108 protein-coding genes and 1 pseudogene (2 of these 109 cut by a window edge) are annotated in these 115,343 nt (G+C 36.3%); 64 read left to right on the top strand and 45 right to left on the bottom strand.

What is annotated here, in order from left to right; genetic code table 11:
• The 4 genes in view from AC4G3L_RS01135 to AC4G3L_RS01120 are tightly spaced (at most 6 nt apart) and all read left to right on the top strand, a layout consistent with a single transcriptional unit that may run on beyond the window.
• Window positions 1-1,025, top strand: partial view of a Wadjet anti-phage system protein JetD domain-containing protein gene (locus tag AC4G3L_RS01135; protein WP_491075143.1) — the 3' portion only. 55 nt of this gene lie to the left of the window's left edge; 1,025 of the gene's 1,080 nt are visible here — the last part of the coding sequence; the start codon falls outside the window, past its left edge; it ends in the stop codon at window positions 1,023-1,025.
• Window positions 1,016-2,521, top strand: coding sequence for a hypothetical protein (locus AC4G3L_RS01130; protein ID WP_491075142.1), 1,506 nt, complete (start codon window positions 1,016-1,018; stop codon window positions 2,519-2,521). Before AC4G3L_RS01135 ends, AC4G3L_RS01130 begins: the two co-directional genes overlap by 10 nt.
• 6 nt (window positions 2,522-2,527) lie before the next feature.
• Complete coding sequence (locus AC4G3L_RS01125) at window positions 2,528-3,274, top strand: DUF6063 family protein (protein WP_491075141.1); 747 nt, start codon at window positions 2,528-2,530, stop codon at window positions 3,272-3,274.
• Window positions 3,252-7,712: a coiled-coil domain-containing protein gene (locus AC4G3L_RS01120; protein WP_491075140.1), complete on the top strand. Its 4,461-nt coding sequence runs from the start codon at window positions 3,252-3,254 to the stop codon at window positions 7,710-7,712. Before AC4G3L_RS01125 ends, AC4G3L_RS01120 begins: the two co-directional genes overlap by 23 nt.
• A 130-nt stretch (window positions 7,713-7,842) precedes the next feature.
• Here the strand turns inward: AC4G3L_RS01120 and AC4G3L_RS01115 are convergent, their stop codons facing one another.
• A complete protein-coding gene (locus AC4G3L_RS01115; protein WP_491075139.1) occupies window positions 7,843-8,142 on the bottom strand; it encodes a TIGR04104 family putative zinc finger protein in 300 nt (99 codons plus the stop codon).
• 754 nt (window positions 8,143-8,896) lie between these two features.
• On the opposite strand from AC4G3L_RS01115, the gene AC4G3L_RS01110 reads away from it, so the two are divergent.
• The 4 genes from AC4G3L_RS01110 (at window position 8,897) to AC4G3L_RS01095 (ending at window position 11,919) form a co-directional block, all read left to right on the top strand.
• Window positions 8,897-9,274, top strand: a complete 378-nt coding sequence (locus AC4G3L_RS01110; RefSeq protein ID WP_491075138.1) for a PH domain-containing protein — start codon at window positions 8,897-8,899, stop codon at window positions 9,272-9,274.
• A gap of 382 nt (window positions 9,275-9,656) precedes the next feature.
• Window positions 9,657-9,941, top strand: a complete 285-nt coding sequence (locus AC4G3L_RS01105) for a hypothetical protein (RefSeq protein WP_491075137.1) — start codon at window positions 9,657-9,659, stop codon at window positions 9,939-9,941.
• A 344-nt stretch (window positions 9,942-10,285) separates the two neighbouring features.
• Window positions 10,286-11,158, top strand: a complete 873-nt coding sequence (locus AC4G3L_RS01100) for a glycoside hydrolase family 73 protein (RefSeq protein ID WP_491075136.1) — start codon at window positions 10,286-10,288, stop codon at window positions 11,156-11,158.
• 491 nt (window positions 11,159-11,649) lie between these two features.
• The gene (locus AC4G3L_RS01095; protein ID WP_491075135.1) at window positions 11,650-11,919 is read left to right on the top strand and encodes a 2TM domain-containing protein; all 270 of its coding nucleotides are present in this window, start codon (window positions 11,650-11,652) and stop codon (window positions 11,917-11,919) included.
• Window positions 11,920-12,018: 99 nt separating this feature from the next.
• Here the strand turns inward: AC4G3L_RS01095 and ilvD are convergent, their stop codons facing one another.
• The gene (ilvD, locus tag AC4G3L_RS01090) at window positions 12,019-13,698 is read right to left on the bottom strand and encodes a dihydroxy-acid dehydratase (RefSeq protein ID WP_491075134.1); all 1,680 of its coding nucleotides are present in this window, start codon (window positions 13,696-13,698) and stop codon (window positions 12,019-12,021) included.
• Window positions 13,699-13,988: 290 nt separating this feature from the next.
• Between ilvD and AC4G3L_RS01085 the strand changes: the two genes are divergently transcribed.
• The 3 genes from AC4G3L_RS01085 (at window position 13,989) to AC4G3L_RS01075 (ending at window position 16,678) form a co-directional block, all read left to right on the top strand.
• Complete coding sequence (locus tag AC4G3L_RS01085; RefSeq protein ID WP_491075133.1) at window positions 13,989-15,089, top strand: mechanosensitive ion channel family protein; 1,101 nt, start codon at window positions 13,989-13,991, stop codon at window positions 15,087-15,089.
• 350 nt (window positions 15,090-15,439) lie between these two features.
• Entirely contained in the window at window positions 15,440-16,177 is a 738-nt protein-coding gene (locus AC4G3L_RS01080) for an AAA family ATPase (protein WP_491076214.1), read from the top strand.
• 261 nt (window positions 16,178-16,438) lie between these two features.
• Window positions 16,439-16,678 (top strand): hypothetical protein, encoded by a 240-nt coding sequence (locus AC4G3L_RS01075; RefSeq protein WP_491075132.1) that lies wholly within the window; start codon window positions 16,439-16,441, stop codon window positions 16,676-16,678.
• Window positions 16,679-17,057: 379 nt separating this feature from the next.
• On the opposite strand, the gene AC4G3L_RS01070 is transcribed toward AC4G3L_RS01075, so the two are convergent.
• Window positions 17,058-18,191 carry a DUF2515 family protein gene (locus AC4G3L_RS01070; protein ID WP_491075131.1) on the bottom strand — a complete coding sequence of 378 codons (1,134 nt, stop codon included), beginning with the start codon at window positions 18,189-18,191 and terminating at the stop codon, window positions 17,058-17,060.
• Window positions 18,192-18,440: 249 nt separating this feature from the next.
• Here AC4G3L_RS01070 and AC4G3L_RS01065 point away from each other — a divergent pair, with 249 nt between their 5' ends.
• The 15 genes and pseudogenes from AC4G3L_RS01065 to AC4G3L_RS00995 all read left to right on the top strand — a co-directional run bounded on the left by AC4G3L_RS01065 (window position 18,441) and on the right by AC4G3L_RS00995 (window position 33,607).
• Complete coding sequence (locus AC4G3L_RS01065) at window positions 18,441-19,772, top strand: multi antimicrobial extrusion protein MatE (RefSeq protein WP_491075130.1); 1,332 nt, start codon at window positions 18,441-18,443, stop codon at window positions 19,770-19,772.
• Window positions 19,773-20,430: 658 nt separating this feature from the next.
• A complete protein-coding gene (locus tag AC4G3L_RS01060; RefSeq protein WP_491075129.1) occupies window positions 20,431-21,015 on the top strand; it encodes a TerD family protein in 585 nt (194 codons plus the stop codon).
• A 33-nt stretch (window positions 21,016-21,048) separates the two neighbouring features.
• The gene (locus AC4G3L_RS01055) at window positions 21,049-21,630 is read left to right on the top strand and encodes a TerD family protein (RefSeq protein WP_491075128.1); all 582 of its coding nucleotides are present in this window, start codon (window positions 21,049-21,051) and stop codon (window positions 21,628-21,630) included.
• Between the two features lie 63 nt (window positions 21,631-21,693).
• Window positions 21,694-22,272 carry a TerD family protein gene (locus tag AC4G3L_RS01050; RefSeq protein WP_491075127.1) on the top strand — a complete coding sequence of 193 codons (579 nt, stop codon included), beginning with the start codon at window positions 21,694-21,696 and terminating at the stop codon, window positions 22,270-22,272.
• A 70-nt stretch (window positions 22,273-22,342) separates the two neighbouring features.
• Complete coding sequence (locus AC4G3L_RS01045) at window positions 22,343-23,125, top strand: TerC family protein (RefSeq protein WP_491075126.1); 783 nt, start codon at window positions 22,343-22,345, stop codon at window positions 23,123-23,125.
• Window positions 23,126-23,205: 80 nt separating this feature from the next.
• Window positions 23,206-24,414 (top strand): HpcH/HpaI aldolase/citrate lyase family protein, encoded by a 1,209-nt coding sequence (locus AC4G3L_RS01040; protein ID WP_491075125.1) that lies wholly within the window; start codon window positions 23,206-23,208, stop codon window positions 24,412-24,414.
• 1 nt (window position 24,415) lies between these two features.
• Window positions 24,416-25,804, top strand: a complete 1,389-nt coding sequence (locus tag AC4G3L_RS01035) for a phosphoribosyltransferase family protein (RefSeq protein ID WP_491075124.1) — start codon at window positions 24,416-24,418, stop codon at window positions 25,802-25,804.
• A 76-nt stretch (window positions 25,805-25,880) separates the two neighbouring features.
• Window positions 25,881-26,990: a cysteine protease StiP family protein gene (locus tag AC4G3L_RS01030; protein WP_491075123.1), complete on the top strand. Its 1,110-nt coding sequence runs from the start codon at window positions 25,881-25,883 to the stop codon at window positions 26,988-26,990.
• A 64-nt stretch (window positions 26,991-27,054) separates the two neighbouring features.
• Window positions 27,055-27,795 carry an HAD family hydrolase gene (locus tag AC4G3L_RS01025; RefSeq protein ID WP_491075122.1) on the top strand — a complete coding sequence of 247 codons (741 nt, stop codon included), beginning with the start codon at window positions 27,055-27,057 and terminating at the stop codon, window positions 27,793-27,795.
• Between the two features lie 301 nt (window positions 27,796-28,096).
• Window positions 28,097-29,722, top strand: coding sequence for a YceG family protein (locus AC4G3L_RS01020; RefSeq protein WP_491075121.1), 1,626 nt, complete (start codon window positions 28,097-28,099; stop codon window positions 29,720-29,722).
• Between the two features lie 56 nt (window positions 29,723-29,778).
• Window positions 29,779-30,861, top strand: coding sequence for a toxic anion resistance protein (locus AC4G3L_RS01015; RefSeq protein WP_491075120.1), 1,083 nt, complete (start codon window positions 29,779-29,781; stop codon window positions 30,859-30,861).
• Window positions 30,862-31,089: 228 nt separating this feature from the next.
• Window positions 31,090-31,713, top strand: a pseudogene (locus tag AC4G3L_RS01010) (TerD family protein); the annotation flags it as partial.
• A 91-nt stretch (window positions 31,714-31,804) separates the two neighbouring features.
• The gene (locus AC4G3L_RS01005; protein WP_491075119.1) at window positions 31,805-32,473 is read left to right on the top strand and encodes a vWA domain-containing protein; all 669 of its coding nucleotides are present in this window, start codon (window positions 31,805-31,807) and stop codon (window positions 32,471-32,473) included.
• Between the two features lie 414 nt (window positions 32,474-32,887).
• Entirely contained in the window at window positions 32,888-33,049 is a 162-nt protein-coding gene (locus tag AC4G3L_RS01000) for a hypothetical protein (RefSeq protein WP_491075118.1), read from the top strand.
• 108 nt (window positions 33,050-33,157) lie between these two features.
• Window positions 33,158-33,607: an OsmC family protein gene (locus AC4G3L_RS00995; RefSeq protein WP_491075117.1), complete on the top strand. Its 450-nt coding sequence runs from the start codon at window positions 33,158-33,160 to the stop codon at window positions 33,605-33,607.
• 93 nt (window positions 33,608-33,700) lie between these two features.
• On the opposite strand, the gene mbcS is transcribed toward AC4G3L_RS00995, so the two are convergent.
• Complete coding sequence (gene mbcS, locus AC4G3L_RS00990; RefSeq protein WP_491075116.1) at window positions 33,701-35,281, bottom strand: acyl-CoA synthetase MbcS; 1,581 nt, start codon at window positions 35,279-35,281, stop codon at window positions 33,701-33,703.
• A 444-nt stretch (window positions 35,282-35,725) separates the two neighbouring features.
• On the opposite strand from mbcS, the gene menE reads away from it, so the two are divergent.
• From menE to AC4G3L_RS00930, 12 genes are all read left to right on the top strand, one after another.
• On the top strand, window positions 35,726-37,234 hold the full coding sequence (menE, locus tag AC4G3L_RS00985) for an o-succinylbenzoate--CoA ligase (RefSeq protein WP_491075115.1): 1,509 nt from the start codon (window positions 35,726-35,728) through the stop codon (window positions 37,232-37,234).
• Between the two features lie 506 nt (window positions 37,235-37,740).
• Complete coding sequence (locus AC4G3L_RS00980) at window positions 37,741-39,813, top strand: helix-turn-helix domain-containing protein (protein WP_491075114.1); 2,073 nt, start codon at window positions 37,741-37,743, stop codon at window positions 39,811-39,813.
• 274 nt (window positions 39,814-40,087) lie between these two features.
• Entirely contained in the window at window positions 40,088-41,278 is a 1,191-nt protein-coding gene (locus AC4G3L_RS00975; RefSeq protein WP_491075113.1) for an acyl-CoA dehydrogenase family protein, read from the top strand.
• Window positions 41,279-41,299: 21 nt separating this feature from the next.
• Window positions 41,300-42,436 carry an acyl-CoA dehydrogenase family protein gene (locus AC4G3L_RS00970; RefSeq protein WP_491075112.1) on the top strand — a complete coding sequence of 379 codons (1,137 nt, stop codon included), beginning with the start codon at window positions 41,300-41,302 and terminating at the stop codon, window positions 42,434-42,436.
• A 47-nt stretch (window positions 42,437-42,483) separates the two neighbouring features.
• Window positions 42,484-43,953 carry an aldehyde dehydrogenase family protein gene (locus AC4G3L_RS00965; protein WP_491075111.1) on the top strand — a complete coding sequence of 490 codons (1,470 nt, stop codon included), beginning with the start codon at window positions 42,484-42,486 and terminating at the stop codon, window positions 43,951-43,953.
• 73 nt (window positions 43,954-44,026) lie between these two features.
• Window positions 44,027-45,772, top strand: a complete 1,746-nt coding sequence (locus AC4G3L_RS00960; protein WP_491075110.1) for a class I adenylate-forming enzyme family protein — start codon at window positions 44,027-44,029, stop codon at window positions 45,770-45,772.
• A gap of 204 nt (window positions 45,773-45,976) precedes the next feature.
• Complete coding sequence (locus AC4G3L_RS00955; protein WP_491075109.1) at window positions 45,977-46,417, top strand: MaoC family dehydratase N-terminal domain-containing protein; 441 nt, start codon at window positions 45,977-45,979, stop codon at window positions 46,415-46,417.
• Window positions 46,418-46,437: 20 nt separating this feature from the next.
• Entirely contained in the window at window positions 46,438-46,857 is a 420-nt protein-coding gene (locus AC4G3L_RS00950) for a MaoC/PaaZ C-terminal domain-containing protein (RefSeq protein ID WP_491075108.1), read from the top strand.
• Between the two features lie 26 nt (window positions 46,858-46,883).
• Window positions 46,884-48,044, top strand: a complete 1,161-nt coding sequence (locus AC4G3L_RS00945) for a thiolase C-terminal domain-containing protein (protein ID WP_491075107.1) — start codon at window positions 46,884-46,886, stop codon at window positions 48,042-48,044.
• A 12-nt stretch (window positions 48,045-48,056) separates the two neighbouring features.
• Window positions 48,057-48,473, top strand: a complete 417-nt coding sequence (locus tag AC4G3L_RS00940; RefSeq protein WP_491075106.1) for a Zn-ribbon domain-containing OB-fold protein — start codon at window positions 48,057-48,059, stop codon at window positions 48,471-48,473.
• Window positions 48,474-48,791: 318 nt separating this feature from the next.
• On the top strand, window positions 48,792-49,238 hold the full coding sequence (locus AC4G3L_RS00935; RefSeq protein WP_066103808.1) for a YaiI/YqxD family protein: 447 nt from the start codon (window positions 48,792-48,794) through the stop codon (window positions 49,236-49,238).
• 35 nt (window positions 49,239-49,273) lie between these two features.
• On the top strand, window positions 49,274-49,465 hold the full coding sequence (locus AC4G3L_RS00930) for a hypothetical protein (protein WP_491075105.1): 192 nt from the start codon (window positions 49,274-49,276) through the stop codon (window positions 49,463-49,465).
• A gap of 1,395 nt (window positions 49,466-50,860) precedes the next feature.
• Here the strand turns inward: AC4G3L_RS00930 and AC4G3L_RS00925 are convergent.
• Entirely contained in the window at window positions 50,861-51,073 is a 213-nt protein-coding gene (locus tag AC4G3L_RS00925; RefSeq protein ID WP_491075104.1) for a hypothetical protein, read from the bottom strand.
• A 532-nt stretch (window positions 51,074-51,605) separates the two neighbouring features.
• On the opposite strand from AC4G3L_RS00925, the gene AC4G3L_RS00920 reads away from it, so the two are divergent.
• The 5 genes from AC4G3L_RS00920 to AC4G3L_RS00900 all read left to right on the top strand — a co-directional run bounded on the left by AC4G3L_RS00920 (window position 51,606) and on the right by AC4G3L_RS00900 (window position 58,371).
• Window positions 51,606-52,634, top strand: a complete 1,029-nt coding sequence (locus AC4G3L_RS00920) for a LacI family DNA-binding transcriptional regulator (protein WP_491075103.1) — start codon at window positions 51,606-51,608, stop codon at window positions 52,632-52,634.
• 124 nt (window positions 52,635-52,758) lie between these two features.
• On the top strand, window positions 52,759-54,135 hold the full coding sequence (locus AC4G3L_RS00915) for an extracellular solute-binding protein (protein WP_491075102.1): 1,377 nt from the start codon (window positions 52,759-52,761) through the stop codon (window positions 54,133-54,135).
• Between the two features lie 117 nt (window positions 54,136-54,252).
• The gene (locus AC4G3L_RS00910) at window positions 54,253-55,134 is read left to right on the top strand and encodes a carbohydrate ABC transporter permease (protein ID WP_491075101.1); all 882 of its coding nucleotides are present in this window, start codon (window positions 54,253-54,255) and stop codon (window positions 55,132-55,134) included.
• On the top strand, window positions 55,131-55,952 hold the full coding sequence (locus AC4G3L_RS00905) for a carbohydrate ABC transporter permease (protein WP_491075100.1): 822 nt from the start codon (window positions 55,131-55,133) through the stop codon (window positions 55,950-55,952). Before AC4G3L_RS00910 ends, AC4G3L_RS00905 begins: the two co-directional genes overlap by 4 nt.
• A 28-nt stretch (window positions 55,953-55,980) precedes the next feature.
• The gene (locus AC4G3L_RS00900) at window positions 55,981-58,371 is read left to right on the top strand and encodes a glycoside hydrolase family 31 protein (protein ID WP_491075099.1); all 2,391 of its coding nucleotides are present in this window, start codon (window positions 55,981-55,983) and stop codon (window positions 58,369-58,371) included.
• Between the two features lie 267 nt (window positions 58,372-58,638).
• On the opposite strand, the gene AC4G3L_RS00895 is transcribed toward AC4G3L_RS00900, so the two are convergent.
• A complete protein-coding gene (locus tag AC4G3L_RS00895; protein WP_491075098.1) occupies window positions 58,639-58,803 on the bottom strand; it encodes a hypothetical protein in 165 nt (54 codons plus the stop codon).
• Window positions 58,804-59,018: 215 nt separating this feature from the next.
• Between AC4G3L_RS00895 and AC4G3L_RS00890 the strand changes: the two genes are divergently transcribed.
• The 3 genes from AC4G3L_RS00890 to AC4G3L_RS00880 all read left to right on the top strand — a co-directional run bounded on the left by AC4G3L_RS00890 (window position 59,019) and on the right by AC4G3L_RS00880 (window position 60,205).
• A complete protein-coding gene (locus AC4G3L_RS00890) occupies window positions 59,019-59,327 on the top strand; it encodes a DUF2512 family protein (RefSeq protein WP_491075097.1) in 309 nt (102 codons plus the stop codon).
• A gap of 242 nt (window positions 59,328-59,569) precedes the next feature.
• The gene (locus AC4G3L_RS00885) at window positions 59,570-59,956 is read left to right on the top strand and encodes a hypothetical protein (RefSeq protein WP_491075096.1); all 387 of its coding nucleotides are present in this window, start codon (window positions 59,570-59,572) and stop codon (window positions 59,954-59,956) included.
• Window positions 59,957-60,076: 120 nt separating this feature from the next.
• Window positions 60,077-60,205, top strand: a complete 129-nt coding sequence (locus tag AC4G3L_RS00880; protein ID WP_491075095.1) for a hypothetical protein — start codon at window positions 60,077-60,079, stop codon at window positions 60,203-60,205.
• A gap of 292 nt (window positions 60,206-60,497) precedes the next feature.
• On the opposite strand, the gene AC4G3L_RS00875 is transcribed toward AC4G3L_RS00880, so the two are convergent.
• Window positions 60,498-60,800, bottom strand: a complete 303-nt coding sequence (locus AC4G3L_RS00875; RefSeq protein WP_491075094.1) for a MerR family transcriptional regulator — start codon at window positions 60,798-60,800, stop codon at window positions 60,498-60,500.
• 230 nt (window positions 60,801-61,030) lie between these two features.
• Here AC4G3L_RS00875 and AC4G3L_RS00870 point away from each other — a divergent pair, with 230 nt between their 5' ends.
• The 4 genes from AC4G3L_RS00870 (at window position 61,031) to AC4G3L_RS00855 (ending at window position 64,596) form a co-directional block, all read left to right on the top strand.
• Window positions 61,031-61,360: a MerR family transcriptional regulator gene (locus tag AC4G3L_RS00870; protein WP_491075093.1), complete on the top strand. Its 330-nt coding sequence runs from the start codon at window positions 61,031-61,033 to the stop codon at window positions 61,358-61,360.
• A 147-nt stretch (window positions 61,361-61,507) separates the two neighbouring features.
• The gene (locus AC4G3L_RS00865; protein ID WP_491075092.1) at window positions 61,508-62,788 is read left to right on the top strand and encodes an ammonium transporter; all 1,281 of its coding nucleotides are present in this window, start codon (window positions 61,508-61,510) and stop codon (window positions 62,786-62,788) included.
• Window positions 62,789-62,882: 94 nt separating this feature from the next.
• The gene (locus tag AC4G3L_RS00860; protein ID WP_491075091.1) at window positions 62,883-63,875 is read left to right on the top strand and encodes a DUF294 nucleotidyltransferase-like domain-containing protein; all 993 of its coding nucleotides are present in this window, start codon (window positions 62,883-62,885) and stop codon (window positions 63,873-63,875) included.
• Window positions 63,862-64,596 (top strand): exonuclease domain-containing protein, encoded by a 735-nt coding sequence (locus AC4G3L_RS00855; protein WP_491075090.1) that lies wholly within the window; start codon window positions 63,862-63,864, stop codon window positions 64,594-64,596. Before AC4G3L_RS00860 ends, AC4G3L_RS00855 begins: the two co-directional genes overlap by 14 nt.
• Before the next feature lie 435 nt (window positions 64,597-65,031).
• Here the strand turns inward: AC4G3L_RS00855 and AC4G3L_RS00850 are convergent, their stop codons facing one another.
• Together AC4G3L_RS00850 and AC4G3L_RS00845 are read right to left on the bottom strand one after the other, a co-directional pair.
• On the bottom strand, window positions 65,032-65,229 hold the full coding sequence (locus AC4G3L_RS00850; protein WP_491075089.1) for a YkvA family protein: 198 nt from the start codon (window positions 65,227-65,229) through the stop codon (window positions 65,032-65,034).
• 21 nt (window positions 65,230-65,250) lie between these two features.
• The gene (locus AC4G3L_RS00845) at window positions 65,251-65,907 is read right to left on the bottom strand and encodes a hypothetical protein (protein WP_491075088.1); all 657 of its coding nucleotides are present in this window, start codon (window positions 65,905-65,907) and stop codon (window positions 65,251-65,253) included.
• Between the two features lie 157 nt (window positions 65,908-66,064).
• Here AC4G3L_RS00845 and AC4G3L_RS00840 point away from each other — a divergent pair, with 157 nt between their 5' ends.
• Window positions 66,065-66,547 carry a glutathione peroxidase gene (locus AC4G3L_RS00840; RefSeq protein WP_491075087.1) on the top strand — a complete coding sequence of 161 codons (483 nt, stop codon included), beginning with the start codon at window positions 66,065-66,067 and terminating at the stop codon, window positions 66,545-66,547.
• A gap of 134 nt (window positions 66,548-66,681) precedes the next feature.
• The gene (locus AC4G3L_RS00835; RefSeq protein WP_491075086.1) at window positions 66,682-66,891 is read left to right on the top strand and encodes a hypothetical protein; all 210 of its coding nucleotides are present in this window, start codon (window positions 66,682-66,684) and stop codon (window positions 66,889-66,891) included.
• A gap of 41 nt (window positions 66,892-66,932) precedes the next feature.
• Here the strand turns inward: AC4G3L_RS00835 and AC4G3L_RS00830 are convergent, their stop codons facing one another.
• The 3 genes from AC4G3L_RS00830 to AC4G3L_RS00820 all read right to left on the bottom strand — a co-directional run bounded on the left by AC4G3L_RS00830 (window position 66,933) and on the right by AC4G3L_RS00820 (window position 71,465).
• Complete coding sequence (locus AC4G3L_RS00830; protein ID WP_491075085.1) at window positions 66,933-67,898, bottom strand: YsnF/AvaK domain-containing protein; 966 nt, start codon at window positions 67,896-67,898, stop codon at window positions 66,933-66,935.
• 336 nt (window positions 67,899-68,234) lie between these two features.
• Entirely contained in the window at window positions 68,235-69,209 is a 975-nt protein-coding gene (locus tag AC4G3L_RS00825; protein WP_491075084.1) for a Gfo/Idh/MocA family protein, read from the bottom strand.
• Window positions 69,210-69,392: 183 nt separating this feature from the next.
• Window positions 69,393-71,465, bottom strand: coding sequence for a thioredoxin domain-containing protein (locus tag AC4G3L_RS00820; RefSeq protein WP_491075083.1), 2,073 nt, complete (start codon window positions 71,463-71,465; stop codon window positions 69,393-69,395).
• A gap of 393 nt (window positions 71,466-71,858) precedes the next feature.
• On the opposite strand from AC4G3L_RS00820, the gene AC4G3L_RS00815 reads away from it, so the two are divergent.
• The gene (locus AC4G3L_RS00815; RefSeq protein ID WP_491075082.1) at window positions 71,859-72,119 is read left to right on the top strand and encodes a hypothetical protein; all 261 of its coding nucleotides are present in this window, start codon (window positions 71,859-71,861) and stop codon (window positions 72,117-72,119) included.
• A 353-nt stretch (window positions 72,120-72,472) separates the two neighbouring features.
• Here AC4G3L_RS00815 and AC4G3L_RS00810 read toward each other — a convergent pair whose 3' ends face one another.
• The 3 genes from AC4G3L_RS00810 to AC4G3L_RS00800 all read right to left on the bottom strand — a co-directional run bounded on the left by AC4G3L_RS00810 (window position 72,473) and on the right by AC4G3L_RS00800 (window position 75,505).
• Window positions 72,473-73,234: a sporulation protein gene (locus AC4G3L_RS00810; RefSeq protein ID WP_491075081.1), complete on the bottom strand. Its 762-nt coding sequence runs from the start codon at window positions 73,232-73,234 to the stop codon at window positions 72,473-72,475.
• A 224-nt stretch (window positions 73,235-73,458) separates the two neighbouring features.
• Window positions 73,459-74,967: a sensor histidine kinase gene (locus AC4G3L_RS00805; protein ID WP_491075080.1), complete on the bottom strand. Its 1,509-nt coding sequence runs from the start codon at window positions 74,965-74,967 to the stop codon at window positions 73,459-73,461.
• 379 nt (window positions 74,968-75,346) lie between these two features.
• On the bottom strand, window positions 75,347-75,505 hold the full coding sequence (locus AC4G3L_RS00800; RefSeq protein ID WP_491075079.1) for a hypothetical protein: 159 nt from the start codon (window positions 75,503-75,505) through the stop codon (window positions 75,347-75,349).
• A gap of 417 nt (window positions 75,506-75,922) precedes the next feature.
• On the opposite strand from AC4G3L_RS00800, the gene AC4G3L_RS00795 reads away from it, so the two are divergent.
• Window positions 75,923-76,408, top strand: coding sequence for a hypothetical protein (locus AC4G3L_RS00795; protein ID WP_491075078.1), 486 nt, complete (start codon window positions 75,923-75,925; stop codon window positions 76,406-76,408).
• Window positions 76,409-77,064: 656 nt separating this feature from the next.
• Here AC4G3L_RS00795 and AC4G3L_RS00790 read toward each other — a convergent pair.
• Window positions 77,065-77,826 carry an ion channel gene (locus AC4G3L_RS00790; RefSeq protein ID WP_491075077.1) on the bottom strand — a complete coding sequence of 254 codons (762 nt, stop codon included), beginning with the start codon at window positions 77,824-77,826 and terminating at the stop codon, window positions 77,065-77,067.
• Window positions 77,827-78,332: 506 nt separating this feature from the next.
• Here AC4G3L_RS00790 and AC4G3L_RS00785 point away from each other — a divergent pair.
• The gene (locus AC4G3L_RS00785) at window positions 78,333-79,157 is read left to right on the top strand and encodes an STAS domain-containing protein (RefSeq protein WP_491075076.1); all 825 of its coding nucleotides are present in this window, start codon (window positions 78,333-78,335) and stop codon (window positions 79,155-79,157) included.
• 97 nt (window positions 79,158-79,254) lie between these two features.
• Here AC4G3L_RS00785 and yutH read toward each other — a convergent pair whose 3' ends face one another.
• Complete coding sequence (yutH, locus tag AC4G3L_RS00780; protein ID WP_491075075.1) at window positions 79,255-80,268, bottom strand: spore coat putative kinase YutH; 1,014 nt, start codon at window positions 80,266-80,268, stop codon at window positions 79,255-79,257.
• Between the two features lie 124 nt (window positions 80,269-80,392).
• Between yutH and AC4G3L_RS00775 the strand changes: the two genes are divergently transcribed.
• Window positions 80,393-80,890, top strand: coding sequence for a phosphatidylglycerophosphatase A family protein (locus tag AC4G3L_RS00775; RefSeq protein ID WP_491075074.1), 498 nt, complete (start codon window positions 80,393-80,395; stop codon window positions 80,888-80,890).
• Window positions 80,891-81,582: 692 nt separating this feature from the next.
• Complete coding sequence (locus AC4G3L_RS00770) at window positions 81,583-83,349, top strand: glycoside hydrolase family 3 protein (protein WP_491075073.1); 1,767 nt, start codon at window positions 81,583-81,585, stop codon at window positions 83,347-83,349.
• 160 nt (window positions 83,350-83,509) lie between these two features.
• On the opposite strand, the gene AC4G3L_RS00765 is transcribed toward AC4G3L_RS00770, so the two are convergent.
• From AC4G3L_RS00765 to AC4G3L_RS00720, 10 genes are all read right to left on the bottom strand, one after another.
• Window positions 83,510-85,159, bottom strand: coding sequence for an FAD-binding dehydrogenase (locus AC4G3L_RS00765; protein ID WP_491075072.1), 1,650 nt, complete (start codon window positions 85,157-85,159; stop codon window positions 83,510-83,512).
• A 184-nt stretch (window positions 85,160-85,343) separates the two neighbouring features.
• A complete protein-coding gene (locus AC4G3L_RS00760; RefSeq protein ID WP_491075071.1) occupies window positions 85,344-85,733 on the bottom strand; it encodes a hypothetical protein in 390 nt (129 codons plus the stop codon).
• A 530-nt stretch (window positions 85,734-86,263) separates the two neighbouring features.
• Entirely contained in the window at window positions 86,264-86,878 is a 615-nt protein-coding gene (locus tag AC4G3L_RS00755) for a PH domain-containing protein (protein WP_491075070.1), read from the bottom strand.
• A gap of 114 nt (window positions 86,879-86,992) precedes the next feature.
• Window positions 86,993-87,124 carry a DUF6254 family protein gene (locus AC4G3L_RS00750; protein WP_491075069.1) on the bottom strand — a complete coding sequence of 44 codons (132 nt, stop codon included), beginning with the start codon at window positions 87,122-87,124 and terminating at the stop codon, window positions 86,993-86,995.
• Window positions 87,125-87,738: 614 nt separating this feature from the next.
• Entirely contained in the window at window positions 87,739-87,990 is a 252-nt protein-coding gene (locus tag AC4G3L_RS00745) for a GlsB/YeaQ/YmgE family stress response membrane protein (protein ID WP_491075068.1), read from the bottom strand.
• A 214-nt stretch (window positions 87,991-88,204) separates the two neighbouring features.
• Window positions 88,205-89,209 carry a MupG family TIM beta-alpha barrel fold protein gene (locus tag AC4G3L_RS00740; protein WP_491075067.1) on the bottom strand — a complete coding sequence of 335 codons (1,005 nt, stop codon included), beginning with the start codon at window positions 89,207-89,209 and terminating at the stop codon, window positions 88,205-88,207.
• The gene (locus tag AC4G3L_RS00735; RefSeq protein WP_491075066.1) at window positions 89,206-90,570 is read right to left on the bottom strand and encodes a PTS transporter subunit EIIC; all 1,365 of its coding nucleotides are present in this window, start codon (window positions 90,568-90,570) and stop codon (window positions 89,206-89,208) included. The genes AC4G3L_RS00740 and AC4G3L_RS00735 overlap by 4 nt, the downstream gene beginning before the upstream one ends.
• Before the next feature lie 21 nt (window positions 90,571-90,591).
• Window positions 90,592-91,452, bottom strand: coding sequence for a MurR/RpiR family transcriptional regulator (locus tag AC4G3L_RS00730; protein WP_491075065.1), 861 nt, complete (start codon window positions 91,450-91,452; stop codon window positions 90,592-90,594).
• Between the two features lie 25 nt (window positions 91,453-91,477).
• Entirely contained in the window at window positions 91,478-92,389 is a 912-nt protein-coding gene (gene murQ, locus AC4G3L_RS00725; protein ID WP_491075064.1) for an N-acetylmuramic acid 6-phosphate etherase, read from the bottom strand.
• A gap of 195 nt (window positions 92,390-92,584) precedes the next feature.
• The gene (locus AC4G3L_RS00720; protein ID WP_491075063.1) at window positions 92,585-93,445 is read right to left on the bottom strand and encodes a Cof-type HAD-IIB family hydrolase; all 861 of its coding nucleotides are present in this window, start codon (window positions 93,443-93,445) and stop codon (window positions 92,585-92,587) included.
• A gap of 779 nt (window positions 93,446-94,224) precedes the next feature.
• Here AC4G3L_RS00720 and AC4G3L_RS00715 point away from each other — a divergent pair.
• Complete coding sequence (locus AC4G3L_RS00715; RefSeq protein ID WP_491075062.1) at window positions 94,225-95,217, top strand: aldo/keto reductase; 993 nt, start codon at window positions 94,225-94,227, stop codon at window positions 95,215-95,217.
• A 343-nt stretch (window positions 95,218-95,560) separates the two neighbouring features.
• Here AC4G3L_RS00715 and AC4G3L_RS00710 read toward each other — a convergent pair whose 3' ends face one another.
• From AC4G3L_RS00710 to AC4G3L_RS00680, 7 genes are all read right to left on the bottom strand, one after another.
• The gene (locus tag AC4G3L_RS00710) at window positions 95,561-96,469 is read right to left on the bottom strand and encodes a sugar ABC transporter permease (protein ID WP_491075061.1); all 909 of its coding nucleotides are present in this window, start codon (window positions 96,467-96,469) and stop codon (window positions 95,561-95,563) included.
• The gene (locus AC4G3L_RS00705) at window positions 96,466-97,767 is read right to left on the bottom strand and encodes a carbohydrate ABC transporter permease (protein WP_491075060.1); all 1,302 of its coding nucleotides are present in this window, start codon (window positions 97,765-97,767) and stop codon (window positions 96,466-96,468) included. The genes AC4G3L_RS00710 and AC4G3L_RS00705 overlap by 4 nt, the downstream gene beginning before the upstream one ends.
• A gap of 86 nt (window positions 97,768-97,853) precedes the next feature.
• Window positions 97,854-99,167: a sugar ABC transporter substrate-binding protein gene (locus tag AC4G3L_RS00700; RefSeq protein ID WP_491075059.1), complete on the bottom strand. Its 1,314-nt coding sequence runs from the start codon at window positions 99,165-99,167 to the stop codon at window positions 97,854-97,856.
• A gap of 104 nt (window positions 99,168-99,271) precedes the next feature.
• Window positions 99,272-99,463, bottom strand: coding sequence for a hypothetical protein (locus AC4G3L_RS00695; protein WP_491075058.1), 192 nt, complete (start codon window positions 99,461-99,463; stop codon window positions 99,272-99,274).
• An 18-nt stretch (window positions 99,464-99,481) separates the two neighbouring features.
• Window positions 99,482-99,706 carry a hypothetical protein gene (locus tag AC4G3L_RS00690; RefSeq protein WP_491075057.1) on the bottom strand — a complete coding sequence of 75 codons (225 nt, stop codon included), beginning with the start codon at window positions 99,704-99,706 and terminating at the stop codon, window positions 99,482-99,484.
• Between the two features lie 327 nt (window positions 99,707-100,033).
• Window positions 100,034-100,534 (bottom strand): hypothetical protein, encoded by a 501-nt coding sequence (locus AC4G3L_RS00685; RefSeq protein ID WP_491075056.1) that lies wholly within the window; start codon window positions 100,532-100,534, stop codon window positions 100,034-100,036.
• Window positions 100,535-100,675: 141 nt separating this feature from the next.
• Complete coding sequence (locus tag AC4G3L_RS00680) at window positions 100,676-101,227, bottom strand: tyrosine-type recombinase/integrase (protein ID WP_491076213.1); 552 nt, start codon at window positions 101,225-101,227, stop codon at window positions 100,676-100,678.
• Between the two features lie 407 nt (window positions 101,228-101,634).
• Between AC4G3L_RS00680 and AC4G3L_RS00675 the strand changes: the two genes are divergently transcribed.
• Both AC4G3L_RS00675 and AC4G3L_RS00670 read left to right on the top strand, forming a co-directional pair.
• The gene (locus tag AC4G3L_RS00675) at window positions 101,635-101,967 is read left to right on the top strand and encodes a PadR family transcriptional regulator (RefSeq protein ID WP_491075055.1); all 333 of its coding nucleotides are present in this window, start codon (window positions 101,635-101,637) and stop codon (window positions 101,965-101,967) included.
• Between the two features lies 1 nt (window position 101,968).
• Window positions 101,969-102,988 (top strand): HAAS signaling domain-containing protein, encoded by a 1,020-nt coding sequence (locus tag AC4G3L_RS00670; protein ID WP_491075054.1) that lies wholly within the window; start codon window positions 101,969-101,971, stop codon window positions 102,986-102,988.
• A 62-nt stretch (window positions 102,989-103,050) separates the two neighbouring features.
• On the opposite strand, the gene AC4G3L_RS00665 is transcribed toward AC4G3L_RS00670, so the two are convergent.
• The 8 genes from AC4G3L_RS00665 to AC4G3L_RS00630 all read right to left on the bottom strand — a co-directional run bounded on the left by AC4G3L_RS00665 (window position 103,051) and on the right by AC4G3L_RS00630 (window position 110,580).
• Entirely contained in the window at window positions 103,051-103,548 is a 498-nt protein-coding gene (locus AC4G3L_RS00665; protein WP_491075053.1) for a metallophosphoesterase family protein, read from the bottom strand.
• Complete coding sequence (locus tag AC4G3L_RS00660) at window positions 103,545-104,105, bottom strand: YcxB family protein (protein ID WP_491075052.1); 561 nt, start codon at window positions 104,103-104,105, stop codon at window positions 103,545-103,547. Before AC4G3L_RS00660 ends, AC4G3L_RS00665 begins: the two co-directional genes overlap by 4 nt.
• A gap of 73 nt (window positions 104,106-104,178) precedes the next feature.
• Complete coding sequence (locus tag AC4G3L_RS00655; protein WP_491075051.1) at window positions 104,179-104,631, bottom strand: staygreen family protein; 453 nt, start codon at window positions 104,629-104,631, stop codon at window positions 104,179-104,181.
• A gap of 1,100 nt (window positions 104,632-105,731) precedes the next feature.
• Window positions 105,732-106,226: a GNAT family N-acetyltransferase gene (locus AC4G3L_RS00650; protein WP_491075050.1), complete on the bottom strand. Its 495-nt coding sequence runs from the start codon at window positions 106,224-106,226 to the stop codon at window positions 105,732-105,734.
• A 110-nt stretch (window positions 106,227-106,336) separates the two neighbouring features.
• Entirely contained in the window at window positions 106,337-106,840 is a 504-nt protein-coding gene (locus tag AC4G3L_RS00645; RefSeq protein ID WP_491075049.1) for a GNAT family N-acetyltransferase, read from the bottom strand.
• A gap of 956 nt (window positions 106,841-107,796) precedes the next feature.
• On the bottom strand, window positions 107,797-108,768 hold the full coding sequence (locus tag AC4G3L_RS00640; RefSeq protein WP_491075048.1) for an NAD(P)H-dependent flavin oxidoreductase: 972 nt from the start codon (window positions 108,766-108,768) through the stop codon (window positions 107,797-107,799).
• A gap of 274 nt (window positions 108,769-109,042) precedes the next feature.
• On the bottom strand, window positions 109,043-109,495 hold the full coding sequence (locus AC4G3L_RS00635; RefSeq protein WP_491075047.1) for a DUF1648 domain-containing protein: 453 nt from the start codon (window positions 109,493-109,495) through the stop codon (window positions 109,043-109,045).
• Between the two features lie 416 nt (window positions 109,496-109,911).
• On the bottom strand, window positions 109,912-110,580 hold the full coding sequence (locus AC4G3L_RS00630; RefSeq protein ID WP_491075046.1) for a TetR/AcrR family transcriptional regulator: 669 nt from the start codon (window positions 110,578-110,580) through the stop codon (window positions 109,912-109,914).
• A 67-nt stretch (window positions 110,581-110,647) separates the two neighbouring features.
• Here AC4G3L_RS00630 and AC4G3L_RS00625 point away from each other — a divergent pair, with 67 nt between their 5' ends.
• Together AC4G3L_RS00625 and AC4G3L_RS00620 are read left to right on the top strand one after the other, a co-directional pair.
• The gene (locus AC4G3L_RS00625; protein ID WP_491075045.1) at window positions 110,648-111,475 is read left to right on the top strand and encodes an SDR family NAD(P)-dependent oxidoreductase; all 828 of its coding nucleotides are present in this window, start codon (window positions 110,648-110,650) and stop codon (window positions 111,473-111,475) included.
• 46 nt (window positions 111,476-111,521) lie between these two features.
• A complete protein-coding gene (locus AC4G3L_RS00620) occupies window positions 111,522-112,352 on the top strand; it encodes an SDR family oxidoreductase (protein WP_491075044.1) in 831 nt (276 codons plus the stop codon).
• Window positions 112,353-112,481: 129 nt separating this feature from the next.
• Here the strand turns inward: AC4G3L_RS00620 and AC4G3L_RS00615 are convergent, their stop codons facing one another.
• Window positions 112,482-112,634: a hypothetical protein gene (locus AC4G3L_RS00615; protein ID WP_491075043.1), complete on the bottom strand. Its 153-nt coding sequence runs from the start codon at window positions 112,632-112,634 to the stop codon at window positions 112,482-112,484.
• A gap of 386 nt (window positions 112,635-113,020) precedes the next feature.
• Between AC4G3L_RS00615 and AC4G3L_RS00610 the strand changes: the two genes are divergently transcribed.
• Both AC4G3L_RS00610 and AC4G3L_RS00605 read left to right on the top strand, forming a co-directional pair.
• On the top strand, window positions 113,021-113,446 hold the full coding sequence (locus AC4G3L_RS00610) for a MerR family transcriptional regulator (protein WP_491075042.1): 426 nt from the start codon (window positions 113,021-113,023) through the stop codon (window positions 113,444-113,446).
• Window positions 113,446-113,796: a DUF4260 domain-containing protein gene (locus AC4G3L_RS00605; RefSeq protein ID WP_491075041.1), complete on the top strand. Its 351-nt coding sequence runs from the start codon at window positions 113,446-113,448 to the stop codon at window positions 113,794-113,796. The genes AC4G3L_RS00610 and AC4G3L_RS00605 overlap by 1 nt, the downstream gene beginning before the upstream one ends.
• 135 nt (window positions 113,797-113,931) lie before the next feature.
• On the opposite strand, the gene AC4G3L_RS00600 is transcribed toward AC4G3L_RS00605, so the two are convergent.
• The gene (locus tag AC4G3L_RS00600) at window positions 113,932-114,738 is read right to left on the bottom strand and encodes a YybI family spore inner coat protein (protein ID WP_491075040.1); all 807 of its coding nucleotides are present in this window, start codon (window positions 114,736-114,738) and stop codon (window positions 113,932-113,934) included.
• 110 nt (window positions 114,739-114,848) lie between these two features.
• Window positions 114,849-115,343: the 3' portion of a DNA topoisomerase IV subunit A gene (parC, locus tag AC4G3L_RS00595; RefSeq protein ID WP_491075039.1), read on the bottom strand. Its footprint extends 1,941 nt past the window's final position; 495 of the gene's 2,436 nt are visible here — the last part of the coding sequence; its start codon lies beyond the right edge, outside the window — the gene reads right to left on this strand; it ends in the stop codon at window positions 114,849-114,851.

Raw genomic sequence — 115,343 nt, 5'->3', positions numbered from 1 at the left:
AAGATATACAGCATCCCAACCAAAAGAAAAAGATCAATATAAATGACTTGGAGAGTCAATTAAGAATACATATAGAGGATTATTTTGATATGGATGGGTATACATTGTTTCACGGTGTTATAGAAAAACTCGTAGAGGAGAATGTACTTACCCCTATCTTAAATAAACAAACAAATGGCCGTTATCCAGCGTTGCCATTATTTTATTGGGTTACGATTAAAAAGGAAATCACCAGATGGGATCGTCTTGAAATGCTTAAGCTGAATGATCAATTCGATTTTTCTTTTTACGAAAGACATCCGGAGTGGCAAACAGAAGAGGAATGGATAAGAATCAAACACCTCTACACTTTTCTAAAAAGCAGTCACACTAGGCAAATCGTCTCCTTGGAGGAGCGGAGCCTTGAGCTTTTCGGACATGAAAAATTCCTAACAGACAATGAAATGTTTCCAGAAGGAAAAGGATTTTTACAAAGAATCGGAGTTTCTATGGAAGAATTAAAGAGCACAAGGATGGGAGAACCGTTTGTCTTTTGGATGAAAACAGGGGTTCAGATGGCGGATATAAAACGTGTGTTGATTGTTGAGAATCTATCCTTCTTCCAAACTTGCGTTCAATTACTGGAAAAAGACCTTTTGGATTATGAACCGGAACTGATTATTTATGGTGAGGGCAAAAAGATTGAAAGAAGCTTCTCCTTTTTCTTTAAACTTTTCCCAGAGGATTCCTATTTATTTTATTATGCGGGTGACCTGGATGCAGAGGGTTACAGTATTTGCATGAGATTAATAGATAAATATCAGGAGTGTACCATTCAGCCTGCTTTAAAAATATATCGGAAAATGCTTGAATGCAAAGAACTGGCCAATTTGGAAACAGAGCAAGTACGTAATGAAGGACACAGGGACCGATTCATTTCTTGGTTTACGGAAGAGGAACAGAGGAGCTTAACTGAGTTATGGGCTGACCAAAAACGGATTCCGCAGGAGGTCTTAACGATTGAAACTTGGAGGCGATGGACGTGAATGAATCGTGGGAGGGCTTTGCCCAAAGGATGAAGCGATTAAATCCTTTGTTCGAACTGGGGAAAGGAATGGAAATCGGCGAACTGAAGCCCTATATACAGACTATTTTAATGCAAGTTTTATTGACTATTTTCTATCGTGAATTGAATGATGATGACGGCCGAAGAAAAATGGATATTTTACATATGGTCGAGGATAGCATCAAACAGATGAAGCTAACGGCTGATGAAAAGCAAGTGGAGCGGATTACGAACGGTCTCCTATTTCAAGGGAAGGAAGAATACAGCAAACCATTTGAATCGGTATATTTTGATGAAATCAAACAGGCTTGGGATACTCAAACCTTTCGTTATGTAACAATGGACGAACTGTATACTAACCTGGAAATGGGTGGATCCATTGTCTATAAATTAACCGATGTCGCACAAGAAATGATATTCATGAGCCGGGAGATGGCAGAAGAGTTCTCGATTACGATCGAACAGCTGTACAGCATGCAGCTGATTAAAAATGGGAATTTCAAAAAAGCCACACGGAATCTGGACCATCTGATTTCCAGGGTGAATCGTCTGATGACGAAGGAATATACCTTTCAAAAAGAGATGGTCAACAATCCCAAGATTCTTCTTGTAGAGCAAGAACACCAAAGGGAGGAAAATCGCTGGGAGATTGAGGAACAATTTGAAGAAGAGAAAAATCATTTCCGTACCATTTCCTCTATGATTGAAAAGGCAAAATGGACTGAAGAGAATGGCCTTGTTCAAAAGGAATTACTCGTACTTCATGAAAAAATTGAACACACCAGACAGCTGCATGACCGGTTTGCCAAATTGGTTATCCAAAATATTTCGTATGAAATGAAGTTAAAAGCAGAGAACCCATCTTTATTCTGGGAAAACAGCCTTGTTTCATTCCGGGAGCATATTTATGAAAATTGGATTATGAAAGAGGGAATCAAGGATTTTGACTTAGTCGAAAACATGATTGGACCTTTATTTTCTCCAAGAAATGAATTCATTCTCCCGCTTGATTGGATTTGGATGGAACAGGAACAGGCAAATGTTCTGCAAATAGAAGATACAAATCCGGATGAGGATGACGAAGAAGAGTTTACAAAGCGTGTGACAGACTGGTCTTCCATCATAAAAGCATGGAAAGATGTATTTGAACACTTACAGCAATTTGGAGAGTTTTCACTTGCTGATTTAGCGGATATGCCAATGGACGTACAGGACCAATGGTTTGAAGAAAGTGAAACACTTGATTTATGGATGTTATTTGATAAGAAACCTCTCAGAATCCTATCACCAACACGGAAATTAGAGACATTATCGGATGAACGTGAAATCCTTCTGCATCGAATAATGAATGAATATCCACAATTTTTATCATTAGAAGGATGCCAGATTTATACTGAATTCGACCATCGTTCAGCTCCTGTTATATGGTATAGGACTAAAATGACACCATTTAAAATTTGTCTCCGGGAGGAGTAAGGCTATATGAATAATGAAATCGTAAAAAAAGCATCGCATGTTTATTTTACATTACTAAAAGACAAAGTTATTGATGAAACGAGCGAGCATTTCCAAACCTACTATGAACCGGAAGTCAGACAGACGGTTTTGTTACTGGCAGATGAATCCGGAACATATATTATCGAATCACCAAAGCGAATCCATTTAGTTGTGCAGCCAGCAGGATCTGTTTTCGCTACTAACTTTACCCATATGAAAGATAAGCATAAGCAAATAGAAAATAAGAAGTATTTCAATTTAATGAGTATTGTTCTTATGGCTTTTCTGGCGATGGTGGATAAGAACCAGGCAGCTAGAATTCGGACGAAGCGTGAAGGCATTACGTATTACGCTTTAGAACGCCAAGTGAATGAACTGATTACAAACTGGAATCGAATGTTAAAAGAAAATCCGTCATTTGGAGAAGAACAAGCCATTGATATGCCGGATATCGTAACAACTTGGATCAATATGGTTGTGGAAGCTGATGATTACGGTACAAGGAAAGGGAACAGACGGACGCGTATTGGGCTGATTACCGGAGCTATGAGACTGCTGGAAACAGAAGGATTAGTCGTGATTTTAGACAGAGACGATATACCAAAAGCCGTCCCGAAAATGGAATTATTTGAACGGATCGAATTCCTTTATCATGATTATGACCGATATGAACAAATGAAGGAACTTATGAAGACGGAGGAGAAGGAGAATGCCGAAAATCCATCGCATTAGAATCGTCGGACTGAAATATGACGGGATGCAAAAGCAATATAAGGATACAACCTTTGATTTTCATAATCAACAAACATCTACAAATGGATTAATCGCTATGATGAATGGCGGTGGAAAAGGTGTTTTCCTCCAATCCATCTTCCAGGTGCTCAAGCCGGGAACGGCATGGGGAAAACAAAACAATCGTTTCTACCAACAATTTTTCTTTAATAAAAAGGAACAGTTTGCACCGTATACCTTCCACATCTTGATTGAATGGGAACTGGATGGTTCTGATGGGCGTCATTTAGTAACGGGTGGTATGTTCTCTGCTGAGCAAAAGAAATTGCTGGATGAGGAAAGCGGCCTTGAGAATGAAACAAATGAACGCGAGGCTAAAATTGTCCCGAATATCACTTTTTATGCAAGAGAGTTTGATCGTAAAGAGGACGTTGCTTTGGAACATATTCCTCTCTATGAAAATGGAAAAGTAGCAGATTCAGACGAATTGAAGGATTATTTCAAATGGAATGGATTCGATGTATACCGCGACATAAAGAAACATTATCGCATTCTTGATACATATGGCATCAATCGAAAAGATTGGGACATTATGAAAGAGATTAATAGGGATGAAGGCGGGGTAGGTAAATTTTTTGAAGGCGCAGAGGATGATCATTCTCTCTTCCAAAAAAGAATTATCCCGACCATCACTCAAGTGTTAAATAAAGCGGAATCTCAAAAAAATGACCTGATGGAGATTTTTAAAAGCCAGGCTAGCATCGCTAAAGATCTCCCAGTTCTGCTTAAAAGAGAACAAGCCCATAAGGAATTTTTAGAAGATATCGTTCCTTTTGAAGAACGTGTCAGGATTGGTGTGGAGCATGAAGAGATTGTACAGGCAAGTACAGAAGAAGGCCAGCAGCTTCTCGGTGCTTTGGAGCATGTGATTAAACAAGAAAAAGAAGGCTTTAGTACACTTGAAGCAGAGATTGAACAATTATCGGAGCAATTATCTGTCTTACGTTTTGAAAAAGATAATTTGGAGTATGCCAAAGCACATCAGGACGTTCGTCATTGGGAAAAGCAACTCGAGAAAGATAAAGAGAAGCATGAACAGCTGAAAACAATTGTTGCGGAAAAACAAGCGATTAAAGATGAATTCACTTTCTCCCTCTTATTGAAGGAATGGAGTGAATACGAAAATACCATCCTTAATTTAATTGAACAAATGAATAAACTTGAACAAAACAGCGGATTAGAACAGGTTAATCAGCGGATGGATGAGATCAAGGCAGAGATGACAGCTGAGTGGGAGAAAGTTAATCTCGATATTACTGAGGCTAATAATCAGTACCATGCTTACAAAAAATATCTTAATAAAAGAAGCAAGGAAGTAAGTGGGCATGATAAACAAAAGACCATTGAAATTGCTAAATTAAGTACAGAAATACATGCCTTACAGGATGAGCTGCAAACATTTGATAAAAAAGCAAATGAAATGGCCACTCAATTTGGAGACCGGATTACGTATGATTTACCTGGGTTAATTGCTCATTTTAAACAAAATTTAATCCAACTCCAGGATGATTTGAAACAGCTTCAGGATAAGGATAAACAAACGCAGGAATTACAAAATGAACTATCCGGATCTTTAGGAACGTTACGTGAATCATTGAAACATATGACCATCAAACGTGATCAATGGAATGAAGCTTTTCAAAAGCAAGAACTAAAAGAAGCGTCTATTCTGGAACGACTGAAACTTATTTTAGATGATGTGTCTTCACCTTTATCGCATGCTCTTTTATCTAAATATGCAGCAGGTATTGAAAGTCATCTGAACCAAAACCAGGAAGAAAGTGAACGGGTCAAAAAAGAACTATGGGAAAGTCAGCTTGACCATTATTTAAACGACGAGAATTTCTGGATTGCCAATCAGGACGTGAAAGAGTTTAAAGAGTGGATTGATGAAAAAACAGGCATTGATGTCTTCTATGGAACACAGTACCTGCAATCCCTGGATGAGGATGAACGTCTTCATCACTTGGATGCATATCCGCTTCTGCCATTTGGGTTGGTCGTTAGCAAGCCGCAATGGGAGAAAATTAATCATCATCTTTTACAGGGAAGGCTATTTAAAAGCCCGGTTCCTATTTATTTGAGAGAAGAAATGAAGGATCAGGCTGTGTCTTCATTTGTTGTTTTACACGGTGAAGAACATGAGTTAATTACAAACCGGGACTCCTATTTGAAATGGAAAGTATCCATTTCCAAACAAATTGAAGAGAAAAAAGATATCTTAGATGAACTCGGAAAATCAGAACGATCTCTTCGCCGTTTATATAATGAGTTAAACAGAATGACAGATACTGAGCTTTGTATCGATATTGCCAAATACATCGAGCAGGAAGAAAAGGAAATATCCCAAGCCGATGCCGAATTAAAACGAACCATTCAAATCCTCGATAAAGAAAAAGAGCTGCATGTACAATTACGTGAACAAATTAATAGAAAGCAGAATAGAATCGATGAATGTGAAAAACAGATAGAAGTCGTAGAAGGATTTGAACAGGAAAAAGCAAAGTTCGAACAGAATAAACAATTGAATGAAGCAAAGGAAACTCATAAAGCTAATCTTATCGCACAACAAGAAGAAATCAGCAAGGAATTAGAAGAGCTTAATGACAGGAGCGCTCAGTGGAACCAAACCTATTTGGAATGGAAAATGTCTATGGAGCAAAGCATTAAGCAAATCGGCCAATATGTAAGCTCAGCTACTTTCCCCTCTGTTGGAAAAATCGAAAGTAATGAGGAAGTTCCAAGTTTATCTCTGCATATGTTGGATAAGATTAAAGGACATTTGATTGAATTAAATCAATTGCAGCGCTCAAAGGAAGAACAAGCACAGGAATTGCTTACGTTAAAAGCACAGAAAGACGCGGAAACTTCGCAGAAATCTAAATTGGAGAAAAAGCTAACAAAGCTTCATGAAGATTGGAGAGAAAAATCTGTACCGGATGAACCAATCAGCATTCTTGAAGGTTTGCAGCAGACCGCTAACAAAGATGCTAAAGAAGCGGATAAAGAAGAGCGTAAGCAGGATAAAGAAGTCACCGTTGCTGAAACATCCTTAAAGATGGCGCAGGAACAAACTAAAAAAGCGGAGAAAAAGCTTAGCAAGTATGAACAGGAGCCAGAAAAGTGGGAAGAACAGGATCTGGAAGTTAAAGAGGTTGAAATTAAAGACCGGACTAAATTGACCAAAAAAGAACTGAGTCAGGCAGAAAAGAAACTGAAAGAGACGAACGACCGTATCAATGGATATGAGGGAGACCAATTAACATTATCCGTTATTTTAAAAGAAAATCCTCTGCCATTTACGGAAGAGATAGTGGCCAAAATTAAAAATCAGGGTAAATCATGTATTTTAGCCTGGTGTGAGGCGCACCAAAACTTCCTTGAAGAAAAACAAGTTAAGCATGCCAAGCTTGAACAATCACTCCGTAAGCTGAAGCTTACGATTGAAGATAAAGATTGGGAGCTGCGGTTTAAAAATGAAGTCTTGTCTTCTTTGGATCATATGGATACCCGCCATTATGCACATATCGAAACGATTATTGCCAATATGAAACGCTTCTCGAGGAGCGGATTGGAGCAATTGGATCGTGATAAAGAACGTGCTGAAAAGGCGCAGGATTTCTGGGCAAGCCGTGCCAGCATGAAAATCATGAGTATGTCCGATGCGATCCGATCCATGATTGCCAAAATGAAGATTAAAAATGAGCGCGGAGCGTTCCCGCTTGTGCAATTGAAGGAAGATATCTTACCTAAGAATGCGGAAGAAGTGGAACCACTCTTAAAACAGCATTTCGTTGCGGCTATAGATAAGATTACGAAGCAATTTGAAACAATCGATGACCATAATAAAGCTCTTGATGTTGAGATTAAACAATTAATCAGCGATGAACAAATCCTGTTTGTATCTCTACGCAATCGTTTCCCTGAGCTGCTGGTCTATAATATGCGGACTGATAATGCCTTCATGTACGGCAGACCTCAGAAAGAACATTACTCAACATGGAGAACGATAAACCAAGGGTCTAAAACAAAGTCAGATGGCAGCGGCGGTCAAAAATTATCTGCCCGGATGGTTATGATGATGATGCTCCTATCCGTTAAGAGTGAAGCGGACAACAGTTGGGTATCACTCGTCTGTGATAATCCGTTTGGCCAAGCAGCGTCAGCGCATGTTCTCGATCCGATTTTTGCGGTTGCTGAAAAGCTAAAATTCCAGTTAATCGTCGTTACACCGCCTGAACTGGTTAAAACAGAGATCAGCCAGCGCTTTGACTCCTATTACAAACTGGATTTTGTACGTGAAAACGGCAAAGAAATTGTGACAGACACCGTAGTGCCAGCGTATCGGATCTATCAGGAAGAAGAAGTTTTACAATAGAAGAGAGTATTTCATTTTTTAAAGATAAATAAAAGAACTTTTTGCATAGTAATCCAAAACAAAGTTCTTCATTTATCCTGTTAATAAAGAAAAAGGAGACTGCTTGGTTTACACTAAGCAGTCTCCTTTTTTACCATAGCGGCTCTTCTTTATCAGTTAATCTCAGGAATAGAGGCATTAAGAGCAGGACTACAAGCATCAAAAATAATTCCAAAAATAGAATAGAAGGTAATGATAAATCAAATAGGACAGTAAAAGGAATCGTTATGAGTGGAAATAAAACAAATACAGAGGTTGCTTTTCTGGAAGATGGACTTTGATACTGAATTTCTCCACAATGACTGCATTTCATCTGTCTACGGGATGAAAATAATTTCTTGATTGATTTGGTATATGACCACTTTACACCACATTTTTGACAAGTTGGCACGACAAAAGCCTCCTTTTTTGTTGATCGAAAACCTAAACAAACAAAAGGTATTTATTTTATTATAACAGAGCTTAATTTTTCTAAAAATGAAAAAACAAGGAGAGTCATAAAGTATTGAGTATTGGGGTGTGAGGAAAGGTGTGGGATAGGTGTATCATAGGTGTTTCACCACACCTTTCCAACACCTTTGACGCACCTTTACCTGGGCATAGGTGTGGGATAGGTGTATCATAGGTGCTTCCCTGCACCTTTCCAACACCATTGACGCACCTTTACCCGTGCATAGGTGTGGGATAGGTGTACCATAGGTGTTTCGCTGCACCTTTCCAACACCATTGACGCACCTTTACCCGTGCATAGGTGTGGGATAGGTGTACCATAGGTGTTTCGCTACACCTTTCCAACAACATTGATGCACCTTTACCCGGGCGTAGGTGTGGGATAGATGTATCATAGGTGTTATGCCGCACCTTTCCAGCACCATTAACGCACCTTTACCCGGGCATAGGTATGGGATAGATGTATCATAGGTGTTTTCCCACACCTTTGGATTATGATTAAATCAATCGGCGATATGGGAATTCGGATGAGGAATCTGATTAAAAAAGTTGAAAATAATATAGCCTCTTTTATTTTAGATTTACAGGAAGTAAACTTATTATGAATAGCAGTAAAACTCCAGTTATTCCCAATATATAAGAACCAAGTAATACGCTATAATTTAAGATATAGGATTAATGAGGAGGATATATATATGGGGATTTTAGATGGTTTAATGGGTAATTCTTCAACTGTAAGCAAGGATGAGGTTTCTAAATCATTAAAAGAAGTATTGTTTCCAGGCGAAGAAGTTCAACAGGCATACAAGTTAATCAGGGATTTAATTGTATTTACGGGGAACCGACTAATTCTTGTAGATAAACAAGGCATGACTGGAAAAAAAGTCGAGTACCATTCTATCCCATACAAAAGTATTACACATTTCAGTACGGAAACAGCAGGAACATTTGACATGGACGCTGAACTTAAAATTTGGTTATCTGGAGCAGATATGCCTATCATGAAGACATTCAAAAAAGGAAATAGTATTGAAGATATTCAAAAATTGCTTGCTTATTATGTTTGTGGATAATAAAAAACAAACAAATATAGAGTAGGAGAGGGCGTTTTGGACGCTCTCTCTTTTTTATGCATTCCCCAAATCCCCTAAGTACTAAATAATAAAAACTTGATTTTGAATTATTTGAGACATTTTCTGACGAACATAATAGTGAATACGCTTAAAAAAACCACGTTAACTAGTCTTTTAGGTTTATTTAACTTAGTCAATGCCTAATAAAAAATGACCATTTTTATAAATAATTGATAAAACAAAGGACATCATAAATATGTGACGAATACTATAATATGTGTCTAAATTGTGAACTTTTTGAATAGGTTTTATTGAATCGGGTTTTGTTCTTATTCACTTTATTATTAAAGCGTTTTCATCGTCATGAGAGGGAGGAATTATTATGAATGATCAACAAATCATAAAATGTGAGAAATGCAGTGGGAATCAAGTGAAAAAACTAATTACGGTCTCTGATATGATGTTTTTGGCTATTTTGATTGCATGCTGTATTCCGATGCCTGGTTGGTTTTTAATCCCGATCTTTATGTTTATTGGCTTTCTTGATGTTAAAAAGGGTGGGTTTCGTTATAGCTGTACTGGATGCAAATCCAAATTTAGAGTGACAAAGGAAATCAATGCTGCCTTTACTGAATTCTTTAAAACTCAGAAAGCATTAATTAAATAAGCTGTAATTCGCCGGGAGATTAACTGAATATAGGCTGATCTCTTTTGTAGGAAGCATCATTTGGAAATTATTTGTGGTCATCATAATAAGAGTTAAGTCTTACCAAAAGATATAAAGTTGAAATGAGAAGAACTGTTGCTTACAGTTCTTTTTTTGATGTAATCAAGTACAAAGAGTGATTCCAGACTTTTCCTGTTATTGAAGTAATTTTCATTTAAAGTTATTCATAATTTGATACAATAATATTTGATAACATACTAGGTAGAGGGTATAGTAGTTATCTATATTGCAAATACCTGACTTTCTTCCGCTAAAATGTCGAATTGTACAAAGGAGAAAATCAAATGAAACCTTTAAAATTATTATTCTTCGCAATGATTGCGATTATGATAGTTGTTCTTTGGAAAATGTTCCCAACCGAGCAAAAAACCTTCATCACGAATGACCGTATGCAGGAAATTCAAACAATAGTTGATGATGCGAGCAAAGGTAAAGTCCAGGCTAACTGGCAAAATGTCGCAGCTATTGCAGCCATTGAATATAATATAGATACTGTAGCACCCTATAATATCGAACAAACAACGAATCTGTTTATCCAAAAAGATGGAAATCAGTACAAACTTAAAGATATTGAAGAAGTTATGAATACTCTAAATTATACAGATGAACAGAAATCAAAAGTGAAATCCTATTTAAGTTACTTGAATTCATTTAAAAAAGGTAATAAAAGCAGTCAGTATGAATTTATTGCTGAATTAGAAAATGCCGCTGTTGATAATTATAAGGAATATGGTATTTTGCCATCGATCACAATAGCGCAGGCGATTTTAGAATCTGAATGGGGCAAATCAGGGCTATCTCAAAAGTATAATAATCTGTTTGGCATTAAAGGCCATAACTGGGATGGTGCTGTTGCAAGCATGGACACGAAGGAATTCCATAATCAAAAAACAAAAAGTGACTTCAGAGCCTATAATTCGATTGATGAGTCGATTGATGATCACGGTGCATTCCTTAAAGAAAATAAACGTTATGAAAAGCATGGTCTTTTTGAGGCCAACACCTATATGGAACAGGCACAAGCGTTGGAAGATGCCGGCTACAGCACAGCAGAGAATGAAAAAGGTGAAAAAATATATAGTAAAATGTTGACTGATATAATTCAGCAATATCAATTACAACTCATTGATAGCAATGTCACAAATGATAAAATATAAACTCAAGCGTATGTGTTTAATTTGCACATACGCTTGTTTTTTATACTTTTTAAGGAGACTTTAATTTGTTAAACAATCTCTTATGAAAACTTACAGATTCTACCGATCGATTAAATGATTTGATTTGCTTCCCTTGTTTGTTAGTGATGCTAAAAAGTAAAACAACCCGGGAACAAAAATGATCGTTCTGATTAGTAAAAATAAAGGGCCTTATACCCAAATTCCAAAACGGTAAAAGGGGGTTGCTACGGTAGCTCCTTTTCTTGTATTGTTAGCATTCGCCTAATGCAGCAGCCAAATTTAGTTACTTCAATATGGGACAGATGTCTCAGTATACCTTGTTATTGATTAACTTTGTTATATAAAAATCAGAGCAAGAAAGTAGTATAAGATAAGGTAAATAAATTTAAAACTCTACGCTTGTTGTTGGGTATATATGGTAAAATTTAAATTAAATATAGAAAAATATATGAGGAAAGAAGTGACTAAAGATGGAGCGAGATGAGAGGTATTTACGAGCTAAAAAAAGGGTGGAGAATTTAAAGTCGTTTTACATTCATCTAGCGGTTTACATACTAGTTAATCTAATGCTTTTTTTAATAAATATACTCTCTGACCCAAATTATTTATGGTTTTTCTATCCACTTGGAGGTTGGGGAATAGGTGTTGCTATACATGGTTTGACCACTCTTTCATTGGGGAGATTTGGAGAAGATTGGGAAGAACGAAAAATTAAAGAATATATAGAGAAAGATAAATAAAACTGTAAGGCTCATTTTTATTAGAGCGGAATTAAACAACTTTATGATTACTATACATATTAAAGGGATGCAAGGTTCATTGCATCCCCTTTTTAATGATTAGATTTTCATTACTCCACCTGTACTTGCGGAAGTCACCAGCTTAGAATATCGTGCGAGATAGCCTGTTTTAACTTTAGACTCGAAACCTTTCCAATTTGCTCTGCGGCGTTCAAATTCTTCGTCTGAGATTTCCAGTTGAATGGTACGTTTATTCATATCGAGTTCAATAATATCGCCGTTTTCAACAAAGGCGATAGGACCGCCCTCAGCTGCTTCAGGTGAAATGTGGCCTATGCTGATTCCCCTTGAAGCTCCAGAAAAACGTCCGTCTGTAATTAAGCCAACTTTTGCGCCCAGTCCTCTTCCGACAATTTGCGAAGTTGGAGCGAGCATTTCTGGCATACCCGGACCTCCTTTTGGACCTTCATACCGAATAACTACCACATCACCTTCTTTTACCTTGCCCGTAATGATACCTGATAACGCATCCTCCTGGGAATCGAAACAGATAGCAGGGCCTCTGTGATAGCCGCCAACTTCCGGATCGACCGCTCCAACTTTAATAATGGAACCATGAGGCGCAAGATTACCAAACAGTACGGCGAGCCCTCCACGCTCAGAGTGTGGATTGCTTAAAGGACGAATCACATCATAATCTAAAATTTCACAACCTACTACGTTTTCTCGCAATGTTTGGCCGGAGACGGTTATGCAATCTCCATTTAATGCATCTGGTTTTTTCAGCAATTCATTAATAATGGCACTGACACCACCTGCATTATGTACATCTTCAATATGATAATCAGAGGCAGGTGCGATTTTTGCTAAATGGGGAACACGGCTCGCAATCTCGTTGATCCGTTCCATTGGATACTCGAAACCCGCTTCATGGGCCAATGCCAGCGTATGCAATACCGTATTGGTTGAACCACCCATAGCCATATCAAGTGCAAATGCATTATCAATTGTCTCAATGGTTACGATATCACGCGGTTTAAGGTCAATTTTGATAAGCTGCATCAATTGTTTTGCTGATTGTCTGACAAAATCTTTTCTTTCTTCTGCAACAGCCAGGATTGTCCCGTTCCCAGGTAAAGCTAATCCCAACCCTTCAGCCAGGCAATTCATCGAGTTAGCCGTAAACATTCCAGAACATGAACCGCAAGTGGGACAGGCAACCTGTTCAATTTCCTGAAGCCGTTCTTCATCAATTTGCCCTGATTGGTAGGCACCAACACCTTCAAAAACAGAGGTAAGTGAGAGAGGGTTGCCATCTTTATCCCTGCCAGCTTTCATGGGCCCGCCACTGACAAAAATAGTTGGGATATTGACACGTAAGGCAGCCATCATCATACCAGGGGTAATTTTGTCACAGTTTGGGATACAAACCATTCCATCAAACCAATGGGCTGAAACGACGGTTTCAATTGAATCTGCAATAATTTCGCGACTTGGCAGAGAGTAACGCATACCGATATGTCCCATGGCAATCCCATCATCTACCCCGATCGTATTAAATTCAAAAGGCACTCCACCAGCTTCCTTGATGGCCTCCTTTACAATCTTTCCAAATTCCTGAAGATGAACATGGCCTGGAACGATATCAATATAGGAATTACAAACCGCGATAAATGGTTTACCGAAATCCTCTTCACTGACTCCTGCTGCTCTAAGCAAACTCCGGTGTGGGGCACGATCTACTCCTTTTTTAATCATATTACTGCGCATCTCAGACATGCCGATCATCTCCAATTTAGGTAATTTATCTGTATATTTAGAATTATTGAACATTTTAACATTAAATGAAAGAATATCCTATCATATTCCAGATAATTATTAAGTTTTTTCTAAAACTAATGAATTGTGCTATCTAAACAAATTAAATCAATATTTTGAGGACACATCATTTTCAATTTATGGAGAATCAGGTTAGAATAATTCGTATTACTTACTTGATGTTGCCTAATTTGGATAATAATTCTGACTTGGTAGTAGTTTTAAAATCAAGACAGAGGGGATTTGATGGTTTGTTAGATTACAAGTTAATGGTCACTTTATATACAGGGGACCACGAGAGTTTAGTGAATACTGGAATCGGATTGGGGATCATTTTGCTCTTTATCCTCTTCCGGAATATATTTACAAAATATATCTTTCAGTTGCTATTGAAAATGAGAGATAAAAAACCAAATGGTCTATTTGTACAGGTTTTTAAAAGTTTTGAAAAACCAATCAGTTGGCTCTTTATTATTATTGGTTTATACATTGCTGTGAAGTACTTTCCTTTTATTGATCAAAATAATCCGTTTTTCTTAAAGGTATTACGTTCGATGATCATCTTTATGTTTAGTTGGGGATTATTTAATTTGTCATCACCCACACAAGGGATCTTATTAAATATCAATGAAAAAATGAATCGAAGAATTGATTTGATTTTGATTCCGTTTATATCGAGGGCTATGAGGGTTATTATTGTAGCGATCAGCATCAGTATCATTGGACAAGAATTCGATTATGATGTGAATGGACTGGTAGCAGGTCTTGGACTAGGTGGATTAGCTTTTGCATTAGCCGCAAAGGATGCTGTTGGTAACTTAATTGGCGGTATTGTGATTGTCACAGAGAAACCATTTTCAATTGGAGACTGGATTCTGACTTCAAAAGTTGAAGGAACAGTCGAGGACATTAACTTTAGAAGCACTAAGGTTCGTACATTTAGCCAGGCATTGGTAACTGTTCCGAATGCGGCGCTGGCCGACGATGCGATTACGAACTGGAGCCGAATGGGGAAACGGAAAATTGATTTTCATCTGGATGTTGCCTACCAAGGTGATACAGATCAACTCGAACATCTAATTGAAGATATTAAATATATGCTCCGTTTACACCAAGGAGTTCACCAAGATACAATTGTCGTGGCCTTTGATCAATTTAAGGATCATTATATAAAAATATTAGTCTATTTCTTTACAAACACAACTGCCTGGGAAGAACATGTCCAAATTAAACATCAAATCAATTTAGGTATTATGCAACTTTTAGAAGAAGAAGGGATGTCTTTGGCAGTCCCATTGCAAAAAGTTTCTGTAGATCCTGGACCTCAACTAGAAAAAAATCCATCAAATTAAGTAAATTATGATATACCACTGTGAAGCAAGATGTTCACAGTGGTATATTTTTATTTATTCGGATGTTTTTAAAATAAACCTTACGAAATTAGATGTTTTATCTTCATATTTTCAAAAGGCTCTGTTCGTCGAATATAGATTTTATTAAAATCTATATTCAACAAAAGAGAATGGTAAGTTATTTGAATGGAAGAAGATATGAAAAACACTAGATTAGATTAAATTCAGGGACTTTAAGCATTTTCTACAGTCACTATAGATTAAACGAGACAGGTTGATCCAATAAGAATTATCCAAGAGCTCACAATACCCATTTATAATAAAAATAAAAACGTGGAGTGTTCCCAATGTTGTTTTTACGTAGAGTTACTTTTTTACGAGAAGAAGTTCCTGATTTAAATACGTATCCATTCACTGTTCCTGCTATAAGAGGAATGAATGCATTAGACTTGAATCGTGAAGTAACATTTTTTGTTGGAGAAAATGGTTCTGGAAAATCTACTTTGCTCGAGGCAATTGCATACAAGTGTGGGTTTAATACCGCAGGTGGAGGAATAAACAATATATACGATGTAGATTCATCCCACGCTGCTTTGGGAAAATACATTCGTTTGTCTTGGTTGCCTAAAATCAATCAAGGTTTCTTTTTAAGGGCTGAAAGTTTTTATCATTTTGCATCTCATCTAGATTTACTTGCCGAGGAAGACCCGACTATTTATCAAGCATATGGGGGTAGATCATTACACCACCAGTCTCACGGAGAATCCTTTTTATCGTTATTTTTAAATCGTTTTTCTGGTAAGGGCATTTATATATTAGATGAACCCGAAGCAGCATTATCGCCAGCTCGCCAATTAGCATTTTTGAGAATTATTCATCAGTTGGTCAGTAGTGGAAACGCTCAATTTATTATCGCCACACATTCGCCTATTCTTCTAGGATATCCAAATGCAAACATCTTTAGTTTTGATTCCAATGGAATTGAAAGTATCAGATATGAAGACACAGAACATTATCAAATAACAAAAGGTTTTTTAAATAGAAAAGAAAGGTACTTAGAAGAGTTGTTTTTAAATGATGAGGAATAAAAAAATTAAACTTATTTGACTAATGGGGGCTTTACTTCGATATTAAGGGCTGTATGATCAGCTCTTTTTTGTTATGCAGCCAACGCGGCAATATTGTCAAAAGGAAAGTGGACAATTTGTTAAATTTATTGAAGTAGAAGTTCAAATGTGACGTAATAATTCAATTCTTTGTGATAAATTATGTTCAATCTATCACAAAGTATATTCTTAAATGTTATAATAAAGTTATATCTTTAGAAAAAACGGATGGAGGCTTTTTTAATGAGTTGTGGTTGTTCAACATTAAAAGATGGTAAAGCTGTAGTTGATCATGTGAAAAGTAAGGGAAAAGAGAATCATCCACCTAAAGTAGCTCATACTATTAACTGTGAATGTGGAGAGACATTTGTTTTGGAAACTGTTATTATGAACTGTCCGAAATGTAATATGACATATGCAGTTACACCTTGTAGTTCAGATAGGATTGAAAATATTAAACCAGCGGGTATTCAATACGCTTAAAATATAGCCTTCTTGTGACTTAGCAAGAGGGCCTTTTTGATTATAAAAACCTTAGCTGGTTCAAAAAAGCTTATATCAAAATACAGTGATGCACACAACTCGTCTTTGAATCCAAGTTTAGAAGACAAGTGATTTATAGAGAATAAAGAAAGATATTGAGAAATTAAACAAACGGGTGCTAGAACTATAGAATAAGGCTGCTAATGAGGAGCCTTTTTTGTTATGGCACTGACGGGGGCAGCATTCCTGTGATCGATGTGAATAAGATCCTCTATATATGAAAAAATGTACTTAAACGATCAGGGTGCGTTACTTCACTAACGGAGACAGCCAAAAGCTGTCTCATTTTTTTAAGCCATCATCTTACGAATAAATCCTTTCAAAAAAGAGGCAAGATATTGTTTGCCATGCAAGCGATTTCTAATTTCTCCAGTGTGTCGCAATAATCTTCTTCTACATTGCTTATAAAATGATTTTTACTAGGCAGCATATCATCAACGATGGTTGAATCCTTATACCATTCTGTAGGTTGAGGGACTTGGTGAGAAACATTTTTCCATACATTTAAAAGGGAAGGACTATAGAAATGAGGAGACCCTGGCATCAAGTTACATTCCTTTAAGCGAACTTTATACAGTTTCCCCGGTACTTCTTCATCCACGTTATTGAAAAGTTGGGGCCAATAATCCTTCCTGGAACCTGTGTGAGGCGTCATGTACGCCCAGTGCTCGACCTTCTTCAAATGGCTGTTATTAAATAAAATAGAGTACAAATCCTTACCGATGGAAATCCGACTATTAACTTGTTCAAACTGATGAATCGTTTTTCCGGCAAAAGTAATTTCCGTTTTAGTTTCAAAGTATGGAAATAGAATTTGATTCATGGATAGGACATCCTGAAGTACAAATTCTGATTTTCCCAGTACTTCTTTGTGGATAGTAGGTTGCTTCATCAGTGTTTGTTCTAAATGATTCTGCTCGTTGATGATGAGGGCAATAGTCAAAAGAGATGAATCCCTATTCTTCCAAAAATAGGACCAGATCGTTTCCATGTACGTGGAAACAGATAGTCGAGGTAATAAATAGGCAAGATTGCTTCCGCGTTTTAATGACTCTTCATATAGAAGTAATTGTGGATAGGCATCATGGAAAATCAACCAATTTCCCCGCTCCAGAAACAGAAAGAAACTTTTCACTTCCTTCTTTGATAGCAGTCTGGATAGACACGTCCCTTTTAAATCCGTCATATTCCATCCGGCATTTCTAGAAACCATATGGGCCAGAAATGACCAATGTATTTCAGGATGATTTTGATAATACGCCAGGTAGGCTTTGGTTCTTGTACTATTGTTCAGACTAAATAAGCGTGTTTTTTCGCGTATTAAGCTTACAATCATTTCATCTTCATATGTTAGTTTATCGGTCACCTTTTTTTTATGATCGAGCATCCTTTTAATTTCAGTTAACGTTTCTGACAGTGCTGTTTTTTTCTTCTTAAACCAGGGAAAGGGCATAAATATGGCTCCTTTTAACCAATAAATAAACATGGATTCTCCATTATTCGTTGTATAAACTCTTTAACCATATATAGAGCGTTATGTTAGACGATATCTGATATCAGGAGTAATCTAATATTTGCGAGTGGTATGATTTGGTAATATTTAATGGAATTTGAAAGCATATCTTGTGATAATAAACACATTGTTTTTATGATTGAAAGTGTTGCGATTTCTCGGTTGAACAAAAAGAAGTGAGGTTACGACATGAAACAACAAAAGTCAGCATCGGAATATACTTTAGGGAATATTTTATTGTTTTTTATCCCGTTGGCTCTTTCGGCAAGTTTAACTTCTGTTTCTCACGTAATTATCAATGGAACGCTAAGCCGTGCAGAATCAGCGGAAATCATCATATCCCATTATGCAATCGCCTTTTCTCTATTTAGTATTATGGAGAGACCGGCCTTAGTATTCAGGCAAACAAGCTCAGCGTTGGCAAAAGGGAAAACTGCATTTAAGTCCTTATGTTCCTTTTTCGTTAAAATAATGGTTGCTTTAATGCTGGTTTGTATGCTAATTGGATTTTCACCGCTCGGAGATTGGATGTTTACTCATTTGTTTAATGCTGATATAAAAAATTTACCAACTTTACTAAACACCTTTAAGGTATTGGCTGTGGTAATTTTATTATCAGGAATTCGTACGTTATATCAGGGAATTATGATTAATCATCTTGAAACGAAGTGGGTCACCTATGGTGTTATCATACGCCTGGTCGGTATGATTGTGATTGCTCTGTACTTTATTCATTATGCAGACATGCTATCGAGCATCGCCGGGGCTATCATCTTTTTAACCGGTATGTTAATTGAATGTGTGATCAGTGTTTGGAGAGGGCATCGAATAATGAAGACAGAAGAAGCAGAGGAAGAGCTGCAGCCATTGACACAAAAAGCAATTGGGAAGTTCTATACGCCTTTAGTCTTTTACTTATCATTTCAAACGCTTGTTACGCCCATAATTTATGCATGTTTAAGCTATATCGAAAATGTAAACTTAGGGATAGCATCTTTTGCGCTCGCCTTTAGTGTGACGAACCTAATGATTAGCTTTTTCATGTACACCCATCAGGTCGTCCTGCAGTTTTATGAAACGAATAAAAAAGCAGTCTTTCAATGTATAGTGATCTTTAGTATTGTTCCTTCAACATTGCTGCTCCTATTATGTTATACACCTGCAGGTCCTTGGTTTATGGATACCGTCTTTGGCACAACCGGTACGTTGGCGAAAGAAACATTATACGTCCTGCAATTCTTTATCGTAAAAACCTTTGTTTTTCCGTGGGTTGATTACTTAGGCGGCATTTTGATGCTTAACAAGAAAACAGGAGCTATGTTAAAGCCACAAATCTATAATCTGATCACAGTCGTTATTATGTTAGTGACATTAGTTGTCCTGTTTCCATCATTAAATGGACGAGCGGGAGCCATCGCTGCTTCAATAGGGGAAATGGTTGGATTAATTGCTGTTTATTTCGTTGTGAAAAAATTTAACGAGAAAACAGAAAATCAAGCTAATCATATCAAATCAATGTAGGATGTTAGGATAGTGAGGTTATCCAGGTGATAATCTCACTTATTTTTATGGATAAATTAGTTTCTAATACGTTTACACTAAATCAACGACTGCCGATTACTCATTGAATCTAATCTTAAACTACAATCTCTTGCTATGCACTCATATTTCTTCATAATATTCATCTCCCTTTCTAAAAAGAAATGTACCGCCAGTTAGTTACTCGAATAAATACCTTTCATTTTGATCCTACCGAAAAGAATAAAAAAGAATCTAGCGCTTAGAACATAACTTTAAATAGATTGTGGTTATAGGTAATTTAGTGATTGATGCTTTAATTTAAGGAATTACTTATTTATATCTTATTTCTCTCAAAATCTATTTCTCTATTTATAAAAAACAAATAACAAAGAATCGGTCATAGAAATACTTGTATCACATTATCATGCCGTATGTTCATCATCCTATTTACCTATTAGCAATTTGTCTAATTATCATAGAGGAAATATATTATTTGTAATAAAATGTATGAAAACAATGGAAATGTAAGGCAATTTTAGGTATTATAGTAAATATATAGTGTTTTTGGGTAAATTCGACTCACTATCTTAAAAAACCGATCAATCAAGTACGATGAAACAATTATTCATCTAAAATGGAAATGAAGGAGCGGTAATGAATGGCTATCAGCTTGCAGAAAGGCCAACGAATTGACCTGACAAAAGGTAATGCAAATTTAACTACTATTATGGTCGGTTTAGGTTGGGATCCAGTTAAGAAAAAAGGCGGCTTCTTTAGCAAAAGTGCTGATGTAGATTGTGATGCGTCAGTTATTATGTTAACCGCCGATAAATTAGAAAGTAATAAAGATCTTATTTATTTTGGAAATAAAAAAAGTGCGTGTAATTCTGTTATTCATTCGGGAGACAACTTGACTGGCGATGGCGATGGTGATGACGAATCCATTAAAATCAACTTGAAATCCGTGCCAAATTCGTACAATAAATTAGTTTTTGTCGTTAACATCTATGACTGTGTAAAAAGGAAACAAGACTTCGGGATGATTGAAAACGCTTATATACGTGTATTAAACAATGATACAGGTGAAGAGTTAGTTCGCTTTAATCTATCGGAAAATTATGGTGGATTAACCACATTAATTACCGGTGAGATTTATCGTCATAATGGAGAATGGAAATTTGCTGCTATTGGAGATGGAACAAAAGATAGCAATCTATCGGAGATTTGCAGCAAATTTCAATAATAAATCTTAATTAAAACATTGGAGGGAATCAAAATGGCAATTTCATTATCAAAAGGACAAAAAGTGGATCTTACAAAAACTAATCCTGGTTTAACCAAAGTAATAGTAGGTTTAGGATGGGACGTAAATAAATATGATGGTGGACATGATTTTGACCTGGATGCATCTGTCTTTCTTTTGAATGAAAGCGGTAAAGTATCAGGTGGTGAAGATTTTGTTTTCTATAACAATACGACAGGTGCTAATGGGTCCGTCACACACTCTGGCGATAACTTAACTGGAGAAGGTGATGGGGATGATGAACAGGTTAAAATCTCTATCCAAAGTATTCCTGAAAGTATCCAAAAAGTTGCATTTGCTGTAACCATTCATGATGCTGATACCAGAAGTCAAAACTTTGGTATGGTTTCAAATGCATTCATTCGAATTGTTAACGAAGAAACGAATCAAGAACTAATCAGATATGATTTAGGAGAAGACTTCAGTATTGAAACGGCTGTTGTTGTAGGTGAGTTATACCGCCATCAAGGAGAATGGAAGTTTAGTGCCATTGGTTCCGGTTATCAAGGTGGATTAGCTGCTCTCTGCAATGATTATGGATTACAAATAGGATAATTAGACTGCTGAACTATCATTTTTGTGAAGTACTATATGAATTTGAGAGGTGTGATTTTTCTCATGGCCATTCAACTGAGTAAAGGTCAACGTATTGATCTAACAAAAAACGATCCAACATTGCAAAAAATTATAGTTGGTCTTGGTTGGGATGTAAAAAGTTTCGATGGCGGTCAGGATTTTGACTTGGATGCCTCCGCATTCATCTTGAATGCTTCCAACAAATGTCGGAGCGATTTAGACTTCATTTTTTATAATAATCTTCAAAGCAGTGATGGATCTGTTACCCATACTGGAGATAACAGAACAGGAGAAGGTGAAGGCGATGATGAGCAAATCAAAATCGATCTTTCTAAAATTCCTGCTGATGTAAATAAAATAGCTATTACCGTTACAATTCATGATGCTGAAATTCGCCGTCAAAATTTTGGACAAGTTACTAATGCTTTTGTCCGTCTTGTAAATGAAGATACAGGCGCTGAGGTTCTACGTTATGACCTTGGAGAAGATTTCAGTATCGAAACAGCCGTTGTCTTTTGTGAAATTTATAGACATAATCTTGATTGGAAATTCAATGCGGTTGGTTCCGGTTATCAAGGTGGGTTACATTCATTGGTTAAAGCCTATGGCTTAAGTGTTTAAAAAACAGGGATTAGGGGGGATTATTTCTTTCCCCCATTATTTTTGATATATACAACGGAGGTTTAACAATTTGGAAATTATAGAACAAATTTTAAGTACGTATGCTTTATTCTTTGACTTGGACATGTGGGCGGAAGTTTTAACAGACCCTGTAGCATGGGGATTAATTGGGTCCTTAGTTGTAATTGAAGGTTTACTGTCAGCTGATAACGCCCTTGTTCTTGCTGTTTTAGTAAAACATCTGCCAGAAAAACAGCGAAAAAAAGCACTCATGTATGGGATGTTCGGTGCCTACTTTTTCCGTTTCATCTTTATCGGAATAGGCGTATACCTCGTGAAATTCTGGTTTATAAAAGTTTTAGGCGCTGCCTACTTAGCTTGGATTGTTATCCAACATTTCCGGTCAAAAGGCGGAGATGAAGAAGGCGCGAAGCAATTTAATAAGAATTCCTGGCTTACACGTACACTCGGTATATTCTGGAGTACAGTTGTGTCTGTAGAATTGATGGATATTGCGTTCTCAGTCGATTCTATTTTAGCTGCTTTTGCTATATCTGATAAAGTGTGGGTACTTTTGGTTGGCGGTATGCTAGGAATATTAATGATGCGTACGGTTGCCGGTGTATTCTTAACATTAATTGAACGTGTACCTGAGCTTGAAAATACTGCATTTATCCTAATTGGAATTATTTCAGCCAAAATGTTTGCAAGTGTATTAGGTTTCCATTTATCGCATTATGCATTTTTCGCGATCTTAATCATCGCTTTTGTTGCAACGTTTATCATTCACTATATCAATAAAAATAAAAATGTGGATAAAAACACTGAAATAGCTGCATCTAAAGAGAAATAATTGGATCTGGCTGAGAATTAAAAACGGCTACTGTGTTCGTTAACAGTAGTCTTTATTTTTTATAGGAAAGGAGAATAAAGATGCAGCACTTCAGCTATGAATCATCAGTAAAGATGAAAGAAATTTTTTATATGGAACCTGAGCCTTTTACGAAATACACAGATAAAGAGGTACTTGCTTACGCCCTTGGTGCCACTCTTTATATGCCTGCTATAAAAGAAAATATTGCAGAGGATATTATTAATAAGAAGTATGAAGAGCTTACTTCATTAGTGATTGATTTGGAAGACTCAGTGGCTGATTGTATTGTTGTGGATGCTGAAAACAAACTATTGGAACATTTATGTACACTATCTGAGCATCTTGATGAAAATAAAATAAGTATGGATGAACTTCCGCTTATTTTTATAAGAGTACGAGATCCAATCCAAATGAGAAGAATAACTGAGCTTACTAAGGATTACTTATACATCCTGACAGGGTTTGTCTTCCCAAAATTCAATTATGACAATGGGAAAGAATTTTTAGCCATCCTGGAAGAAATCAATAAAAACAATAGCTTACTATATGGTATGCCTATATTGGAGTCAGCTGAAATTATTTATAAAGAAACCAGGATGGATGCTCTATTAAAAATAAAAAAATTACTGGATTCTTATAAGAAATATATATTAAACATCCGGATAGGGGCTACTGATTTTTCTGGTTTATTTGGTATAAGGCGAAAAGTCGATACCACCATTTATGATGTGTCAGTGATAAGAGATTGTATCACGGATATTATTAATCTTTTTACCAGGCAAGGTGATGAATATGTTGTTTCCGGGCCAGTTTGGGAGTTTTTCTCAAAAGATAATCGTATTTTAAAACCAACACTGCGTGTATCACCTTTTCAGCGGAGATATGGAAGCTCCGGGCTAGTAAAACGTACTGAATTAATCAACGAATATTTAGATGGTTTAATTAACGAAGTCCTTTTGGATAAATTGAATGGAATTAACGGGAAAACCATTATCCACCCTACTCATATTAAAGCAGTGCATTCTTTATATACCATTACACATGAAGAATATTTAGATGCGATCAGCATCATAGCGAACCGCGAAGGGGATGCAGGGGTATTAAAAAGCATGTATGAAAATAAAATGAATGAAATGAAACCCCATTATTATTGGGCGAATAAGATCCTACTCCGTGCCAAGATATTCGGCGTATATAATGCTGATCAAGATTTTACTAGTTTACTCTTAAGCCAATCTCATGATGAACATATCCTAGAGGTGAAATGAAATGATAACAACAAGAGCAAATGTAAGAGAAGTTACACAGCAAATACTGGATGGTTTGACTGTTGGAATCGAAGTCTTTCATAATCCATATGATTTCGAAACACAGCATTTATTTAAAATGGCCGCTCGCATCAATAAAAAGCGAAATTTTTTATTCGTAAGTACGATTTTAGGCAAACATTTGGCTGTTAACCCTAAAATCCCTCTATTAGTTGGTCATTTATTATCCCTGCGATATTTAGAAGTCGTCTACGGTAAAAAAGATATGCGTACAACAAAAGTCGCCCAATCCATAAAAACTGGCGAAAACATTGAGGAAGCCTTGCTTTTAATGAAAGAGGATCCAATCGTAATTCCAAAACCACTCACTATTATTGGTTTTGCAGAGACAGCTACAGCATTGGGACATGCAGTCTTTAGTTCATTTGGAAAGAATGCAACATACATACACACAACCAGAGAAAAAATAGCAGAAATTCCTTCAATCATTAATTTTGAAGAAGAGCATTCTCATGCCAGCAGCCATCGCGTCTATGCAAACGATCCTGACTTTTTTAATAATGACCAAGAAATTGTATTAGTGGATGATGAAATTACAACGGGTAAAACAGCAATCAATATTATCCGAAAAATCAATTCTGTTTATCCTTCTAAAAAGGTATTTACATTGATCTCTATTTTGGATTGGCGAACAGCTGAACATCGTGCAAGATATCATCAATTGGAAGAAGAATTAGGAATTACCATACATCGAGTGTCATTAATGGATGGAACGATATCAATAAATGGTCAACTTGATTTAAAGCTGGAAGATAAACTTGCTGCTCCCAATCACGTATCGGAGCAACACGTTTCATATATACCTATCCATCATTATTTTAAAGACCATCACTTTAATAGATTTACTTCTATCGATGCTGATGGGTCTGAAAATACGTCCCCCTATTTACAGGCTACAGGGAGGTTTGGTTTGGATATAAATGAAGAAAAGAGTTTTTCTCCTATTTTCGAAAATATAGGTGATTTTTTGAAACAAAATCGCCAGGGTGAGAAAACTTTGGTTATTGGTACGGGTGAGTTTATGTATATACCGATGAGGATTGCTGCGTCTATGGGTTGTGGCGTTTATTTTCAATCTAGTACACGAAGTCCAATATACTCTTTCGAAAAGGATGATTACCTAATACGGAATAAATTTACTTTCGACAGTCCTGAAAATAAAGGGGTTGAAAATTACTTATATAATATTGAAATTAATCAATATGACGAAATATTTATTTTTGTAGAAAGAACCTTAGATAATCATACGTTGGATTCCATGATATCCGCATTAAAACAAACCCATATCGATTTTATTACAATCATCACGATGACGGAAATGGATGTTTAATTTTCTTAAATATTATCAAACATTTCAATACTAATTTATTGATATTTTGCTCCACAATACAACCAGGAGGGATTCTATGCTTAAACCAAAACTAATCCCGGATCAAATGGGAAGTTACAGTAAGGATGATGCCATATTCTTATTAAGAGATATTAGTCATTCCGTATTAGAGACGAAAACGGAGGAAAGAGAAAATTTGATTCAATCCGGCATACATTATTCGGAAATGCTGCCTGTGGAATATCATCCTCCAAAAGAATATATAAATCTATTTCACGATACATTAAAAAAATATTCCGAGCGACTTGCTGTAGCTATTGGAACTGTGGCTGAACAAATTATTGAACGCAAAGGAATAGAAAACTTAGTTTTAGTAAGCCTGGCGCGAGCTGGAACTCCTATTGGAGTATTGATTAAACGTTATTACTCTCATAAATATCAAATCAATGTTCCTCACTATTCTATCTCAATCATTCGTGGTAGAGGAATTGATGAGACAGCTATTGATTATATTTTTGAGAAGCATCCTCAAGCAAACATCCAGGTAATAGACGGTTGGACAGGAAAAGGGGCTATAACGTTTGAACTGGCTGAAGCATGTGTAAAATACAATTCTTCTCATTCGAATTATATTGATTCTTCATTGGCTGTGTTGGCCGATCCAGGGCATTGTGTTGATATATATGGAACAAGAGACGACTTTTTAATCCCTTCAGCTTGTTTGAACTCTACAGTATCAGGATTAGTCAGTCGTACCGTATTAAACTATGAATTCATGAGCAAGGATGATTTTCATGGTGCAAAGTTTTATAAAGAATTAGCTGATGCAGATTTATCGAATTTTTATGTAGATACCATCAGCAGTAAGTTTAAAACAGTCGAAGATCAAGTGAACCAATCTTTAGAACAATTACGTCAAGAAGATAAAATGCCTACATGGCTTGGGTTAGAGTCTATTGAAAGGGTTCAAAGCATCTACAATATTAGCAATACACATTTTATTAAACCAGGTGTTGGAGAAACAACACGTGTCTTGCTGCGAAGAATTCCTTGGAAAATCCTGATAAACCCTAATCATTCAAATGATTTAACACATATTTTATTCTTGGCTAAAGAACGAAATGTACCGGTAGAGGAATTCAAGGATATGTCCTATACATGCTGTGGCATTATAAAAGAGGTATAAGGAAGGGATTACTATTATTTTATTTACATCTGATTTAGACAGAACTTTAATCTACTCAAAAAATATGATGGACAAATACCCCATCGATAACCAAATAACACCAGTCGAATTTAAAGGTGATCACATTATTACCTATATGTCTCAAACTTCCATTGATCTTTTGCAACAGTTTAATCAACAACATTTATTTGTACCAGTAACGACAAGAGCGCTTTATCAATATGAAAGAATTGAGATATTTCAACAGAAAATCAAGCCTAAATATGCCATTGTGAGCAATGGCGGAACCATTTTAGTAGATGGTAAGCCAGATCTTGAGTGGGCGGATTTTATAAAAAATCATCTCTCTGTTACTTCACTTCCCCATCATGACATGCTAAATACCTTCTCAAAAATTCGTCATGATTCCTGGGTTGAGCGTGAGTTCCATATCGATTCTCTGTTCTATATGTACCATGTAAATAAAGAGACATTACCGCACCATGAACTGCAATCCTTTGAAGATGAATTAAACCAAATAGGGTGGAGAACATTTTTGCATGGAAGAAAACTTTATATTTTACCAAGTAATTTAAATAAAGTTTTTGCTGTGGAGCATTTAAAAAAGCGGCTGGACTATGATATTCACACTGCTGCCGGGGATTCACTTATGGACTATGATATGATCGCCATTGCCGATAAAGGATATAGTCCAAAGCACGGAGAGTTGTTTGAGGCAAAACCGAATGACCCCAAAATAAACTGGTTAAATGGTAAAGGAGCAGCTTCCACAGAAGATTTAATCCATAATCTCCTTAACTTTTAATAAAGCTGTAGCCCGGTGGGTGGAGTTTATAAGATAAGATAATGCGATCCCACCGGGTTACGACTTCTTTATAAGTGAATAGCTATACTTTAAAAAACATCTATGTAATTGAGCAAATCAAAATATCATAGATGTTTTATTTTAGAGAAGAAATAAACTAGGTACGTTTCTGCAAAAAAACCGTTCAAAGTTGTATTTATTGTAAAAAAAGAGCGAATTTCCCAAAACTCATCGTTCAACTGTAAAAAAATAGATATATAATAGTAGTGTACGATTCATCCTAGAGAAAGGAGTTTAAATAGTGAATTACATAAAAATAGAGCCTTTATTATATAAATCTACAGCAGAATGGTTAGAGTTATTTCTTTCTTCTATTCGTACAAGACCATTTTATCAATTGGATGACTCAACATTTCGTTTTCAAAGAATCAGTCTCAGAGTTTTAGGTATTCCGCTCGACGAAGATGAATACTATAACTCTTTATACGACATGCACCAAAAACCATTTATACATGTGTTAAGTGAAGAATTGGATAAAACAATAGATAATCAGGTATTCCAAATGATACAGGACGTTTTAACCTTACATCGGACAGAAAATAAAGGACTTTCAATTAAACGATTGATTGCTATTTTATATGGCAAAAACTTAATACCTAAGCACCAGGATTCTGCCATCAACAGACATGTACAAATGTCAATCATTAAAGTGGTTGAGCATTTTAAAGAAGAGCAGCAGAGCGGGTTGCTATCAGCTGAATTCCGCAGATTTATCATTGATATGATTAAGTGGTTGAAAAACCATTGGGAAAAATGGTCCGAAAACCTTAAAATAGGTTCAGATTTTCCGAAAGTCGTTTGGTATGGAGATTTATCCTTAAGTCAGAAATATTTTTTATTGCTGCTCATGGAATTTGGGTGTGATGTTTTAATTTTTCACCCAACTGGAACAGACTTTTTTGGTGACCTTGATAGGGAAAATGAATTTTCATTAACATATATGTATACAAACAAAGGTGAATTAGAACCTTTCCCTATGAAGGAAAGAGAGCGGCAAACGACCGTAGCGTATCGAGCCAATAAACAGCTTGAAATCATGTTAAATGATCATGAGTCAGGTATTTATAAACCTTGGCAATTTAGAAATTTCAAACCTGCATCCATAACATTAAGAATGACCTACGATGACATTTTTATATATGCAAAAGAAAAAGCAATGATTAGGCCGCAATTTAGAATTGAAAAGGATCGAGTAATCATTCCAGTTATATTTTCAAAAATTAATGGAGTATCGAGAGACAGAGAGGACTATTGGTCTAAAATGGAGGGGCTCAAGGATTCTAGGCTCTCAATAAACATTCGCGAATTTCCTTTCACTATAAAGACGAAAGCCAATTATCATTTTCATTTTCAGCATTCTTTAGATAAAGACGGAGCACTTTCACCTGAAAAAATGCTCACAGGAAATTGGTGGAGATATGGGCATTTACCGATTGAGTTACAAAGGGCCCTTTCTTGGACAATAAAAGATTATTGCGAACAACCTAAATTACTAAAATTGAACCATGAAACGGATTATGATTTACAAGTATTTTTATTTAAACAAGCCAGTTTGATTCCTGAGGACTTTCTGAAACAATTACAAAAATTCGATTATTCTCAAGATGTACCCAGAATCGTTCTATACAATATAGGGATAGCCAGTACATTTACACGTGAAGATGCGGCATTGCTGCTGTTTTTAAATGAATTCGGTGTAGATATTATTCTATATAACCCAGCGGGACAAACCGATATTGAGAATTTTATAGATTCATCTCATTTTGATACCCATTGGTTAGAAGAAATCGTTTTTGAACAGGAAATACCAGACTTTCAACAAAAAGATAAATCATTAATTAAAAAATTTATAAAGAGGATATTTTAAAACTGGCAGTTCGAAAAATGGAATGAATAAAATATTTCAATGATAGGGGAAAAATAATGGTTAATGAATTACAGACAATCCAAACGAATGATTTAACAGAGCAGTCTGCTAATGAAGTAAGAATGCAGTTGCGCAATGAACCACAGGTTCTTCAAATTGTAAAAACGATGGATTTGCGCAATCAGAATGAATTATTGGTACTGGGAAGAGAACCAGCAGAAAGACTCTCTCAGTTTTCAGACAGAATATTAAAGACTATGACCCTATCAAAAATCGATGAATCGGGGCAATTGCTAATTCAATTAGAGAAATTAATGAAACGCTTTGATAAGAATGAAATCATGAAAGAACCTAATTTTATTGCAAAATTGTTCAAAAAAGCAAAGGCAACGACGGATGCCCTATTTAAAAAGTATCAAACATTAGGGGGAGAACTGGATAAGATTCAAAAGGAATTTGCCATGATCGAGGATGAATTAAAACGAACAAATCAAAATTTGGAAGGATTATATGAAGAAGATATTGAATATTATTTCGAATTAGAGAAGTATGTAGTAGCTGCTGAAATAAAATTAGAAGAAGTTACTCAGACGTTAATCCCTGAATGTGAACAAAGAGTCAATTCGGGTAATCAAATGGCTCGAATGGAGCTGGAAAATCTTCGTACGGTAAAAGAATTATTAGAAAGGAAAATAGATGATTTAGAAAAAGCCCGTATGGTAGCTGTAATCGCCGCTCCGCAAATCAAAACCATGCAGCGAGGTAATAATGATTTAGTGGCAAAAATTAATAGCGCCTTTGTTACCACGATTCCGATTTTTAAAATGGGCATTATAAACACTGTAAGTGCTAAACGTCAAAAAGTACATTCCGATTCATTGAATGCCTTTGAAGATCGTACGAATCAGATGTTAAAGGATGTCACAAGCGATATTATGAATCAAAGCATCGAGATTGCTCAACGTTCCGGAAGCTCAAGTATTAAAATGGAAACCATTGAAAATATGTGGGATACCATAGTAAAAGGAATAGATGAATATAAAAAAGTTAAAGAAGAACAGTCCTTGCAACGAATAGAAGATAAAAAACGCTTGGAAACCTTAAGAGAAGACGCGAAACGTGTATTATCCCAAGCCTAACCGGTGTACCCCTATCTGACAAAGATGGGGGTTTTTTAAATATTAGTTAACTGATGCTTTCGAGTAAAAAAATGGGCTTTTTATAAAATATATACGGTATTTCGACTTAAAAACTAATAATATGATGCTTTTCATTTTTAATTTTCGTAATTTTATTCCTAATTTTTACAAATTACAATATAATTAAGTTATGTAAAAAAATACAAAATAGGAAGTGGTTATTGAATGGTTAACTTAAGTAAAGTTGAATTAAAGAAAAAAGGACAAAATATCAATCTAACAAAAAGTACGAATCAATCACTGGGAGAACTCCTGATAAACCTCAATTGGAATCAAAAAAGTACTCCTAAATCAAGAGGATTCATGTCTGCTTTATTTGGTAAATCGAATAATGTCGATCTTGATTTAGGTTGTTTATTTGAATTGAAGAATGGAGAGAAAGGATGCGTGCAAGCACTTGGAAACGCTTTTGGTGATTATAAATCAAAACCTTTTATGAAACTGGATGCTGATGACCGTACAGGAAGTTCCGCAGGAGGAGAGAATCTTCGTATTAACGGGGATAAAATTACTGAAATTAAGCGTATATTAGTATATGCATTTATCTACGAAGGAGTAGCCAATTGGTCCCAAGCAGATGGGATTGTAACTTTAAAGTATCCCGGAGGATCCGATATAGAAGTAAAACTTGATGAACATCGTAATGGGAAAACGATGTGTGCAATCGCAATGATTGAAAATGTTAATAATGAAACATTCAAAGTAGAAAGAATAGTAGAGTATTTTAATGGACATCAGCAAATGGACCGTGCTTATAAATGGGGCATGAATTGGACACGAGGATCCAAATAAAACATTTGCTCAGATAGCAAAATCTGTTGTGCTTCATTAAAATCAATTGCTTTATTAAATTGATATGTGAAATAAAAAGGGATGGTTGGATATGCAGACAATATCATTAAAAAAGAATATCGCTAAGGTTGTTTTAGAGAAGAAAAAATTGCAAGGAGTTGTAGCCAGAGTAGGCCTTGTTTTAGACATCTCAGGTTCTATGCGCGCTTTATATCGTGATGGAGTTGTCCAGGAAGCAGTGGAGAGAATACTGGCCGTAGCAAGCCAATTTGATGATGACGGTTCATTGGATGTATGGGTGTATGACAATGAGTTTTCCAGACTGCCTGCTGTTACAGAAAAAGATTTTGGTAATTATGTCAATGATCAAATAGTAAATAACCAATCTATTCATAAGTTTGGAAGAAATGACGAACCACCAGTTATGGAAGATGTTATATGTAAATATATAAAAGAAGAACCAGCAGAGGAGCCTGTATTTTTAGTATTTATTAATGATGGTGGATGTAAATCAGGTATAAAAAAAGTCATTGTAAATTCTTCGAAAATGCCGATTTTCTGGCAGTTCGTAGGCATAGGATATTCTAATTTTGATGTGTTAAGAAAGCTGGATACAATGGAAGGCCGTTATATTGATAATGCAAATTTCATTCATTTGGATAATTTAGCAGAAGTATCAGATGAAGAATTATATGATCAATTGTTAAACGAATTTCCACAATGGTTAGAAGAAGCAAAGCAAAAGGATATACTGCGATAAAAGATTTAGGTGTGAGAAATTGGCTTAAACAGAACATTTTTTTGTAAATCATCGTCTGAATTTTATAAATTCATCTTTTAGGACTACATGCGCAAACAAAAAACACAAACAATAATAGACGATTGTATATGTTTGTTCGTGTTTATCAATAGAAAGTGCGATGCGCTCATCGCACGGACACTTTATAAATCTATTTAAACACGAACATTAACAATTTTATATTAAAACTCTGATTAGAATATTCATATTTTAATCATTTATGCTAAATTGCGATATTCCAGCTTATAGAACATATGTTTGTGTAGGGATATAGAGAAATGTTTCAAGAGTTAAAAGAACAATTCGATGCATAGAAAAGTATGATTCGTGGTATTAACCTATATAGTTTTAGAAATTATATAGGAGTGACGAACATTGACACATCGAACAGATGATGATTGCCGAGTAGGAAACTTTGAAAATGAATTTGAGCTTCCACCTGGAACAATCAGAAACCAAAATGGCCGCGATACTCGTAGTGACAAAAAAATTGGGACCATACGGAAGGAAGCAGAACATCCACGTAAAAGTAAATAGTTGAATTTATGATTAATAAGTTCATAATTTAATATCAATAAGCATATTCCTCTGTTTTTAAGCGAGTAAAAAATATATGGTCTATTTACGAACAGAAGGAGATTAATCATGGCAAAAATAACTCTGAAGTCCAAAGCTGCCTTAATCAATAATGTACAAGTTGAGGTAGAGGCAAGGGGTCATAAAGTTACAATTGATGAACCGGAAAGAGCGGGAGGTACAGATCTCGGAATGAATCCATTAGAGCTCCTTCTATCTTCCCTTGGTGCATGTCAAACCATTATGGCTCAGAGCTATGCGGAGAAAATGGGTGTAAAGTATGATCGTTTAGAGATTGAACTTGAAGGAGATTTAGATACGGGTGGTTATAAAGGAAAAGCTGGAGTAAAGGTCGGTCTAGAAGAAATCCGGTATACTGTTCACATGGTATCAAATGAGCCAAAAGAAAAAATAGACGAATTTATCCATTATATAGAAGCGCATTGCCCGGCACTGGACTCCTTAATTAATCCAACCAAGGTTGTATCCAAAGGCGTCATGGTTACACAAACTAAATAAATTAATCTTAAAACCGTCGCAATAAGAGTGACGGTTTTATTTATGCAGACAATGAAAAACCCAACTCGACTAGAAGTTGGGCCATGAATTTATTTAGCCTTTAGTTAGTTCCAAGTCCCTTAATTGGACATGTCGAATTTTTCCTGATGTTGTTTTTGGCAAGCGATCAGTGAACTCGATGCTCCTTGGATATTTATAAGGAGCGGTTAATTTTTTAACAAAGTTTTGCAGGTCTTTGATAAGTTCATCTTCTGCATGATTTTTATAAGTATCCATCAAGACGATAAACGCTTTAACAATATTTCCACGAATTTCATCTGGACTTGCTACTACGGCACATTCCTTCACGGCTGGATGCTTGATTAAAGCATCTTCAACCTCGAACGGCCCAATCGTATACCCGGAACTGATAATGATATCGTCACTCCGTCCTTCAAACCAAAAGAAACCTTCTTCATCTTTCTTGGCACGGTCGCCTGTAATATGGAACTCTCCTCTTTTTTGAGCAAGCGTCCGTTCAGGATCTTTATAATATTCTTTAAAAAGTGCAGGTGTACTAAGATGCACAGCAATATCGCCAATTTCACCTGGTTGGCATGGCTGACCGTCTTCATCTACCACTTCGACGATATTACCTGGTGTAGCTTTACCCATTGAGCCGGGCTTATGAGGAGTATCCTTTAAATGCCCGATTAATAAAGTGCTCTCCGTTTGTCCATATCCGTTGCGTATTGTCACGTTAAATTGATTGTAGAAGGCATTAATCACTTCTGTATTTAAGGCTTCACCGGCAGAAATAGCGCTATGCAGATGAGGCAATTTATAAGTTTGAAGTTTAGCGCTTTTAACGATTAAGCGATATTCAGTCGGCGTACTGCAGAAAACATTTATCTTATACTTATCAAGTAACGCTAAAAAGGTATCGGGACTGAATCTGCCGTTATAAGCAAAGCCCGTTGCCCCTGTTCCAAGTACAGAGAGGAAAGGGCTCCATACCCATTTTTGCCACCCAGGAGCGGCTGTAGCCCATACAAGGTCACCCTCATTGATCGCCATCCAGTTTTTCGCCGCTGTTTTTAAATGCGCAAATCCCCAAGCATGCGTATGTACAACCGCTTTAGGATTACCTGTTGTACCGGAAGTATAGGATAACAAAGCAATATGATCCCTAGTTGTGTTGGCCGCTTCAAAAAGAGAAGAGGCGGATTTTACTTTTTCATCTAAAGAAATCCAGTTATCTTTATGGCCGCCAATGCTGAATTTAATTAATTGATTTGAACCGCTCACCGCATCAATTTCTGATGTGAATTTTTCATAACATACAACGGCCCGAGCTTCAGCATGTTCGATTCTAAATCCTAAATCTTTAGCACGGAGCATTTCTGAGCATGGAATAATAACGATACCGGATTTTAATGCAGCCATATAAACAGCATAAGCCTCAATTAAACGGGGGACGATTACCAGTATTTTATCACCCATTTGTAATCCTGCTTCAGCAAACACATTTCCTATTTTATTAGCTTCATCGATTAATTGTTTATATGTAATGGACCTAATCAGGCCCTCTTGATTCTCCCATTTTAAAGCCAGTCTTTCCGGATCATTAGCAAAACGCTCAATTTCAGTTGTTAAATTATATACAAGAGGAGCTATTAATTCTTCTCTTTTCATGCAAATCCCTCCCAAGATGTGAAATAAATATGTAATACCTGTTATCATAGATAACTTTTAGTACTAGGTAATAAATTTTATTTTAGCTATTTTTTGCTAACAAGTAAAGGAAAGAGGATGGGGAACATTTTGTAACGGCTTACAAGCTTAGTTAAGCTAGAGTTTATAATTAAACAACGTTTTATAGGAGGGAAATCTTTTTTACATAAATTCCTTGTAGATTGTTTGAAAAGAATTAAGTATTCATTCTGGAAAAATCAAAAGCTATAACGGTGGAAAGTTAGGCAATAAAATAAGAAGAATCATACGTATAGAGGCATCTAGATTCCATTATGCGTAGAAAGTGATTTAATCAAATTTTAATTAAACCAACTATGAATCGACAAAATAATGAATCCAAGCTCTGTATACTTATACTAGTTAATAAGTGGAGGGGATGCTGGAGTGTTTATTCATGAACAATTACGAGAGCATGTACAAACAAATCCTAGCAAAGTGATTACTTTATTTAAGGGGAAAGAAACAACGTACGCAGACTTTTATCAAAAAGCACAAAACTTAGCAGGATTCTTTCAGCAAAAAGGTTATCAGAAAGAGGATATCATTGCTCTTTACTTATATAATTCAGACACATTTTTGATTGCTTACTATGCTTGTCAATTAGGTGGTTTTTCTGTTTTACCAATCAATACAAAACTTGCCGCTCCGGAAGTAGATTATATTATGCAGCATTCTGAAGCAAAGGCCCTTATCTATGATGCTCGTTTAAATCCAATTCTAGAGCAAATAAGTCCTACTGTGGGACAGTTTAAGGATATTCTTGAAACTGGTGAAAAAAACACCTTAGAGTCAGTTTTAGAGGACTATTCTATCCCTTTCCAGCAAGAACACATTCATAAAGATGATACTGCGGTTATTTTCTACACATCAGGCACTACCGGTAAACCAAAGGGTGTATGTTTATCAGCGGATAATGTACGGGCTATCGCTGAAATCTGGGCGCAGTCTTTAGAAACCACTTCACAGGATCGAACCCTCATTGTCACACCATTATTTCATTGTGCAGCCAGTCATTGCTTTTCCATACCGACTATCGTAAACGGCGGTACAGTCGTTATTGAAGAAACCTTTATTATTGAACAAACTTTGAAAGCATTGGAAAGGGAAAAAATTACGATATTTTTTGGCGTTCCCTCTATTTATAGTACATTATTAAATACTCCTAAAATGAAAGATGCTAATTTGTCTCAGCTACGGTTATTTACATACGGAGCGGCTCCGATGCCATATGAGCTCGTAAAAAAATTAAAGACATATTACCCAAATGTAAAGGTTCAGAACCTGTATGGCCAAACAGAAAACTCTCCAGGGGCAACAACCTTAAAAGACCAATATGCTTTAGAAAAAATCGGTTCGGTTGGAGAGCCTTTGCCCAATACACAAGTACGTGTGGTAAGTGAAGACGGAAAAGACGTTGCTCCTTTTGAAGTAGGTGAAATTATTGTTAAAGGCCCACAAGTTATGAAAGGGTATTTAAAGAATGATGAAGCAACTCGCATGGCAATCAAGGATGGTTGGTTGTACAGCGGAGATTTGGGACGAATAGATGAGGATGGATTATTATATATTGTAGATCGAAAAAAAGACATGCTCATCCGAGGAGGAGAGAATGTATATCCAGTTGAAATTGAAGAGGTTTTATATCAATTGGAGGAAATATTAGAAGCAGCTGTAGTGGGTATTCCTCATGCTAAATATGGAGAAGTCCCTAAGGCCTTTATTGTGCTAAAAGAGGGAAGACAGCTATCTGCAGAGTACATTCAAGCATATTGTCAACAACACCTCGCGAAATATAAAGCTCCGGAGACAATTGTCTTTATTGATGAGTTACCACGAAATGCGAGCGGGAAAGTACTTAAACATTCATTACGAGTTAATCCAGTGCAAGCATAAGAAGCCTGTTCATTTTAGAGTTTAAAAGCGGCTACATAATCAGAAGGGGTAATATTATCACGCGGTTTCAACTATATAAATCATATAAATCCCTCAGTCTACGTGCTGTGGGATATTTTTTATTATAGGATTTGTAGAATAAATTTCGGTAAACGAACAGTATGCGGATTGAAGTGTAATCAGAAAATAGAGGATGTTTACCATTTTGCATAAAACTGAATGTAAGAAACCGCGTTTGTGAATCTTGAAATCACTTGTCATTCTCATATGAGAAACCATTCTTAAATGTATTTCAAAAGATTGCATATTTAAATCCGAAGATATGTAAAAGAATGAAAACTAAATGTTTTGTTGAATTTTGCTGAATTTTCAGATATGAATAAGATTGATTAATCATTTTAGGGAATTTAATATAATAATGTAAACAATGTATAAATTTACATTTGCAAAAACACTCGAATACATAAAATTCTCAAAGAAATTATTTTATATCTAGGGGAGGAAATATGTTTAACCAAAATGTTTTGCAGGCATTTTTAAAGCAAAAAGGTGTTCATGGCCCGTATCAAATTTGGTTATCAAGTCCTGAAATGTCAGATTCTATTTTAATAGAAGGGGAGGAACAACTAGGTGCATTCAAGCCGCTACTTACCGACTTAATAGATTGTATATCTATCCAGGAAGTTAAGGATCATAAAACTTATCTTTATTTCAAATATCCAACTCAATATATATTATCAGTTTGCTTGTTTCAGCCAACTCAGTTAGACGAAAAAGATATGGAATTAATCTATTATTTTCTTTACCCAATATATACTGACCATGCTTTGAACGCAAACCAATTTAAAATCGATAAAATTATAGAAAGTATCTGTCACACTACATCCCTGCTTGATATTGAAGAAATATTTTCTGCCATTTTAAAAAACACGATGGAAGTAATTCCAAATGCTGACTTAGGTACTCTCTGGTTATATGATCGGCATATAGAGCGTGTAGTTTGCAAGACTTCAGTTGGTCATGTTATGGAAGGTCTATGGAAAATGAGATATCGGCTAGGGGAAGGATCTATTGGGCAAATGTTTATGAATGGAACACCTGAACTGATACAGGATCCTTCAAAGCTTTTACATAAAATGACTACGGTTTCACCTGAAAATAATCAGTATTGGGATTCTACCTACGACTTTCCCCGGCATGTCAAATCGCTAATTTCAGCACCAATAACGGTTGATGGCCAAATTGAGTGTGCCATGATACTTGGCCAGGTTAAATCAAGTAAGAGTCTAACAGAACAAGATTTACAATTGATGCAGGGCTTTTCTTCTCAAATTGGTGTTGCGTTGAAAAATGCGAAGTTATTTACAGATATCAAAAATCAAAATCAGCTTCTTCTCAAACGAGATGACATCCATTCCACACTGACGAATTTGTCCTTACAGAATATGGGGGCAAAAAAGGTAATTCGTGAGCTAAACAGAATAATAGGAAAAAAACTATTATTTGTAGACCTAATCGAAAATAGCTGTATTCCAGAAAGAAAAAAACTGCCCTATTCTTATACGAATCAAAAACTTTATCATACGATTACAGAAATGGAAGATGGTTTGCAATACCAAATCATTACATCTGAGCAAGAGTCCCATTGTCTATATCCAATCCGCACGGAAAGATTAATTCTTGGATGTCTTATTATCGAGATAAAGGAACCCTTAAGTCAGCTAGACCATATCGCATTAGAACAGGGATATTCTGTCCTTGCACTTGAACTGGTTAAGAAAAAGAATTTAGTCGAGTTTTATTACAAAAATCGTCGAGAGTTATATTATGAAATGCTGAAGAGCAAAGATTCAACTACGTTATTGTCAAAGGCAAACGAATTAGGAATTAAGGAGCAGGAGGAGTTTTTTTCAGTAATCCTTCAGTATATAGGAAATCAGGATGAAGAAGTGTTAGACACCTATATACATCGTTTAGTGGCTCAGTTAAAAAAAGAATTATCCTCTTATATTCAAACCATTTTCGGTGACCATAATAAAGCAATCGTTCTCTTCTGCCTTCCCGATTCCAAATCATACCCTTTTATTTTGCAGGTTTTAGAACAAACCCTTGTGATGTGGAATGAGGAGGAAAAGGGCAGATTACTCTGCGGTGGAATCAGCTCATCCTATAGCGATTTATCCCTGATCGGAAAATCTCATAATGAGGCGGAGATGGCTCTCTCCTATCTTGTTTCAAAGGAAGTGCCTAATATAATAGAATACTCGAAAATTGGTCTGAACAGGCTGTTTATCAATCAAGACAAAGAAGAAATAAACCGTTTCCTGCAGGAGGTATTTGAACCCTTGCAGACACCTCATCATTCAGCCAGCAAACTCGAAGAAACATTGATTACTTACTTTGAAATGAATCGATCTGCCTCACAAGCGGCTACTAAATTGTATATCCATATCAATACACTTTACCAAAGATTAAAGAAGATTGAAGATTGTCTCGGTATTTCGTTTGAAGATGCAGAGGACATTTTACGCCTTCAACTAGCCTGTTATCTTAAGAAATCACTGAACCAAGCATCCTAGCCTCAAAATACGATGTATTTTTTTCCATTATTATTAATGTTTAAAATAAAAACCGAATATTTTCATATATGAGAAGGCAATGCCTTCTCTTTGTTTATATAACTTTCTTCTACATTACCTCCTTCTCTAGCAAAAACAAGTATATAATCTTCAATTCATTATAAAGAAATTATGTGGAATCCTACATTGTATTCAACAATCTATGTTACTAAAATACAAATTATAGTTGTTATGTTTGTGAGTAGCTTGATGATTGCCCAAGGAGGATGATGAAATGAATTTTTCTTTTACAAAAAAAGAGGAAGTATATCGTCACACATTAAGGATATGGTTAGAGGAAAATCTACCTGAGGGTTGGATAGAAGGTAAACGGGATTTGCCAGAAAACGAAGAAGAACAGGCTCAATTTTTGAGGAACTGGCAGAGGAAAATGAATGAGGGCGGATGGGTTGCCATCGCTTGGCCAGAAAAATATGGCGGTCGAAGTGCCTCGGTTATCGAAGAGATCATCTATCATCAGGAAATGGTGAGAGCAGGAGCTCCACATCTTATTAATTATATCGGAATCCATATGGTTGGCCCAACTTTAATGGATATTGGAACGGAAGAGCAAAGAGAGAAATATATCCCCAAAATACTTAATGCTGAAGAAGTATGGTGTCAGGGATATTCTGAACCAAATGCCGGGTCTGATTTATCTGCATTGAAAACGAGTGCTGTAAAACAGGGAGACAAATGGATTATCAATGGACAAAAAGTTTGGACGAGTTATGGGCATTTGGCAGACCGTTGTTTTCTACTTGCCAGAACCTCTACCAATGAAAAGAAACACAAAGGAATCACCGTATTTTTATTGGATATGAAACAACCTGGTGTTGAAGTCCGGCCCATTATTCAAATGAACGGGAAGCATGATTTCAACGAGGTCTATTTCAATGACGCAGTTGCGTATGATGATGAAATCGTCGGCGAAATCGATGATGGTTGGAAGGTAATGATTAATTTAATGCTGCATGAGAGAACAGGCATAGGAGCCCAAATATTCGCACTGGAAAAGCAATTTTCTGATTTAGTTTTGCTGACTAATGAATTGAAGGAACATGGTCAGCCATTGATAAAGGATGCTTTTGTTCGTCAAAAAATGGTTGAGCTATACACTCGTTACCGCGGTGTCCTTCTAACGTATTATCGCAACATTACCATCTCTATGAAAAGGGGTTATCCTGGTGCGGAAAGCTCAATGGATAAATTAATGAGCAGTGAATTAACAAAAGACATGTTTGAGTTTGCTGTATCCATTCAGGGGCATCAAGGTGTTCTATGGAAAGAGGACGCACGGGCCAATCCTTTTTGGCAATTAGAATATTTATCTTCCTTTGGAGTTACGATCGGAGGAGGTACCAGTGAAGTACAGAGAAATACGATTGGGGAAAGATTATTGGGGTTGCCTAAGGATTTACGTTAATGAAACGGAGGTGCAGAGAAGATGGATTTTTCTTTAAGTGAAGAACAGGAAATGTTTAGAGGATCAGTCCGGAAATATTTAGATAATGCAGGGCAAACAAAAATTGCACGGGAATTGGCAAAAAACAATACGAATCCTCTGACAAAAACTTGGAAAGACCTAGCCCAATTAGGATGTATGGGAATCACAATGAAAGAAGAATATGGTGGAGCTGAATTAGATACAGACAATTTAATTCCTGTGCTCGAAGAATTAGGACGTGCATTATTGCCGGGATTGTATTTAGAAACAGTAGCTCTTGCAAGCCCATTGATTGAGCAGTTTGGAACAATGGAACAAAAAGAAAAATACTTACCTGGAATCGCTGATGGTTCAAGAACCATATCGCTTGCATGGGTAGAACCAGATAAGAGCTTCGATCTGGATGATATTCATATGTCAGCAAAGTGTGATGGGGATACAATGATCCTTAACGGCACTAAAACATTAGTTCCTGAAGGAGATCTGGCGGATACATATCTTGTGCTAGTCCGTTCTGAATCAGAGGTGGATGGACAGGGTATTTCTTTACTCCTTATAGATAGAAATGATGAAGGTGTAGATTTTCGAGTACTTCAGTCTATGGATGAAACTCGTCATCTTGCAGAAGTTGTTTTCAAAAATGTAATCGTTTCCAAAGAACATGTACTTGGCGATCTACATAAAGGCGAGGATGCAATCAAGGAAGGACTTTTATATCTGAACGCCGCTCTTGCTTCTATTATGGTTGGTGGAATGGATAAAATTGTGGAGATGTGTGCGGAATATGCTAAAATCCGTGTTCAATTTGGCCAGCCCATCGGACGTTTTCAGGCTATAAAGCATCGTATTGCTGATATGAAGCTAGATTTAGAGACGGCAAGATCTTTAAGTTATTATGCTGTTTGGGCTCTCGATCAAGAGGCAGAAGATGCAGCTGCGGCCATCTATAGTGCCCGTGCATTTATTACAGAAGCATACCTTCGCCTGGCAGGGCATGCGATACAGATTCATGGCGGCATTGGAGTAACAGAAGAACTGGACTGTCATCTTTATCTAAAGAGAGCTCAATACTATCAAACGTATCTTGGAAATCCAAGATTATATAGAGCAAAGGCAGCTACAGCGCTTAATTGGTAGATTTACAACTTGAACCAATTTAAACCATAGGAAAGGGATGAGTGAGCATGCCTGTAATCAATGAGCTAAAAGAATATAAAAATATTATTAACGGAAATACCGTTCCCTCCAAATCCGGTGATTCAATCGAAAGTATGGATCCCTCCACAGGTAGTGCTTGGGCAAGGATACCGAGAAGTACAATAAAAGACGTAGAATATACAATCCAAGCTGCCCGTGAAGCATTTCCAGGTTGGGCTGCACTTCCACCATTACAACGTGCTGAATTCTTGAGGCAAATCGGTGACTTACTGACAGATCATACTGAAGAATTAGCAACTTTGGAAACTAAGGACAATGGATGGGTCATAAGCAATACAAGCTATACCCTCATTAGTTCATTAAGAGAGATTTGGTATGATGCAGCCGGGCTTTGCAATAATGCCAATAGAGGAGATACCATCCTCAAGGGACCGACTACTTATGGTTATACGTATCGTGAACCTTTAGGAGTGGTACTAGGCATAACACCTTGGAATGCTCCTCTTTTTACATTCACCATGAAAGCTGCCTATGCATTGGCAGCAGGGAACACTGTCATTATTAAACCTTCAGAGCATGCGTCTGTGTCTTCCTTACGCTACGGAGAAATACTGGCATCCATCTTACCTCCAGGTGTCATCAATGTCTTATCTGGATATGGAACTGAAATCGGTGATGCTTTAGTAAGCAATAAGGAAATAAATAAAGTTAGTCTAACTGGATCTAAAGCTACTGCAAGTGCAATTGCCCGGGCTACTGTTAATGATCCGAAGCCATTTATTTTTGAGCTGGGCGGTAAGTCACCAAATATTATATTTGAAGATGCAGACCTGGATAAAGTATTAGAAAGATTATTGCCATATTCCATATTTACCGGCAACGCAGGACAAATATGTGTGGCTGGATCGAGAATATTAATTCAGAAGTCCATCTTTGAAGAAGTAGTAAAAAGGTTCAAGCAATCTATTGAATCGGTGAAGCTTGGAAATACATTGGACATGCAAACAACGATGGGCCCAATCGGTAATCTATCACAATATAAGAAAGTGATTTCCTATATAGAGCTTGGAGAAAAAGAAGGAGAAATTATTGCAGGTGGGAAATCTGGCGGTCATTTATTATTACCAGAAAATCGAGAGTTAGAAAATGGATACTGGGTAGAACCAACTCTAATAAAGGTGGATAACCACCTTCATCGTGTATGCCAGGAAGAAATCTTTGGGCCAGTAGCAGTGGTCATACCATTTGAAACAGAAGAAGAAGCTATAGCCATTGCAAATGATTCTGAATTTGGTTTAGCAGCAGGAATCTGGACGCAGAATCTTGCCCGTGCACAACGATTGATTAGTAGAATTGACGCTGGGAACGTATGGGTGAATACGTATTCTCAGGTGGGAGTTGATCTCCCTTTTGGAGGATTTAAAGATAGTGGGTTTGGAACGGATTCGTTTATAGAATACACCAGGGAAAAAGCATGTGTAATAGAAATTGGATAAAAATATATCTCGCAAAAGTAGACATCTATTAAGTTATGCTTACCTATTCTAATACCATTTGGAGTTGATAAAAATGTTTAATTGGTCAGATGAACGAATTTTTGATCCAGATATGCCAAGGAATATTGATTATCCTAATTTGCCGGTAGGAGCGATTTTAAAAGGAAGCGCCAACCGTTTTGGAAACCGAACAGCTTTTATTTTTCATGATACTCCTATTAGCTATGAACAGGTCTACCGTGATTCTCTTCGGTTTGCTTATTCATTGAAGAAGCTTGGCGTAGAAAAAGGCACAGTCGTTTCAGTTCATTTACCTACGTGCCCTCAATATATTGTTGCTTATTATGGAATTGTTTTATCCGGTGCTATCTATTCACCAATTAATCCTTATTTTCCAAAAGACGATGTAAGGTTTCAACTTCAGGATTCGGATACTGAAGTTATAATCACTCATGAAACAACTGCGAATGACATCCATAGTTTGCAAGCAAATGTCAATATAAAAAAGGTAATTGTGACCGGAGACCAGGAAATGCTCTCATATAGTAACCCAGTGGATGTAAAGGATTACGGAGAGGAATGGTATAGCTTAGCGGATTTGATTGCTTCTGGTGAAGAGGAGGAATTTGATCCTGGGATTGATCCAAAAAATGATCTTGTCCATATTGCGTATACAGGTGGAACAACAGGCAGACCTAAAGGCGTTATGATCACACATAATAATTTAATCAGCAGTTTCCTGCAGTCGGCAGCCTGGACAGCTGGATTAATACCACAGGTTTTAGAGAATGGTGGACTAGAGGTTGTACGAGTCGAGAAAGATATCGACAAATACCTAGCTAAATATCCGTGGTTGACAGAGGAAGCAATTTCTCTCAGTCCTTCACCTTTGTTTCATATTTCCGGTGTATATTCTTGTATGGCCTATCCAATGTTACTTGGATACACTGTCATTCTCATTGACCGTTTTAAACCTAAAACATTTCTTGAATATATTGAAAAATATCAAGTGACCCATGTGAGTGGTTCTCCAGCCATGTGGAATGGCCTATTTGGTCATCCAGACATACATAATTATGATTTCTCATCTGTAAAGAATGTCGGATCCGGTTCGGCTCCATTAGTAAAAGAGGAAATGAAACTATTAGCCAAAACATTTCCAAATGCCAAGGTTGGAGAAGGCTATGGACAAACAGAAGCTACAGCAACGATCACCAATACCGTTTTGTTCTGGTCTGGATTACAAAAGATTGGAACAGTTGGACATCCACTTTTTGATACGGAAGTGAAAATCATCCCTGCAGATGGCAGCAGCGAAGAACCATTACCTGTTGGATCTACAGGTGAAATATGTGCAAAAGGTCCTCAAATTATGAAGGGGTACTATAATAAGCCCCTCGAAACAGAGGAAGCACTAAGAGATGGCTGGCTCCATACAGGCGACATTGGAATGCTTGACGAAGATGGATTCATCACCATAGTAGATCGCAAAAAGGATATGTTGATTTATAAAGGATATAACGTCTATCCAAGCAGGCTGGAAGATGCGTTATTCAAGCATCCGGCAGTTAGCAATGCAACTGTAATCGGTAAACCTTCATCAGGTGTGGGTGAAATTCCAAAGGCATTTGTTATTCTCAAGCCAGGAGCAACAGCAACGGTTGAAGAACTTATCGACTTCGTCAATCAGGAAGTCGTCCACTATGCAAAAATAAGAGAATTGGAGATTGTCGAAGAATTTCCGGTATCACCAGCAGGCAAAATTCTAAAGAGAATCCTGAGGGACAAGGAATTAGAGAAAATAAATAGCCCAATATAAGAATAATAGATTCCATGTAAAGATTTTATTCATCTAAGTGGTCAGTCCACAAAAGATTTATCTTAAACTTTAATGTAGAACATTCTATAGTCTAATGGATATTAATGTTAAAACATACATTGATACAATAGGACAATTTATCTTAAAATTTGCATAAACAATCGTCATTTTTAAACATAGAGCCTATTTATGGGAGGCAAAGATATGGAGCTAGATAAAAGTATAATCGGTTTAGAAGGTAAAACTTTTTCAGTAGAGGTTGAAAAGCGGCATCTTCGCCAATTTGCGGATGCTATAGGAGATTCTAATCCTTTATACATTGATGAAGAATACGCTAAAAACACATTTTATGAGGGCATTATTGCCCCTCCAACTTTTCTAATTGCCTTAAGTAGCGAAGGAAATCATCTTCCTCTAAAGCTAGACGAAAAGCGGATGCTTCATGGAGAGCAGGAGTTTATCTATTTTCGCCCAATTCGGCTGGGAGATCGACTCATTTGTAAAAGCAAGGTAGCGGATTTATGCGAAAAAGATGGAAATAGCGGTAAGATGCAATTTCTTGTTCTTGACACAGAATTCAAGGACGAAAGCGGGGAAATGGTAGCAATCAGCCGTATGAATATCATTTATCGAGCTGCTTTATGAAAAGATAGGGGGTCAAATGGATGGAGATACAATATGAAAATTTAAGAGCGGGACAAGCACTTCCTGTCTTAGAAAAACCGCCCATTACAAAGGTGCAATTAGTCAAATACGCTGGTGCATCCGCTGATTTTAACCCGCTACATACCGACGATGAGTTTGCACAGAAAATTGGCATGAATGGTGTGATTGCTCACGGAATGCTAATTATGGGCTTTTTGGGTCAGTACATTATGGAGCTTGCAGGCACCACAGCTGAAATCAAACAGTTTAAGATGCGTTTTGGAGCAATGACAGTTCCGGGAGATTCAATAACTTGTTCCTCAATAGTAGAGAAAATCTATGAGGAAGATGGCTTGAGAATGGCGGACTTGAATCTTATAGCTGAGAAGGAACCAGGAAAAGTTGTTGGTTCAGGTAAAGCTACTTTAAAATTTCGGTAACTTGTTCAGAAAAAGGAGGTATTAATGTGGGGAATATAAGCAATCGCTATGCCATTGTAGGTGTTGGAGAGAGTGAGCGTTCAAGAAAATCTGGAACTACACCACTCCATATGGCTTTAGTAGCTGCACGAAACGCATTGCAGGATGCCGGGCTTGAAGCTAAGGAAATTGATGGAGTTATGAGCTATAGCACAGGTGATTCCTGCTCTTCACACCAGTTGGCAACTTATTTAGGTATCCGCCCCAGTTATGTTAATGATGTCATGGGTGGCGGAAGCTCAACTGAAATGTTAATTGCAGATGCTGTTGGATTAATAGAAGCAGGCTTAGTAAAAACGGTATTAATTTGGAGATCAATGAATGGTTCTTCCGGAAAAAAGGTCGGACGAGGATATGATCCTGATATGATACAGGAAGCAATTGATGGAGGAAGCTTCATTATTCCGTATGGTTCCGCAAGTCCATCTCAGTGGTTTGGAATGTTTGCTACAAGGCATATGTATGAGACAGGGATTACACGTGAACATCTGGGCCATGTTTGTGTAGATTTTTATGAACATGCCCAACGAAACCCTAAAGCATTCCTAAACGGACATCCTTTAACAATGGAGGAATATATGGAAACCCCATACATTAGCTATCCATTTACTAAACATGATTGCTGTGTTGAATTGGATGAAGCGAATGCGATTATTGTTACGTCAGCTGAAAGGGCTAAAGATTGTAAGCCAAAACCAGTCTATATTATGGGTATCTCAGCAAGAGAATGTCATCCACATGCCCACTATTGGTCTGATTTGACTCAGGTAGCATCAGATTATGTCGCTCCACAGTTATATAAATCAGCCGGTGTACAACCATCAGATATTCAAGTAGCCTCTATATATGATTGCTTTAGCTGGGTTGTGCTTCGCCAGCTCGAAGCCTTTGGATTTGCTCCACGGGGAGAAGTGGGGGATTTTGTTGCTGCAGGAAACTTGAGGATAGGAGGTAGCCTCCCGACCAATACAGCAGGAGGAATGCTTTCAGAAGGCTATACTCATGGAATGAATAATGTACTTGAGATCGTTAGGCAAATTCGTCACGAGTACAAAGGAACTGATCGTCAAGTTGAGAATTGCGAAATTGGAATCTGTACAGGTTGGGCGGGACCAGATATAGCCGGTGCTATGATTCTTAGAAATTAGGAGGGATATAAAATGGCTTATCAAAAACCCATTCCACTAAAAAACCAGGATAACGAGCCTTACTGGGATTCGGCGGACAAACATGAACTTTCCATCCAAAAATGTGATTCCTGTCAAAAATATCAACATCCTCCAGGACCGGCCTGTGCAAGATGCGGAAGCGCTGAACTGAGTTGGGAATCATTCGGTAATGAAGTATACGGAACAATTTATTCCTATATCATTTCTTATCGACCATTTCTGCCTGGTTTCCAGGACGACCTACCAACTGTTATTGCTCAAGTAGAACTAGAAGGTCAGCCTAAAATCAAAATCACAGGTAACATTTTGAACTGTGACCCTGAAGAAGTAAAGATTGGATTGGATGTACAAATGTTTTGGCAGGATATCAACGAGGAACGAGCTCTTCCTCAGTGGAAATTGAGGTAGATAATAAATTGTTAAACTGAAACCATGATACTTTGGCAGCAAAGAATTATGGTTTTTGTGTTTCTTACTATAATAAAATGATTGTTTAAATCTGGGATATATTAGTAGATAAACAGTAACATTCTAATCAAGTATTTAGTTCTAAGATATCTTTTGCTGGCAATTTGAACACAATTCTATAAAGTATAATATAAGGATATAAAAAAACCGCAAAAGGAAGAACTCTTTGTTATTTTTAAACAAAAGTCATCAGTCCCTTTTATAGTTTAAAAAGATTAAGTTAAATAGTAAGTCGAACTTCTAAATGGGAGGGGAAAGATGAAAATTTATGTGGATGCAGATGCTTGTCCAGTGAAAGATATTATTATTTCTGAAGCAAGCGATTTTGAAATACAGGTTATCCTTGTTACAAGCTTTTCTCATTTTTCTAATGCAGAACAGCCATCAGGAGTGAAAACCATTTATGTTGATTCTGGAGCAGATGCTGCAGATTTTCGAATTGTGAAGTTAGTGGAAAAAGGAGATATTATCGTTACGCAAGATTATGGTCTTGCATCACTAGGTTTAGCAAAAGGAATTATCGTCCTCCACCATAAAGGTTTTAGATATACAAATGAAAATATTGACCAATTATTACAAACACGTTATTTAAGTGCAATGGCTAGAAAAGGTGGACAGCGAACAAAAGGACCAAAGCCTTTTACAGCTGAAGACCGGGAGCAATTTAGGAATCTTTTTAAACAGGTTATTTCTGTTAAAAATTAGGCTAAACTCAGAGATTTAAAAAGGAGATAAATATTTTGAAGTATTCAAAATCGCAAATGCAACAACTAATTAAGGGAAATAAAGAACTGCATTCACGCTTTAAAGAGTTAAAGGCTGAGCATGGTCTTGAAAAAAACAATGCCATCAAGGCCTTGTACCATTCAGAAGTTGCGGATGGAGGAAAGTATCAGGCAGCTTACCAAGCACTTGATCAGCTCAAAAAGTAGATTCTTATATCTTATTTACATAATTGGACACCTACAGCTAATCAGAATAAAGAACATTTGACCGTATCAGTAGATATACAATTAGCTGAACAGTATACGGAGAATTTCAAAGAAATATTTCATACATCTAATACCTAATAAGCTTAAATGCTTAACAGGTATACTGGAAAAATGGAAATTAACCATGGAGTATCCAGTTTTCCAGGGAGAATATTTAACAAGCTATACATCAGGAAATTCATTAAATGTATTATTCTCAGTTAATAAAAAAAGAGATTTACACATTTTTTTATTCCTAGCTGAAACAAGATCCTACTTTGGATCTTGTTTTTCTTATAAATCGATTTCTCCACACGGACAATAAGAAGAAAGGGTGATTTGTATATGTCATTAAGGAATATATCTATATGTCATTAGTCAGAAGAAGGGTAGAAATCCTAACAAAGATAAAAAAATATTCTAGTTTACATAATATATATTATAGGAAGTTAACTAAACCAATTAAACATCGGTCTCATTAAGCAAGATTACTTTAGCAATTGAGACGAAATAGAAAAATTTACAATTATTGATTTCAGTAATATATTTTATTAATTTGTTTCTTAATCTGTATATTCTTGTTCTTATAAATCGTTATTAATTTCTGATGGTAATTTACTTTTTAGTTTCTTAGATTGATCATCAATAAATTATCTTTTGAATTATATTCTTTCAATGTAAATAAAACATGAACTAAATTAATTTAAGTTTAACTTGTACGTAAATTTAAGTTTTAAATCATAAATTTAGATTAATTGTCTTGTTGCCATATTTCTACTTGATTTTCATCTTAGTTTACATAATGTTATTATCGATTAATTTTCCTTGTTTTAATCTATTACCTTCTAAAATCGTAGCAATCCATACAAATTCTGTTTATGACCAATCATCCGTCGGTTCATTTATCTTGAAAATTTACAGATTTACTGCCATAAAAATAAGTTTTGATTGTTTATTTATGAATTCTTCAAAAAATTTAGCTCTATTTATTTTATTAAACACTTATTAGAAACTCAGCCTACTAATCCGCCTTTTTTTAATGTATAGGCACTACAGTTGTTATCTAATTTAGAGATCATATCCCCTTTATTAACGGTTAATTGAACGCATGAAACATCGGTTCTAACTTTAAATCCTCTATCTTCTTGCTCCTTTATTTAACATAAAGCAATAGATCTGTTTGATGCTGTTTGCAAATTGTGAAATGCTCCCCTTCTTCTATTGGATATATTCCAAATAAAGGATAGGATAATTTGAGGTAGCCTCATAATCTTTCTTGATCTCACCTTTTGTGAATCGGTCTACATATGTATAAGAAAACACATACCTTTCGGACTTTATTAATAATAAAAGCGTTTAATTGACCAGTTTCCTTAATGATGTTTCCTCCATCAATTCAGTTATTTTCTTGTCATTATTCAAAACAGGATTATGAGTCGGTATTTCTACATAGTTGATCACTGGCCAATGTCCGACAACAACCATTTTATCTGCCATATATGTCTTGTCTAAGGATGATGGCATTCTAAGAGCGTTTTCTCTGGGTGTCATTTTCCAACCGGCGTGCACAAAGATAAAATCATCTGTATCAATTACGGTTGGTTATTCATTAAGCCAATTAATCTCTGATGAAAAATTTTCACGATTATCTCTTTTAATTCGGATATATATTGAATGGTATCTAAATTAACTCCTACATGCCTTAGACAATCATTCAGCAATGTATATTTTCTTTTTGAGATAATTAAGTAACCAAGAATCTTCTTCTATTAAGTATTCTATTGATTTATCACAGTTACCCTCTAGTACATGGACCTTGGTGTTTTCTTCTGCCAAATGCATAAAATATTGAACAACAGCCAGGCTATCAAATCATTTTCCACACTAATCCCTTTCTTAAAGAAGTCTACAGTCTCAAATCCAAAACCAATAAGATAACGTATCTAACTTTATATCTCCTCCCCTTTTTTAGAATCCTCACTATAATTTCATCACCGAATAAGAATTATTGTAAACGATATAAATGAATGAAGTTTTGATATACTAAATTAATAAAAAAGTTTTAACTTATAAAATAACTGTTAAGGTTTAGGTGATAAGTATGGCTACATTAAAAGATATAGCAAAAGAAGCTAATGTTAGTGTAATGACGGTATCAAATGTGATACACAACAAAACAAACAAAGTTTCAGCAGAGACTGTAAAAAAAGTTCAAGCTATTATAAATAAATATAACTATACGCCTAATATGAATGCTCGATCTTTAGTGAATAATTCTTCTAAGTTAATTGGCTTTCTTCTATACCAAAATACTACATCCGATAGTATTAATATGATGTTTGAAAACCCATTTAACACAGAGGTTCTTAGTGGCGTAGATCAAATATTACGTGAAAATGACTATTATTTATTAGTAAGAACTGTTACATCTATAAATGAAATTAAGGACATCCTTAAGATATGGAATGTTGATGGAGTTATTCTGTTAGGTATGTTGTCTTCTGAAGCTGTTCAATTGCGTAATATGATTCAAATACCAATTGTACTTATAGATACTTATACAGAGGAATCTTTTATGAATATAGGAATAAATGATCAAAGAGGTATGATGCTTGCTACAGATTACTTAATAGAAAATGGTCATAAAAAGATTGGGTTTGTATCCTACAGCATGTTTCCAAGTGGTGTTATTGAACAAAGATATTTAGGTTATAGTAAATCTATGAAGAATCACAAGCTTACAATTAATAAGAATATTATTTATGAATATGACGATAAAAATGGAAGCATCAATGAATTAGCTCAAAAAATTAAAAATGATATTAACCATATAACTGCCCTATTATTTACAGCAGATTATTTGGCAATTGAAACAATGCAAAGTTTAAAATCCTTGGGAATTCGGATTCCTGATGATATATCTATAATTGGTTTTGATGATATTTTAATTGCTAAATACATAACTCCTAGACTTACTTCTATTCATCAGGATATACGCCATAAGGGTGAAGAAGCGGCATCTTTGATAGTAAAATCCCTTGCCAATCATGATTTAAATATATACAAAAATGAACTTCCCGTCCATTTAGTCATTAGAGATTCAGTAAAAAATTTGAAACCAGGATTGTAAAAGCGCTTACAAAATGTTAGTCTAAAATCAAGTTTAACGTTAAACTCAAATACATTAAATGATTTATTTATATTTATTAAACTCTGGTTTAACGTTAAACAAATAAGAATATTTGGAGGTTTATATGTATAAATTATTTAAGCACCTTTTTATTGTAATGCTCTTTGTCTCTCTTGTTGCTTGCTCCAGTAATAACAAATCACTCGAAGGTCTCTCCAAAGATGAAAAAGCAGCTAAAGGGATGGAGACTATTGGGGAAAATGTACAATTTGATCCTAATAAACTAGTAAATAAAGGTGAACCATTAGAAGTCGAGCTATGGGTATGGAACGGCCAAGAAATATGGGAAAAATACGCATCATCATATGAAGATATTTATCCAAATATACGTATAAAAGTCGTTAATCAACCATGGGATGATTATTGGACAAAGCTCCCGCTCTCTCTAAAAGGTAAAAATGGACCTGCATTATTTAGTGTCCACAATTCGTATCATTCTAATCTAATAAATTTTATGGCACCTTATGATATTCCATCAGATCAACTAGACAAAGATTTTATTGGAGTCCCAGCACATGAAATTGATGGATCAATTTATTATATAGACTACGGGATAAATTCCGGAAATATATACTATAACAAGAAATTATGGAAAGATGCAGGTTTAACTGAGTCTGATATACCTGTAACTTGGGACCAATTCGTTGAAATCGCTAAAAAACTAACAAAAACAGAAGATAATAAAATTAACCAAGCAGGATTTAATTTTAATGGTGATGGTTATCAAGCAATGATTATGGGATTAGGATATCAAAAAGGTGAATTGCTATTCAACGATGATAAAAAAACGGTGAATTTTGATAGCGCTACAACTGTAGAGAATACACAGTTCTTTTATGATTTATATAATAAACATAAAGTGGGATCGCCGGATTTTGGAGATGATAGTACAAAAAGTTTTGGTAATGGCCAATCTGCTATGGTTTATAAATGGGGTTGGATGCAAGGTGAATTAAAGAATAACTATCCTGATATTGAGTATGGTGTGTTCCGTATTCCAACACCTACAGAAGATCAACCATTTGCATATGATAGGTATAATGGTGAAAGTACACCTGGCATTAATAAAAATGCTCCAAAAGAAGAACAAGAAGTAGCTCAAGACTTTTTAAGATATCTATTAGCTAACGATGATTTTAACAAAGAACTATCCATATTAAACGCATCATTTCCAGCAAAAAAATCATTGAGTAATGATCCTGATGTATTGGCAGATCCTGTGTTAAGCGCATTAGCGCCTAATATAGACCGATATATTTGGCCAGGTTCTATTCCAAGTACAATAGAAACAGTTTCTGGTAAAATTTTCGAGGAAGTTTTCTACAATGGCGTAGACCTAAAAGAAGCTATTAAAGCTGGACAACTTCAAATGGAAAAAGATATGAAGAATGTTAATTTTGAATCTGTAGAATCCGAGTATAAATATTTTTCAGATAAATAATTAAATAGTATTGTATTGTCTCCTTTAACTATTATGAAAAGAAATTAGTTAAAGGAGATTTAAATATACTTATTTTGACTAAACTACCTTTCGTAGTACGGAAAGCAGGATTAAATGATGGCTAAAACTCAGGGTATACACAAGCGAAAACAAATATTTACTTTGAAAAATATTGTCGTTACATTGTTACTTATTTACTTCGCGATTTTTTTGATTTATCCAATTTTCATGGCATTTACAGGCAGTTTTCATAATTGGAATCCACTTTCAAACACTTTTATATTTAATGGTTTTGATAATTATAGGGAAATCCTAACTAGTTCATTATTTTGGAAATCGATGTCTAATACAATGATATTCTCTATAGTTATCATAGCTTTTCGTGTGTTCATTGGCTTGGCAATTGCACTCGCTCTATTCTCTAAATTATCTCGTTTTAAGACTACCTTTCGTACCATTTTCTATATGCCCACTATAACACCTCTCGTTGCAGTTTCTTTTGTATGGGTGTGGCTCTATAATCCACAATTCGGCCTGATAAATGAAGTTTTTGGTTTCGAGTTAAACTGGTTGAAAAATAGTGACACTGCCCTCCTCTCAGTCATGATTATGACAATCTGGAAGGATTTTGGCTATGCGACTATCATTTATTTAGGTGGACTAATGTCACTACCTAACGATTGTTTTGAAGCCGCAGAGATAGATGGTGCAGGAAGTTGGGATAAATTCCGACACATAACTTGGCCATTATTAAAACCAACCACTCTTCTTGTTGTCGTTACTTCTCTCATAACTTATTTACAATCTTACATACAAATTCTTGTTATGACTGAGGGTGGTCCTGGAACATCCACTTATACAATTTCCTATTTGATTTTTGATGAAGCATTTGTAAATTATAACTTTGGAACTGCATCAGCCATGTCTGTCATACTTTTTATATTCATATCAATAATTACTTTAGTAGCATTCAAATTAACTAAGGAGAAATCATTATGATACAAAAATTTAAAATAATATTATTTAATGCTATGCTTCTCGGTTTATCGATGGTTGTTATCATCCCATTTGTTTGGATGCTCTTATCCTCTTTTAAAAGTAATAGTGAGATCGTAAAAATTGGTGGTAGCTTTTGGCCCCAAGAATTTAGCTTTTCTAATTATTTGAATGTTCAAGAAAACTTTCCTTTTATAACTATGTTTCTAAACAGCTTACTAGTAGCATTAGTTTTAACAATCGCAATTGTTTATACCAGTACAATTGTAGGTTTTGTATTAGCAAAATATAAGTTTAAGGGTCGAAATCAATTATTTAGTTTGATATTAGCTACTATGATGATTCCATGGTGTGTAACTATTATTCCTAAATACGATATGATTGTAAAATTTGGATGGTTAGATAGTTATGCAGCTTTAATTATCCCGTCTCTTATTAGTGGTTTCGGAATTTTCGTTCTCAGACAAAATATAATGTCAATTCCAGATGAAATAATTGAAGCAGCAAGAATTGATGGTGCATCTGAATCTTATATATTCCATCGAATTATATTTCCGATGTCAAGGAACGCTATTTCAAGTGTAGCAATTTTTCAGTTTCTATGGGTTTGGGAAGACTATCTCTGGCCTTATCTCGTAATCAACTCAGAATCTAAACAACTTTTATCAGTCGGTTTAAAGATGTTTAACGGACAGTACTCAACAGATTACGGGGGGCTATTTGCCGCTACTGCAATTTCGATCATACCGGTAATCATTGTATATGTGATATTTCAAAAACGTTTTATTGAAGGAATTGCTGGAGCCTCTATTAAAGGCTAAATCTTATACTTTCTATAGGAGGATATAAATGACTACTCAAATTGACACTTTAACTTTAAATCCAAATGCAGATTCTGCTTCTATTATTCGAGGTAAACATTATCGGTTTACTGTACTTACTGAGAATTTAATTCGGATGGAATATAGTGATGATGGAATGTTTGTGGATTCTGCCACTCAATCCATTATAAACAGAAACTTTTCTCTTCCATCTTTTCAGGTGGTAGAAAATGAAAAAGGATTAGAAATCATTACTTCAGCACTTCATTTATATTATATGTATGGAGAATTTTCCAAAACTACACTTTATATTGATGTTAAAAATAATTATAGTGCTTATTCTAATAGATGGTATTATGGAGATAAAATCGAAACATTAAAAGGAACAGCTCGTACATTAGACAATATTGAGGGGGCAGTTCCTCTTGAAGATGGCATTCATTCTTTATATGGGTTCTCTGTAATAGATGATTCTAAGTCTGCCATCTTATTGAATGAAGAAGATATTATTTCACGAAGAGAAAATCAAATCGACATCTATTTTTTTGCTTATGGTAGAGATTTCAAAAAAGGACTTACAGATTTTTTTAAGTTAACAGGTACTACTCCTCTACTACCAAGATATGCTTTAGGAAATTGGTGGAGCAGATTTTGGAAATATTCAGATGAGGATTATAAATCACTTATGCTAAAATTTAAAGAAGAAAACATTCCTTTTTCATTAAGTGTACTTGATATGGATTGGCATGTTGTGGATATACCTGAAAAATACGGTAGTGGTTGGACCGGTTATAGTTGGAATAAAACTTTATTTCCTAATCCCGAACATTTTTTGAAGTGGCTTCATGAAAATGGACTAAAGGTAACATTAAATGTACATCCTGCCGATGGAGTACGTCCTCATGAAGATATGTATGAATCCATGGCTAAAGAACTTGGTATAGACATTATCAATGAACATCCAATTCCTTTTGATATAGCTGACACTGATTTCCGAGCCGCGTATTTTAAATATCTTCACCATACAGAGGAGGAAAAAGGTGTGGATTTTTGGTGGATTGATTGGCAACAAGGAACCACCAGTAAAGTTAAAGGATTAGACCCCTTATGGCTTCTAAATCACTATCATTCTCTTGACCTAACAAAGCAAAATAAGCGTCCATTAATACTATCGAGATATGCAGGTATAGGCAGTCACAGATATCCCATTGGCTTTTCAGGAGATGCAACTATAACATGGGAATCATATAGATTTCAACCGTACTTTACAGCAACAGCTACTAATGTAGGATATGGTTGGTGGAGTCATGATATAGGTGGACACTACAAAGGATATAAAGATGATGAATTAAGTCTTAGGTGGCTTCAATTTGGTGTATTTAGCCCTATTATGCGACTTCATAGTTCAAGTAGTCCCTTTAATGGAAAGGAACCTTGGCGTTATCAAAATGCTATAGCAGAAATTATGAAAGATTATCTGCGATTACGACATCAGTTGGTACCCTACCTTTACACCATGAACTGGAATACCCATCAAAATCTTAGAACTCTCATTATGCCAATGTATTATGAGCATCCTAATGAATCTAATGCTTACAATGTACCTAATCAGTATTACTTTGGAAGTGAGTTAATTGTTGCTCCCGTTTTAAACCAAATTGATAAAGAATTACTAATGGCACCAATTGATATGTGGATACCTGAAGGAGATTGGATAGATTTCTTCTCAGGAAGAATTTATAAAGGCGGGAAAAACAGAAGATTATTTAGAGATTTAAAAACAATGCCGATACTTGCAAAACCGGGTGCGATTATACCTATGGCTGAACATCATGAAGGTGATAATTCTATTGAAAACCCTTCACATTTATCCATAATAATATTTCCAGGTGCGTCAAATTGCTTTGAATTATATGAAGATGATGGCGAAACTCTTGAATATAAGAATGGAGAATACGCTGTTACAAAAATGTCTTTAGATTGGGGGAACAAAAGTTTTAAATTAAGTGCGACTAATGGGGATCTATCTGTTATACCTTCAGACAGGAAAGTCACTCTAAAATTCAGAGGATTTAGAAGGTTTTCTTCTGTTACCGCAATCTCCGCAGGAGTATCCTGTATATTGGAAACCGCCTTTGATTCAGAAACACAAACAACAAGTTTATCTGTCTCTCGGTATGATAATACACACGATTTAACCATTATATTACCGTCTGATATAACAAGTCAGTCTAATAATCGTTTAGATGCACTTTTCAAAATATTAAACAGTGCACAAATGTCTTTTGAATTAAAAGACGAATTATATGAATTATTTATTTCAACTAACTTAAATACTGAATCTATTATCACAGAATTAAGAAGTAAAAATATAAATTCCTTATTATTTGATGCCATACTAGAACAACTTATTGATTAATTATATATAATAATCTGTCTCGAATGTAGGTATTAGAAATTTTTACTGCTCCATATAACCTTTTGGGGCAGTTCCTTATTAATACCCCCTCTTTTTCTCCAATTGTTATTTATACCAGTATTACTTTAGTCCACTTTTAAAGAAAAATCAAAGACGTATTCTTTCGTTCTCCATCAAATGACATGATTTAACTTTCATGAGTAACAAGTATGTTATATGGAATGTTTATTCTCCGTTCAAACATCTTTTCCTTACTTATGTGGATGTTTACAAATGCTCTGTATTAATTCGATTCTTATCGTACGGTTCTACCGGTGGAACTTCATACTCTAATTCAATATCAAAGGAAGAGTCCTGTAGAGTCAATTCTAAGGGATCCTTTTCATCCTTTTGTTTTTCTTCTATCTTTTGTTTATTTGTCTTCTTATTCATACCTATTCCTCCCGAGTTCTATTTAAGTATAGGTTAACCACTCGCTCCTTATTTATGCTTTTCGTAATATGTTTCTATTTATTAAAACCTTCTCCTTCTCTCCTTACCTATAATAAACTCATTTTTGAATTAAAATAACATGAATTTTACCATCTGTTTATCCGTTCAACTATAGGGTGTATGTCTTAAAGAATAAAACACAAGGAGGTATAGATATGAATCATTTAAAAGCGTTAGTGGTGAAATTTCTTATGATTGCTGTCGTTTTAGGGCTAGTATTAACTTTAGGATTCGATTATCCATTTGGCGACACAATGTTAATCAGTATTATTTTTACTGTGGTTGCTTATGTATTGGGAGATTTGTTTGTTTTTCGTAAATCTGGCTATTCATTAGCACAAACGAAGAGAAATATGATAGCAACTATCTCTGATGGAGTACTTGCATTCTTAGTCATTTGGATTATGAGTGAACTTCTAGTACCAAATAATAATGATATATTACTAGCATCCTTACTGCCTTAATTATTGGTGTTGGAGGATGGTTCTTTCATAAATTTCTTGATGCTAGTGTTTTTCCTGAAAAAACAAATGTTAACCACAAACAATCCCATACCCCTCCCTATAATTAAATAAGTAAAGAACTTAGCTGCATCCATCATTTGAATGCAGCTTTTATATTTATATTGATTCTCTTTTGTCCCAAAGTCATAATCTCTTCTCTATCAAAATAACCTATAGTAAACGAGCTATTATGGAGGGATTATATGAATAACACGCTTATCACAGCTGATATGATAACGAGATATCATGATCTAAGTAAGAAGAAAAAAGAGATTGAAATTGAAATGGAGAATCTAAAAGAAGTTTTTCATACGTATTTTGATCATCATGTAGGAGTAAATAATAAAGGTGAATTAATTGATAATGGTATAAAGCTTCAAAGGCAAATACGAAAATACGAGAAATACAGTACAGTACCCACGGTTTACAAATTAGAGGAGTTGAATATGAAGGAATTAATTAAAACAGTGAAAATTCCGGATGAAGAAAAAATGACTGCTGCTATTAAATTGGGCTTTCTTAAAGAACAGGATTTTGAAGATTGCAAACTGATTACTTATTCCAAAGCGATTTCGGTAAAAGAAATCTAAATTTCATTTTTTTAGCAAAATGTACGTTAGAAAGCTTTACAAGATGAAAGACAGATTGGCACGAATCCTCTACACTTATAAAAAACTAATGTATTGAATAAGGTGGAAGGATGATACAGTATGAGGATAGAGAATAAAAGGCAACTGGCTGAAATGATTATTCAATTGGATGTACTGCGTGATCAGCTCTATGAAGAGTTACAAGATAATTTTGGATCTAGAGGCCAGGATTTTCTACGTACTGTTTAAAATAGCCAATTACAGCATGATATATCTATGTATTATACAGTGGAAGATAGACGTGGTATATCCCTTACTTTATTGGAAGTTATGTTTATAACAGCTAAGCAAAAAAGGCATATAGGGTAATTCCAACGATCATCAGTTCCATTGAGAGTAGTAATAACAGCAATCAAATTGGGAGTAAAAGGGCAAAGAAACTTATCTATGCCCTTTTCTTATGCTTTATAAAAGCTTTTGATTCAGTTTCTTTAGCTCTTCCTCCATTTGTATTGCCTCTATTCATTCAATTAACTAAAATCTATTTATTTAAGTCCCTAAAACCAAAATGAGCATTCAGTTGCCCTTTTATCATTTCGTCCCTCATTTTCCTGCGCTGCATGTCTAGCCTGATTTCTGCTGTTTGTACGCCTTCCTCCATCTTTTCTGCAATCTTCATTAGTGTTTCAACATCTTGAAACGAATATTTTCGAATTCCTTTATTCCATCTTTCCGGATAAATTAAACCCCGCTCCTCATAATAACGTATTTTCCTCTGGGAAATCCCTGTTAGTTCACTAACAGTACCTATAGAGATTACTTTCTTATCTTTATATGAAGACATGACTCCCTCCTTCCCTAAACCAATCTGGATAAATAGTTTTATATGGTTGATTATTACTGTTTTTCAAGGAATCACAAGGTATTTGGGAGATGTTCTGACATATATTTTTTGAGGTTAACATAAATTATGAAGATTTTTTAAAAATTAATTTTGAATTATCAGTATATTCAATTTCACCTATGTGAGATAATATGACAATATATATTTTACTTAATTTGGGAGGGTCATGGATGAGCCAAGAGTCTTCATACAAAGATAAAAAAGTTATAACTATCGGCGTCGTTAAAGAATTAACCGGTTTGTCAGAAAGGCAAATCCGTTATTATGAAGAACGTAAATTAATTTTCCCCACCAGAAGCAATGGAGGAAGCCGGAAATATTCATTTACGGATATAGAGTTATTAATGGACATAGCCGAGAAAATTGAAGACGGTATCCAGACATATGAGATTAGACAAGAAATGATTAGAGAAAAGAAAAAAGAAGACGAAGCTAAAATGCATAAAAAAATGATTCAAGGACAATTAAATGCTCAATTCGGTATACAAAAATACAATTAATTAGCTTAATCTACCTTCCACTTCAACAAATCCTTTCCTTTCCATAAAAACCACGTGAGGTTTCCTTACATGGTTGTAGAATTCACTTCCCTGATGATGCGACAATACAAACAGCAAAGGAAAACATTATCAGGAAGGTGTGGAATTATGGATACGATTTTTTTAATGAATAGTCTTTGGGTCATGATTGGAGCGGTTTTAGTCATTTTGATGATTGGTGGCTTTATCTTACTTGAGACAGGATCAACTCGAATGAAGAATGCAGGTCATATCGCAGGTAAAACCATTCTTACTTTCGGAATTTCCTCAATCGTCTTTTGGGCAGTAGGTTTTGGATTTATTTTTGGAGACGGAGCGGGATTTAGTAAGTTCATAGGGTTATCTGACTTCTTCTACTCTGGATATGATTTAGATGCCATAAACTTATCTGGAGCCGTATTTTTCTTATTCCAAACAGCTTTTGCCGGAATCTCCATTACGATTGCTTTTGGAGGATTTGCAGAAAGAGCGAAAATGGGTGTATATGTCCTATTTGCGATTTTATTCTCTGCACTTGTTTACCCTCCAATTGCTCATTGGATTTGGGGCGGTGGCTGGTTAGCCGATCATGGTAAACAGGACTTTGCCGGATCTACTGTTGTTCACTTGACTGGTGCTATGGCAGCATTGGCAGCTACAATCCTGTTAAAACCACGGATTGGTAAATTTAATAAGGATGGCTCAGCTAATAACTTATATGGGCATAACCAAGTATATACTGCTTTAAGTGTTTTATTGCTTTGGGTTGGATGGTTTGGTTTTAATGCTGGCAGTACAATCGCAGTTGATGCTGGGTTCTTTGGATTTGTTGCCCTCAATACAAATCTTGCAGCTGCCGCAGGTACAATCGCTGCCTTAATGATCTCCTGGATTGTCATGGGTAAAGCAGATGTCTCCATGATGTTAAATGGAGCATTAGCCGGATTAGTTGCCATTACTGCATCCTGTGCATTTGTTGAAGCGTGGGCATCTGTTGTCATCGGATTTGTTGCTGGTATTCTTGTATTTTATAGTATTCGTTTCTTTGAAGCTCGTAAAATTGATGATCCCATCTATGCCCTTTCCGTACATGGCGCGGCTGGGATATGGGGCACATTATCCACAGGGTTCTTTGCCACAAAAGAACTGGCTACAGTCGGAAAACCTGGTTTATTTTACGGTGGTGGTTTCTCGCAATTAGGTGTTCAAGCTTTAGGTGTCGTCGTTTGTGGAGCATTCGCATTCATTGTGTCCTATATACTTTTACTAGGAATAAAAAAAGTATTGGGCGGCCTTCGGGTTACGGAGGAGGAAGAAATTATGGGACTTGACTTGAGTGAACATGGAGTATACGGGTACCCTGAATTGCTTAAAAATGAAAGAAATCCTTCTGATAAATCAATCAGTTAAAAATAAATAAGATTTGAAGTTTATCCTTACACATTCTTTCCCCTGAACAGAAATCTGGTTCAGGGGATCATTTCCTTTAATAAGGAGTGTCTGCATGGTCATTGAAAATCAGGACTATTCCAACATATTGGCTTATCGTAAGCAACAATTCAATTCAGATGCTTTAAACACAGATAAACTGAAGATACTTCATGATGAGATTATAAGGATGACTACCTTCCTGGCATTCAACAAGACTGTTCAAAAATATGGCCCCCCTCCCACTTCATTCTGCTTTTTTGTTATGGGGAGTGCCGGCCGTAAAGAACAAGGTATTTGGAGTGATCAAGACCATGGTATTATTTATGACCAGGAACATCCGGATACCGGCCATTACTTCTTGAAACTCGGAAAAGAAATATCTGAAGGATTAAAACAAACAGGATATAGGCTTTGTGAAGGGAAAGTGATGGCAAGCAACCCATTTTGGTGCAGGTCATTTGAACAGTGGCAGCTCCAATTAAATGATTGGCTCGAGGATGCTTCATGGGAATCAATCCGGCATTTGCTCACCTTTATGGACAGCAGGTCATTTCTGGGTGAGGAACGGTTTATAAAACAATTAAAGCAGTATGCCTACCTAGTAATTGATCAAAAAAAAATGTTGAGCCGCATCCTGGATAATACAAAACATAGGAAAAAAGCAGTTGGTGTTCTCGGACAATTTCTTGTTGAATCTCATGGTCCGTTCTCAGGTTGTTTGAATATAAAGGAATCTGCTTTATTTCCATACGTGAATGCTGGAAGGCTTCTCGCCATCTATGAAAAATTAGATGCGACCTCCACTATTGAAAGACTCGGACATCTACCAGATTCAGTAATGCCCCTCCAAGACCGAAAAAAGTATATCAATCAGTTTACTAGATTGCTGAACTATCGATTAGCATATGGACTTCATGCCGACTATGAATCCGGTCACTACCTGTCCGTCAGCAAATTATCAAACATAGAGAGAAAGTACTTAAAAGAAGTAATCAAAGACGGCATTCAGCTTACTGAATATGTGAGAAAGATTGCAGCAAAGGATGATGGCAATGGGAATGAATGATTTTATTCAATTTTTCAGAGAAATGGGCGGCAAAATCAACTCCAACGTGCTCGCTGGTGTACAAGGTAAAGCTTCCCCGCAAAATATTTCATTTTTACGCCAGCTTGAAAAAGAAGCACGGCAAAATAACGCCCTTAGCTGTCCCCTTGATCAGCTTGATGTTGTTGTGTTTGATATTGAAACGACAGGATTTTTTCCTGACAAAGGCGATCAAATGATTTCGATCGGTGCTGTAAAGATGCACGGGAATAACCTATTAAGCGAAGAAACCTTTTATTCACTTATTAAGACGGATGTTAGCCTTACTCCTGATATCTCTACCTTAACTAGTATTTCAAATGAAGATCTCCAAACCGCTCCTGAACGATCAGAAGTCTTAATGAAATTTTTTAAGTTTGCTTCAACACAAAGTCTGGTTGCCCATCACTCCCAACATGAGCTAAGCTTTATGCAAAAGCTCACCTGGGATGTGACACGAACGAAATTCCAGCATAGAATTCTTGATACTTCTTTCCTTACGCAACTGTTTAACCCTGCCAGCAGTTCTAATACCTTAGAGGACCTATGTAAGGGTTGTGATATTGAAATCAAAAATAGACATCATGCATTGGGAGATGCCATAATGACGGCTCATTTATGGGGTTATTACCTACAAAAAGCTCAGGAAGCGGGCTTTAAAAATCTTAGTGAAATATATAATCATATTGCAAAATTTAGATGAATGAATATTTGCTTTTTAGTTGATATCTACTTTTCTTCAGACAATGGATTGAACTTTGAACATAAAAAAGTGGGGCTTTTTTATACCCCACATTTTCTAAATACTATTTTGTTATTCTGCTAAGCTCTGTATCTACGTCTATCTTCAAAATACTGTCGATCAATCATCCCTTTTAATCTAAACAGGTCAACCCATAGAATAAAATAAAAAGTAAATATAACCGCTAACCAATACCAAAAGATATAATGCACTTTTCCTCTTATATACATTCTGTGGCCACCAATTACTCCAAAGAAAAGCCATAACAGCAACGCGATACCAAATGATTTTCTGTGTACATGCATAACGAATCCTTCTTTTTCTCTAAGATGTATTTTCAAAGTATGAATATAGGTCTATAGCACTAAACGCATGGCGTACTTCTCCAATATTTGATTAATTATTACTGATAGATTGCTTTTTTGTTCTTTTCAAATCTTCATAGATTGTCTTAAAAACAAAGCTTGCTACGGCTAAATCATCCACTTGGCCAAAACCAATAATAAAATCAGGGACCAGGTCTGTCGGCAATACTAAATAGACCCCTGCAGCGATCATAGCAAATTTTGATTTCCTTGATAATCTTTTCAACATCTTTTAACCCCCTTATATCTCTTAGCGTTTTATTAGGTTAAGTTCACGAACCATTGGCTTAACAAGTGAATCCAATGGATTAATAATCTCTAAGCCTGTTTGTTTGGCTCCATCATACATCGATAGCTGTCCAACTGATAAGACATCTTTTGTATGTTTACTGAATGACTTAATAAACTCCGCTATTTTTTCGTTGTATTGTTGGGTCAACCCTTTCATCATCAACTCAAATGTCTCTTCTATGACAACAGCGTTTATATTTAATGACTTTCCCTTTTTAGCAGCATATTGATGAAGACGGTCCATCGTTCCGCTCACCGTTCCGGGATTTGAAAAGAAAATGGTCTGTGGCTCCGTAATCTCACAAATCTCCTCGAAAAAAGGTTCATCTATTTTCATAATAGGAACTCTTGAATTTAGCAGTTCTTCTTGTAACATAGCAATATAATTTGTACATGTTAGAAGGATTGCATCAACCTGACAGCTCTCCATCCATTCTATTTGTTCCGCGATTTTCTTCCCTGCAGCTTCTTTTTGATAGGAAGAGTCTCTTGTTAAGCGACTCATTAAACCAGGATCAACAAAGTGTACAAGCTCAACATCATACGGTGAGAACGCCTTGTCGATATAATGAATATTAGAATGATGTACATGCATACATGCTAATCTATTACGCATTTTGTTCACCTCTATTAAGTATACATAAGTTTAACAGCTATAAATTTGACTGTCTATTTCCTTCTATTACCTATATACGTAAGTCTATTAAATTGGTTTCGATTAACCAATAATTGTATAATTATATCTTGTACGATATGAAAAAAGGAGGAATGGTATGAAAAGTGTTTATGATTTTGAAGTAAAGAAAACAAACGGTACTGCACAATCTTTAAGGGATTACGAAGGCAAGCCTCTCCTCATCGTCAATACAGCCAGTAAATGTGGTCTGGCACCGCAATTTAAAGGACTTCAGGAACTATACGAAAAATTCAATGGCCAAGGCTTTGAAGTTTTAGGTTTCCCTTGTGATCAATTTAATAATCAGGAATATGAGGATATAAACGAAACCACTCAATTTTGCCAAATAAATTATGGTGTCACATTCCCAATGTACGCGAAAATAGATGTAAACGGAGATAATGCTGACCCGTTGTTTCACTATTTAACGAATGAACAAAAGGGTATTCTAAGCAAAAAAATTAAATGGAACTTCACTAAATTTATGATTGATAAAAATGGTCAGGTTGTTGAGCGTTATGCACCAACCACCGCTCCTGAGAAACTAGAAAAAGATATTATAGCAGAACTGGAAAAATGATAGAGTATGAAGTATGTTCAAGCATTAAACAAGCAGCTATGCTTTGCTTTATATGAGACCTCTAATGAATGTACAAGGCTATATTGCTCAAGTATTAAAACCCTTTGGTCTAACCTATCCTAATCATCTCAAGAATGCATCGAAATGAATGGGTGGTTAAAGAACGTTCCAGGAATGATGAACGGATTGTCCTTATCTCTCTTTATGAGAAAGCACTTAAGAAAAAAGAAGATATTATCATTAGGATAGCAACGAAATATGGAGAGTGTGGTTTAGATATAGAGGAATATGAAGTATTGATGGAATATGTAAGCAAATTGAATAAAAAGTTAAAGAATCTTTAAATAAAAAAGCTGCCTCCTAAGAGACAGCTTTTTTTGTTTTATTACAAATTATCTGTATCAATGATATTTTTTTGATATGGCTTGTTAGTTAAACGATCTTTATCCTCATCTGGTAAAGCAGAATCCTTCATAGGAGTTGCGTCCATACGTGAAGTTGCAGTTGTATCTTGATCATTTACAAATGGATTCCCATCCTTGTCAACACGAACATCTTCTTTTCTAACCGTATCTTGAACAGTTTTTGTATCTGTTACTTTTTCTTTACCTATCACAATTTCATCAGTCACAACTGCTTTTTTAGTAACTTCTAATTTTTCTTCCATTACTGGAATACGGATTTCTTCGTTGTCATTGATAGTTCCTGTATAATCTGCAGGATCACAATCTGTTACTTTACGGCGTTCAATATAAACTTCTTCATGTTCTACTGGTACTTCAATTTCTTTTTGTGTTTCGGTTACTTCTTTATTTACGATTACTTCTCCAGTTTTCACTTCGTTTTTATTTACGTCTAGTCTTTCTTCACGAAGTTTAATTCTTCTTTCTTCGTCAGTTAGGGCATCGTCATTAGTCATACGGTCAGTCGTATTAAGTGCAGCGGATGCATTTGCTCCGAAATTCACATCTTCTGTGCGATCTAATCCGACCGTATCTCCAAGTAGTGAATCTTGATCAACAAGAACAAGTACTTTTCCATTATTCACATCTTCTGCATAACGTGCACTTTCTTCATGTGTAAAACCATAATCCGTTCTCAATGTTTCTTCAACTGGATTATTAGTTTCCATTGTGAAGAATTTTGCTACTTTGTCCATGAAGGATTCATCATTGTTAGATACTGTTTTAACATCACTATCTAAAGTGTAGTTATCCATGATGCCCAGTTTATCTGCATTGTCAGCTACTACTGTAATATCAGATCCGTCATACCCTTTAGCTTTCAAACTATTAATTGCCTGTACAACTTCTACGCTCTCTGTGTAAACTCCATATACTGTTTTATTCATTATTAATTCCTCCTAGTAGTTATTATTGGATGATTGTTGCTTCATAGTTAAAATATACCCGCACTGGAAATCACTAAACAGGAAATAATTTAATAGTAACCTTGCTAAACCCGTTTATTTTTTCTGCTTATATAGTAGGTTTTCTTTCTGCTATGCAAAAAAAAAAAAATAAAAAAACTTTTTTTTACTGAAAAAAAGCTATAAATTCATCTGAGAATTCACTTTACTGAGGGAAATAATACGCAAACTATAAAGCAAAAGAGAATTAGCAAAGAACCTTAAATATTTGGTCGTGATTTATCTATTTTTATAAAAAAGAGAGCCAATTTGGCTCTCTTAAGCTTTCAACACATTATTTTCAAACACCTGATCGACTATATCCATGACCTCTATCGAATCTTGCCAGGTCATCATAGGACTTTCCAGTACTTCTTCTTCAAGGCAGCGGCCTACCTCGCGTATTTGATATTCAAATCCAGTAAATTCAAAAGGCTCTTCAATCGTCCATTCCTTTTGAGGAGTAATAATCGTCGCAGATTGCGCATTTGAAAAATAGGGTATATAAATGCTGCCATCTGTCCCTAAAAGACTCGCATCCTTACGGGTATTTGCTTTTATCGTACAGTAAATTTGAGCTAATGGTCCATCTTCATAGTTTAACTGAATTGTGCCATTTTCATCGACATCAGTTACTCCAAATTGTAATGAACTTTGAACAGACTTTGGTTGAGCTCCAAGTAAATAAGCACAATATGAAAGAGGATAAATTCCGATATCTAATAATGCTCCTCCGCCTAGCTCTCGGTTAAAAATGCGCCCATTCGGATCAAATTCTCCTTTATAACCAAGTTCAGCTCTCATGAAAACAGGCTTTCCAATTCCACCTTCCGTGACTATTTTTTTTATTTCTTTATTTACTGGCATAAAGCGTGATTTCATCGCTTCCATAAAGAAAACATTCTGTTCTTTTGCAACATGGATTACCTCTTCTATTTCTGCTTTATTCATCGTAACAGGCTTTTCACAAAGCACAGCTTTTCCATGATTTAAACAGCGAATAGCATTCTCTTTATGAAAAGGGTGTGGAACAGCGATATAAATAGCATCAATTTGATCATCCTGCATTAGTTCCTCATATGTACCATAGCAATATTTTTCATCAACCTCGTATTTTCGCCCAAAGTTTAGCGCATGATCTTTCGTCCTAGATGCTACAGCTTTTAGAGTGACACCATCCATTTTTTTTACGGTCGATGCAAATCGTTCTGCAATGTTACCAAGTCCAATAATTCCCCATTGAATTGTTTTCATAATACCCTCCAAATATAGTTTTTTCAGAATATTTATATTCATTATAATACAAATTGTCTGCATAAAACCTTCTTGGGAAGACTTTACGAAAAAAAGAGTACACCATTAATGATGTACTCCTGCCTCTTTAAGTTAAATAGCTATCGATAGAATGCAGTCTCAGCCTCTTACTTTTACAAAAAGTTAACTCTCTTCCTGTTTATCAGGAACTAAAAGCATGATTGCTTCGTCTCCCTCTGTAACCGGACGATGGCAAATAAAATTCTCACAAATATAATAGGTTGTTTTATGGTCTACTATTGAATAGCTTGTAGCAAACTCAGCGATTCCTGAGAAAGAAGCGGAATCATTATTTACTAAATAGGTTAATTGTGGGTGAAACCCTTTTTGCAGATGAGATATGAATTTGTTCTCTGGATCCTGATTACCTAATACGATCACTTCTTTCATATTCATCTGGGTCGTAATATAGGCCATTAACATATACGTATGGCCCATTGGATAATGAATTACATCATCGCTGAATACGTCAAAAACCTTTTGAACCTTCTCTTCCAGTGAATACTCACCTGTTAAACGAGCCAGACGTAGCATTTGTAAGGTTGCAACACTATTACCTGATGGTAACGCTCCATCATAAACATCCTTTGGACGGATCAATAATTCTTCATTATCTTCTCCATAGAAAAAGAATCCGCCATGATCCTCATCCCAAAAAAGATCATTCATTTGATTCGTGAGCGTTTTTGCTTTTTCAAGATACGATAAATCAAAGGTGGTTTCATATAGTTCAATATAAGCCCAAAGAAGATAAGCATAGTCATCGATAAAGCCTTCCTGTTTGACTTCACCTTCTCTGTAACGGACCATGACTCTCCCGTCCTTAATTAAGTTCTGTTCAATAAATTGGATAGCACGTTTGGCTGCATCAAGCGCTTCCTGATGGTCGTATACTCTCGCTGCTTTCGCTAAAGCTGCAATCATCAATCCATTCCATGCAGTAAGGATTTTGTCGTCCTTGTGTGGATGTACCCGCTCCTCACGAACCTGAAATAAAATATTCCTTGCTTTCTCTAATTGTTGACGGACTTCATTTGCATCTAAGTCATTATGGGCAGCAAATAAATCAATCGGTTCACGGATTAAATTAGGAATATTCTCTCCTTCAAAGTTTCCTTCAGGTGTGATATCATACACCGCACAATATAATTCTGCTAAATCCTCGTCTAAATGATCAAATATTTCAAAGTAGTCCCATATATAAAATTTCCCTTCAACACCTTCTGAATCAGCATCCTCCGCAGAATAAAATCCACCGTCTGGATGCCTCATATCCCGCAGTACATAGGTGATAATTTGTTCTGAGATATCTTTCAGTGAGGCCTCCCCGGTTACTTGGTAAGCTTCTGTATATGCAATTAACAGCATAGCATTGTCATACAGCATCTTTTCAAAATGTGGCACCAAATACAATTCATCAGTGGAATAACGCGAGAAACCGAATCCTATATGATCGTAAATTCCACCTCTAGAGAGTCCCTCTAATGTTTTCAATACCATATTCAAGGCTTCCTGATCTTTGGTCATATGATAGTAACGTAATAAGAACATTAAATTATGCGGAGTAGGAAATTTTGGGGCGGAGCCAAACCCACCATACTGTTTATCAAATACACGCTTGAATTGTTGAAAAGCTGCATTTAAGGCAGCCATCGTTAATTTCTCTTTCGAAGATTCCTGTTTCGCCGGCATAATGGCATCTTTAAGACGCTCGCCAGTAATTTTTACTTTATGTGGCTCATTATGATATGTATCATACAATTGAGTTATTACATCAATGATTCCCGGACGCCCGTATCGACTGGTCTTCGGAAAATAAGTGCCTGCATAAAAGGGAACCTGATCAGGCGTCAAAAATACATTGAGCGGCCAACCACCCTGTCCCGTCATCACTTGACACACGGACATATAAATGGAATCCAAATCCGGACGTTCTTCCCGGTCCACCTTTATGGAAACAAACCGCTCATTAATTATCTCTGCTACCTCTTGATCTTCAAAACTTTCCTTTTCCATCACATGACACCAGTGGCAAGTCGAGTAACCTATACTGACAAACACAGGCTTGTTCTCCTGTTTCGCTTTTTCAAATGCTTCAGGTCCCCATGGATACCAGTCCACTGGATTATAAGCGTGCTGCAAAAGGTAGGGTGATTTTTCATTTATTAGTCTATTTGACCTAGATTTTTCGTCCATATCGTTCATGCTCCTTTCGATAGCAAAATGATTTAATTATACAAGTTTTACATACCCACTTCGCTCGTTTTGGATAAGTTAATCCTCTCTATACCATACACATCTTTAATTAGTATAAACTTAATCACATTATTTATTGATACATAAGGTTTTTATGCATTATAAAAGGCATTTTAATTGGTACACTTTTCTTTTACCGAGTAATGAACAATAGTTTGTGGACATCCTTGCGTTAAAATCACTTATATCAAGAGAGAGTTTACATGAAACTTCCAGTAATTAGGATAGACTAATCCTTAACTAATATAAAATAATATAAATATAAAGGAAAAATATGGTACACTTAACTGTGATCAATTTTAATAGAATAGTAGATAAGCAGGAGGAATAAATATGTATACGTTTAAATCATGGAACATTGAGATAAAAAGCAAGGCTAATTTACATGTAATTAGCGATAAAAATGATACTAGTTTTGTTGTATTTGACGAAGAAAGAGACTGTCTTTTATGGATCCGATCTTCTGAATACGGTAATGGGATAGCGTTCGATAAAATGGGATGGGGCATCACGGTAGATGTGTTACATGATGATAAAAAAATCATCATAACATATTCTGACCCTAGCCTGGATGATGAAGAGGAAGCAGAATAAAAATGCCTTTAGCAGGCATTTTTTTAATTATCAGTTAGTTAAATGCTAGTTTACTTTTACTAAAGAAAGCATTGAATGAATCGGCTACAGAAGCGAGATTATTGCCTTGCATTGTCTTATCGAATTTACCTTTTTTTCTATTTTATAGTTTCCTAATATTTTAAACAGTTTCTATATAGCCAAATACATCATTAGAGTGCTTTGAATGATAGTATGAATTCCTTATTAACCTATAAACTATAAAGCATTATTATTCAGACAAAAAACGTACCCGAATTTCGGATACGCTTTTCAAAGTTTGTTTAGTCTTGGTATTCATTAATGTAAGATATCTAATCCTGACTATGTACTTGTCAGCAATATTTTCTAATGATATCCCCTAATGTCCGATCAAGCGTGCTTAAATCTGATTTGTTAAAAGAAAATTTAACAAAAGATTCATCCATGTTTAATGATTCCGCTAAAAAGCTTGAGAATCCCCTGGCTCTCCTATCGATTTGCAGCAATACTCTTGCTTCATTTTCAGTCAACTGGAACACTGCTTCTAGTTCATCCAGTTTTCGCGCAAATTCTCCGGATCTAGCTTTGAATTCGAATTCCTGAACAAACGGCAAGCCATTTTTGAAATACGAAGGAGTCTTTTCACAATCTACCTGATGCAAGCGGAACCCTAATTTTCCTGCAGCCTCAATGAAACCTGTCACAAGCGGATGGGGTTTAATTTCCAGGAAGTCCTTATCACGAGGATCGATTGCCATTTTAATATCCAAACCCGTTTGGATCCAAAGGCGCGTTCTACCTAATGTAGCAGGAGCTTCATAAGGAATTTTCATTTGGAATGGCACCACTTTATCCTCATTGGCAGCAATGGTAAATGGTTCAGTCAACACCATTTTATCCAAGGCCAAAGAACGTCTTACCCTTTTATCGTCAATTTCGACTTCATAGTCGGTCATTAACGTTAAATAGATCGTATCAATATCCTGCTCGTTTTTTCCACCCTTAATATAAACTTCTCCTTCAATAGTTTCCCCGACGATGTAACTCTTTCTCGTAAGCCTTGTATCAACTTTAGCAGCACCAATCCCAATAGACGAAAGCAGTTTATCAAACATGTAAATCCCTCATTTCCTTATTATATGTCTATTTTACTATATAAAGAGCGGATAATAACACTCTGCAATTAATAATTAGCATAATTTTCCTAATTAAAAACCACTAAACATTTCATTCTCCTCCTCTTTGTCCATTTGTTGCCGAGAAAATCCTCATATCTGTTCCTTATCACATTCTCTTAAAAACAATGTGTTTCAAAAGGTATTAAAAAAGCGATCCCTTTTTACGAAGAGATCGCTTCATCATCAAGTGTTTCTTGTTCTACTATTTTATAATGCTGAAAGGCTATCGCAAATCCGGTTGTATTCGTTGAACTTTGCACATGTACGTTAGCATTATAGATATCCGCAATGCTATGGATAAGCCAAAGTCCAATTCCTGCACCACCCGTTAGCGCTTTGGCCGAATTGGTACGATAGTATTTTCCAAAGATTTTCCCAAGATTATTATATTCGATACTAGAACCAGAATTCACAACCTCTATGATAATTTTATTGGTCTGATTATACTCCCGAATGCCAATAAAGATTGAGGAGCCATTTTCAGAGTATTTAATGGCGTTATCCAGTAAGTTTCTCACCAGTAACTCGATTGAACCTTGGTCAATCCATATATAGATATTTGGATTAATATGATATTTGAAATGAAATTGTCGGTTAGGATATTTTTCCTTATATTCTTCGAAAATTGGTTTGATTTGCTCGACAGGATTCAACCAGCTATCTGGAGGAGACCCTCCTAAGTAATAAATATCGTAAATGATTTTGATACTGGATAACAATGAGGTGATATTTTCCGATTCATTCATAACAGATTGAATTCTGTGTTTCATTTCCTCATCTGCTTCAGGTAGCATATCATCTATCAATTCTAGTTCATTTTTAATATTATGGGCTGGATTTTTTATTTCATGGACCATCTCATCTAGAAAGGATTTTGTCTCTTTAAGCCCATCCTGCAATTCCAACATCATCCTATTAACTGCGTCAATTGTCTCTTTAACTTCTGGCATGATAGGCTTTTTATAAATGAAAGCCTCTAAATGGTACCTTGACATTTTTTGAAAATGAATCCTCATCTTTTCCAGAGGAGTAAAATATAGATTTCTCATAAGTTTATATTTAATAATAATAAACAATACAGCGAGCCCAATAATTAAAGCGCATTGAAAGACCGTTGCTTTGTATGCCGGCAATAGAGTTTTACTAATGTCACGAAATGCTACAATTTCACCCGAAAAAGCATCAGATTCAACCTCATGACCAATCCTGATAAAAATTGAATTAGATTCATTTGCCAGTTTCATATATAAATTTTGATCAATAAAAACATTATAGACCTCACCCAGGTCGATATGCATTAACGTTTTGTTTAACAACAGTAGTAAAATGCCGTCAATTCCTTCAACATCATCATGTAATGTTGTTGTGTCATTGTAATATAATGCTTTTGACTTCGTTTCTTGATTATAAACATAAATATATTCATTATCTTTAGGAATAGATTGAAGAAAATCAGTAAATTCCTCATTATTAAGCTGACCTTCATACAAAGCATGCTCTACCCAAATATGAGTTGGAAACAATTCAAATGCTTCTTTCCTAAAGAGAGTTGACATTTTGTTATAGCCATATAAAGCTGTTGTAATCAACACAAGAAGAATAAATAAACAGTAGGCAAATATAAAATACGCCCGCTGATTATTTTTCAAGTTCTTTATAAATCTAACCATTTTTTATCTTTAAAAATTCCTTTCAATTAACCAAATTAACAGAGAAATTAATTATATCAAAATAATAAAAGTTTATTATATGTATTTAATTCCATTTATTTATCTAGGTGAAAGAATAAACCTTCATTGAGGACTTAGTCAATAAGGTGTATTTGAAGCAAAAATAAACGCCGTTCCTTCTGGAAAGACGCAATCAAAGGGATCTCTACATTTTGAGTTCAAATTATAAATAGATGAGGAGTAAGCTATTAAAGATGCTTAATTTGATACTCTTTTAATAATGAAGATATTTAATTTATACCTATACCTACAACTAGAATCAATATAAGTAAGCAAACCAATATAAGGCTGTTGAGAATGACACCGATAATAATGCTCGCTATTTTTTTGATAAAAAAGCAAAAATGATTCCGGTCACAGATATGATTGTAACCGCTAATAAAACCAATCTGGGATATGTCATATTTTCCGTAATAAAAAAAGATAAGACTATACTGATACCAACTGTCACTATAGATAATTTACCGTATTTATTCATCCCCATCCTCCTTTACTAATTTAAATTTTATCAATATATTGTAAAATCCCTCTTATGTAATTCATAAAAAGACTCATTTGAATCCAAGACCAAAATGATCCTTCTAATCTATGATAACTAATAATCTTTTAGTCTTCTTTAAATACAAATATGAAATAACCAGGATGATAATAACATATCCTAGTACCCACCATAGATACGGAAACATGTTCCCATAATGTCCGCGTAATGTAGTTTTTCCAAGTCTACAGTAACAGTGTTGTTAGGAAACATAGCATTTCTGATTTAATCTTTCACACCCTTACCTCCAAGAATAAAGTCCAAATAAAACATATCTAGTGAAAAAGGAGTTCTTACTTTTTTATAGAATATACATCTTTATATTACGATAAAATAATTTTGGAGGTAGAGCTTATCATGAGAATAATTCATATTGTCTTACTCGGAATCTCCCTTTTGCTTATTGGCTGCAACGATAATGAAGCATCTGCTGGAATATCCTATGATCCGACAAAAATACGAAAATATTTAAAAGAAGAACAAAAAATTAAACCGAAATTACCAACTATATTTCCTATGGAAATCAAAGAATATGAGATTAATCCACAGACTATTCCTGAATCTTCTGTACATGATGTACAGTTTACAGGGGAAAATGATGAAAAATTCATGCTTATGGTACATACAAAAGAGGTAACATACGATGGGAAACCAGATGGATATAAAAAGATAAGGATTAATAGTCATGATGGGTTTTATGCAGAGGATGATTTAGCCTCATCTGTTCATTGGAGAGATGGAGATTATCATTATATTTTCGAATATCAAGTTGCTGCTTCAGGGAAAAATGCCGTAGAACTAACAAAAGAGGATATGATCGGAATAGCTGAGTCATTCAAATAAAAAGCAGCATGAATAAATGTTTGAAACATTCAAAATAAGGAAGTTTCCTTGCCTTATAACTTAGTAACTATAAACGGATATAACAATAGTAAAGCACCGATTGATCGATGCTTTACTATTATAAGTCATCCCCAGATTCTAGTTCGAAAAATCATGGTTATTAATATAAGCATTTTATTCAAAAAGTAACCCATTTGCCCCTCTGATTTCACCTTATCAACTTTTCTTTTTAAACCTGTTTCCCTGTATTCATATAGGTGATAGTAAAAATAACGAGCATGATCATTAAGGCAGTACCTATAATTGATAGGAGATAACTGTTGATTAATTCACTTATAGGCATTAAAAGCAAGCTTGCTATAATACCCATACATGAACTTACCCATGAATATACACAGAGCTAATTCATCGTATTAAACTGTAATAACCCCTTTATTCTAATTTCAACATATATTAGGCTACTCCAGTGGTATATGAGGAAAAGAGGTATTAACTATGTAGTCCGCACGCTTAACTTATTTTTCCTGAGGTTAAAGCTATAGTCAAAAGAACACTATATGATCACTCATGGTCTTTCCAAGTTGAATAAATAGAAAATATATTTATATAAATATACACTCTAGAACAATCTCCGTAAAAAGTTCTCTGTCATCTATTTACATCGCATCGACTACCATCTTGGCAATTGTTCCATTCGATAGAATAAATTTATCAATATTAATGTGTGAGAAATTCTCAACATGCTCTTCTCTTTCAATTTCTACGACTGTATGTACATGAGAGGCAATTCTTTCAACTGCACAGGCAATCATCAGTGATTTACCGTCGGTTAAGGTTTGATTTTGTATTCTATCATCTGAAAATATTAAAATGGATTTTGCATGTTGAATATTAGCTTTCTTTAATACTTCAACATTCGACGCCTCTCCCTTTATATAATGAATATTTCCATTCACGTAAGGAAGCTTCTCAAGCATATCAATTACAATAATTTCCGCTCTTTTATTTTTATCAAGAATCTCTTTAACCGCAATTTGTGCCTTATGTGACCAATCTATGATGACAATATGGTTCTTTCCTTCAAACATAATCTCGCCGCCCTCTTTGCGTTTTCTATAAACCGTAAAGCCTTCCATGACTTTTCCAATGAATGTTGCAAATAAGCCAATACCAACCACATAAAGAAATATAATCGTGAAAATTCTGCCGTCTGTTGTAGATGGTGACATATCCCCATATCCGACAGTTAACATCGTTGTCATTGTAAACCAGAAGGAATCCATATAGGTCGTAAATGTATCGGGCTCCACTACTCTTAACATGACTGTACTAAACACAATCAAGCATATTGTCAATGTGGTTAATAGTAACCATGACATATGAGTTAGTTTGAAATATAAATTGCGTAACATTATCATTAAAACACCTCTTCCAGCAATGGAAACCAGTCTCTTCATTCCATAAATTTATAGTCCTATCTCTCTATTATAATAGTGAACTACCAATTTAATATAGTAACATTTGGATTTTTATTCCTTTTATGGATATTCGACATTTAAAGGTTAAGATTATGGGTGGTGTTAAATACACTGATTCCAACCTTCATTAGAATACATTGATTGCTGTTCGTGTTAATAATTGACTACATTTTTCCTCTTAAAAATCACTAATAGTATAAATTTCTCTATATAAAAGCAGTAATCTTCCGTCTGATTTGGTAAAAAATGCAATATTTTGTATTTAGGTATTTCTTTACAGTAACTTTTTCAACTGGTATGTTAGAGAAAATAAGATATATACTTTCGCAGGGGTTAATAAATATGGGTTGAAATTGAAAAATCTTTTACATAATCCTGGTAAGGTTTTTTTATTTGTGTAAAAACTAATTTAATTCATAAATCGTTGGAAATTAGGGAGTTGTTATATGCATAGCATTGATAGTAGTATAGATCTATTTTCAAAAGACCTTTCAAATCACATACTCTCTTCTAAGGATATTTTAGCTAAAATACGATTTGATGATGACACCCGTACATATACTGATGAAATCAATATGATAATCAATAAATGGAGAATAAACCTTATCGAAATTTATGGTTTATCTTTTGTAGAAGGGCAAAGCGATACCTTTACTATTTTAAAAGAATGGAGCAAGGCAACGGTTGATTTACTCGTAAACCTGAATTTAACACTTGATGATGCCATTGAAGAAGTAAGGTTCTACCGTGAAAAAATAGGAGAAATCATCAAAAATAAAGCTAAGGAATCTTCAATGAGCCTCGATGTTTTCTATGCAACTATTTCAAAATTTGATTCAGTTGTGGACAAAGCAATCCACTGGCTTACCTTTTCGTTTTCTTCCCAATACGCAGAAAGAATAGTCCTGGCAGAAACGACAGCCTTTGAACTTTCTATTCCTGTTGTTAGGATTACATCCAATATAGGTATTATTCCTATCATAGGAGTTATGGACACTAAAAGAGCAAGCCACTTAATGGAAAAGGCTTTAAAGTCAGGAAGTGAATATAATTTAGATTATATGATCATAGATTTATCAGGTGTCCCGGTTATCGATACGATGGTTGCTCATCAAATATTTAAAGTGATGGATGCGTTGCAACTTATCGGTATAGGAACTCGTTTATCTGGTATCCGTGTAGAAATCGCCCAAACAATGGTTAGTTTAGGAATAAAAACTACAGCTAAAACCTTCTCAAGTTTACATTTAGCTATTAAAGATTTACTGTGATACATAGCACTCTCGGGTCATACAAAGCGGGGGTTGTTATAAAATAGTGAAATCAAAAAAAGACACCCAAATGAATGTCTAAAACAATGAAATTAGCCTAAACCAGCCTCCCATTCATGATCCATTCCGGAATAAACAATCTAACATTCCCTTTAGTGATACCTGCCAGTTCATATATTTCACGCAACATTTTTTCATACAAATTAGAATGTTTCACATCATGTAACAATCGTTCTTCCAAGCGTGTTTTCTCTCCTTCAGATTTTGTTACATAATACTGTTCTATGATTTCAAAAAAATGTACCGGCAGCAGCATCCTTGAAAATAACATTCGAGCAGAAAAAGTTGATAAAGGCGTAATGGATTGATAGTGGCGTAAAAATGACTCCACGCCTTGATGATACGTATTAGGCTGTTTAAAATAATACGCACGAATCCACTCGGCAATATCCCTCGCTCCATGATCAAAAACCCATTCACTAAACAGTTTACCGTGTGAGCCAGGTCCCCATGTGTCTGACGTGAAACGATCATAACAAACAGTACCTCCATCAACCATCTCTGGATTTTCGTCTATTTCGGTATCTACTAAATATTGAATCGCATTTTCCGCAAGGCCAGCGTAATAGGGATAACTATCAATAAACAATTTTTCAAAATCATTTTGCGGCTTAGCTGCCAACTTATCTCTCCAAACATTTTCGACCTGATCGATGCGTTGCTCCCACATTTCTTTCCATTTTCCGATTCTTGAGCAAAATTCTATACGTTGCGGAATCGTCCTGCCGTGATAATGGAATATCGCCAACTCTCTGCCTACTTCTAGCAAATCAGGCATCTCTAACCCTTTTATACAAACCACAAAGCTTTTACTATCTATTTCGGTCAATAACTTTTGCTCATTATTTAACAGGGGAAGCCATACTCCCTTCTCCCCTTTGTTCTGCAAATGATAAGCGAGATTATTTCGTTCTTGAAGCTCCTGCTCTTCCATATAGATTTCGAAACTTAAGAAGTCCTTTCCTCCGCCGGCATATTGTTTCATCGCTCCACTAGTCTTTTCCAGATCTACTGTTATCCCATATTTTTCGTACAATATTTGTTTGTTCATCACAATTTTCTTCATCACCTCTTATTCAATTGCTTACTATGATAAGTATATGGGCAAGATAACTTTTATATGTGGTTAACATCACGATATACATACTATATTTCATGGAAGTTGGTGTCTTCGTATGAAAGGGAAACCTGTAGATATGACTGAACAAACAGCAAGAAAATGGTTGCATGACCGTGGAGTGACGGTTCAAGATATTGGTGAATTAGTGTTGTACCTACAGCATCAATATCATGATAATCTGCTCTTAGATGAATGCATTCACAATGTAGAACGCGTGCTTTCCAAGCGTGAAGTTCAAAATGCCATATTAACAGGCATTCAACTGGATATGCTCTCTGAAAAAGGAATGCTGGAGGAACCTTTACAATCCATTATTAAAACAGATGAAGGATTATATGGGGTTGATGAGATATTAGCGTTTAGTATTGTTAATGTATATGGCTCCATCGGTTTTACGAATTACGGTTATATTGATAAGAAGAAACCAGGAATACTGGAGAAGCTGAATGATAAATCTTCCGGTGAATGCCATACCTTTTTGGATGATATTGTGGGTGCCATTGCGGCGGCAGCATCCAGTCGCCTGGCCCACAGTGTAGAGAACTTAGAGTAAAAAGGACTGCGTTTTTATGGAATAGATTTTTATGAATGTCTCCATTCACTTAATGATTAATATAAACTCTTGAAGATTCACCAAAAAGAACGAAAGAGCGACTCTTGTCTCTTTCGTTCTTGAAAATGTTATTTCGTACCATCTTTTGTTAGTTAATCATTCACTAGCGCCAGTTCTATTTCTTCAAAATTCACTTCTACTGCAAGCTCTATTGTATATAGGACAAAGATAAGAGCACCTATAGCAGCTAGAATGAAAAGGGGTAATGGCAAAAATGATATCCAATAAGACAAGTAATAATAATCTTAGAATCATCGTCTACTCCCCCCTTTTATTCTTATTATTATCATAATTCCCTAATTTTTATAGATAACGATAAAGCTCGTGACAGTCGTGTGTAGGTTTCTCTTTCTGAAAATATCCTCCTAACCCAATTTAGTTTGTGAAATATTGAACTTTATATGGAAATCTATTAACTGGTATGCTAGAATACTTGTGTATCAGTGGATGACTTATTCATTTTGTTGGTTTTTGTGTTTCCAGGCCTAATTTGATGGCTCGCGTTTGGTGCTCATAAATGCCAGCGCTTTCTCTTTTATCAATTTCAAGTCATAAATTAAGCATAAATGTACAAACTACAAGATGATAAAGAAGAACTTTCACAAATTAACAGTAAGGGAGTATTACATAGGATGACTAAAGTGGATTTAAAAGCAAAACCTTACCATTTATCTGACGAAGATATTAAATGGGTAGAAGATACAATCAAGTCCATGACAATCGAAGAAAAGATTGGTCAATTATTCGTAAACATGGGAGCTAGCCGTACAGAAGAATATCTTACTGGCATGCTTAACAATTACCATATCGGTGCTGTTCGTTACAACCCTGGTAAAGCTGAAGAAGTTTATGATCAAAATAAAATACTTCAAGAAAACAGCAAAATTCCATTATTGATTGCTGCTAATACAGAAGCTGGCGGTAATGGTGCTTGTACAGATGGTACAGAAGTTGGTCTTGAAGTTAAAATTGGTGCAACAAAGGATGCAAAATGGGCATACGAAATGGGCCGAGTTTCTGGTGTAGAAGCATCTGCTATTGGATGTAACTGGAGCTTTGCGCCAATTGTTGATATCCATATGAACTGGCGTAACCCAATCATCTCAAGCCGTACTTTCGGTTCCGACCCAGACCAGGTTTTAGAAATGAGCTTGGCGTACATGAAAGGTATTCAAGAAAGCGGAATCGCTCCTGCTGCTAAACACTTCCCTGGTGATGGTGTTGACGAGCGTGACCAACATTTATCTTTCGCGCCTAACAGCTTATCTTGTGATGAATGGGATCAAACTTTCGGAAAAGTTTACAAAGGCTTAATTGATGCTGGCCTACCTTCCATTATGGCTGGTCACATCCATATGCCTGCTTATTCTAAGCACTTCAACCCAAGTCTTACAGATGAAGATTTACTGCCAGCAACACTTTCTAAAGAACTTATCACTGACTTATTGCGTGGTAAATTAGAGTTCAACGGTGTTGTTGTTACAGATGCGAGCCACATGGTTGCGATGACATCTGCAATGAAGCGAAGTGAAATGCTTCCAACTGCAATTGCTGCTGGTTGTGACTTATTCTTATTCTTCAACGATCCAGATGAAGATTTCGGTTACATGATGGACGGATACAAAAACGGTATTATTACAGAAGAGCGTTTAGAGGCTGCTCTTACTCGTATCCTTGGTCTTAAAGCATCTTTAGGACTTCACAAAAAAGCAAAAACAGAAATCATGATGCCGAAAGAAGAAGCACTTAAACAAATCGGTCTTCCTGAAAACGTTAAGCTATTTAAAGAAGTTACAGATCTTGCCATCACTTTAGTAAAAGACAAACAAGATATCTGGCCTGTTACTCCTGAGAAATACAAACGAGTATTATTAGTTAACGTAAAAACGGCTGAAGGTGCCTTCAGTAAATTAATTAGCGGAAACAAACCTAAACCAATCGATCTTCTAAAAGCAGAGCTTGAAGCACAAGGCTTTGAAGTGGAAATTCACGAATCTCCAATGGATAAAATTGCGGACCTGCCACCAGAAGAACAAATGAAGAGCATCATGAACGCATATGCAGCAAAACGCCCTATTAAAGAATTAACGGATAAATATGATTTAATCATTAATATCGCTAATATCAAAATGGGTGAAGTTGTTCAACGTATGACTTGGAATGCTTTAAAAGGAACACCTGATATTCCTTTCTACGTTCATGAAGTACCAACTATTTTTGTTTCTGTAAACTACCCATTCCACTTAGCGGATGTACCGCAAGTTAAAACATACATCAACACGTATGATGGTAATAAAGAAACAATTGAAGTACTAGTAGAAAAAATGATGGGCAAATCACCATTCAAGGGTGACAGCCCAGTTGATGCATACTGCGGATTAAAAGATACTTACATTTAATCTGTCAATAGCAAAAAAGGATTAAACCTTTTTCGGTTTAATCCTTTTTCTCTATTTCCCCCAGACTAATTTTTCATACCAAACATAGAAAACACACATTTTCTTTACTTCTGTTTTTAAAATCTACTATATAAAGTAAGATTCTCTAATCTTTTTTAATCTAAACATAGGAAGCGATCGCTCTGCCTGCTACCCGTCCGGTAAATAAACACCCACCTAAAAATGTCCCTTCCAGCGAGCGATATCCATGTATTCCTCCCCCACCGAACCCAGAGACCTCACCAGCTGCAAAAAAACCAGGAATAGCTTCACCTTTAGAATTAAGAACTCGAGCAGATAAATCTGTTTGTAAACCGCCGAGTGTTTTCCGGCTCACAATATGTAACCGAACCGCAATCAATGGGCCGTTTTTAGGATCCAGTATTTTATGTGGTTTAGCAACACGAATCAATTTATCTCCTATATAATGTCTTGCTCCCCGTAAAGCGGTTATCTGCAGATCCTTGGTGAATTTATTCTCCATTTCACGATCTCTCGCTTTTATTTGTCTTTCAATTTCTTCGTAATTTAATAGATTCTCTACTGTTAATTCATTCATTCCTTTAACCAGTTCCATTAAGTTATCGGCAATGACAAAATCCTCGCCATGATCCATAAATGCCTTTACCGGACCAGGAGGACCAGGAAGTACTCTGCTTAGGACCTTGCGGATACTTTTATTCGTTAAATCCGGATTTTGCTCAGAACCGGATAGCGCAAATTCTTTCTCAATAATTTTTTGTGTCAAAATAAACCAAGAGTAATCAAACCCTGTTTTTTGGATAGCCTCCAGGGTGCCAAGTGTATCATAGCCTGGGAAGTTGGGGGCCGGAAAGCGCTGGCCTGTTGCATTCAGCCAAATAGAGGACGGACCTGGCAAAATTCTAATGCCATGGTTTTCCCAAACCGAGTTCCAATTTTTGATCCCCTCTGTGTAATGCCACATACGATCTGGATTTACAATACGGCCACCCGCCTCTTCTGATATCCCCAGCATTCTACCGTCCACATGTGCCGGGACCCCTGAAATCATGTTCTTTGGAGGCAGCCCCAGTCTTTTTGGCCAATTTGCGCGGATTAAATCATGGTTGGCACCGATACCGCCGCTAGATACAAGAACTGCTTTACTAGAAAACTCAAAATGGCTGATAACGTCCCTGTTGCTTTTCTCGCCTCTTAAAGCCGAACTGGCTGCCAGTATAGAACCCTTTACTCCTTGAATTATCCCATTACCGCTGATCAGTTCATCTACACGGTGACGAGGCCGATACTCAACTATTCCATTTTTAATATGCTCTCTTACCCTTTTCTCAAAAGGCGCTACAATACCTGGTCCCGTTCCCCAAACAATATGAAATCTTGGTACTGAGTTACCATGTCCTTCAGCCAAATAACCTCCTCTTTCTGCCCAACCAACTACAGGAAAAAAGCGGACACCCTGTTTTTGAAGCCAAGCTCGTTTTTCCCCAGCAGCAAAATCAATATACGCTTCTGCCCATTTTTTGCCCCAATAATCCTCCTCATCTCGATCAAACCCTGCAGTACCCATCCAATCCTGCCAGGCCAATTCCTTAGAATCTTTAATACCCATACGACGTTGTTCTGGGGAATCTACTAAAAATAAACCACCGAATGACCACCAAGCTTGTCCGCCTAATGATGCTTCAGGTTCTTGATCTAGCAATAATACCTTTTTCCCTGCATCTGCAATTTCTGCTGTAGCCACCAAACCCGCCAAACCAGCCCCAATAACTATCGCCTCGAACTCCATCCAATGCATTACCCCCTTTTTGATAAACGTTTATACTCTTATATTAAACTACAGTTCCATAATATGGGTATGTATACTGGTATAAAAAGAAGAATTTACTTTGCTTAAAATAATGAGCCATAAATCAACATTTTTATATTTCTCCCCTTTTATAAATAAAAAACCAGCCTAGTACCAGACTGGTTCAATCATCATCATCCTCATCTTCGGAGAAATAATCCACGAATTCATATTTTGCTTCATCATCTGTTCGTTCCACTTCTGTAGCTTGATACTCCCCCATGTTCTCGTCCACTAATGCAATATACATCTCTCTGCGTCCAGCCTCATATTCATCATTGACTTCCATGAATCCACTCACGACATAATGATCGTCATCTTTGTTGTACTCGACTTTGCTCTTTCCGATGAATTCAAAAGTTTCTCCCTTTGATGAAGCATCTTCCACTTTTTCCTTGGCCGTCCTTATGATTTTGTTTTCCGCGTCTGAGTAATATTTATAGATAGTAAAGGCCACTATCCCTAATATCAATACTGCTGCTATGATAATCATCACTTTATATTTCTTAGCCATCTTCTTTTTCCCCCTCTATGGTTATACATTTTTCTTCCTCCATAAGCTCCGTCGTGTCCCCTTCATGACAATTGCCGGCATAGCATCTTCTGTCTTTCTTATAAAAAAGGTGGTGTACATACCTCTACCATTTATATGAATATATGGTGCACCGTATCATTTTATTTCATTTATTTATTAATGAATCGCTCTGAGAGATTCAGGATTTATTTGAAAAAAGCAGGGGTACCTCCTCTTGAATCCAACGAACCGGACTATGTATTCTATGATGAATTTGTGAAGAGAGTGGATTAAACATATGTGGATACGGAAATTGGGAAGAGTACAGATGCAGGTGCCTTGACTTAAGGTGGATGGTCCAATTAGGGATGGTAAGGTAACATTCATATATATTATGAGACTTATATTAGAGGTAGTTATTGATGATATTAGAAGGAATAAATAGGATTGAGCAAATAGAAAAGGAGTCCATAAAGTATACAGACTTATGTACTCCCCTTTTAGTTACTCATTTAACATGCCAGGCAAAATTATTTATTAATGTATTTTTCAAAAATCGCACCAAAATCCTTCATGTGATACTGATTATAGGATGATTTTAACCATTCAAATGTAAATTCAGTTATCCCTTTGTATGTGTTTGTTAATGAAGTTTCTTCAGATCTTGAATTTTGTAAAGTTTGAACCGCACGTTCAAGTCCTTCTTTGGCATGATTCATTTGAATGGAGTTTTCATAAGTGATCTCCTCAATACGTAATAATGCTTTATATAAATCTTTTAATTGTTCAACTTGATTTTTCTTCACATCAATATCAAAATGAACATTTCCTACATCAAACTTGATCTCTGTATCCATATCCAGCCGACCTGCTGTTTCAAGCATGACATTGGTAATCTTATACTTAGAATATGGGTATCGTTTTAATAACCGTTTAGATGAGATAGCATTCTCTCCATCAACATGGATCAAAGCCAAATTGGTAAAGCAATATTCATCTGCCTTCGTTTTAATGAGAAAGTAAATCTTCTCATTATCCTCATGCATTACATAGTCATCAGCATCCGTCTTATCATAATCTTCTGGCGGAATAATAGTACCAACGTCAGACAAACCAAGCGCATCAGAAGCCATTTTCTTTAACATGTATATCACCTCATTCTAGTTGATATTTTTACTATATCAGAAAAATGATTAGTGTAAAATTCGTTTCATTTATGCTTGTAAAAACACAAGAATTTTCCATTAGTTTTCATATCATTAATCTTCGTATATTTTCGTTATTTTTGCTATTTCTTCACCAAGCTTTTTATAACTGTTTACTTCTTCATGAGGAGATTGTGAATTCTTTTTTTGTTTCCGGTTTCTTTCTTCTTTTTTTGTATGAGACATATTTATACCTCCATTATAAATTTGGTTCATGGCTGTATTTGATGAGTGTATACAGCCCCATTCTCCATGATTTTTTGATGTCTTAGCGTTTTAATTTTATTCTTATGGGCTAGATTCGCGCTGGCACTTCCTAATTCCATAAGAGAATTCAGTATCCGTTTTACTGGAATCAAATCCCTGCTTACTCTCTTGATCCTGCATCAAGTTATCTGTTAGACATACTATCCTCCTTCTCTTATTTAGTATTTGAAAGTGAAAGTTAAATATGCACTGTTTGTTCTGGTTATGACTTAATCAGTATGGGAAACTCCATATTTCATATTGAATAGCCACTTTACAACAAGGCAATGCCAATTATGGCTTCCCTATGAGCTATTTTAAAACGTTGATCTTTCATTACTTCATCCTTACACTTGTATAACTAGTTTGTCCGCCTTTACTTTTTGTATTAAATAAACGCACACGAACAATCATTCATTTAAACCAACCTAAACATTTAAATTGAAGATATAAATTTTAGTAAAATACCCTAATAAGAAATATCTTAATAACTATTCTTCCATAAACCTAAAGAAGCCTCAAAATTAGATTTTGAGGAGACGAAAGAAATAATACTACCATTTACTCGTTTTTATTAATATAAAGCTCACTATCAGAGTGAGAAAAAGGGCTCCAATAAATGCAGGTAACAAATAAAATCCTCCCGGATCAGGACCCATTTTACCGATAATACCTGTACCAAGCCAAGCACCAACTATACCAGCCAGGAAATTTCCAATCATCCCATTATGAACGTTTTCATAAATAAGTAATCCCGCAATCCAACCAATAAAGCCACCAACAAACAGGATGCCAATAAAGGACATTCTAAGACTCCTCCCTTTTTGGCCAGTATATGTAAGGAGCAGTTAAATGGCTTTACTTGGAGGGAAAGCGGACATGTTTTTCTTTTTTATTTAGTCTAATTAACGTAGTTACAATGACCAAGCCACCTAGTATTAAAGATACCCTTTAAGATAGATACTAATAAAAGTCTCTCTTAAAGGGTATTTAGTAGAATCTGTGGAGTTTTCATAAATCCTATACTAATTCAATAGCCATTCCGGGCTTCACATGATCCAAAACTGGCAAGTCACCAGATTTCACCCTTCCGATGACATTAACTCGTTCATCAGCAGGTAAATCTGTCAGCGTAATTTGCATTTCCCCGCGATAACGCCCATAAAGGTCATTATCAATTGTAATACTTCCTTTCAGACGGTGATTATTTAGCATAGGCGGAACAGATTCAGCTACCCTTGTATCCATGAACCGCAGAACGTCCCTGGAGGAATCGGGTCGTAAGTGGTATTCCCCAAGATTATCAAATCCTTGCTCCGTTTGGATTACAATTTTTCCATTATCAAAGTCAATCATCCTCTTTATCAAGTCTAATCCTGGCTCCGGATCGCCGACAAATACATCTGACGCCCCCTCTTTATATAGTTCAAGCGCAGCTACGAAAGGATCTTTATGGCGATGTTGCTCGAGAGTCGGAAGACCTTCAAATAATGGACCTCTTTTCTCGCCAGTTCCCACCACAAAAGCAAAGACTGGAGTACCATACCGTGAGTAAAATTCATTTTGCTCCCGGAAAAATGATGCGCTTAATCCCGTTTCCTTCCGCGGATAAAAATTATGCCACCCGATTAACTGTTCACTTTTGAGTCCGTTATTTAGCAAAGCCTGTATATCCCGTTCGAACAAAACACTAGCATTGACTGCAATTTTAAATTTTTTTGCCAAGCTGACAATGAAACCAATATCAAAGAAGTCATCCAGCCTTAGACCGGTAACACCCAATTCTTGCAGATGAAACAAACTGTCTATACCTAAATGACCCGGCGTTTTTAAGGAAACATCGGCATATACGTCAATCCCAAATTCTTTAGCCAGGTTTAGCAGCTTTTTGGCACGTATAGCAAGCTCACCCGCTTCCTCCGGGATATGAAGCGAGGTAAATCCCCTCTTCACTCCCATTTGGCCTGCTTTGATAATACGTTCCTCTGCCAGTGGATCATTTAGATAAAAGGATATTCCGCTCAATCATACTCACCCGCCATTTCATCTTTGAACCCGAACAGGTACGTAAAGATGAAGCCAGCAACATAAGCAATCAATACTCCTACTAAGTAGAGCAGAACTTCACCATTGTTCACAAGGAATGCAAGTGGTAATCCGGAGACCCCGATGGCTGTTGTTGCAATATTGAAATGCGCTTGGAATGCTGCACCAACACCTGCCCCCAAACATGCGGTCAAGAACGGGCGGCCGAGGGGCAATGTTACCCCGAAGATCAATGGCTCACCGATTCCCAGGATACCTGCTGGAAGTCCGCCACCAATTGCTCTTTTTAAACGTGTTTTCTTTGTTTTCATATATATAGCGAACGCAGCTCCTACCTGGCCGGCACCACCCATAGCAAGTATAGGTAATAATGGGTCGTCTCCAATTGTATTAATCAATTCCAAATGAATAGGAGTGAGACCTTGATGTAAGCCTGTCACAACCAACGGCAAGAATGTCGCCCCAAGAACGAATCCTGCAAACATTCCTCCAATATCAAGCACGGCGGTCAATCCGTCTGTAATCACGTCGGATATGAATCCTCCAACAGGCATAAATACTAAATATGTCATAATTCCTGTAAGCAAAAGAGCAACTGTAGGCGTTACGATAATATCAAGCGATGCCGGGACATACTTTCGGACATTCCTTTCGATAAAAGCCATAAATATTGCAGCAAACATAACCCCAATCAATCCGCCGCGTCCGGGTAACAACTCTTCCCCGAACAAGACAATTTGAGCAGCAGCTGGGTTAATAATTAATATACCTGCTAACCCGCCCAGTGCAGGAGAGCCTCCGAATTCTTTTGCGGTATTGATCCCAACGAATATACCTAAATAGGTGAACAACCCTCCGCCGATAACCGTTAAAATAATAGCAAGTTGCGATTCAGCCGATAACCACCCAGCTTGGATGATCGCCTTGGATATCCCATTGACTAAACCTGAAGCAACTAAGGCAGGAATCAAAGGAATAAAGATGCTTGCAATTTTCCTCAAAAAGAGCTTAAACGGTGTGCTGTTTTTCTTTTTAAGCTCACCTTTCAGGCTGGAAGCCCGCTCATCAAGATTGATCTCCCCTGACCCTTTGACCAGCTTGGCGAATTCTTCCGTGACCTTATTGACATGCCCAGGGCCAACGATAATTTGCAGCGTTTCTTCTTCAACAAAGCCTAGGACTCCATCAATTTTTTTAATAGCTTCTTTGTTCACGAGTGATTCATCATAAGGTGTGACTCTAAGACGTGTCATACAGTTCGTGTAGGATTTAATATTCTTTGCCCCACCTAACTGCTCCAAGATTTTTTCAGCCAGAATTTTGTATCCTTGACCAGCCATTCTCTTACCCCCCAAAAAAGATTATTTGTTTGTCTTGCCTTTCATAAACCTAATAGCCTCTCTCGTCCTATCGATGGATTTGATCGTTTCTTCATACTGCTCTGTTGCCATGCTTAAAAATAAAATATCGATCATGAACAGCTGAGCCAGCCTTGAAGAAGTGGCTGCACTCCGAAAAGGAGCTTCCTTCGAATAGGATGTATATAAATTAATATCGGCTAATGCTGCTACCGATGAGGGCCCATATTTAGTTAAACTGATCGTTTGGATGCCTTGTTTCTTTGCAAGTCTCGTAACTTCGATGACCTCAATTGTTTCACCAGAAAATGAAATTGTGAACACCACCTCATCCGGCTCAGCATTAGCAATCAATGTTGCCACAAGATGCGCATCCGAAAATGCCGTTGCTCCTTTGTTAATCCGAAGCAGCTTTTGCTGCGCATCCAAGGCGATGATCGAGGAAGCTCCGATTCCGAAGAAATGGACATTTTTTGCTTTCAACAACACATTGACCGCTTTTTTTAGTTCTTCGTAGTTGATTACCTCAGAAGAATCACGCAAACTTTGTATACTGTTATTCAAAGTTTTTTGGACTATCATCTCGGCGGTTTCATCCCGTTCAATGTCTCTGTATCCTGGTTCCTCCGGCTTACCGAGATCACCGGCGATCCGAACCTTCAAATCCTGGAAGCCATTCAGCCCGAGTGACTTGCATAACCTGATGACGGCAGCCCCGCTTGAATTTGTCTTTTCTGCCAATTCATTAACGTTACAATTTACGACTTCATACGGATTTTCTAATATATATTCAGCGACTTTCCTCTCTGAGTTTGGTAATTGTCCCACCATATTCACTACCATCTTCAATACTCCAGAAATCACTTATAATCACCTACTTATTTTTAAATCATTCTGCAATATCGGCTTCTATGGCTTTACGGACATACCCTCCGGATTGCTCCAGAATCAGAACCGCTTCTTCCTTTTTGACATCCTTTTTTAGCATGACCAAGGCGACTTTTACTTGATGATCAGCAGTTTCCAATGTTTGTCTTGCTGTTTCATAGCTTGCTCCTGTGATTTTGACAATAATTCCAATCGCTCTTTCTTTGAGTTTCTCGTTGCTGACATGAACATCAATCATCAAGTTCTCATAAGCTTTGCCGAGCAAAACCATTGAGGAAGTTGAAATCATGTTAAGAATCATTTTGTGAGCGGTTGCAGATTTAAGCCTAGTGGATCCCGTCAGAACTTCCGGCCCTACAATAACTTCGATGGCATGATCTGCCTCTTTACTGATGCTAGCCTGTTTATTACATGAAAGTGCCACTGTTTTGGCGCCTACCGCACGTGCGTAACGAAGTGCACCAATAACATAGGGCGTCCTGCCACTTGCAGCAATGCCGATGACCGTATCATCTTCAGTAAGACCGATATCCTTCAAATCTTTTTCGCCATCCTCAGGCCTGTCTTCCGCACCTTCAACCGCTTTCGTGAATGCGCTTTCTCCACCTGCAATAATACCCTGCACCATTTCTGGGTTGGTACTGAAGGTCGGTGGGCATTCTACTGCATCTAGAACACCAAGCCTTCCGCTTGTCCCGGCTCCCATATAAATTAGGCGTCCTCCTTTTTTGAAGGATGAAACAGCAAAGCGGACGGCCATTTCCACATCGGGCAAAACCTCTTGAACTGCAGCGGCAACTTTTTGATCTTCCTCATTTAAAATTCGCAGTATTTCCATCGGACTGGATGTATCAATCTGCATGCTTCTCTCGTTGCGTGATTCCGTTGTTAATCGATTCAAATTTTCTTTCATTAATAAGACCTCCAAGATATTCCCACACAAGGTTACCAATTACTAGTAATCTGACACTTCCAATATACTCCAGTTGAAATCGATATTCAATGATTTTATAGAATATTTAAAACTTTATTTCATTCTAATCCAAAAAAAGAAGCATATCCTATGCATCGCTGCATAAGAATATGCTATAAATTCCCGATTTTTTTCTCACAATAAATATCTTCTAATTGCATGTGCCACACCTAATCTATCATTCGTTTCCGTCACCGCATCAGCGGCTTCCTTCACTGCCTGCGGAGCATTCCCCATGGCTATGCCCAGCCCTGCTGAAAGCAGCATTTGTCGGTCATTGAAATTGTCCCCGATCGCAGCAACCTCAGACATATCCAAGCTAAGCTTTCTTGCCAAAACTTCTAGAGCAGACGCTTTCGTCGTTTTCGGAGGAGTGATTTCAAGACTTGTGAAACCGAAGCTGCTGCTCACTTCAAAATGATTTTCCATTTTGAATAGCCGATCCATAAATCCTTCATAGTCCCCTTGGTCCTTCCGAAAAGCAGCCAGCTTTTGAATGGCAGGTTCGGTTTCTTTCACATATTCATCGAAAGAATGAAACAGCCTGATTTGGCACTGCGCCCGGTATCGTTCATAGCCTGCCATTTCTGAACCGGTTCCTTGTAAAGGCAGGATATTATTCTCAATCCATTTTTCATTCCATTTATTTTTCTCAGGAACTAGTAAACAGTCACCCTCATACAAATGCCCATATACCCCATGGTTTTGGCACGCATCTATAAAGGCCAGCAGACTTTCTTTTTTAAAGGTAGATTGCTGAATAATCTTTCCGTCTGGCCCTTGTATAACAGCCCCATTGTAGGCAATGATTGGATCTGTTATACGGATAGTCTCCGCTATCCACCTAGTCGCCAAAGGCGTCCTGCCGCTGCAGATGATCACCTTTCCTCCCCTTGATTTAAAGTCATGCAGGGCCTCAATCGTTTCTTTGTCAATATCCATCTTCGCATTCAACAAAGTTCCATCCAAATCAACCGCTAATAATTTATATTCCATCTAAGTATCCCTCCCGTGTACATATATGTATGTAGGAATTATCAAATAACCTGACCTCCAACCGCATTGACTTTTTCTATAAGAGAGTGAGATTGGCTATAAAGGATGACCAATTATAAAGAATAAATATATTCAGAAAAATAAAAGTGCGATAACAGATTGCCTACTATTAATCTATCTTGCACATGCATCAAAGAGAGCATGTACTGGGAATACCATTATAAGAACGAGACGGATTTTCTTGTAGATAAAGTGTAAAAATACCGTTTACTCATCATATAGATTATCCCTATAATTCTCCTATTCTAAAAAGGTTCTGCTACTTCCAGATGTATCTTAACGTCACTTTAATAATGCCATTTTCTATTCACATGTACAAAAACATTCTGAAACCAGTTAATTTTCTTTAGTGTATCTAAAAATTATAATATATCGTCAATTTGTTTTGCTTCCACAGATTCATATTAAAAGAAGTCTTTAACGCATGCTATGGTCATACCGGTGTTATTTAGAAACTAAAGAGTGTTCGGAGACGGTTACATGACTATTAATATAATTTAATGTCCTGAATTTCCCCTTCCGATATTCCTTAAAAAATAGTCTCCTCTTAATACCGCAATGTAAATGAAGATAGCGTAAACATTTCTGATATATCTCGAATACTATTTTCCACCATTTAATACACTCTTTTGTATCATAAAAAACAACAAAATTTGACATTAAGTCTTCTTATAGTGCTACGCTTGTATAGTTAAAGTATTTAATGTAGGAGGGAAAACATGTATCAGGCATCAAAACAACGTTATCAATCTATGATATATTCCCGCTGTGGTAACAGCGGACTTCAGTTACCAGCTATTTCATTGGGGTTCTGGCATAATTTCGGTGATACAGCTTCATATGAAAATATGAAACAACTCTGTTTTACCGCTTTTGATAATGGAATTAATCACTTTGATTTAGCAAATAACTATGGACCGGAACCTGGCAGTGCGGAAAAAAATTTGGGTCATATTTTGAAAGAAAACTTTGTGACATATCGTGATGAACTAATCATCAGCACTAAAGCTGGATATGAAATGTGGGATGGTCCATATGGAAACTGGGGAAGTCGAAAATATCTTCTTGCAAGTCTTGACCAAAGTTTACTGAGGATGGGATTGGAATATGTTGATATTTTTTACCATCATCGTATGGATCCCCACACACCATTGGAGGAAACTATGGGAGCTTTGGCACACAGCGTTAAAAGTGGCAAGGCATTGTATGTAGGTCTATCAAATTATGATGGAAAAACGCTGCAAAAGGCGACTGAAATTTTACAGGAATTACATTGCCCATTTATTATTAATCAAAATAGGTATTCTATTTTCGACCGAACAATTGAACAAAATGATTTAAAAGAGTCCTCCTTAAAGCTAAAAAAAGGGATTATTGCGTTTAGTCCTTTAGCACAGGGAATGTTAACTGATCGATATTTACATGGAATCCCAGAGGATAGTAGAATAAAGACGGACGGACGATTTTTAAATGCGTCTGCCTTATCCGAAAAGCGATTAACTCAAATCAACAAACTCAATGAGATAGCTGAGAAGCGCGGACAGACACTTGCAGAGATGGCTATAAGCTGGATTCTGCGTGATGGAATCGTGACCAGTGTTCTCATAGGCGCTTCCAAACCCTCTCAGATTCTTGATAACATTAGAGCTTTAAACAATTTAGCATTCACAGAAGAAGAATTGCATCAGATCGACAAGATTTCTTTCGTATAACAGCATAAATCATTTCGTTTTTATGAATTTCTTACGTAATGAACCTATTGAATAAGCCATATCCAACTAACACTACGATGTAATATTCTTTTGTATTCTACTAAATGTGTTTTTTGCTTTTATTTAATAAAACATTTATGCTCCATGATTTCAGGGACTAGATTTCTATCGGAACGGTCGTGTTTGGATAGGTATACAGTATCACTATTTGTTCATCATCAGGTCTGCTGGGTGAAATCCTATGATGTGGTTTCCTTAATGTGCTTTTTTGTTTAAGAGGGTACGCTGAGCAGGCAATGTTTGCCGAATGACTAAATATTCACCATCTTTAGGGGGCTGGGGCTTATTTATTCGCCCCAGCCTTCAATCCTTCTACCATGTATTTTTGGAATGCCATAAAGAGAATTGTGATAGGAAGTGCAACAAGCACTGCTCCAGCCGCGAATGTTGTAAATTCCGTGTTTCCTCGTCCCGTCACCATCTCAAACAACCCAATTGCCAAGGTTTTATTCTCATTGGATCGCAAAACCAATCTAGCAAAGATAAAGTCCATCCACGGCCCGATGAAGTTTGAGACCGCTACGAAGACGAGAATCGGAACACTCAATGGCATCATCACTCTAAAGAAAATAGTGAAATGACCTGCACCGTCAATTTTCGCTGCTTCCTCCAAACTGCGGGGCATGGAATCGAAGTATCCTTTCACAAGCCAGGCGTTAAACGGAATAGATCCGCCCGCATAAACCAAGATGAGTCCCCAGTGATTATCCAATAATCCCATTTGTAAAAGCAGGATATAGATGGCGATCATCCCCATAAATCCTGGGAACATTTGCAGAATCAGCATAGCCATCAATCCCTCTTTCCGGCCTGGAAAGCGGAATCTGCTAAACGCATAGGCAGCTGTGACCACTAAAAAGGTCGAAATCACCATGTTCCACAGTGCGATTTTTAAGGTGTTTTTGTACCAGGTCACATACTCGGTTTTTTGTATCAAATAGACGAAATGGTCCAGGGATAAACGGATACCTTTGACGGACTGGGCGATCTGAGTGAAATCAAAATTCCGAATCCCATCCCAAAAGAGACCCCATTCCATCCCTGGAAGAAGCTGTGCACTGAAGAGAGAATCGCCAGGATTCAAACTTCCCATGAGAATCCATACAACTGGATAAAGCACAAAGATGGCCACCACGAGAAGCAGGAAATGTTTCCACACGAATGAAATTCGTTCACGTGTTTTTTGTTTCATGACATCATGTCCTCCTCGTTGAATGCTTTCGTTCGTCTAAAGTTCCAAACCGAAATAATAGCGATGACAATAAAAATTAAAATGCTCACAACGCTTGCCATATTAAATTGGCTTTGGTCGAGGGTCAGTTTGTAAATCCAGCTGATTAAAATGTCTGTTGAGCCTGCATAACTGTAATCCACATTCACAGGTCCACCATTGGTCATGAGATAAATCAGGTTAAAGTTATTGAAATTCCCAGCAAACTGCATGATGAGTAAGGGGGCGGTGGAGAACATGACAATCGGCATGGTGATTTTCCAGAACTGTTGCTTCCCGTTTGCCCCGTCCACTTGTGCTGCTTCATAGAGTTCACGATCAATGCTCGTCATGACACCACTCATCAGGACCATCCAGAACGGAAATCCGAACCAGATATTTACCATGACAAGTGCGAATTTCGCCCATATTGGGTCGCTGAGCCATGGGATGCTGGCGAGTCCAATGACTTCTAAATATTGGTTGATTGGCCCGAATTCCCCGTTGAATAGATTCCGCATGATCAAAATGCTGACGAATGATGGAATCGCCCATGGTAAGATATAAATGCTTCTCCAAAATTTTCGGAATTTGATTCCTTTAGAATTCAAGAGAACCGCAAACAAGATTCCGACAAAGAATGTGGTAACCGTGGCTAAAATCGCCCAAATAATCGTCCATCCGAAGACGCCGATGAACGTACGATTCCAAGTTTTCAAGTTAAATAAGTCAATAAAGGTTTGAAATCCCACCCAGTCCACTAATGAAGCAGGCGGCAAGTGGTTCGGTCCCGAATAGTTGGTAAAAGCGATTGCAATACCAAAAATCAGAGGCAAGATGGTTAAAAAGGCCGTGAACACAATCGATGGTGTGAGCAAAAAGTACGGAAATCCTTTATCCATTAAGACACGGAGAGTTTTTTTGAATGTGTTTGGTTTTTTCCCTTGATCTCGCCATTGTCCGACTTTCCAAGCATCCTTCGCGTTCAAATAATACATCCAAACAAAGAACAATCCGCAAATTAAAAAGATGATTCCTTCGATTAACAAGAAGATACTGTGATCCCCTTGCTGAATTTCAAATCCCACACGGGTCTGTACCGTTTCCCCTAATGTAGCCAACCCCCACATAGCATTTCGAAACGGCAATGTCCAAAACACCACGAGGTATAGCTCCATACTGGCAAATAGAATCCCTTTGATGTACTGTCGATTGTACAATTGCCCAAGTCCCATAAACAGCAAAGAAAAGATTAGGCTTTTCTTGGCATGTGTTTTCATTTATTTTTGACCTCCTTTTCCCTTCTTAGAAAAAAAGAACCAATATCTCACTACCTGGATATTGGCTCTTTTGATAGATGACCTCTTTATTTTTTATTCTGGGTGGTCACTGCATCTTCAATTTGTTCTTTGGCTGAGTCAAGCGTTTTTTTCGAGTCTGTTCCATCATTCCAAATGGATGTGTAAGCCATTTCCATTGGTCCCCATACTGCTTGCATTTCTGGGATGTTTGGCATCGGCACAGCATTTTTCGCCTGTTCCAAGAAAGCCATGGATACTTCATCTTTTTTAATGGTTTCGTTATCAAGGAGCGAAGTCGCTGGAGGTAATTGGCCTGTCAATTCGTAACGTTTTAAGAGCATTTCTTCACTGGAAGCCATTTGAGCAAAAAGAGATGCTGCTTTTGGGTATTTGGAATAACTGTTTACATAGTAAGCTTTGATGCCTGAGTAGGATTTTGGCGTTTCGCCGTTATCTAATGTTGGTAGCGGAGCGATTCCAAAGTTCACACCAGCATCTTGATGGTTTTTAACATCCCATGGACCTGAAATACGAAAGGCTAATTTATTTTCATTGAAGAAAGAGGAAATGACATCACCCGTGATATCTTCTTTTTTCATCGGTAACAATTCTTTGTTGATTTTTTTCATGAATTCCGCTGATTTGATGGCTCCTTCATTGTTGACACCAAGATCCGTTGGATCAGTGTCTTCTTTTCCGAATACATAGCCGCCATATCCAGCAAGGAAAGCATGTGTATAATAAAAGTTACCTGGTTCCATCATAAAACCATATTTCTTATCTTTTCCTTTGCTCGTTGCTTGGAATTCTTTAGCTGTTTTAAACAAGTCATCCCATGTTTTTGGAGCCTCTTTCACGATGTCTTTATTGTAGTACAAGGCATACGTTTCAATGGAGATAGGGTAGCCGAACATTTTCTTTTTTCCATCTTTGTCAACAAAGCTTGTCCCGTTTACCGCTGCTTCCAAGAACATATCTTGATAATCATCGGCAAAATAGTTGTCATACACCAATCCTGCTTTTACCAATTTTCCTAAATGGTCATGGGCGGAGTTGAAAACATCGGCACCTAAGCCAGCTGGTCCGTCTGTTTCCAATTTGCCCGCTGCGTCTGTGTGTCCTACTTCTTGTACTTCAACAGGCACATTGTATTTTTTCGTGAATTGCTCTGCAACATAAGTCGCCCATGCGCCCTCGTCTGCCCCGTTGTCCCAAATAATCAGGCTTGCACCATCTTCAGGTTTGAGTGTTTCTTTTGTGGTTTCCTTGGGTTTTGGTTCTGTGGTTGATTTTTTTGATTCATCTTCCGAACATCCTGCCAACAGACCTGCCAACAAGGTGGCCGATGCCAACATACCAACTATTCTTTTCTTGATCATGTGAAACCTCCTAAATGGGGAATTTTACACCATGTATAAAATCATGTTGCAAACGCTTTCATGATGCATTGTATTTATTTTAACGTATTATTCCAATTATTTTCTTAAACTTTTTTATTTTTATATACTTTCAGTTCTGATAAACCCGTGCACGAATGAAAAGTAATTCCAATGATGTTAATTGGAAGCGTTTTTATAATAACCATTAAAAAATCTGTATCGTTTTCTTTGTGCCATGGCTCGTCATTTATCCATGTGGTGAAGCTTCTCGGCTGGTCATGATTTTCTGAAAACAAAGCATTCGCTCCTGTGTCCTACAGTCTCTCATGCCATCTGGACAGCATTTGCTTTAAAAGCGGCATAATTATAACCCTCCCCTCATCCCCTCGATTCCATAACCAGGCATTCGAACTGAAAAACCATGTTGAAATATCCTTTTCTTCCCCTACCCATTTGTCTCCTTCTTCCAAACGCTCCCCATTGTCTTCTCCAATCATCATGATGGCATAGCGGGCAAACGTTTCTTCCGTTAATAGCACAAGAAACCCCGCTCACATTCATTATATGAGGGAAACATAGTTATCAGAAATTTATTTTTCACATTATCGTATTTCTATAGTTCGAGAATATTGAGAATACACTCCGTATTTTGGACGATATTTACATTGCTTGAGTATCAGTAACTTTATTTATGCAGTGAAGAAATCACTAAACAAATTACAAGTAAACAAAAAGGATAGACGAGCACATGTGTATGCTTGTCTATCCTTTACTATTTTTGAATTTCTACTGTATAAGTTAAGCGTTCAATTTAACTCGATTTTCTTCTTCATTTATTACAATATCCCCATAAAATCACGAGCTTCTTACTTATCGAGAGTCTTAGTTACCCCAAAAACATCCTTCGCATCGCTATACTGATTAATCGCAATATCCAGATCATGAAAATAACGGTGTATTAATCGAATCTGTTCTTTGTCTGCTTTATTTTTGGTTGTCGTAGCAAGTGCTTGAATCTGCTGAAAGTCTTCAGATAATCGTTTATTTACTGTCCCGTGTTTAATCATTTCTTTCATATCTCTCTCAAGTATAGCTGATAAGCTCTTCGCCTCTGAAATATCTAATTCTTCAATATTACCATAGCCTGTTAAGTCATTATATTTTGCGTGATATTCTGCAATTAAGACGCTTTCTTCATACGATATATTTTCGGGTGGATTTTCTTTTACTTGTTCAATAGCTTCTTTGGATGGTTCGTTCAAATGATAATAGATAGTAAAACCAATTACTCCTGCTGCTAGTATTCCTATTATTACTATAATAAGAGATAGCCACTTTGATTTTTTCCTTTTTTCTTTTTTACTCAATCTTTCTCCCACCCATCAACAAAGTATTTGTTCTCTTATCATTGGGATTTTATACCACATATTAAATTATGACAGGTTTACCTCATCTGTACAAATAAACCAACCGAAAGTCTGTACATTGGTTGGTTTATAAATAAAAGATTAAAAATAGAAGTCCATTAAAGTTTCATCCATTAAATCTTGTGTTAATCCTATGTAGATCATTGTATCTTTTTGGTTAGAATGATTTAAGATTTGTTGCAGCAGCGCAATATCTTTATATTTTTGATAGTGCAAATAACCGAATGTTTTACGCAAAGTATGGGTTCCCACATCTTGAATATCAGCCATTTCGGCGGCTTTATTTAATACACGATAAGCCTGTACTCTGGTAATGGGTCCATTCCCTTTACGGCTTGGAAAAAGATAATCTTCCTTAGAGAGTTTTTCTTTCTTGACATATTTTTTTACTTCTTTACGCAATTGTGGATTAATCAAGAACCGCTTCGTTTTTTCTGTCTTTTGTTCAATTATGACAATATGGGTTCCATCCAATATATCTTTTACGCGCAGTTGCAATAAATCCCCAATCCTGAGTCCTATATTAATTCCGATTGTAAACATTAGATAATCCCGATAACTGCAATAGCGCATTAATGCTTTTTTCATAGCCTCTATTTGATCAAGCCGGCGAATAGGCTGTACATTTTTTATCCGTTTGGTTGCTGTATGCACTTGTTTCCAGTCCCCCTTCTACCCTTCTTTCATTGTACGTGAATAGACCATTCAAATACAAGATTTTTTAATTTTCACATCCTCTATAAAGGTTGATTTAATCACTTTTCGAATGTATCAATTCAGGTCCTTTGTTACATTCGGAATTTTTAAATATTTAATAGCAAATTTCTGCTCGATTCCTTATTTTTCGTCAAAAGCCTACAAATTGCTCATATTCAAAATTAATTATTTATAATACAAATACCTTCAAAGAAAAAAACAAGGTCCTTAAAAGCGAATTATGAAGGTCGTTTTTTAAATTCTTTTGTCTTAATTTTTGGGTATTATTCACTTAACAATACTGTATAACATACACTATTATATAATTAGGAGGTGCAGGCGTTTTGGATGAACTTATACAATCTCTCATTATTGAATTACGAAGAGGTACACTTACTCTTGCCGTTTTAAGTCAACTTCAAAATCCGGAATATGGATATTCACTCGTTCAATCCCTCGAGGAAAAACATGTAACGATTGATCCAGGCACCCTTTACCCTTTATTGAGAAGATTAGAAAAACAAGGATTACTGATTAGCAATTGGGAACTAAATGGAAATCGACAAAGGAAATATTATCGATTAAGTCCAGAAGGCAAAGAAGTTTATAAAAAATTAGAGGAAGCTTGGACTGAAACAGCTCAACAAATGATACAATTATTACGAGAGGATGGATGAGATGAATTTAATTGATATATATGTTTATGAAGTTACAAAATGGCTACCTGAAAATTCCAAAGCGGAGATTGCAAGGGAACTTCAGGGGCACATTGAGGATATGCTACCCGATGACTATACGGAAGATGATGTAAAGGACGTTTTAAATAGCCTTGGGGATCCTAAAATTCTCGCTGCTAATTACAGCGGAAATAAACGGTATATTATAGGACCACTCTTTTACGATAGTTATATAAAGGTTTTACTAACTGCGATGGCTATTATGGCCTGTATAATAGTAGTGGGTCAAATCATCAGCGACATTTCAGATTTCACCAGTTATTCTTCAGTTGTAACCTTTTTCATCCATATGTTTTCAGATTCGATCATGGGAGTTATTCAAGCTGCTTTCCAAGTATTTACCTGGGTTACGATAACATTTATAGTTATCGACAAAGTGGCAGATTCTAATAGCATCCCTCTTATTAAGCCAAAGTGGACGATTGACCAACTGCAAAGACGGACTGTTCAAAAACATAAATATCAAATACCAAGATCCGAAGCTATATTTGGGTTCATTTGGACAATCATATGGATTTTGGTTTTATTATTTTCACAACAACTGCTGGGTTGGTACGAAACAGAAAATGGGGAACTGGTTTTAAAAGCTTCTTTATTTAATCCATCCGTCCTGAAAACGTATGTACCCCTTTTGTTTGCATTGGCAGTTTTAGAGATTAGCTTAGCTGCATTAAAATACACGATAGGTAAATGGACATACTACACAGCCATACTTTATACAATCCAAATTACATTTGTTATAGCACTCCTTTATAAAATGCTGTATGACACTACTCTATTCAACAATGATTTTTTAGAACGGTTCAATCTATTATTTGAAAAAACCACAAGCGGTACATTGCCACCAGGTGTAATTACCATCATATTAGCTATCGTTATTTTAATATTGGTTATTGATTGCGCCTTTGCCTATTACAAAGCCTATAAAACAACTAAATATCAGCGCAAACATAAGAAGTAAACAAGAGGATGCATTCTATATTAAAGATAAACTTTAGTAGAGCTGCATCCTTTTTATTTTGCTTACTTCTTATCGGAATAAAATACATGTTCAACTGTCAGACGATCTCCAATCCTTAGTATGCCAAATGAGTATTCAGGTTGGCGTCTTTTATCTGTAGGAGAACCTGGATTAAAGAGAATCGTTCCACCAATCGTTTTATTAATAGGTATATGGGAATGTCCGAATATAATCATATCCAGTTCCATTTTGCTAAACGTTCCAATTGCTCTTTGCTCTGTTGTTCCTTTTTTGCCATGACCATGGACCATCCCAATACGATACCCCTCTAATGACAGGATTTTTTGAAATCCGAATTGATCTATAAGGTCTTGTCCATCTACATTTCCACAAATACCCTCGACTGGTGCATAGGCTTTTAATTCTTCATAGACCTCTCTCGTTTGCCAGTCTCCTGCGTGCAAAATCAGTTCAGCTGTTTTTAATTCCTCCTTTAAACGCGGAGGAAGACCTTTAGCCATTCTCGGCATATGAGTATCTGAAACAACAACTACTTTCAATCACTCTTCACCTCGATACATTGATTAGTTGATTCCTTTATATGTCTTTTCAATTCATTTAGAAAAAAGAAACAATCATCTATAGTACTAAATATCCGTACCGGAATGATAATGGCACGAATGGCATCTGTATAAATATAAATATAATTCTTTTGCTTTACAATCGTAATAATATCTTGCCATTTATATAATTCCTGTTTTCCCCCTTCAACCATTTCTTTTAATCCATCTTTCCTCACGACTAGCTGATATGTACCAAATAAATTGGGCTCCCTGCTATTCTTATGAAATTTTTTAAATTTTCTTTTGATTGCTCTTTCAACATAAGCCGAATAAAAGATAACAGGCAATAAGGCAATACACAAACTGTATACATAATGAATAAGTGATAGAGGACGAATATAAAGCCATTGCAGGATCAACAAGATACTGAAGGTGATGAAAAAGAGCTTTATTTTTCTGTTCCTCATTCTACGGAGATTTGATTTGGACTGCTTTGTTTCATGTAGATAAAAATCAATTAAGTCAGTTATTTTAAGGTCATATGTTAATACCATTTTATTCCCTCATATCTTTTGGTTTCCCTTCATTGTAACAGGATATAACAGTAAACAAAAAGGACAGCCAACATTATGACTGATAATGTCGGACTATCCCGTAAAATTCCGTTTTATTATATTCAGGATATTTAGATGAAAAGTGAACATAAACCGGGCTATCCAACAACCACGGATAATATGCTAATAGCGTTTGATCACCATGAACAATGGCATGCAAGGCTACAGGCATCATTTTCTTGAAATGCTCATACCGTTCTCCTGCCTTAGATACATCAAAATCACCATCACTTATATGAACATAGGCTGTAAATATGAACTGCCCGTTCATCATCTGCCAATCAGCCACCACTTCATCGCGCATCTGCCAGTTAATCTTTGACGCATCAATTTCATAGCCTATGCTGAGAAACATTTGTCCGGTCACATCAGAATGTGTCAACGTATATTTTCTACACTCTAAAGGACCCAAAGGAGTCATAGGTGGAATAATGGTCACACTTAATTGTTCTGTCTGGAAAGCCATAGCTGAAACACCCCTTTAATAAGATGATTTTTTATCATTCTATGATACTTGCCTATAATTGGTGCACTGGAATATTGAAAATCTCTTTTTATTCTTACAATGTTCATTTCATCACACCCTCGAATTCTTATCTAAATCACAGTATTGTACATGATGGATATACTTTTCATATTCGGTTAATATTATTTTCTACAGAATGGGCTCGCTATCCGCGGGCAAGCATCGAGCCTCCTCGCGCTATGCGCTGCGGGGTTCTAGGGTGAGCTTGTTCTTCCCGCAGGAGTCTCTCCCATTCTGCAGAAAATAGGATTCGGTGCTTTAGGGGAGTTTTCTCAGTTTAAGACAGAAATTCTCTGAGTTTTTTGGTATTATTATTTACCAATGTGATGATTAGGGTGATAATCAAATATATGTAAAAGAATCTAGAACAGCTCGAGATGATTACGTTAGAACAACTTGTGCCAGAGCGTAAAGTAGAAGTCACGATTGATTTTTCGTTCATCTATCCACTTCGTGAGGATATTAAGAACGTTTGAATGTGGAAATTAACGGAGACCGGGAAGACCAAGGTTAAAAAACCTTTTCCACCTGATAAATTTGAAAAAGAAGATATCAAAGAAAGAACCACGGACGCGGAAAGTCCAAAAATGGATTAAAAAAGTAGATAAGGATAGGTCTAACCCTCGTGAATAATCCAAAAAATAAAGAAGGAATTTAGAAAATGGCCCCTTTAGAGCCTTTCTGAATTCCTTTTGTCTACAACCTGATGCTCCTAATCAGGAGCAGTTGTGATTACATTTTAGGTGAAGAAATTTTGAAAAAGTTGGACGGTCAGTATTGTTGTTAACAAGCATCCAAAGGTAGTTAATAATATACTTTTTCTATTGTCTTGCTTATCTTCAGGTTTAAGAAATTCATAAATTTGAATAATCCATACCACCATAGTTACAAGGGCTAAAATCCGAATGGACAAAACACTCACCTCCAAAAATTTTCATAATACCAAAACTTGTTAAACTAACGTTTCTTTACTAGCATTACAGTTCAACTGAAAAAGTATTAATTCCTACTGGATCAACGCCTCAATTAGTTGTTGATATCTAACTGAATGGTATGTTATATATCATTGTCCAGGATGTTCCTGATAAACCAGATCGTTCAAATCCTAGTTTCTTATAAAGTTGCACTGCCTGAATGTTGTTAGGGTCAACACTCAAAGATAATGATGTATAACCATCTCTATAAGCTGTTTCAAATAACTTTTCCATAAGCAGATTACCGATCCCCTTACCTCTTACTTTATTAATAACAGCTATACCTAGTTCAGGAGTCTTATCGTCAACATATCCGTATCCCTTTTGATCTTCTTTAAATAATCGATACCAGGCTGCACCAACAGGAATATTATCCTCAAAACCTATTATTGCTCTATCACCTTTTCGTCCCCATCGCTCACTATATTTTTTGATATGTGGTAAATTTAACAGTTCTTCTTTAGGCGGCTTATTTTCAGGTATATAAATAGATTCATACATCATATCCGTTAAAAAATCTAAATCATGCTGACTAAGTTCCAAACTTTTTACATGTATCAAAATTTACCACCTCATTGTTTTAATACTACACAGAAAAATTGTTAGCTGATCTTCAACTAACCATTCCTCTTAAAAAAAATCTTCTACCATTGTCCCTCTTAGCTTAATAATTAGATAGTTAAAACTAGCATATCCTCATCAAAATACTGCCCATTAAATTTTAAAGCATTTTTTTCTACACCATAGACCTCGAATCCCAATGACTTATATAGTTTCTTGGCTGAGATGTTTTCAGATACAACCGTCAAGTGAATTTGCTCCAATCCATCACAATTCTTCGCTTTCTTTATTAGTTCAACTAGTAGCGATTTTCCTAAACCCTTTCCTCTAGCTTCTGGTACTACAAACATCCCGAAAATATTTCCTTTGTGACTGGTTTTGAGACTGAACTCACGCATAAAAGTAACTATTCCAACTAACGAGTTGTTTTCATTAAAAGCACCTAGGACAAATCGATCCTTAACAGGTTCTAATCGTTCTGCAACTAATTCTGGTGAAAATTCCGCTTCTCTCTCATATGTTGAACCAAATGCTTCTGGGTTGATTTTTAATGCACTTAATCGTACTTCTTGGTACACCTGAGCATCAGACGCATTTAGAATACGTATTTTCATCATTCATTCCCCTTACCCTTTTATCGCTTCACTATATTCCTGCTAAAGCGAATCACCTTTTCTGCTTAATCAAATCTATCACATAGTATATTAGAGCAATTAAAAACGAAAGAAGAATAATGATGATTACTCCTACCGTGTATACTGCCCACTCTACCGAATCAGCGTTACTCATTAATATGTACCCAAATATAAAATAAAGGATAAAGCTTACAAAAACTGATAATGAGAAGATACTAATATATTTTGACATATATGGATCACCTACTCGAAACAACAAATTTATCTTCTTAAAATATATTCGACTTCTCTTTATGATAACCCTTTTTCTACAAAGCTCCTCATTTCCATCATCAGAAGTCCAAAGGAAAAGAGCATTAATTCTTCTTGGGGTTAATGTCTCAGTTATTTTGAGTAGTTGAACTTATCGTTCAAAAAATGTAAAGTTTAGTTGATTGGTATGAAAAAGGAGTGAGATCGTGTTTTTCAAAGAAGATAAGAATTCTAATAAAGAGGCGACGAATTGGGCTTATTATATAACGTTTTTATATTGGGGCGTGATTCTATTAATAAACTTTTATTTTGAGCAATATAAAGGAAGAGAGTTCATTTCTAGTTCAGGCACTATTTTATTCTCAGGAATAGCAATTCTTTTCATCTCCGAGTTTATATTAAAAAAGTCTCTGAACAAGTAATTTCAATTTCATCCCCAAACATCATTGCTACACTAGTTATAAATCTAATTTCATACAGTTACCTCATTTGCCTGCATGAGAAAAGAAGCTACCGTTCACAGCTCCATATAAACTGTACTAAATAAACTTCCAATAAAACATTAAGGATAAACACCTAAAGCCAGGGTGTTCTAAAAGGATCTATAAATGAAATATAATGAAATTGACCGCTCAATTTCATTTTATTTAGAGGCTGGTTATATCCCAGCCCCAACTATTATTTTATTGGAAATCAGCCATTAATTCATCTACAATTCCTTTAACTGTTTTCTTTTCTTTAACCGTATCAATCGCTGTATTTACAGAAATAATACCTTCTGAAATTTTTCCATCAAGCATTCCTATACGAAGACCGCCGCGCTTATTAATCTCTTGTTCAACTTCACCTGTAGATTTCCCACTATTATACATATGCGCCAACTCCACCGCTGATTTAGTAGGAGTAGAACGCTGTAGACCTGAAACAAGTAATAAATCTTCTGCTTTAGAATTGATAATGTCTTGTTTAGCCTCCTCAGAAGCAGGATTCTCTTCAGATACAATAAAACGAGTTCCTACAAAGACTCCTTCAGCTCCAAGTGCGAAAGCAGCTCGTACCCCACGAATATCATTAATTCCACCTGCAGCAATAACCGGGATGTCAACAACATCTACAATTGTTGGTACGATTGAGAAAGTACCAATTGGTCGTTGTGGGATATGACCTCCCTCGTCGTATCCTGTAGCCACGATAATATCAACACCACTCTCTTCTGCGATTTTTGCAGAAACAACCGATGGCGTTAACTCTCTGAAAATTATAATACCACCACGATTTTTTATTTCTTTAAAAAAGTTTCTATTAACTTCACCTACCGCTACAAAGATTTTGACATCTTCTTCAAAAGCAACATCAAGTGTTGAACTTATAAAAACATCTGTCTCCATACCTTCTTCGGGAGAATACACATTAATGCCGAATGGTTTATCCGTTAACTTTTTAATTTCTCTAATCTCACTTCTAAGTCTTTCCTCTATAGATACGTTTTCATCTTTTGCAAGTGGACCCGCATTAAATCCTAAGACTCCTAATCCACCAGCTTCAGAAACAGCAGCAACAAATTTAGCGTTTGTAAGCCAATTCATTGGTGCTTGAATAACTGGATATTTTATTCCTAAGATGGCCTCTACTCTTTTGTTTGTTTTTGTATTCATATTTTTCACCTCTAAAGTTTATATCTCTTCTTACATTATGTTAACTTACTAAGGTTTTATCAGCAAATTTCAATTAGTCTAAACAAAAGCATCTTCTACAATCACAGTTGATTATTAGGAAGACATTATTTGAAAAGGACTTCTTCCGGTAACCTGTTCCTTATTACTATAAAGATTTCAATAGAAAAAGGCATTAATCCTTATTTAGGATCAACGCCCCATTACTTTTAAATAATATATCACGAGAAAATATAAAGTTATATTTTCCGGTAAGCTATATAATCTTTTTTTGTTTGATTACTCCATATACGATAGGAATAGCCACACTTCCTATTATAATGGGGATGAGCCATATGCCTAATTGGTTCTCCCAGCCTAAAGCAATTGTAATTGACTCAAATGAAATCAAAGCAAAGACGATAAGGCAAATATTTTTTAACTGATTCATTGTTTTTCTACTTATCAAATAAAATTCTTCGGCATTTTCATCATTAATTTGTTCTGGATAATTATGTGTCTCTGGATACTTTTCAAATAAATGCATTAAACCTGCCACAAAGACACCCAAAACAGGTAAAATTAAAAGTTCTATTTTTGAACCCCAACGATCAACTTCACCCAGAGCATTAAAATGTACTGGCACTTTAGCAGGTAGTGCCTGCCAATTGAATATTAAAAAGATGATTGATCCTAAATAGAATGTATAGCCAATAAGATCCCAAACCAATTCACTCTTCGTTTTTCCTATTTTTATTTTAGGTCTTTCCCAAGAATTTAATATGCTATTTACCTCCTTTACAATGACGTCAACTAAAAAACTTCCAACTATGTATATAGTATTTATTCGTTACGATACTATTAAATCCTTCTTCCGCTAATCTGATTTGATAGTAAAAAAGCATTTGAATTATTTGGCAATCGTACCCGTACCTTTTAAGTAGATAGTTTCACAACCTAACTACAATTCATATCCTTGTTTTTCTCCTTCTTTCAAATTTAAAATATGTTGTTGGATGAACTATTTGAAAGATTAATGTCACTTCTTCTTTGAGGAGATTTTTTTATGAATATGAAGTAAAAAAACCTTGAAAGGCTAGAAGCCAATCAAGGTTCAATACCAGGCACAATTACCTCTAATTAGTCTCAATTATGAGAAACTGTTTGAGGGTTCTTGAGAGCAGGCAGCAGAATACTGTCAATTAGAGTTGCGTAGAAATCCTTGTCGAACGGCTGGTGTTGAACAAGTCCACGAAAAGCAGCCATGGAAACAATAACCTGGCAAGCCATCTCAACATCCGCATGAGCGGGTAATTCGCCACGAACTACAGATCGTTGAATGAGTTCACGATTCAGGGTGTCCCAAGAATCAAAAATTCCGATACCACCCCCCTCAGACAATTCCATCTGCTGCAAAAAAGATCCTAGCCCCATAATGACTCGAAGCTTTTTCTCTCCTTCTTCGATCGATTGCGGCTTTAAAAGGGCAAGAAGATCACCACGTAATGTACCTGTATCAGGCAAATGCTCCAACTCCAGATGACTTCGGTTCATCCAGGTCAACGCTTCCTGGACTAACTCTGCCTTAGAAGACCATCGGCGGTATACTGTTGCTTTTCCGGCCTTTGCTTGAGCTGCAACCATGTCCATTGTCATACCATCGAATCCCGCATCCGCAAGAATGTCTATCGCCGCTTCAAGAATTTTCTCGTCCCGTGTGTGATCGCGCTTACGTCCTAATTTTTGTGCAGGCTTCTCTGCCAATACCTCAGCTACTTGGCTTTGCTCGGATGTTTCTATCTTTATTTTCTTCATACATTTAACCCCTTTTAAACATTTTATAAAACTTATTAGTTTCGGAACTTTACAGTTCCGTAATTGTGTGGTTTACTATAATTATCCCACATTCGCTGGGAAATTTATAGATAGTATTCCAAATATAAAGGAGATTAAAATCTTGCAGAACAAACCTGTAGCATTGATTACCGGAGCCAACAAAGGAATAGGGTTACAAATTGCGAAGGATCTGGCGGCACACAATTATACCGTGCTTATCGGATCACGTAGCCTAGAGAACGGAAAGTCGGCCTCAGCTAACATTGGAACGGATGCACATGCTCTCCAGCTCGACGTTACAAATCAGGATTCCATCTTTGCTGCAGCAGAACGTATTCGGAGCGAATTTGGTCGTCTCGACGTACTCGTGAACAATGCAGGCATCTCACATGCAGGAAAACCTGGCGATCCGTTTCCGAGCGGTGGCGCGGCAAGCGGTCTTATGACTATTGCTTCACTCGAAGACATTCGTGCAGTTTATGAAACGAATGTTTTTGGAGTCATTGCTGTTACACAGGCCATGTTGCCACTTTTACGTGAAGCTCCAGCAGGTCGGATCGTCAACATGGGCAGCACTGGCGGCTCCCTTAGTTGGAATTCCCTTCCGGAGAATTCGCATCGTGCGATGTTTGGAGCCTATTCAGCCTCAAAATCAGCTGTTCATGCGGTGACACTTGCCTTCGCTTTCGCACTTGAATCGTCAAATATCAAGGTCAATGCTGCATGTCCTGGACATACCTCAACTGCACTCAATAATTTTTCTGGCTCTCGCAGTGTCGAACAAGGAGCACGTGAAGCAGTCCGACTTGCGATGCTTGATGCGGATGGTCCAACAGGGACATTCTCTGATGAAGATGGTGCCATTGCTTGGTAATTAACGTCTATAAAATAACCATTAGCAAGATAAGGGGGGAAGCATAATGCGTGTTTTCGTAACAGGAGCAACCGGGTACATCGGTTCCGCCGTCATCCGCGAACTCATAAACGCCGGGCATCAGGTCGTCGGTCTTGCACGCTCAGACAATAGTGCCGCGAAGCTAAAAGAGGTTGGGGTCGATAGTCACCGCGGCGATATCGACGATCTTAACAGTCTTCGCAGTGGTGCAGCTGCTGCGGATGGTGTGATTCATCTAGCATTCAATCACGACTTTTCGAATTTTGACGGGGCACTCACAGCGGATCTGCACGCCGTCGAAGCGATGGGTTCAGCTTTGGAAGGGTCCGATAAACCGTTCGTAATCACCACCCATAACAACGGATTGGCAGCAGAAAATGTAATGTTATCACTGGCTGAACGCGGAGTGCGAACATCGATTGTCGAGCTTTGTCCTTCAGTACATGGTGAGGGTGACACAGGATTTGTGCCTAAGTTAATCCATATTGCCAAAACAAAGGGCTTCTCAGCCTATGTGGAAGCGGGAACCAATCGCTGGCCGGCTGTTCACCGACTTGACGCAGCACATCTATATCGTCTCGCCTTAGAAAAAGCCCCCGCCGGTTCAAGACTAAATGGGGTGGCAGATGAAGGGGTACCCTTTTATGACATCGCAAGAGTCATCGGACAACAATTGAACGTTCCAGTAGTCAGTATTTCACGCGAAGAGGTAAACGACCACTTTGGCTTCCTTGGCACACTTGCAGCACTCGATATCCCAATATCAAGCACTGCAACTCAGGAACTCTTAAAATGGAAGCCTGTGCAACTTGGACTAATCCCAGACCTCGAACAGGAGCACTATTTCAATAATTGACTATAGAAGCTCCCGTACCTATAACTAGCTTTCACGGGAGCATTTTTTCATTATCATGAACCTGTTACCCCAGCATTATAACGATAAAAATCAATTGTATAGTGACCATTTTTGCTAGAAGGACAGGGTTTAGGATGTTGAATTATTTAATCCAGCAGCAAGCAGTGCTTCGGAATTGCCAAAATAACCAATCACCGATTTAGAAATAGATAAAATAATATATGTGAAAATACTAAGCCAAACACCCTTTTCGGCAGCTTTTAGGTTATCATATGACTCCATCAGCATTCCTCCTCGATCAAACTTGTATCAACTTTTTGTAGGATTAGTTCATGATTGAAGATATCTTTTCTAACATTTCCTTAATGGGACAAAATAATCGTTCTACCTTTACTATTCCTCTCCTATATTTTGGAATAAAAATTACAAAAGAGATTTATTTCTACAACAATAGAAAAGGTTGTTTATGCATTGATAGTTACTGATGAATAAAAATGAACATCTATTTTGGTATCCTCGAAATTATGACTGCTTCTTTAACTAAGATCCAGGTTAGTGGAAGAGAAAATGGAAAGGATACATAAATGACTCTTTTTCAAACAATTTATATATAGACTGTTGACCTTAGACATTACTCCAATGTTATGGTTGTATTGGGGGTGGTTAATATGCAAATCAAAGATTTTGCTAAGAAATATCAAATTCAAACGGATACTATTCGTTATTATGAGAAAGAGGATATATTGAAACCTAAAAGGCGAGACAATGGTTATCGAGAATATGATGAAGATAGTGAAAAGCAACTACAGCTTATCATCGTATTAAAGCAGCTGGGTTTTACCATAATAGAGATTCAACAATTGCTTATATTAAAAGGCGAACCAATATCCACAGATTGTAACAATTCAACAGTATCACTAATTGAGCAAAAAATAAGAAAAATCGAGGAAAAAATTCGGTTTTATGAACAAGCATCAAAATTATTGAAAAACGTTAAAGAGCTGATCAATGAAGATAAATATACAGAAAATAAAGAAGTTGTTGAGGAATTGATGTTTGAACTCTTCAAAAGTAGTGATAAGAGGAATATATAATGACTATTAATAAGATAGTTCGTATAGAAAATGGATTTGCCTTTGCAGTTTCTTATTATATTTACTTATATCTAAACTTTCCGATATGGTTGTTTTTTGTCCTCTTATTTGTTCCTGATATTACAATGATTGGTTATGCGATTAATAAAAAAATAGGTGCAATTATTTATAATATTGGACACAGTTTTATTGCACCTCTACTTTTCTTTTTAAGTTACTTTTACTTTCCAAGAGATTATTTACTTATAGTATCCATCATCTGGATCTCTCATATATTTATGGATAGATTATTGGGTTTTGGATTGAAATATGAAGATTCTTTTAACATCACTCATATACACAAACTTTAATGGAAATAATTTTGTATATGAATGTACTTTAACAATATGGTGCTCTAGTTAAACAACGGAGACAGCAAATAGCTGTCTCTTTTTAGGTGAAATTAAGAAAAATTACTAAAAATCCCTCTAACCATTAACTTATACTTAGTTAGGCACTACTTTTACATCTTTCAATATCCATTTTTCCTCTTTATATACCCAGCTGGATTGAACTGCAGCTATTCGGTCAACAACCGATGCTCCAGATACTTGCTGTATACAAACAAGTTCTTTATGTCCATCTTGATCAATATCTTTTACTTTTATCAATTTATATTCACTTACGAGTGTTTCCGATGGTTCACTTAATATCCCTTTTCGATAAACGCCGAGCTTATCATATTTCTTTTTATGATTCTTTAAATCAATCGTATAGGATCGATTAACTTCTGGGATCATCAAAATAGCTTGGTAGTTATTTTTAAAAGATCCATTGATATTAAGGGTGTCAGGGAGGTCGATTTGTTCAATATTATAATTATAAATGCAAAAAGCATAATAATCATTAACTCCTCCGCTTCCGCCAGTTGGAATCTCCATCACGACTTCAAGTGTATTGTCTCCATTCAGATCGAGAAAGTTGACGGAAGGTTTAAATCCACCTGGAATAGTTTGCTTCTTACTGCCCTGTTTTGTTTTTACAACCAACTTAAATTCTTTATAATATTTAGTAGCCTGATCAAAAGGAATACCATACAAATAGATATGATCCTTCATCCCGTCTCCTGTTACATCAATTTTGTAAGTTCCAAGTTCCACTTCCCGACCCTTTTTGTCTATTTTTGCGGCATTAATGGATATAGGCTGTTGCAGTAAACATCCTAAAATACCGAAAATCAAAAAAAGATTCATCCCTTTTTTCATATGTTTATCAGCTCCCAGATAAAGGATTAATTCATTATAGAATGCCATGAAATAAGCCTTTTTATGCATAACACTAAGATAATTCATCTATAATAAACCAAAAAAAAGCTGTAAACAGTACAAAACTGCTTACAGCTTTTCAAATAGATTATTAGTCGTTACGATTTGGGCATTTCTGGAGTTGTCACCCATGTTTCAACGATTGGGCCATTTTCGCCTTCATCCATAAAGAACGAACCATTTGAATAGCGGTCGCTAGGTCGTAATTGGAAAGATGGAATTTCTTCTATCATGCCTTTTTCCGATAGGATCACTAGTGTATCAAGATCGTTGACAAATTCTATACCTGCAACTCGATGTGGGTTTTTCTTCAACTCTCTCAGCATGATAACTCCTCGTTTTGCACGGGAAGTCATTTCAAACTCACTTCGTTTCATTTTCTTAATAGCGCCCCTCTGTGTAATTAGCGCAATCATAGAAGACTCAGTTTCAACAAAAACTTTACCTGCGACAATATAATCGTCGTCTTTTAGATTTATGCCTTTAACACCGGATGCACGTGCTCCAACTGTTGGTATTTCACTTTCCGGGAACATTAATCCATACCCAATAGAAGTAGCCAGGAAGATGGAATGATTTCCATCCGTTTGATG

It is taken from the genome of Bacillus sp. z33, from assembly GCF_058313615.1.
Note: the sequence above shows the minus strand (reverse complement) of the source record. Positions and strands in the feature narration are given on the sequence as shown.

What these genes read in the sequence shown, in the direction of transcription:
- AC4G3L_RS01130 (WP_491075142.1), top strand. Translation starts at nt 1,016, where the DNA reads ATGGACGTGAATGAATCGTGGGAGGGCTTTGCCCAAAGGATGAAGCGA.
- AC4G3L_RS01125 (WP_491075141.1), top strand. Translation starts at nt 2,528, where the DNA reads ATGAATAATGAAATCGTAAAAAAAGCATCGCATGTTTATTTTACATTA.
- AC4G3L_RS01120 (WP_491075140.1), top strand. Translation starts at nt 3,252, where the DNA reads ATGCCGAAAATCCATCGCATTAGAATCGTCGGACTGAAATATGACGGG.
- AC4G3L_RS01110 (WP_491075138.1), top strand. Translation starts at nt 8,897, where the DNA reads ATGGGGATTTTAGATGGTTTAATGGGTAATTCTTCAACTGTAAGCAAG.
- AC4G3L_RS01105 (WP_491075137.1), top strand. Translation starts at nt 9,657, where the DNA reads ATGAATGATCAACAAATCATAAAATGTGAGAAATGCAGTGGGAATCAA.
- AC4G3L_RS01100 (WP_491075136.1), top strand. Translation starts at nt 10,286, where the DNA reads ATGAAACCTTTAAAATTATTATTCTTCGCAATGATTGCGATTATGATA.
- AC4G3L_RS01095 (WP_491075135.1), top strand. Translation starts at nt 11,650, where the DNA reads ATGGAGCGAGATGAGAGGTATTTACGAGCTAAAAAAAGGGTGGAGAAT.
- ilvD (WP_491075134.1), bottom strand. Translation starts at nt 13,698, where the DNA reads ATGTCTGAGATGCGCAGTAATATGATTAAAAAAGGAGTAGATCGTGCC.
- AC4G3L_RS01075 (WP_491075132.1), top strand. Translation starts at nt 16,439, where the DNA reads ATGAGTTGTGGTTGTTCAACATTAAAAGATGGTAAAGCTGTAGTTGAT.
- AC4G3L_RS01070 (WP_491075131.1), bottom strand. Translation starts at nt 18,191, where the DNA reads ATGCCCTTTCCCTGGTTTAAGAAGAAAAAAACAGCACTGTCAGAAACG.
- AC4G3L_RS01065 (WP_491075130.1), top strand. Translation starts at nt 18,441, where the DNA reads ATGAAACAACAAAAGTCAGCATCGGAATATACTTTAGGGAATATTTTA.
- AC4G3L_RS01060 (WP_491075129.1), top strand. Translation starts at nt 20,431, where the DNA reads ATGGCTATCAGCTTGCAGAAAGGCCAACGAATTGACCTGACAAAAGGT.
- AC4G3L_RS01055 (WP_491075128.1), top strand. Translation starts at nt 21,049, where the DNA reads ATGGCAATTTCATTATCAAAAGGACAAAAAGTGGATCTTACAAAAACT.
- AC4G3L_RS01050 (WP_491075127.1), top strand. Translation starts at nt 21,694, where the DNA reads ATGGCCATTCAACTGAGTAAAGGTCAACGTATTGATCTAACAAAAAAC.
- AC4G3L_RS01040 (WP_491075125.1), top strand. Translation starts at nt 23,206, where the DNA reads ATGCAGCACTTCAGCTATGAATCATCAGTAAAGATGAAAGAAATTTTT.
- AC4G3L_RS01035 (WP_491075124.1), top strand. Translation starts at nt 24,416, where the DNA reads ATGATAACAACAAGAGCAAATGTAAGAGAAGTTACACAGCAAATACTG.
- AC4G3L_RS01030 (WP_491075123.1), top strand. Translation starts at nt 25,881, where the DNA reads ATGCTTAAACCAAAACTAATCCCGGATCAAATGGGAAGTTACAGTAAG.
- AC4G3L_RS01025 (WP_491075122.1), top strand. Translation starts at nt 27,055, where the DNA reads ATGATGGACAAATACCCCATCGATAACCAAATAACACCAGTCGAATTT.
- AC4G3L_RS01015 (WP_491075120.1), top strand. Translation starts at nt 29,779, where the DNA reads ATGGTTAATGAATTACAGACAATCCAAACGAATGATTTAACAGAGCAG.
- AC4G3L_RS01005 (WP_491075119.1), top strand. Translation starts at nt 31,805, where the DNA reads ATGCAGACAATATCATTAAAAAAGAATATCGCTAAGGTTGTTTTAGAG.
- AC4G3L_RS00995 (WP_491075117.1), top strand. Translation starts at nt 33,158, where the DNA reads ATGGCAAAAATAACTCTGAAGTCCAAAGCTGCCTTAATCAATAATGTA.
- mbcS (WP_491075116.1), bottom strand. Translation starts at nt 35,281, where the DNA reads ATGAAAAGAGAAGAATTAATAGCTCCTCTTGTATATAATTTAACAACT.
- AC4G3L_RS00980 (WP_491075114.1), top strand. Translation starts at nt 37,741, where the DNA reads ATGTTTAACCAAAATGTTTTGCAGGCATTTTTAAAGCAAAAAGGTGTT.
- AC4G3L_RS00975 (WP_491075113.1), top strand. Translation starts at nt 40,088, where the DNA reads ATGAATTTTTCTTTTACAAAAAAAGAGGAAGTATATCGTCACACATTA.
- AC4G3L_RS00970 (WP_491075112.1), top strand. Translation starts at nt 41,300, where the DNA reads ATGGATTTTTCTTTAAGTGAAGAACAGGAAATGTTTAGAGGATCAGTC.
- AC4G3L_RS00965 (WP_491075111.1), top strand. Translation starts at nt 42,484, where the DNA reads ATGCCTGTAATCAATGAGCTAAAAGAATATAAAAATATTATTAACGGA.
- AC4G3L_RS00960 (WP_491075110.1), top strand. Translation starts at nt 44,027, where the DNA reads ATGTTTAATTGGTCAGATGAACGAATTTTTGATCCAGATATGCCAAGG.
- AC4G3L_RS00955 (WP_491075109.1), top strand. Translation starts at nt 45,977, where the DNA reads ATGGAGCTAGATAAAAGTATAATCGGTTTAGAAGGTAAAACTTTTTCA.
- AC4G3L_RS00950 (WP_491075108.1), top strand. Translation starts at nt 46,438, where the DNA reads ATGGAGATACAATATGAAAATTTAAGAGCGGGACAAGCACTTCCTGTC.
- AC4G3L_RS00940 (WP_491075106.1), top strand. Translation starts at nt 48,057, where the DNA reads ATGGCTTATCAAAAACCCATTCCACTAAAAAACCAGGATAACGAGCCT.
- AC4G3L_RS00935 (WP_066103808.1), top strand. Translation starts at nt 48,792, where the DNA reads ATGAAAATTTATGTGGATGCAGATGCTTGTCCAGTGAAAGATATTATT.
- AC4G3L_RS00920 (WP_491075103.1), top strand. Translation starts at nt 51,606, where the DNA reads ATGGCTACATTAAAAGATATAGCAAAAGAAGCTAATGTTAGTGTAATG.
- AC4G3L_RS00915 (WP_491075102.1), top strand. Translation starts at nt 52,759, where the DNA reads ATGTATAAATTATTTAAGCACCTTTTTATTGTAATGCTCTTTGTCTCT.
- AC4G3L_RS00910 (WP_491075101.1), top strand. Translation starts at nt 54,253, where the DNA reads ATGGCTAAAACTCAGGGTATACACAAGCGAAAACAAATATTTACTTTG.
- AC4G3L_RS00905 (WP_491075100.1), top strand. Translation starts at nt 55,131, where the DNA reads ATGATACAAAAATTTAAAATAATATTATTTAATGCTATGCTTCTCGGT.
- AC4G3L_RS00900 (WP_491075099.1), top strand. Translation starts at nt 55,981, where the DNA reads ATGACTACTCAAATTGACACTTTAACTTTAAATCCAAATGCAGATTCT.
- AC4G3L_RS00895 (WP_491075098.1), bottom strand. Translation starts at nt 58,803, where the DNA reads ATGAATAAGAAGACAAATAAACAAAAGATAGAAGAAAAACAAAAGGAT.
- AC4G3L_RS00890 (WP_491075097.1), top strand. Translation starts at nt 59,019, where the DNA reads ATGAATCATTTAAAAGCGTTAGTGGTGAAATTTCTTATGATTGCTGTC.
- AC4G3L_RS00885 (WP_491075096.1), top strand. Translation starts at nt 59,570, where the DNA reads ATGAATAACACGCTTATCACAGCTGATATGATAACGAGATATCATGAT.
- AC4G3L_RS00880 (WP_491075095.1), top strand. Translation starts at nt 60,077, where the DNA reads ATGAGGATAGAGAATAAAAGGCAACTGGCTGAAATGATTATTCAATTG.
- AC4G3L_RS00875 (WP_491075094.1), bottom strand. Translation starts at nt 60,800, where the DNA reads ATGTCTTCATATAAAGATAAGAAAGTAATCTCTATAGGTACTGTTAGT.
- AC4G3L_RS00870 (WP_491075093.1), top strand. Translation starts at nt 61,031, where the DNA reads ATGAGCCAAGAGTCTTCATACAAAGATAAAAAAGTTATAACTATCGGC.
- AC4G3L_RS00865 (WP_491075092.1), top strand. Translation starts at nt 61,508, where the DNA reads ATGGATACGATTTTTTTAATGAATAGTCTTTGGGTCATGATTGGAGCG.
- AC4G3L_RS00860 (WP_491075091.1), top strand. Translation starts at nt 62,883, where the DNA reads ATGGTCATTGAAAATCAGGACTATTCCAACATATTGGCTTATCGTAAG.
- AC4G3L_RS00855 (WP_491075090.1), top strand. Translation starts at nt 63,862, where the DNA reads ATGGGAATGAATGATTTTATTCAATTTTTCAGAGAAATGGGCGGCAAA.
- AC4G3L_RS00850 (WP_491075089.1), bottom strand. Translation starts at nt 65,229, where the DNA reads ATGTTGAAAAGATTATCAAGGAAATCAAAATTTGCTATGATCGCTGCA.
- AC4G3L_RS00845 (WP_491075088.1), bottom strand. Translation starts at nt 65,907, where the DNA reads ATGCGTAATAGATTAGCATGTATGCATGTACATCATTCTAATATTCAT.
- AC4G3L_RS00840 (WP_491075087.1), top strand. Translation starts at nt 66,065, where the DNA reads ATGAAAAGTGTTTATGATTTTGAAGTAAAGAAAACAAACGGTACTGCA.
- AC4G3L_RS00835 (WP_491075086.1), top strand. Translation starts at nt 66,682, where the DNA reads ATGCATCGAAATGAATGGGTGGTTAAAGAACGTTCCAGGAATGATGAA.
- AC4G3L_RS00830 (WP_491075085.1), bottom strand. Translation starts at nt 67,898, where the DNA reads ATGAATAAAACAGTATATGGAGTTTACACAGAGAGCGTAGAAGTTGTA.
- AC4G3L_RS00825 (WP_491075084.1), bottom strand. Translation starts at nt 69,209, where the DNA reads ATGAAAACAATTCAATGGGGAATTATTGGACTTGGTAACATTGCAGAA.
- AC4G3L_RS00820 (WP_491075083.1), bottom strand. Translation starts at nt 71,465, where the DNA reads ATGGACGAAAAATCTAGGTCAAATAGACTAATAAATGAAAAATCACCC.
- AC4G3L_RS00815 (WP_491075082.1), top strand. Translation starts at nt 71,859, where the DNA reads ATGTATACGTTTAAATCATGGAACATTGAGATAAAAAGCAAGGCTAAT.
- AC4G3L_RS00810 (WP_491075081.1), bottom strand. Translation starts at nt 73,234, where the DNA reads ATGTTTGATAAACTGCTTTCGTCTATTGGGATTGGTGCTGCTAAAGTT.
- AC4G3L_RS00805 (WP_491075080.1), bottom strand. Translation starts at nt 74,967, where the DNA reads ATGGTTAGATTTATAAAGAACTTGAAAAATAATCAGCGGGCGTATTTT.
- AC4G3L_RS00800 (WP_491075079.1), bottom strand. Translation starts at nt 75,505, where the DNA reads ATGAATAAATACGGTAAATTATCTATAGTGACAGTTGGTATCAGTATA.
- AC4G3L_RS00795 (WP_491075078.1), top strand. Translation starts at nt 75,923, where the DNA reads ATGAGAATAATTCATATTGTCTTACTCGGAATCTCCCTTTTGCTTATT.
- AC4G3L_RS00790 (WP_491075077.1), bottom strand. Translation starts at nt 77,826, where the DNA reads ATGATAATGTTACGCAATTTATATTTCAAACTAACTCATATGTCATGG.
- AC4G3L_RS00785 (WP_491075076.1), top strand. Translation starts at nt 78,333, where the DNA reads ATGCATAGCATTGATAGTAGTATAGATCTATTTTCAAAAGACCTTTCA.
- yutH (WP_491075075.1), bottom strand. Translation starts at nt 80,268, where the DNA reads ATGAACAAACAAATATTGTACGAAAAATATGGGATAACAGTAGATCTG.
- AC4G3L_RS00775 (WP_491075074.1), top strand. Translation starts at nt 80,393, where the DNA reads ATGAAAGGGAAACCTGTAGATATGACTGAACAAACAGCAAGAAAATGG.
- AC4G3L_RS00770 (WP_491075073.1), top strand. Translation starts at nt 81,583, where the DNA reads ATGACTAAAGTGGATTTAAAAGCAAAACCTTACCATTTATCTGACGAA.
- AC4G3L_RS00765 (WP_491075072.1), bottom strand. Translation starts at nt 85,159, where the DNA reads ATGGAGTTCGAGGCGATAGTTATTGGGGCTGGTTTGGCGGGTTTGGTG.
- AC4G3L_RS00760 (WP_491075071.1), bottom strand. Translation starts at nt 85,733, where the DNA reads ATGGCTAAGAAATATAAAGTGATGATTATCATAGCAGCAGTATTGATA.
- AC4G3L_RS00755 (WP_491075070.1), bottom strand. Translation starts at nt 86,878, where the DNA reads ATGTTAAAGAAAATGGCTTCTGATGCGCTTGGTTTGTCTGACGTTGGT.
- AC4G3L_RS00750 (WP_491075069.1), bottom strand. Translation starts at nt 87,124, where the DNA reads ATGTCTCATACAAAAAAAGAAGAAAGAAACCGGAAACAAAAAAAGAAT.
- AC4G3L_RS00745 (WP_491075068.1), bottom strand. Translation starts at nt 87,990, where the DNA reads ATGTCCTTTATTGGCATCCTGTTTGTTGGTGGCTTTATTGGTTGGATT.
- AC4G3L_RS00735 (WP_491075066.1), bottom strand. Translation starts at nt 90,570, where the DNA reads ATGGCTGGTCAAGGATACAAAATTCTGGCTGAAAAAATCTTGGAGCAG.
- murQ (WP_491075064.1), bottom strand. Translation starts at nt 92,389, where the DNA reads ATGAAAGAAAATTTGAATCGATTAACAACGGAATCACGCAACGAGAGA.
- AC4G3L_RS00720 (WP_491075063.1), bottom strand. Translation starts at nt 93,445, where the DNA reads ATGGAATATAAATTATTAGCGGTTGATTTGGATGGAACTTTGTTGAAT.
- AC4G3L_RS00715 (WP_491075062.1), top strand. Translation starts at nt 94,225, where the DNA reads ATGTATCAGGCATCAAAACAACGTTATCAATCTATGATATATTCCCGC.
- AC4G3L_RS00710 (WP_491075061.1), bottom strand. Translation starts at nt 96,469, where the DNA reads ATGAAACAAAAAACACGTGAACGAATTTCATTCGTGTGGAAACATTTC.
- AC4G3L_RS00705 (WP_491075060.1), bottom strand. Translation starts at nt 97,767, where the DNA reads ATGAAAACACATGCCAAGAAAAGCCTAATCTTTTCTTTGCTGTTTATG.
- AC4G3L_RS00700 (WP_491075059.1), bottom strand. Translation starts at nt 99,167, where the DNA reads ATGATCAAGAAAAGAATAGTTGGTATGTTGGCATCGGCCACCTTGTTG.
- AC4G3L_RS00670 (WP_491075054.1), top strand. Translation starts at nt 101,969, where the DNA reads ATGAATTTAATTGATATATATGTTTATGAAGTTACAAAATGGCTACCT.
- AC4G3L_RS00660 (WP_491075052.1), bottom strand. Translation starts at nt 104,105, where the DNA reads ATGGTATTAACATATGACCTTAAAATAACTGACTTAATTGATTTTTAT.
- AC4G3L_RS00655 (WP_491075051.1), bottom strand. Translation starts at nt 104,631, where the DNA reads ATGGCTTTCCAGACAGAACAATTAAGTGTGACCATTATTCCACCTATG.
- AC4G3L_RS00645 (WP_491075049.1), bottom strand. Translation starts at nt 106,840, where the DNA reads ATGAAAATACGTATTCTAAATGCGTCTGATGCTCAGGTGTACCAAGAA.
- AC4G3L_RS00640 (WP_491075048.1), bottom strand. Translation starts at nt 108,768, where the DNA reads ATGAATACAAAAACAAACAAAAGAGTAGAGGCCATCTTAGGAATAAAA.
- AC4G3L_RS00630 (WP_491075046.1), bottom strand. Translation starts at nt 110,580, where the DNA reads ATGAAGAAAATAAAGATAGAAACATCCGAGCAAAGCCAAGTAGCTGAG.
- AC4G3L_RS00620 (WP_491075044.1), top strand. Translation starts at nt 111,522, where the DNA reads ATGCGTGTTTTCGTAACAGGAGCAACCGGGTACATCGGTTCCGCCGTC.
- AC4G3L_RS00615 (WP_491075043.1), bottom strand. Translation starts at nt 112,634, where the DNA reads ATGGAGTCATATGATAACCTAAAAGCTGCCGAAAAGGGTGTTTGGCTT.
- AC4G3L_RS00610 (WP_491075042.1), top strand. Translation starts at nt 113,021, where the DNA reads ATGCAAATCAAAGATTTTGCTAAGAAATATCAAATTCAAACGGATACT.
- AC4G3L_RS00605 (WP_491075041.1), top strand. Translation starts at nt 113,446, where the DNA reads ATGACTATTAATAAGATAGTTCGTATAGAAAATGGATTTGCCTTTGCA.
- AC4G3L_RS00600 (WP_491075040.1), bottom strand. Translation starts at nt 114,738, where the DNA reads ATGGCATTCTATAATGAATTAATCCTTTATCTGGGAGCTGATAAACAT.